Raw genomic sequence first — 95,340 nt, forward strand, 5'->3', positions numbered from 1 at the left:
ACCTGGTAGAGACGGTCGACCCGCTGGGCAACAAGACCGAATTTGCCTACACCCCAAGCGGCCTGGTAAGTGCGATCAAGGACGCCAACGGCAACCAGAAGGCGCTGGCCTACAACGACGCCGGGCAGTTGCTCGAGTACACCGACTGCTCAGGCAAAGCCAGCCAGTGGGCCTACAACGACTTCGGCCAGTTGGTGCAGTTCGCCGACGCAGCGGGCAACTCGACCGCCTATGAGTACAAGGCCGGGCAACTGTCCAGGGTCACCCACCCCGACAACACCGAAGAGCGCTTCGAGCGTGATGCCGAAGGCCGTCTGCTGGCGTACCTCGACGCGCTCGACCGCTGCACCACCTGGACCTATTCCGGCGCCGGGCTTCTGGCCGAGCGCGTCGACGCCAACGAGCACACCCTGCGCTACCGCTGGGACAAGCTGGGCCGGCTGATTGGCCTGGAAAACGAAAACACCAGCCAGGCGAGCTTCGTGTACGACCCGGTCGGTCGCCTGTTGCAGGAGACCGGCTTCGATGGCCTGACCACCCGTTATCAATACGACCCGTACAGCGGTCGCCTGGCCTCGACCCAGGTCGGCCAGCGCCGCATAGACCTGCGTTTCGACCCCATGGGTCGGCTGGCCGAGCGTACCGCCAGCCTGGGTGATCAGTCCCAGACCGAGCGCTTTGCCTATGACGGCAACGGCAGGCTGATCCAGGCGATCAACGCGGCAAGCCAGCTGCAGTGGTTCCATGACGAGGCGGGCAATCTGACCCGCGAGCATCAGCATTACCTGGGGTTGCAGCAGCCGGTGGTGGCGGTGTGGACGCACGAGTACGACGTGCTGAACCAGCGCATCGCGACCGTACGCCCCGATGGCCATACGGTCAGCTGGCTGACCTACGGCAGCGGCCACCTGCTGGGCATGAAGCTCGACCAGCACGACATGCTCAGCTACGAGCGCGATGACCTGCACCGTGAAGTGGCGCGCCATCAGGGCAACAAGCTGATGCAGACCCAGGCCTGGGACCCGGCCGGACGGCTGCAGGAGCAACTGCTAGGCAGCCACGACGGCAAGTCCACGTTGCTCAAGCGTCAGTACCAGTACGATGGCGCCGGGCAACTCACCGACATTCACGACAGCCGACGTGGTCAGTTGGCCTACCAGTACGACCCTGTCGGTCGCCTGTTGCAGGCCAGCAGTCGCCTGGGGGTGGAGACATTCGCCTTCGACCCGGCGGGTAACCTGCTGGACGAGAAGACGCAGCAGCTCAACCGCCCGCTGGACCAGGCCCCGAAACGCAACAGGTTGATGGACAACCTGCTGCGTAAATACGCCGGCACGCACTACAGCTATGACGAGCGTGGCAACCTCGCCGAACGGCTGCACAACGGCGTGCGTGCGCAGTTCACCTGGGACCTGTTCGACCGGCTGCAGAGCTACAGCGACGACAAACTCAAGGTCGAGTACAGCTATGACGCCCTCGGCCGGCGATTGCACAAACACTCGGTTGCGCATTACTCGAACAAGCCGCAGGCCGGCACGGGCTGGAATCAACTTGAACGGGCCAAGCGCCAGCGTGAGCTGGACTGTGGCTTCACGCTGTTTGGCTGGGACGGCGACACACTGGCGTGGGAAAGCTCCCCGCCGCGTGATGAAGGCGATACGGGCCGTACGGTGCATTACCTGTATGAGCCGGGCAGCTTTGTGCCGGTGGCCCAGGCCCTGCGCAGGGGGCCGGTGCGGCTGCACAAGCAGCCGGACTGGAGCCAGCGCAGTTACGACTTCGACCAGGACCCGTTGTGGCAAACGCACATGCCGCCGCAGGCGTTTGATGCGATTGCGTGGTACCAGTGCGATCACCTGGGCACGCCAATGGAGCTGACCGACCACAATGGCGAGATGGCGTGGGCGGGGCAGTACAAGGCGTGGGGGGAGGTGCGTGAGGAGCGCTCGGGCTGGGCAAGGCAGGTTGGGCTAAGTAACCCAATACGGTTTCAGGGGCAGTATCACGACCGGGAGACTGGCCTGCACTACAACCGGTATCGGTACTATGATCCGGGGGTTGGGCGATTTGTTAGCAACGACCCGATTAGTTATTCGGGTGGATTAAATCTTTACCTGTATGCAGCAAACCCTGTCGAATGGACGGACCCACTCGGACTGGAGAAAGTTGTTGCTGCGAGAAGCCGTGCGCATGCGTTGAGGCTTGCACAGCAGCATGCTCAAGTTCCGAGGGTTGGTCGAGGAGGTAAGGAAATCACTACAGATATCCTTAGGGATGAGAGTAAAGGAAAAAATTATGCTTGCCTGTGCGCTAGAGGAAGTATGCTTGGGCGAAGAGGAAATGATACTTCGCTAGTTTTTGATCACCCAGATGGGCACCCTCACATGGTGGGGGAAGTATTTCCTGAGCATCATAATGGGCCGCACGTGCACGCAAGAAACAAAAAAGGCGAAACATTAGTGATTACTTATCCAGGGTGATTGGGAAAATGTTGGATATCTTGGTTCACAGGTCGAAATTCAAATATTTCAAGAAAGGAGGCAGTGATCTTATATCTTCTTTGCCAGCGAGTGATGAGGATGAGTTTGCTGCTGTTATGGCTCGTGGTACAAATGGGTTGTTGGGGTTTAACGTTAGTCCAGCGGCGCGAAGTATCCTGAAAGCGTTACTTTGCGAGTGCTATTGCCTTGATGCTCCTGACACTATTTTCCACCCAGGAGAACGGCGTGAGGGTGGAATGCCAGATTATTTTTTCAAAGATAAAGGTGGTGCGTTCAATGGTTTGTTGGTGGAGCATGAGCGTTATGTATTGAGTTTAAAAAAATATAATATCATTTCCCGGCATAAGCATATTGAAGTGCCTCTGCCTTCCATGCTGGCTGAGTTTATGAGGGATGGTGGTCGCCTCGAAAATGAACTATATAAACACTTGCTGTCTTCGTGCGAGTACTTTGGGATTTTACAGCACTCGGAAGAGCACGGGTGGGGGGCGTTTGATTTGATTTCCCATGATATAGATTATTTTCTTAACAGATTAGAACGCTTGGTGGGTGATCATGGGCGTCTAGTGTTTATCGAAAATATGCGGGATATGCCTTGTTGGTAGTGCGGTCAACGCAATATTGACCTGCGTGGCTGGCCGAACGTACGACTCACCTGACTGATTAGTCGCAGTCCGAGAGCTTGCCTACGATCGCACGGTCATGAAGCTCGACCATCACGAAATACTCAGCTACGAGTGCGATGACCTGCACCGTGAAGTGGTGCGCCATCAGGGCAACAGGCTGATGCAGACCCAGGCCTGGAACCCGGCCGGACGGTTAGCCCGATGCTGCCGGGCAACTGACCGATATCCACGATAGCCACAGTGACGACAAGCTCAAGGTCGAGTACAGCTATGACGCCCTCTGGCGGCGATTGCACAAACACTCGGTTGCGCATTATTCGAACAAGCCGCAGGCCGGCACGGGCTGGAATCAGCTTGAACGGGCCAAGCGCCAGCGTGAGCTGGACTGTGGCTTCACGCTGTTTGGCTGGGACGGCTACACACTGGCGTGGGAAAGCTCCCCGCCGCGTGATGAAGGCGATACGGGCCGCACGGTGCATTACCTGTATGAGCCGGGCAGCTTTGTGCCGGTGGCCCAAGCCCTGCGCAGGGGGCCGGTGCGGCTGCACAAGCAGCCGGACTGGAGCCAGCGCAGTTACGACTTCGACCAAGACCCGTTGTGGCACACGCACATGCAGCCGCAGGCGTTTGATGCGATTGCGTGGTACCAGTGCGATCACCTCGGCACGCCGATGGAGCTGACCGACCACAAGGGTGAGGTGGCGTGGGCGGGGCAGTACAAGGCGTGGGGGAGGTGCATGAGGAGCGGTCGGGCTGGGCAAGGCAGGTAGGGCTGAGTAACCCGCTACGGTTTCAGGGCCAGTATCACGACCGGGAGACTGGGCTGCATTACAACCGGTATCGGTACTATGATCCTGGGATTGGACGGTTTGTTAGCAAGGACCCGATTAGTTATTCGGGTGGGTTGACCCTGTACCAATACGCACTAAATCCGACGGATTGCGTTGATCCATTGGGTTTGGCGGGGCGAAAAGTAGCTAAACCTCGTATTGATCCTGGCAATCGAAAAGAAGGCTGGCAACATATTGATGAGCGGCATGTGAGTGGCACCCATCCAGGGGGCCATGGCGACCTGTTTCCTGAGGGGACAACGCAAGAACAAATTCAGACGGCATGTGAGTGTCTTGTGAAAAAGGGTAACGGAGTTTCTGATCCTAGTAGCAGAATGCAAATCTATGAGAAGCGCATAAAAATAAATGGTCGCACCGACCGGGTTCGTGGTGTATTCGACTCTCATGATGGAAATAGGACAATTACGGTTTCCCCTGTTAGAGGAGGCTAATAATTATGGAGTTCTACATTTCGAGATCCGAGGAGGACGGTGAGCCAGAAGGATTTGACATGGGGGATATGAGGCTTTCCTCTGGCGATCAAGGTATAGACTCCAAGGAAGATTCAAGACTTCGGATGATGATATATTTGTCAATTACTTCCTTAATTGATGGCTTGGTGGAATTGAAAAACACAAGGTCTTTTGAATTTATCGGAGTTGATTCATCTTTTGCGTTATTATTTAAGATTAAAGGAGAAGTGCTTTCTGTTTTTTATCAGGGGCGTTTTTTGCCGAAGCTAGTTATCGTGTTTTTTAGGGGTTATTGATCGTGAAGTCGATAGGTTCCTTGCTGAAGAAGGAATTTCTATTGTCGACTCGGTTTTTGATGATATGGAGGCTTCTAGGAAAAAAATCAAATCTTCAATCAATACTAAATAGAGCGTGTGGAAGTTCCCATTAGGAGTTGGCATTTTCTAAAAGAAATGCAGCCGCCAGGTGAGCAATCCTCAATGAATATGGCGATGTAATGAAGGAGAAGCATAAAGGGCCGAAAGGATAAATCATGACAAGTACATCACGCAAAGCAATACAATTTCTCATGATGTTATTGGGTTTTTTCTTCGCCAGTAAACATTGCAATACGAGACATGGCATTGCAATGAAGACGTCGGGAGAGAGGTGCTAATCAAGTTGTAGCGCAACGAGCATCCAATAGTTAGTCGGGCGGTTGCAGTAAACGAAAAAACACCGCGTGCAACGTTGAGATAGTTATGCCCTGATGTTGATCATAGAGTTAGTCAAGTTGCGGACTGATGGCCAGTAAACGACACACTATGGGGATGATACGTGGAAGCAGTACCGTGTGTCGGGAAAAGACCACGGAAATATTCCTAGGCCGAATATTAAATAAGCAAAAAAGAGTCCACGCCAGATGGTAGGGTTCTTATCCACCAGGGGCGTGTATTAGCACCTCTCCCACATGAGGTTCCAAAAGGTGAATGAGTCAAACCATTTCAAATCATATGATTATAAATCATTTGCGTTAGCGAATAATGATCATGTTGTGACGGGCGTTGATTGTTTGTGTTCAATTTATAAGTCGCACGAGCTTGCAGGCGATTTTATTCTTTGGTTCGCTAGACTTATATGGCCGGCGTTCAAAATGCTAGATGGCAAGGTTTTTGTTGTTGAGTTGTTTGATGCCGAGCTATACCAACAACATTTAGATGTGAAAAGCACGCCTGGTAAAACTCAGTTCTGGGTGAACCTGCTAGAGATAACGGGCGTATTCGACAAGCTTTCGTTTGATCAGGCCATGGAGGTTGCTGTAATAGTATCTGAAAGCTGGAACTCTAAGATTTTGAAAGAATTTGGTGCGGAGCATGCCTTGGCACGATATATATTGGATGAAGATACGGGGGAGATATTCGTTACCATAGGGCTTTCATCCGAAGAAAATAACGAGCCTCAAGTAGATTTCAGTCTAAAACCGCACTAGGCAGGCAGGGATGATTCTGCTCGCCCGTTATGTGTAATGAGGGCAAGTTACTTACTTGCGAGTGATGATGAAGATGCCACCTCTAGGCGTAGTCGGTAAAGTTGTCAGCGGTCACGATGCGGGGTTGTATGTTAAGGTGATTTTTGATTTGGGTGATACGGACGGTTATTATGTATTAACCTCAAATAAATATGATTTCAGCGTGGGGTTTGATGACTGGATTGAGTCGAAAGAGAGTTTGATAAAGTACTTTGCAGAGTCGGGTTGGGTTGTTGATTGGTTGGGCTAAGGCGTTTATTGGGGGGCGACTAGACTCTGTTAAAAGTGCATGCATACAGCATCTGGTGTTTTGAGTGCGCTGCAATACAGCACTTTTGAGGATTTGCAAAATATGTTGTCCGGCTGGAGCTACATCCTCACCGGCCTGATAAGAAGTAGGTAAAGTTATGTGTGAGAGTGAAGAAATAAATTTGAGGTCAGAGTTGTCTGCTGCATTGGTTTCAGAGGGGCTGAGTCCTAACGAAATCGAAGATAAAGAAAGAGTTACTTCTTTGATTGAAAAGAGATTCATCTCAGGAACCCCTAGGGCTTGGTGGTTATCACTGGTCAGTAAGCCGGAAGTGTATAGCTTTCCGGACAATTCTGGCTATCAAAACTTGCTTGAAATATTTCCCGCGGGTAATGATAAAGTTTGGTTTGTGGTGGATGATGACAACAAGGAAAAATTTGTATTTTTTATTCCATTGAATAAAGTTCAGGACATTATTGAAAGTTGTCGTTTTTTTGAGTATTACGTGGTCGATGAAAATATTTCTTGGATGTTGGCTGAGAATGATCATGGTGAGATCTTGGTTTGTAGAGGGGGGAGTTTATAGTTGAGGTGTATTTATATTTAGTGGTTGAGCTTAGGAAATTTCAATCTATTTAATGAGGTCGTAACGAGAAAAATACTCAAAGCGGCACATTCTGGATATTAGCTATTACGGCGGCCTGAACCTATATAGGTACGTCGTTAGCCCAGTCGGATGGATTGATCCTTTAGGCTTGGCCGCACACAGGGGACGTATTCAAGCACAAGGAAAAACCTTGAAGAGTCGGTGAGTTGGAACAAAGAAAATCCACTCACAGCAGAGGGCGCAAAGTTGAAAATCACAGAATTGAAAGACAAGCTAAGCAAAGAGGCATCTCAAAGTTAGGGAGGACACATTCAAACGAGCCGAAAAATTTATAGACAAAGCATGCCCATGCGGCGTTCAGGGAGACAGCAAAAAAAAATTTCTGGTTAAAGGCACTGCAAGCGAGATAGTCGAAACTACATTGCTGGATAGAAAATCCGACAACTCACAAAGTTTTTGTATTTTTGGCAGCACAGATATTCTTCGTAGAATTCATGAGAAGATGTCTGAGTGGATAAATAAACAGAAATAGGGCTAGTCGGGTGGAGCATGTCGAAGGTGAAATTTCAATGAGGGCCGTAGCTGAATAACCAGCAGGGATGAAGTGAACTTGAGCAGGACATGAACCATTCGCGCTCGCTAATAATGATCATGCCGTGACGGGCTTCGACTATTTGTGTTAAATCTACAAGGCGCATGAGTTTTCAGGTCAATTTTATGTTTGCCTCGATAGGCAGGATATTCTAGTTGCCGAGCTTAATTCTGAAAGCAGGGGGAAAAATTACGCATGTCTGTGCGCTAGAGGAAGTACGCTAGGACGGAAGGAAGAAGGCGCTAAGCCGCTAGTTTTTGATCACCCAGACGGGCACCCTCATATGGTAGGCGAAGGATTTCCTGCTCATCACGACGGGCCGCATGTGCACGCGAAAAACAAGAAAGGCGAAGTCATAGTATTTACTTATCCGGGGTAGCTGGGATGTTCGAAGTTTTGATTTGCAGATCGGAATTTAAGTATCTAAAAAAATACGCCAATGAGCGTATATCTTCACTACCGGCAAATGGTAATGATGAGCTTTCTGCTGTAATGGCGCGTGATCCGAATGGTAAGCTGGGGTTCGATGTGAATCAGGTAGCTGAAAGTATTTTAGATGAATTGTTAGGAGAGTGTTACTGCTTACGCGGCTCAGGCAGTGTTGATCATCCAGGAGTATTCCCCAAGGGAGGCATGCCGAATTTTTTCTTCAAAGATAAAGGTGGCGCATTTAGCAGTTTAGTTGCCTCGCATGAGCGCCATGTGCTAGCCATGAAAAAATACAGCATTCTTTCCCGCTATAGGCACACTGAAAAGCCAAAGCCTTCTGAGTTGTCACACTTCCTGCAAGATGACAGCCGGATTGAAGAACCATTGTATGAAAGTCTGCTATCTTCTTGCGCATATTTTGGGATTTCTCAATGTGCGCAAGAGCATGGCTGGGGGGCATTTTATTTGATCTCCCAAGACATGGATGGTTTCTTGACTAAGTTAGAAAACTTAGTAGGCGATGAAGGGCGCCTAGTGTTCATCGAAAATATGCGAGAAATGCCCTGTTGGTAGGGCGGCCATCGTTGTGATGAACTACTTTTTGACCCCATGGGACGGCTGGCCGGACGTACCGCCAGCCTGGGTGTCCAGCCGCAGACCGAGCGCTTTGCCTATGCCGGCAATAGCAAGCTGATCCAGGCGGTCAATGCGGCGAGCACGCTGGTGAGGTGCATGAGGAGTGGTCGGCTTGGGCGAAGCAGGTAGGACTGGGTAACCCGCTACGGTTTCAGGGGCAGTATCACAACCGTGAGACCTGGCTGCATTACAACCGGTATCGGTACTATGATCCGTGGTAGGGCGATTTAGTGGGCAGAGCCCGATTAGTTGTTCGCGTGGATTGAATATGCAATGCCGCGCCCCGGTGTTTTACATTAAAAATACGTATGCTGAGATTCAAATAGATGAAGTTACACGGGTTGTACGCAAAGATAATAAAAAAAGAAGCCTACAATGATCTGCGTTGCCTGACGGGCGCGTTCGACGATTTTGAAGAATTCCCCATCATTTCACGGGACAGCAGATTAAAAAAATTACAAAGGAAACTCGAGAAAAAAGACATCTCGGATTTTCTGTTGGGGCTTGCTGTTTTCGTATTGAATACCGTACGTGCACTCGCCCGCAGCAATCAAAGGCAGTTAGAGCTGACTGCCATCACCTTCACACGCTTCGATGCCAGCGGTGGCTCCACGTTGGTGCCCCAACTCTTCATATACCCAAGTACCGCAGCCAGCGCACTTCGCCAAACGCTTATCAAGAATCAACCTGAAACGGACTCAATGGAAATGACCAAGGTCAAGCAGCTGTTCACGACCTGCGGCTTCGTTGAGAGCTTCGTTTTTCTAGAGAGCAGGTTCTTTGACCACGCCTGCAACGAGGAACTTGTACGTATTTATGCCATCCCTCGACAGATGATGTAGCGCGTGCCTGAGGGGTAGGGGGTTCGATGCGCTTGCCGGCACTCCGCTGACACCTTGCCATCGAGCGCAAAGCCGCTAGAAGCCCCGCTTATGGGTTGGTCAATTCGCTATATATTTTTATGTATAGCGTTGTAACGTCCTGTGAACAACGCTAGCATTCCTGCCGTTTGGCCCTGCGCCATCCCGCTTTCCCCCTAAAGCAACCACCGGCTGATCACCTCCTGGGGAGGTCGTGACCAGAAAAACCGTCGGTCGCTATATAAAATAATACACAACGTCGCCCGGGCGCCGCCTACGTCAAGGCCGACACAGGAGCAGCAATGAAGCCGCTAACACCGCACGCCCTGATGGTTGCCGTCGCAGCCCTGGGCGCTGAATCCGCCCTCGCGGAGCAGAAAAACACCTTCACCCTCGGCGAAATCCAGATCTCCGCGCCCCAGGACGAAACCCTGTCCACCGGCGGCTCGGTCATCGACCTGAAGGACATCCGCCTGCACGACCGCGAAACCGTCGCCAGCGCGCTCACCCTGGCCTCCGGCGTCAACCTGGGCTATATCGGCGGTCGCGCCGAGCAGGTGGTGTTCGTGCGCGGCTTCGATCGTCTGCAGGTGCCGGTGTATATCGACGGCATCCCCACCTACGTGCCCTACGACGGCAACATCGACCTGGGCCGCTTCACCACCTACGACCTGTCGCGCATCCAGGTGGACAAGGGCTTTGCCTCGCTGCTGTATGGCCCCAACACCCTGGGCGGGGCGATCAACCTGGTTACCCGGCGCCCGGTGCAGGAATTCGAAGGCGAAGTGGGCGGGGGGCTTGAGCTGACCGATCACGGCAACGTGAACGCCTACCGCACCTACGCCAACGTGGGTTCCAACCAGGGCGCGTGGTGGATGCAGGGCGGGGTGTCGTATGTGGATTACGACTACACCTTGCTGCCCGACGACTTCAAACCCACCAACAACCAGCAAGGCACCGGCCGGCGCGAGAACAGCGACCACCGCGACACCAAGTTCAGCTTCAAGCTGGGCTTCACCCCCAACGAAACCGATGAATACGTGCTCGGCTACGTTCAGCAGGAGGGCAGCAAGGGCCAGCCCACCTATGCCGGCAAGCTGCCGCCGACCGGCCAGCGCGCACGCTGGTGGGAGTGGCCGCGCTCGGACAACACCAGCGTGTTCATCGCCACCAAAACCGGCTTTGGCGAGCACTTTCTGAAAACCCGTGTGTACCACGACACCTTCAAGAACTCGCTGGAAAGCTTCGCCTACCGCAACGGCGTGGTGGGTAACCTGCAGAAGGGCTTCCCGAGCAAGTACGACGACGAGAGCACCGGCTTCTCGGTGGAAGCCGACCTGGCCCTGACCGAAAACAACCGCCTGGGCATCGCCTACCACTTCAAGGATGACGTGCACCGCTCCCGCGATGGCGACAGCCCGCAAACCCACTTTCGCGACCAGACCCAGTCGATTGCCCTGGAAGACACCCTGCGCCTGAACGAGATTTTCAGCGTGGTGGGCGGCGTTTCCTACAACTACCGCAAGAGCCTGGATGCCGAAAACTACGGCACCACCGCCAGCTCGCCCAAGCAGGCCGTGCTGTACGACGAACCCACCGGCAGCAACGACGCGGTCAACGCGCAGCTCGGCCTGTTCGCCAACACCAACCCGCTGCTGGGCACCGATGACAACGGCCAACTGCGCCTCACCGTGGCGCGCAAAAGCCGCTTTGCGACCATCAAGGACCGCTACTCGACCCGCTTCGGTACGGTCATCCCCAGCCCGGACCTGAAGTCCGAACGCGCCACGCACTACGAGTTCGGCTACAGCGGCCAGGTTGCCCCGCAATGGCAGCTGGACGCGGCGCTGTTCGTGGCCAATATCGAAGACTCCATCCAGAAGGTCACCGTGCCCGCGCAGGACAACTGCGCCGCGCCCTGCGGCCAGTTCCAGAACATTGCCAAGGCGCGCAACCAGGGGGTGGAGCTGGGCATCAACGGCGACCTGGGCGAGTGGGAGCTGGCAGCCAACTACACCTTCCTCGACCGCGAGAACCGCAGCGACCGCGACCTGCACCCCACCGACACCCCGCGCCACAGCCTGTTCGGCTCGGCCTCGTGGAACCTCGACGCCTGGAAGCACACCGCCAGCGTGGAGGCGGCCTCGCGTCGCTACAACACCTCCGACGCCACCCAGATGGCACCGGGCTACGCGGTGTACAACCTCAAGACCGGCTACCGCTTCAGCAACGACGTGCTGATCGAGGGCGGCGTGCGCAACCTGTTCGACCGCCTGTACGAGTACAGCGAGGGCTACCCGGAAATGGGCCGTCAATATTTCGTGCAATTCAATGTGCCGCTGTAACCGCTGGCTGGCGGGCCTGCTGCTGGCGTTCAGCGGCCTGCTGAGCGCGGCCCCGCAAAGCGTGGTGGTGATGACCAGCTACCCCGAGGAGGTGATGACGCGGGTGGAGGATGGCTTTGCCCAGGCCCACCCGGAGTATCGCCTGCAGGTCCTCTGGCGCCAGGGCTTCGATGCCTTGCCCTACCTGCTGCAAGCCAGACAGGGCGGGGTGGATGTGTACTGGGCGCCGTCGCCGGGCAACTTCACCCGGCTGGCGAAGGCGGGCAGTTGGCAGCCGCTGGGTATCAGTCTGGAGGGCCTGCCGGCGCAGATCGGCGGCCTGGCGTTGCGTGATCAAAAAAACCTGTACCAGGCGACCGAGCTGGCAGGTTACGGCTTTGCCATCAACACCGCGTCGCTGGCCGAGCTGGGCGTGCCCACGCCCAAGGACTGGCCCGACCTGCTCGACGCTCGCTTGCGCGGGCGGGTGGCGCTGCCCGACCCGGGCCGGGTCGGGTTTGCCCCGGTGCTGCTGGATATCGTGCTGCGCGCCTATGGCTGGGAGCGCGGCTGGGCGCTGTGGAGCGAACTGGCCGGGCAGGCGCGGCTGGTCACGCGCGGCGGTACGCTGGTGAGTGACGAGGTCACCAGCGGGCGGGCAGCGGTTGGCTTGTCGATCGACTTCTTCGTCGCTTCGGCCAAGGCCAACGGCGAGCCGGTGGACTTCGTGTACCCGGCCCACGGTGGGCTCAACCCGGCATTCATCGCCATTACCGCAAGCACCCAGGCGCCGGCCGGTGCCCGGGCGTTCGCACGGTACGTGTTGTCCGACGCCGGGCAGGCGCTGCTGGCCGATGCCGACATTCGCAAGCTGCCGGTGCGCCCGAGCGTGTATGCGCAGCTGCCCGCGCAGTACCACGACCCGTTCGTTGCCGCAGGGCACGGCGCCTATGACTACGGCAACGGCAGCTCGCGCGAACGCCTGGCGCTGATCAGTTCGCTGTTCACCCAATGGCTGGGCCTGCCCCACGAGGCGCTGAACGAACTCTGGACGCGGCTGCACGCGGCCGAAGCGGCGGGGCATGACGTAGCCGCCATACGTCAGTTGTTGACCGCGCCGCCACTGACTGCCGGGCAAGCCGAGGCCAAGCCGTTGCTGGGCCTGTTCGCGGCACGTCAGGACAAGGGCATGGCCCACGAGCCGGCAACCGACCAGGATGCATTGGGCCGTACCGAGATCACCTGGCAGTTCCAGGCCGCGCTGCAGCGGGCAGAGGCGGCGCGGTTGCTGGAGGGGCTGGGTCAGTGACCGTTGTGCGCATCGCCGGGCTGTCGATCGGTTTGCTGGTGAGCGCGCTCGCCAGCGCCGATGTCACCCACACCGCGGTCAACCGTGAAGCCTACGCCCAGCCCTTCGCCGGGCTGGACGAAGGCCAGCTGGAGCGCTTCTTTCGAGGGCGCAGCCTGTTCCGGCAGGCGTGGGTGGTCGCACCGTCTCGCGATGAAGCGGTGGATGGGCTCGGGCCGTTGTACAACCGGGTGTCGTGCATCGCCTGCCACCCCAAGAACGGTCGTGGCCAGGCGCCGCAGCAGGGGGAGGCGATGCGCAGCCTGTTGCTGCGCCTGTCCGTGCCGGGCCGCGATGCCCACGGCGGGCCGAAGCCTCATCCTGTGTATGGCGACCAGCTCAACGACCAAGGTGTGCCCGGCGTGCCGGGGGAAGGGCGGGCCCATGTGTACTGGCAGGAACACGCGGTGCCGCTGGGCGATGGCGAAACCGTGATGCTGCGCACGCCGCGTGTCGAACTGCGCGAGCTGGCCTATGGGCCACTGGACGGGGTGTTGACCTCGGCGCGGGTGGGCTCGCCGGTATTCGGCCTCGGTTTGCTGGAGGCCATCGAGGCCAGCACGCTGCAGGCCATGGCGGCTGAAGCCAAGCCCGACGGCGTGACCGGGCGCGTCAATCAGGTGTGGAGTGTGGAGCGACAGCGTGCCGAGGCGGGCCGCTTTGGCCTCAAGGCCAACCAGCCCGACCTGCGCCAACAGATCGCCCACGCCATGCTGGGCGACCTGGGCATCACCTCCACGCTGGCTCCTGAGCAGAACTGCACCCCTGCCCAACAGGCCTGCGCGCAGGCGCCCCACGGCGGCGAGCCGGAGCTGGACGCGATGCAGCTTGGTGACCTGCATTTCTACCTCGCCCACCTGGCCGTGCCTGCGCGCCGGCAGCAGGCCGAGCCTGCGGTTGTGCAGGGTGAAAAACTGTTTGCCGCGATTGGCTGCACGGCCTGTCACCGGCCCGAACTGGTCACGGGCACACACCCGCTGTACCCGGCGCTGAGCCAGCAACGGATCGCGCCGTACACCGATTTGTTGTTGCACGACATGGGCGAGGGGTTGGCCGATGGCCGTGAGGACTTTCTCGCCAACGGCCGCGAGTGGCGCACCCCTGCGCTGTGGGGGCTTGGGCTGGGTGAGCGGATCAACCCCGGCAGTGGCTACCTGCACGACGGCCGAGCGCGCACGCTGGAGGAAGCCATCGTGTGGCATGGCGGTGAAGCGCAAGCGGCCCGGCAGCGCTATGTAACGCTGGGGGCGAAGGAACGGGCGGCGATTCGGGCGTTTCTTGAGTCGCTGTAGGGCGCTGGACCCAAGGCGATCATCTCTCAGTGACGGGAGCGCGATTCAGCGTGAGAAGGCCAGGGCATGAAGCCCTGGCCAATCGCAACCGTCACTTTTTCTTTTTCGCAGGTTTATCTGCCTTGTCCGACTTCTTGGCCTTCTCTGGCTTGCTGTCCGATTTTTTTGCAGATTTCTTGGGTTCGGCATCTTTTTTCTTGTCTTTCTTTTCTTTCTTTTCAGAGGCTTTGGAAAGAGCCGATGCCGCAGCTGATTTCTTTGCCGATGATGACTTCTTGTCTTTCAAATCCTTGCTGGCTTTTGAAGACCCGTCTTTGCTTTTCTTCTCGTCCTTAGCCACGTTGACCACCTCTGATAGCGCTTGCCGGTATTGGCACGTTGCCTGTGGGATCATCCACATGCTGATCATTAGGCGAGTTCGCCCAGAGGCGGTTCAAATTATTTGAGACGCTGGGCAGGGCCTTGGCGGATGTTGCGTCAGGTACCGGGGCTTGGCATGCCCGGCAAGCTGGGCCAAGCTTGCATGGGCCTGCAGCAGTTGCTCTACTACGGGCCTTTCATCGATAGCGCTGATGATTACTATCAAAGGGCCCGCCTGTCGGCGCGGTAAAACCCGCTTGTATAATCGCCTTCGATTTTTCCCCGCTTCCCGCGCCTGCTCAAGGCGTCATTTCCCCCATGGAACCCAGCACCATGCCAAGCGCAAGCCAGGCCCCTAGCGGCCTTCCCGAACACAATCAACAGAGCGTCAAACAGCAGTGGCTGGCGATTCTCTCGGTCGCGGTGGGCGCCTTTGCCCTGGTGACCAGCGAATTTCTGCCGGTGGGCGTACTCAACGATGTCGCCAGCGACCTGGGCATCAGTGCCGGTCGTGCCGGCCTGATGGTGACGCTGCCCGGCATCATGGCCGCACTCGCCGCGCCCTTGCTGTCGGTGGGCATCGGCGCGATGGACCGGCGCTACCTGCTGATCGGCCTGACCCTGATCATGATCATCGCCAATGCGGTGGTGGCCTACGCCACCGACTTCAGCCTGCTGCTGTTCGGCCGTGTGCTGCTGGGGGTGAGCATCGGCGGGTTCTGGGCCACGGCCATCGCCCTCAGCGGCCGCCTGGCCCCCAAGGGTGTGGGGGTAGCCCAGGCCACCTCGATCATCATGGTGGGTGTGACCCTGGCCACCGTGCTGGGCGTGCCCGTCGGCACCTGGCTCAGTGGCCTGATGGGCTGGCGCATGACCTTCCTGGTGACCGCGCTGGTGGGTGTACCGGTGCTGCTGGCCCAGGTGTTCCTGCTGCCGCGGCTCAACCCCGACAAGGCCATTCGCATCAGTGACCTGCCGGCACTGTTCATCAATCCGCAGGCCCGGGTCGGCCTGATTGCGGTGTTGCTGATCGGCCTGGCGCACTTTGCCGCGTACACCTATGTGGCACCGTTCTTCAAGCAAAGCGCCGGCTTCGATGGGCCGACCATTGGCTCGCTGCTGTTGCTGTATGGCGTGGCCGGGGTGCTGGGGAATGTCTTCGCCGGGTTTGCCGCCAACCGCAGCGTGCGTTACACGCTGATGCTGGTGGCGCTGATGATTGCCGTCAGCACGGCGCTGTTCCCTTACTTTGCCACCGGCATGACCGGTGCGGTGATGCTGATCGCGCTGTGGGGCTTTGCCTTCGGTGCCTTTCCGGCCTGCGCCAGCATCTGGATGTTCGTGGTGGCGCCCAAGGATGTCGAGCGCGGCATGCCGCTGTTCGTGGCTTTGTTTCAGGTGATCATCGCGCTGGGGTCGTTCTTTGGCGGGCGCATCGTCGACCAGATGGGCAGCTCGGTGCTGCTGAGCCTGGCCACGGCACTGGTGGGCTGCGGGTTTGTCACGGTGCTGGTGCTGGGGCGCAAGGTCAGCAACCGAATGGCGGTTCAGCCTTGCTAGCAGCCCGGCGCATGGGCTGACGTCAATCTTGAGGGGGCCGCGTGTGCGGCTCAACCCCTGCCAGCTCTGGATGCCCACCTGGCGTAAAAAGAGAGGCTCGACAAGTACCTGGGCCTAGCCGGGCACGCGTGCTTCAGTGAGGCCAAGTCGAAGGAAGCTCAATGCATCCTTGTAGAGTGGGTGCCATGCGTCGGATGGCTCGCTATGGAGTGGATGCCAGAAAAACCTGAACGCGTGCCCTCCGTCATCCTGGGTAAAGTGAACCCAGGTGTCGGGAAGCTCGTGGGTGACGTGACACTCATGAAATGCCCACACATGCCCGGTTACCTCAGCGCGCCACACGCCAAGATTTCGTCCCACCGTGCCATTAATTCCGGCTTCCTCGAACAGTTCTCGTACAGCAGCGTCTTCACTCGGCTCACCTGGCTCCACACTTCCCTTGACCAACTGCAGGCCCGCCAACGGATGCGCGAACGCCAGAATCTCCAACGTTTCGCGGCTGCGCAGCACCACCGGGCAAGCTTTATCCACTGCCATGTTGTTCTCCCCTTGGCTCATTGCTGTTGAGTGTTGAGCGCGTCGAAAGCTGAACGATGTCAGCTGCCTTCAACACTGCACGATCTTAAAGCATCCATCCGGCTCTGCCGGGTTTTTGCCTCCCTCCCAAGTTCAGGACAAACCAGGCAGCACACTGATGAACCCTGCCCACATGTTGCAGTTTGTTGCCGCAGCCAGATGCCTGGCCTTGAGGTTGACGCAAATCAAGCCGCCGCCTATAGCGTTCGGGAGACCATGGCGGCATGAAAGGAGCGGACCGACAGCAGGCCAACGCCTCGATCCGCATGCGCCACATTGCATAAGGAGCCCCACATGAGCCCGTTGAAGCACGTACTGGTTGCCACCGATTTGTCCACTTCTGCGCGCAACGCAGCAGAGCGGGCCGCACTCCTGAGCCAGGCGCAGCATGCCGCGCTGGACCTTCTCTACGTTGCCAACCCCGCGCCTTACGAGCGCCTCAAGCAGGTTGTGGTACCCGATGACAACCTGTTGAATCGCGTGCTGGAAAGTGCCGGCGAAAACCTGCGTGCAGTGGCTGCCATGCTGTTCCACCGCTACGCCATCTCCGCTGGCACACAGGTCGCGCCCGGTTCGGTGGCTACCGAAATCACCCGTGTGGTGCAAGACAAACACACCAACCTGCTGGTATGCGGGGCCAAGGGGCAGAACCTGGCGCGCCGCCTGCTGGGCTCCACCGTGCAGCGCATGCTGAGCCGCATGCACTGCCCGATGCTGGTGGTCAAACAGGCCCCGCGCGAGGCGTACCGCCGCGTGCTGGTGCCGGTTGATTTTTCACCTTCGTCGCTGCGTGCCATCGAGCTGGCAAAAGCCGTGGCCCCGCAGGCCGAAATCATTCTGATGCACGCGTTCGAAGCGCCCTTCGAGGGCAGCATGCGCTTTGCCTACATCGACCAGGACACCCTCACGCACTACCGCAACGCCATCAAGAAGGATGCCGTGGAGCAACTTGCGGCCCTGAGCGAAGCCGCCGGCCTGCCCAATGCTCGGCAGATCATTGCACACGGCGACGCAGCCTGGCGGATCGTGGAAACCGAGCAGGAGCTGGACTGCGACCTGATCGTGGTCGGCAAGCAGGGCGAAAGCGCGCTGGAAGAGCTGCTGGTGGGCAGCGTCACCAAGCACGTGCTGAGCGAATCGCAGTGCGATGTGTTGGTGTCGATCTAGGGGCTGTAGGTAGGGCAGGGGGCCGGAAACGCTTGGCACAGCACACGCGATAACGTTTCTGTCGCAAGCGCCGTGCGGCGTTGGTGGCATCCGCAAGGCCCATGTTGCGGATGATGGCGTAATGGTATTGTTGGCTACCGTTACGCCATTCATCAATCGGCACAGAAGAAGTGCTTCATGATCGACACCGCACAGATGGCCCTGATTCTTGATGCGCTGCCCGACCCTGCCTTCATTCTGTCGCGCAGTGGCAAGTACGTTGCGGTGTTTGGTGGCCGCGACGCGCGTTATTACCACGATGGGTCCGGCCTGATCGGCCTGTATATTTCAGACCTGATCAATGCCGACAAGGCGAACTGGTTTCTGGAGCAGATTGCCCGGGCACTGGCCACGGGAAACCTGCTGGTCGCCGAGTACGAGCTGAGCAACAGGGACGTGAAGGGCCTGCCCGATGAGGGCCCCAAGGACCCCATCTGGTTCGAAGGGCGCATCCAGGCCCTGAACTTCAGGGTGGACGAAGAGGAGGTCGTGCTGTGGGTCGCCAGCAATATCTCCGAACGGCACACACTGGAAGTCAGGCTCAGGGAACTGAGCGATACCGACCAGCTCACCGGTCTGTTCAACCGCAGAAAGCTCGAACATGACCTGAAACTGCACCACGAGTCCCTGACACGCTATCGCGTGCCGACGTCGGTGTTCCTGTTCGATCTGGACAACCTCAAGAAAATCAATGATACCCAGGGGCATCACGCCGGTGATCAGATCATCCAGGCGGTGGCCGAGATATGTCGTTGCGCGCTGCGCGCAACGGATTTCGCCTGCCGCCTGGGTGGCGACGAGTTTGTGGTGGGCCTGCCCAATACCGAGCGCGAGCAGGCGCTGCAGCTTGCCGAGCGTCTGCATGAGCGCTTTCGCAAAGAGCTGAGCCACTATTGGGCAGGCGACACGGTGGTCACCGTGAGCATTGGCGCAACGGCCATGCTGCCCGAGGACCACGCTTACGAGGACACCTTGAAACGGGCCGATCGTGCCCTGTACGTGGCCAAGAGCATGGGCAAGGACCGGATTGTGTGGCTCTGACGCCAGGGTATGGCCAATGTCAGAAAACCCTTGACCTTCCAAACGTGGCAAGTCGGATAAGTACGCGAACGTTGCTTTGCCCCCGCAAAGCAGGTCGACACTCGTGCGAAAGGCCATGTGATGAACGTCAAACGCGTAACCCTTTTCACTGCGGCGCTAAGCGTCGCGCTCACCAGCGTCGGGTGCAAGGAGACGGCACCCGCGACTGAACCCGCCAAGCCTCCCAGTGTTCCGGTAGCCGAGGTGATCGTGCGCCCGGTAATGCCCCATGCCGAATTCACCGGGTCGTTGACCGCGATCAAGCGGGTCGAACTGCGCCCGCGGGTGGCCGGCTACATTCAGGCGGTGAGCGTGCCCGAGGGCCGCATGGTAGAGAAGGGCAGCCAGCTCTTTGTCATCGATCCGCGGCCCTTCCAGGCCGCGCTCGACGCCGCCACTGCACGCCTGCAGGAGGCCCGTGCGGCGTGGCTGCTGGCCCAGGCAGACCATGCCCGAGCCCGGCAACTGTATGCGCAAAAGGTCGTTGCGCGGGACCGGCTCGACAGCGCGATTGCGGCGCTCGATGCGGGCCAGGCCCAGGTCGATGCCGCAAAGGCCGCGCTGGACGCTGCAAAGCTCGACCTGAGCTTCACGCGGGTCACCGCACCGATCAGTGGGCGTGTAGGGCAAACCCTGGTCACCGAAGGCAACTACGTCACCAATGGGGTGACGCCACTGACCACCATCGTCTCTGTCGACCCCCTGCATGTGTACTTCGATGTGGACGAGCGCACGTACCTGCGCTCGCTCGCATCAAGCCGGCCTGGCGCGGGCGCGCAGGCGGCGAAGGTGAGTGTGGCGCTGGCCACCGACAAGCAGTACGCGCGGCCCGGCCGCGTCGATTTTCTGGCCAACGTCGCCGATCGCAACACCGGCACGCTGCGTGTTCGCGCGGTGGTCGACAACCCCGACGGGCAGCTGACGCCCGGTTTGTTTGCCAAGGTGAAGCTTGAGACCGGCACGCCACAGGCCAGGGTGCTGATCTCGGACCAATCGATTTCGACCGACCAGGGCAGCCGCTACGTACTGGTAGTGGGCAAGGACGACAAGACCCAGTACCGCCCGGTCGAACTCGGCCCGATGGTGGAGGGCCTGCGCGTGATCGAAAAAGGCCTGCAGCCCGGCGAGCGCATCGTGGTCAAGGGCCTGGTGCGCCCAGACATGCAGGTTACGCCGCAGCCCGCCTCGATCGAGGGTTCGCCCGTCACGGCGCAGCAAACCCTGGGGGCGGCGCAATGACATTCCCGCGCTTCTTCATCGATCGTCCCATTTTTGCCATCGTCCTCTCGATACTGATGATGATTGCCGGCATCGTCGCCTTCTTCCAGCTGCCGCTGAGCGAGTACCCGGCGGTCACGCCGCCGACCGTGCAGGTGACGGCGTCCTATCCGGGGGCCAACCCCCAGGTAATCGCACAGACCGTGGCCGCGCCACTGGAGCAGGCGATTACCGGGGTCGAGGGCATGCTGTACATGGCGTCGCAGTCTGCCACCGATGGCCGGATGGTACTGACCATCACTTTCGCCCAGGGCACCAATGCCGATATTGCCCAGATCCAGGTGCAGAACCGCGTTTCGCGGGTTCTGCCGCGCCTGCCGGCAGAGGTGCAGCACCAGGGCGTGGTCACCCAGAAGACCTCGCCGGACATGCTGATGGTGGTTCACCTGCTGTCTCCCGACAAACGCTACGACCCGCTCTACATGTCCAACTACGCCTACCTTCAGGTGCGCGATGAACTGTCGCGCCTGCCCGGCATCAGCGATGTGCTGGTGTGGGGCGCCGGGGAGTACAGCATGCGGCTGTGGCTCGACCCGGACCTGATCGCCGCGCGCGGGCTCACCGCAGGCGAGGTGATCGAAGCGGTGCGCGAGCAGAACGTGCAGGTGGCGGCGGGATCGGTCGGCCAGGCGCCCAACGCCACCGCCGCGTTCCAGGTAACCGTGAACACCCTGGGGCGGCTGACCGATGAGCAGCAGTTTGGCGACATCATCATTCGCACCGGCGACGACGGTCAGGTCACGCGCCTGCGCGATGTGGCCCGTATCGAGATGGGCGCCGACTCTTACGCACTACGCAGCCTGCTCGATGGCGAACCGGCCGTTGCGCTGCAGATCATCCAGAGCCCGGGCGCCAATGCCCTGGACGTTGCCCAGGCGGTGCGCGAAACCATGCAGCGGCTGGAGGCGAACTTCCCGGCGGGGCTCACCTCGCGCATTGCCTATGACCCCACGGTGTTCGTGCAGGCCTCGCTGGAGTCGGTGGCCATCACCTTGCTGGAGGCGATCATGCTGGTGGTGATCGTGGTGGTGCTGTTTCTGCACAACTGGCGCGCGTCGCTCATCCCGCTGATGGCGGTGCCGGTGTCGCTGGTGGGCACCTTTGCGGTCATGCACCTGATGGGCTTTTCGCTCAACACCCTGTCGTTGTTCGGCCTGGTGCTGTCGATCGGGATCGTGGTGGACGATGCCATCGTGGTGGTGGAGAACGTCGAGCGTCATATCGAGAACGGCGAGGCGTCGGCCCAGGCCGCCAGGCTTGCCATGGACGAGGTGACCGGGCCCATCATCGCGATCACCTCGGTGCTGGCTGCGGTGTTCATCCCCACGGCGTTCCTCAGCGGCCTGCAGGGCGAGTTCTATCGCCAGTTCGCACTCACCATTGCCATCTCGACGATTCTGTCGGCGGTCAATTCGCTGACCCTCAGCCCCGCACTCGCCGGGTTGCTGCTGCAGCCACGCCAGCACGGCAACACCCCCGACCCCCGCAGCCTGCGCGGGCGTGCCCGGCGGTTGCTCGGCACCCTTGGCCGGCCGTTCCAGCGTGCACCGCAGGCCTATGGCAACACGGTGCGCAAGGTGGCCAGGCTCAGCGGCCTGGTGCTTGTGGTGTACGTCGGCCTGCTGGGGTTGACCGCGTTCGGCTTCAATGCCGTGCCACCGGGCTTTGTACCGATGCAGGACAAGTACTACCTGGTGGCTATCGCCCAGTTGCCCAACGCGTCGTCGCTGGACCGCACCGAAGCGGTGGCCAGGCAGATGTCGCAATTGGCCCTGGCCGAGCCGGGCGTCGAAAGCGTGGTGGCGTTCCCGGGGCTTTCGATCAACGGTTTCGTCAATGTGCCCAACGCCGCGGTGATGTTCATCATGCTCGACCCGTTCAAGGAGCGTGCCTCGCCGGACCTGGCTGCAACCGCCATTGCCGGGCGCCTGCAGGCCAGGTTCGCGGGTATTCCCGATGGTTTTCTTGGGGTGTTCCCGCCACCCCCGGTGCCCGGCCTGGGTGCCACCGGCGGCTTCAAGATGCAGGTCGAGGACCGCAGCGGCGCGGGGCTTGAGGCCCTGGTGCAGCACACCCGCATCCTGATGATGAAGGCCACCGAGTCGGGGCAGTTGGCCGGGCTGATGACCAGCCTCGATATCAATGCACCGCAGCTCGACGTGGTCATCGACCGGGCCCAGGTCAAGAGCCAGGGCGTGCGCCTGACCGATGTGTTCGAGGCACTGCAGGTGTACCTGGGCTCGCTGTACGTCAACGACTTCAACCGCTTTGGCCGCACCTACAAGGTCACTGCGCAGGCCGACACGGACCACCGCATGCAGGCCGAAGCCATCGGCCGCCTGCAGGTGCGCAATGCGGCCGGGGCCATGCTGCCGTTGTCGGCGTTTGTCAGCGTTACGCCAAGCTCCGGCCCGGACCGGGTGATTCACTACAACGGCTACCCCTCGGCGGACATTTCGGGGGGCGCGATGCCGGGCGTGAGTTCGGGGCAGGCGGTTGCGCTGATGGAGCGTCTGGCTGGGGAAATGCTGCCTGAAGGCATGACCTTCGAATGGACCGACCTGACCTACCAGCAGAAGCTGGCCGGCGATTCGGCGCTGTTCATCTTCCCGCTGTGTGTGTTGCTGGCCTACCTGATTCTGGCGGCGCAGTACAACAGCTGGCTGCTGCCCCTGGCGGTGCTGCTGATTGTGCCGATGTGCCTGTTGAGCGCGATCATCGGGGTGTGGCTGATGGAGGGCGACAACAACGTGTTCGTGCAGATCGGGCTGATCGTGCTTGTGGGCCTGGCCGCCAAGAACGCGATCCTCATCGTCGAGTTCGCCCGTACCCTGGAAGCGCGGGGGGCGAGTGTGCTGGAGGCGGTTGTGGAGGCATGCCGGTTGCGCCTGCGCCCGATCGTGATGACGTCCCTGGCCTTCGTCGCTGGCGTCGTGCCGCTGGTGCTTGCCAGCGGCGCAGGTGCCGAGATGCGCCAGGCCATGGGGGTGGCGGTGTTTGCCGGCATGCTCGGGGTGACGCTGTTCGGCCTGTTCCTGACCCCGGTTTTCTATGTGGTGATCCGTGGCCTGGCGGCCCGCTTCGAGCGGCACACGCCCACAGCCCAGCCTGCCCTGGAGGAGCGCCGTTCATGAGCCTTTGCTATCGAGCTGTTCTGGCGCCCCTGGCCACCCTCATGCTGCTGGCCGGGTGTGCTGCAGTGGGCCCCGACTACGTTGCGCCGTCGCTGCCGGCAACGCAGCTTCCCGCACGCTTCGATGAGCTGCCTGCCGGGCTTGGCCCCGGCAGCGTCGAGGCCCGGTGGTGGGGTGCCTTTGACGAGCCCGCATTGACCGGGCTGGTGCAGCGGGCGCTTGCCGCCAACCATGACATCGCGATTGCTGCCGTGCGGCTCGAAGAAGCCAGGGCGATGTTGCGCGAAAGCCGCCAGGGTTTCCTTCCGCGTGGCGGCCCTGCGCTCAGCTACGAGAACCGCCGCTGGAGCGAAGTGCAGACACCGGCTGGCCAGTCGCGGCAGAACGAAACCTATCGGGGGGCGGTCGATGCGTCCTGGGAAATCGACCTGTTCGGCCGCGTGCGCCGCTCGGTGGAGGCCGCACGCGCCCAGGCCGGTTCGCGCGAGGCGTTGCTGCGCGGGGTGCAGGCGAGTGTGGCGGCCGAGGTGGCGGCCACCTGGTTCGAGCTGCGGGGCATCGAGGCCGAGTTGGCGGTTGCGGCCGATACCCGCCAAAGCCAGCGCGACAGCCTGAGCATGGTCGAACGCCAGGTGAACGCCGGGGCGGCCACCGAGTTCGACCGGCTGCGGGCCGAAGCCCTGTTGCGCTCGGTCGAGGTGAGCGTGCCCGAGCTGGAGCGTCGGCGTGATGCCTCGGTCAACGCCCTGGCGATCCTGCTGGGCGAGCCGCCGCAGCGGTTCACACCACCGGCCGCCGAGCCTGGGGATCAGGCGCTGGCCCTGCGCACGATCGCCGTCGGTGAGCCCACCGCGTTGCTCTGGAGGCGCTCCGACATTGCCGCGGCAGAACGCGCCCTTGCGGCCGCCACGGCGCAAATCGGGGTCGAGACGGCGGGCCTCTATCCTGAGGTGCAGGTGCAGGGCTCCATCGGTGTGGTCACCGGAAGCCTCGACGGGATGAGTGGCGCGGGCGCGTTGTCGAGCTTTATCGGCCCGATGATTCGCTGGTCGCTGCTGGACACCGGGCGTGTACGTGCCCGGATTGCCGCCAGCGAGGCACGCGCCAGGGAGGCGTTGATCGTTTACGACCAGACGGTATTGCGCGCGTTGCAGGAAACCGATGATGCCTTCAAGGCCCACGGGGCTGCGAGCAGTACCCTGAGGCTGCGATTGCTCGAATCGGCGGCCAACGGCGAGGCGGCGCGGCTTGCCCGGGCGCGGTTCTCGGAGGGCGAGGGCGTCTACCTGGATGTGCTTGAGGCAGAGCGCGCCGATTACGCCAGCCGACGCGCCCTGACCGCCGCACGTACCCGACAACGCCTGGCGGTTGTGGGCATCTACAAGGCGCTGGGTGGTGGCTGGGAAGTCTGCGCGCAGGCCCGGCAGCCGTGCGACGGCGCCTCTCTCTAGCCTTCCATCAGGCAAAAATAATCCCCGAAACCGGGGATTATTTTCATACGGCTTCCACCAGCGTGTTACTGCTGTTCAGTAGCGTCGGGCAACGCATAGGCAATGATGTAGTCGCCCACATCAGGCGAATGGCTCATGCCGCCCGCCGAGATCACCACATACTGCTTGCCGGTCGCCGGCGACTGGTAGATCAGCGGCGCTGCCACTGCACCTACCGGCAGGCGGGCTTTCCACACCTCCTTGCCGGTGGCCGAGTCCAGGGCCCGCAGGTAGTAGTCCTGGGTGCCGGCAAAGAACACTAGCCCCGAGGCGGTCGAGGTAGGGCCGCCCAGCGTCGGCATGCCCAGCGGGATCGGCAGGTGGGTCTTGAGGCCCAGGGGGCCGGTGTCCTGCACGGTGCCCAGCGGTACCTGCCACACCAGTTTCTGGGTGTTCAGGTCGATGGCGCTCATGCTGCCGAACGGCGGGGTGTTGCACGGCACGCCCAGGGGGGATTGCAGGATGTCGATTTTTACCCCGCCATAGATGCCCGCCACTTGTGGGCGAATCGTGCCCATGAAGCCCGGCACCTCATCGGTGGAAACCTTGAACTTGCTGGTGTTTTCCTTGGTGACCAGCGCCATGCGCAGCGGTACGCGCATGTCGTTGACGAACATCATGCCGGTGTTTTCGTCGATGGAGATGCCACCCCAGTTCATGCCACCCAGCAGGCCCGGCCATTCGATGTAGGGCTTTTCGGTCGGCGGGGTGAAGGGGCCCACATACACCGAGTCCTTGAACATGATGCGGCAGTACAGCTGGTCGAAGGTGCTCACGCCCCACATGGACTTCTCGGTCAGGGGCTCGGCACCAATCACCGGCATGCCCACCGAGTGCGGTTGGGTCGGTGCCAGGTGTTCGCCTTCGGCGGCGGGGGATGTGGGTACGGGCAGCTCCTGAACTTCAGTCACCGGCTGGCCGGTGCGGCGGTCCAGCACGAAGATGTTGCCGGTCTTGGTGGTCTGGATCAGCACCGGGGTCTTTTCGCCCTGGGCGTTCTTGATGTCGTACAGCACCGGTTGCGAGGGCAGGTCGTAGTCCCACACATCGTGGTGCACGGTCTGGTACACCCACTTGGCCTTGCCGGTCGAGGCATCGACGGCCACCACGGCCGAGCCGTACTTTTCCTTGGCCTGGTTGCGGTCGCCACCCCAGTAGTCGGGCGGGCCGTTGCCGGTGGGCAGGTACACCAGGTTCAGTGCCTTGTCGTAGGTGGGCACGGTCCACACGTTGGGGGTTTCCAGGGTGAACTGGTGGTCGCTGGCGGTTGCGTCCTGGCCTTCAGGCGCACCGATGTCCCAGGCCCACACCAGCGCACCGGTCAGCACGTCGAAGGCACGCACGGCGCCCGACGGCTCCTTGGCGACGATGTCGCGCACCCAGCCGCCGACCACGGTGAGGTGGCCCATTACCACGGGCAGGGAGGTGGGGTGGTAGCGCTTGCTGTTCTCGGTGGGGCCCATGCCTTTTTTCAGGTCGACATAACCGTTGTCGCCAAAGCTCGGGCACAGGGTGCCGGTGTGTGCGTCCAGGGCAAACAGGCGGGCGTCGACCGACGACACCAGGATGCGCTGGCGGCACTGCTGCTCGCCATACGAGGCCTTGACCTCGGCGCTCAGGCTGTCGTCCTTGTCGATGTCGTGGTAGCCCACGCCGCGGCACGTCACGTGCTCGGCGCTGCGCGCGTGCGGGTCGAACTTCCAGATCGGCTTGCCCGTGTCGGCGTCGAGGGCGGTGATCAGGTTTTCTGGCGTGCATGAATACAGCACGTTGCCGATCTGCAGCGGGGTGTTCTCGTCCACGCCGGCACCGGCGCCCGTGGTTCTGCGGCCGGTGCGGTAGATCCAGGCCACTTGCAGGTCCTTGACGTTCGCCGGGGTGATCTGGCTGAACGGCGCAAAGCGCGTGCCCGAGGCGTTGCGGCCGAAGAACTCCCAGTTTTCCGGCGCGGCGGGGGCTTCGGTTGGCGCAGGCTTGGCGGTAGAGGCGAGCGGGGTGGAGATTGCACCGTGCGGGTAGAACGCCGCCACGAAGGTCGCGATCAGCCCCGCGAACACCGCAAAGCCGAAGCGGTTGGCCAGGCGTCGGGTGCTTGCCGAGGTGCCGGGCAAGGCTGCGCCGACCCACAGGCTGAGGGTCAGGATGATTGCCGGTACCACCAGGCGTGGCAGCAGCTCCCAGTAGCTGAACTGGCCGACTTCGTAGAATGCCCACACACAGGTTGCCAGGGCGATGGCTACCGAAAGGGCGATGCTGGCGCTTTTGCGCAGGAACATCAGCGCTGCCAGCAGCAGGTATGCAACGCCTGCGATCAGGTAGTACGGCGAGCCATCGAGTGCTACCAGTTTGAAGCCGCCGTAGATCATCGCCAGCGATACGAGCAGCACCAGCAGGGCAAACAGCACCCTTGCGGTGGTGCCGAGTGCAAACTTCCGAGTTTGCGGTTGATGGTCATCCGTCATTTTTTTCATACGTTCCGTTAGTCAATGGAAAGTGCACGCAGGCTCTGCGCAGGGGTCAAGGCATTCAGTCGGCAGCGGTAAAGGTCGAACCCGTGGGGTGTGGCGATCAGCGCGCAAGGGCGTGCGCGATCATTCGATACGGGGGGCGCCGAAGGCTCTGGGAAAGGGTGTTGGCGTTGGGGTGGCCTTTGCGGAGTCGGCGCGGTAGGGCTGCCTGAAAACGGTGGCCAGTTTAGGCGGGCGAGGCGGGGCGGATAAATGCTCAAGGTCGAAAAGCATTGTTGGGGAAACAGTAACAATGGGGACGGTCGGTAGGCCGCGTGTGCGGCCCGCGGAACGAAAGGGAGGCAGCTGTACGCGGGTTAGCAGACCAGAGATCAAGGACCCCGGCGCGCATGAATGCGCCCCGCGTACAGTCGCCATGACACCCGACGACAAAGGGTGACGGCCGTAAGCAGGATGGTAGACCGGGACTCCAGGAACCCAGCGCGCACGAATGCGCCCTGCGTACAGCCGTCATAAAACGAAACAGCGGGTGCAAAAAGGTGTCAGCTGAGACGGATGGACGCTTGCACGTCCTAAGGTACTCGGGCTAGCAAACCTGGTTGCTGGATTTACAGCGGCCCAGAAAGGGTAACGGGGCTTGGGTGAGCATTCAAGGTTTTGAATGGGGGGAAGTGGGGGCTTCCATCTCGGCGTTGGTGCACCCGCTGTCCCGACCTATGCTGCGTTCAAGATCAATGGCTTAGGGCGTAAAGAGTGCAATGCGTTTGAATATCGGTGTGAGCCTTCGACCTGATTCTTATAACGAAAGGATGCAGCTATAGCTCGGTAGCCCACCTTTGCAACAGGCCGCCACAACCCAAAGCAGGCATACTAGCTTCTGGATCAGTAGGTAGCCCCCGCCAGTCCTAAAATCGAGACGGCGGTTCATTTCCAGCTTTGATCTGTGAAAAGACATGGTCTGGATCTGCCTGGCACCAATATCTGAACAGAAGGCGAGGTTCGGTATCCCCAAAATACTGACTCAGGAGGCTCTCGGCGGGGATTAACAATTTAGTTTCTGGCCATTGCTGAGCTAAAACACCTATGTGTTTGCCAGACGAACAAATAATCCACGTCGCCTTGCCTCCACTGATGTCAGGCAGGTAACCCATACCTTGGATCGCTTCGAACAAAGCGCGCAGTGTTACTGCAGGATCAAGCCTGATTGATGTCCTGTGACTTTCCAGATCATCCCCTGCATGCACGCTATCCCGATCAATTTGAATGACCAACATGAATGTTCCTTTTTAGCGTTGTGAGATTACTAGAATGCCAGCGTAGGAATGCCAGCTATCTGTCTACAGTCCGCTTATGGCCAATTGCTGCCGTTAACCACCGGCAGCCTTGGGTCCGTTAGCGACGGCCGAAACCGTGTTTGCCCAGTAATCTCGAATCGCACTCGCCGCAGCTATTTCTCCAGCATCACCGTGGCTGCTGATGACCCTCTATGAAGGACGGGCAGTTGTTTGTTCTTCTGCACCTTCAACTGCTGAACAGCCCGACAACCCCTCCAACTGCACATACTCAATGCGGTGCCGTCCGTTGTTTTTAGCCGCATAGAGCTGCTGGTCCACGGCTTTGATGAAGTCTGTAGGCCTGTCCCGTTCGCCTGGCACCACCGAGCCTGCGCCTATGCTGACAGTCAGGCGGTGGTCATGTGGCGATAGCGCATGCACGATGGACTGCTTGTGGATCAACCGCTGGCAGCGCTCAGCCACTTTACGCGCCACCTCGGCATCGGCTTCGGGCAGCAGCACGATAAATTCTTCGCCACCATAGCGAGCCACAAGGTCGCGTGGGCCATCCAACGCCAAACTCAGCGTCTGGGCAATCGCTATCAAACATTTGTCGCCTTGAATATGGCCGTACAAGTCGTTGTACTGCTTGAAAAAATCGACGTCCAGCAACAGCAGCGACAATGGCCGGCGCTCGCGGCGCGCACGTTCCCACTCCAACTCGAAACAGCTGTCGAAGCGACGACGGTTGGCGATATTCGTCAGGCCGTCCTTGAACGAGAGCACCTCCAGCTCTTTCTGCAAACTCAGCAACTGGTCTTCGGTCTTCTTGCGTTCGCTGATGTCGAACATGAAGCCGATCAGTGCTTCGACTTCGCCCCTGTCATTGCGCACCACGTGTACAACGTCGCGGATCCACACATAGCCGTTGTCCTTGGTCAGCGCTCGGTAGTCCGCCTCATGGTCCACGCCAGCCTTGGATTGCGTCACGCAGAAGTTCACCACATGCTCGCGATCTTCTGCATGCATGCGCATTGCCCAGTCTTCCACGCTCACCCAACTTTCAGGGCTCCAGCCCAGCAACGCCTCGATCTGAGGGCCGATGTAGGTGAACTTCATCGAGGCCCAGTCAATCTTCCAGGGAATCGCCTTGGTCGACTCCAGAAGGGTTCTGTACACCTCATTGTCATTGACAAGCTCGCTTGCATCGGACATACACGATAGCCCTCGGAACCCTATGGATAAGCCACTTTAGCAGCCCTGGCAGGGCAAGTACTGCGTACCGAGCCATAGGTCGGTACATGGCGACATGGAAGAGGTTGCGGGCACGCTGAAAGCCCTTCGTATTCTGCCTGGCCGCCAACGGCCGCTCGGCCAGCAACTCACCCACCGAGCGGCAACCCGTTTCACACGCCAGCTTCGCCTATTTCAACGGAACGTAGATATCCGTCTGCCATTGATCCTGCGGTGTTTCGGGAAACACGCTCAGGTAATGGAAGAACAACGGGTGATCCCGAAGCTCTTCGTTACTGGAGGGTAGCCAGTCGCGGTAAAGCGGGTAGATGGATTCTCCGATGTAGTCAGGCGATCCCGTATGGCGAATCACGGCGCAACGCCCTGCCGGGATGACCCGTTCATGCACGCCGAATTCGTTGGGCAGCACGGCCTCGTCTATCTCGCCGCAAATCGCGAACCTGAAGGCCTCTGCGGGCGTGGTATCGGGATTGTCATAGGGGATGCCAAACGAGCGGCTCACGGCCACTGGCGACTGACCGCTCTGCATGCGCCACTGACGAAAACGACTGACGCTTTGACTGACGAGGCCGGGCGCCCCGCAATGTTCAAGCGCCGCCACGCGGGTTTCGGCGAACGTCACGATACGGATCTGCATGGTGATACTCCTGGAAAAGTGAGGGACAACGAAGACCGCATTCCAGACCTGCCAGCTCGGTGCCTTGGCGAACGCACTCGGCGCCATGCCAAAGGCGCGCCTGAACGCCCTTGAAAAGGCCTCGGGGCTTTCGAAGCCAGCACCCAGTGCTGTCTCCAGCACGGACTGACCCGGTGAACCGACCAGTTGATGCGCAGCGCGCCGAAGCCTCATCAACTGCACATACTGTGCAACCGGCACGCCTACATACGCCGTGAATTGCCGGTGAAAATGAAACACCGAGAAGTTGGCGACGCGGCTCAGTGCACTCACCGAGAGATCGCCCTCGAGGCAGGTATCGATATAGGCGAGTACGGCGTCGAACCGTTTTGCGTAGGCATGGCTGTTGCTTGAGTCGGTCACCGAACAAAACCTCCTGAAGATGCGGTGAGCAATAGCATCCGCCTTTGCCCCCTCGTCGTGCCTAGCCGGGTTTGCTCTGATAGGGGTTGCTGCCCCTATGCAAGCCGAGCCAGTTCCCGCGCCACCATCGCCGCCTGCTGCGCACTGGCAACATTGGTAAACCCCATTACCAGCCCGTGCCTGGGCGCACCTGCCAGGTACCACTGCGATAGCGGCTCCACCGCCAGCCCGGCGGCCCGTGCGCGCTTGGCCAGTTTTACATCGTCCACGCCGGGCAAACCGGCTACCAGGTGCATGCCGCCTGCCTGGGTATCGATCAGCAAACGCTCGCCCAACTGCTGCTGCAATGCCTCGATCAGCCATTGCCGGCGCCGGGCGTACAGATTGCGCATCTTGTTCAGGTGCCGCGCAAAGTGGCCTTCGTTGATAAACGCCGCCACGGTGGCCTGCAGCAGGTGAGGGCAGTGGTTGTGCAGCCGGTCGGCCTGGCGGGCGAAGGCCTCGCACTGCTGCGCCGGCACCACCAGGTAGGCCAGACGCAATCCGGGGAACAGCACCTTGCTGAAGGTGCCGGTGTAGAGCACGCGGCCCTGCTGGTCGAGGCTCTTGAGGGCGGGCAGGGGCTTGCCGCGATAACGGTATTCGCTGTCGTAGTCGTCCTCGATGATCCAGCTGCCTTGCCGGTTGGCCCACGCCAGCAGCGCCAGCCGGCGCGGCAGCGACAGCGACACGCCCAGCGGGCTCTGGTGGGTGGGGGTGACCACGGCAAAGCGCGCATCCACCGCGCGGGCGATGCCCTGTTCCACATCCAGGCCCTGGTCGTCCACGCTGACGGGCACCAGCTGCGCGCCGGCTTCCTGCAGGGCGTTGCGGGCCATGAAGTAGCCGGGTTCCTCGAGCCAGCAGCGGTCGCCCGGCTGCATCAGCGTATGGCAAATCAGGTCGAGGCAGGCGCGATAGCCGGCGCACACGAACACCTGCTCGGGGCGGCAGGTGATGCCCCGCGAGATGCCCAGGTAAGTGGCAATCGCCGCCCGTAGCGGTGCGTGGCCGCGTGGGTCCGGGTACACCAGGCTTTCCAGGCCGCCTTGACGCAGTTGCCGGCCGGCCAGCCGCGTCCACAGCTTGCGCGGGAAGGCGTCCAGGGCCGGCAGGCCCATCTGCAAGGGCAGTGGCAGCTCGCCGGAATGGGTGGTCGGGTAGGTGCTGGCGGCCAGGCCATGGCCCAGTTGGGGTGGGGCAACCGGGGTCAGTTGCGGGGTGACCACCGTGCCGGCGGCGCCGCGCGCCATCAGGTAGCCTTCGCCAATCAACAACTGGTAGGCCGCCTCCACGGTGCCCCGCGCCAGGTTCAGCTCGGCGGCCAGGGCGCGAACGGCCGGCACGCGATCACCTGGGCGCAGGCGGCCGTCGGCGATGGATTCGCGAAAGCGCTGGTAGAGCTGGCGATAGATCGGCGCCTGCTGGCTGCGGTCCAGTTCGAAGGAAAGCATCTTGGCCTAGTCGTTTATTCATTTTTCGGCCCTGTAGCTTAAGCCATTGCTTGCTTAAAGTGGGCGCTCTTGAAAAGCGGACGACGACCATGGCCTACACCCTTCAACACCTCGAAAGCCACGCAGCTTTTGAAGCCAGCTTTGAACTGATGCGTGTACTGCGCCCGCACCTCAACGACCTGGCCGACTATGTGGCGCAGCTGCAGCGTCAGTCGGCGCAGGGCTACCGCTTGTTGGCGGCGTGGGAGGGTGAGCAGGTGGTGGGCCTGGCGGGCTACCGCCCGCTGGAAAACCTGTTGTACGGGCGCTTCATCTATGTCGATGACCTGGTGGTAAGCCCCGACCTGCAACGCGGCGGCCTGGGCGCGCAGTTGCTGAGCGCCGTGCGTGACGAGGCGCTGCAGCGCGGTTGCGATCACTTCGTGCTGGATACCGGCCTGCACATGCCGCTGGCCCAGCGCTTCTATTTTCGCCAGGGGCTGCTGGCCCGTGGCATGCACTTCACCCAGAGCCTTAAGCCGGGGAGCCCGCAATGAACAACGTACTGCTGCTCAACGCCAGCCCGCAGGGGCCGGTGTCCCATGCCAATCAACTGGCGCTGGAGCTGGTCGCCACCTTGCGCCGGCGCCACCCCGGGCTGCAACTGATCGAGCGTGATCTGGGCGCGAGCCCGCTGCCCCCGCTCGATACCGATTACGCCCGCGCCCTGACCACCCGCACGCCATTCGACGCACCCACTTTCGCGGTGTCCGAGGCGTTGATCCAGGAACTGGAGCGCAGCGATGTGCTGCTGATTGCAACGCCCATGCACAACTTCATGCTGCCGGCCGCGCTCAAGCTGTGGATCGACTACGTGCTGCGCATTCACCGCACCTTCAGTGCCGGCCCCCAGGGCAAGGTCGGTTTGCTGCGCGACCGCCCGGTGTACGTGCTGGTGGGCTCCGGTGGCATTCACCAGGGCGAGGCGGCGCGCCAACCGGACTTTCTCACGCCGTACCTGCGCCATGTACTCAACACCCTCGGGCTGTTCGACCTGCACTTCACCTACCTGCAGGGCCTGGTAGGCGGCGAGCAGGCGGTGCTTAGCGCAATCGACGCCGGCCGCGCGCGCCTGGCGCTGGAGCCCTTGTTCAACCCACAGGTTTGCGCCTGATCCCTTTCACTTCACTGGAGTTTCACCATGAGCCAACTCAGACTGCCGTTCGCTTCCCTGTCGCCTGAGGCCTACCAAGGCCTGCTCGCCACCAACAACGCACTGGCCGCCAGTTCCCTGGGCCTGCCATTGATCGAACTGGTGTACCTGCGCATTTCGCAGATCAACGGCTGCGCCTTCTGCCTGGGCAAGCATTCGCAAACCCTGCGTGACAGCGAGGTGGCGCAAGCCAAGCTCGATTGCCTGGCCGGCTGGCGCATCAGTGGGCTGTTCAACGAGCGCGAGCGCGCCGCACTGGCCTGGGCCGAGACGCTGACCCATGTCAGCGAAAAGGGCGCACCCGATGCGTTGTACGAGCCCTTGAAAGCCCATTTTTCCGACGTCGAGATTTCCGACCTGACCTTGGCCGTGGCGTTGATGAATGCGTTCAACCGGCTGGCCATCGGCATGAACCTCTGAGCGCGTTCCACTGTTGTGGGTGCTAGCGCCGGCACGGCATCATGGCGGTTCATCAATCAGGACAACGCCATGGTCACCCCGACGCTTCATCTGATGTGCGGCAAGATCGCCTCCGGCAAGTCGACACTGGCCAAGGCCCTGGCAACCGAACACGCGGCGATCTTGCTGAGCGAGGATCACTGGCTCTCCAGGCTGTACCCGCAGCAGATCCACTCGGTGGCCGACTACGTGCGCCTTGCCCGCCAGGTGCGGGCGGTGATGGGGCCGCTGGTTACCGACATGCTCAGGGCGGGCACCAGCGTGGTGCTGGACTTTCCGGCCAACACGCCTGCCGATCGCCAATGGCTGCGCGCCCTGGCCGACGCCGCACAGGTGCCGCACTGCGTTCACTACATCGAGGCAAGCGATGAGACTTGCCGGGCCAGGCTGCACCTTCGCAACGGCCGCGCCGAGCATGAGTTCGCCGCGACCGACGCCGAGTTCGATCTGATCACCAGCCACTTTCGGGTGCCCGACCCCGAGGAGGGGGTCGAGATCAGCGTTCACCGGCTCTGACCCTCGGCGCGCACAACTCAGTAGAGTTCGATCAACTGCCGGTCGATCGTGGCGCCCGGCATCATCTGCAAAAGCCCGGCGCCCAGTTCGTCAGCCGCAGCTTGCAGTGCCTCCAGGGGCATTGCAGGCAGGCTTTCGAGGATGAACCACATCTGTTCTGCATCGGCGTCCAGGCGCGTTCGGGTTCCCTGGCGCCAGTTCCAGCGCCGACACGTCACACCCAGGTCGTCGCGCCAGATCACTTCACCCTTGTCGGGCGATTCGTTGGCGGCGCTGCCGTCCTTGATGGTGTCGAACAGCTCCGTACCGGTGGCAACGGTCAAACGCGGCACACCTATGTAGGCAGCGAAATTCTCGCCGCCGACCGGCACGGCGAACCTGAGGCTGATGGCGTTGTACAGGTCGACAATGGGGTCGATGCTCGGCAGCACGGCGTCGCGCAGCACGCGCTTGCGCAGTGCCTCGGCCGAGCACGGCGTGCGCTGCGGCTTGGCGCCGAACAGCCGGAAGGTGTTTGCCCATGCCGCAAGGTGCGCCTCTGCCCAGTCCGGGGCGCCGGCTGTGACCGCCTCACAGGCCTGCGTCAGGGCGTTGGTCGCCACCTCGGGCCGGGTGATCGGCGTGGCTTTGACGCAGATGCTCATGGCACGGAACCCCGGTGCTATCTCTGCAATCTGCGGGTCAAGAACAGGCACGACAAACGACATGTATTTCTCCAGAAGGCAGGGGGAGCAGAACAGGTGCGCATTCTTGAACGGTGAGCCGTATCAGATCCAATGATTAGGCCTCATGCCTTATCAGTTCTTCTTATCCTGCAGATGGGGTGGTGCACGCACCTGTGTATTGCACACGCTCGGCGGCTTGTATGATGTCGGCCGGTTTTGGGCTTTGCAGCAAGCCCTGTTCAACGGAGTGGCAGTTGCAATGATTGTGGTAGTCGAAGGTATCAGCGCCAGTGGCAAGACCACCTGGTGCACAAGTCACGCCGAGCAACAGTTGATTGCCGAAAACGGGCGTTTTGAGAACGAGCCCGATCGCGCGACAGATCCGCTCGGGGCGGCTGCGTTCTGGGCCGAACGCAACGTCGATCGCTGGCAGGCGGCGCTGGCCATGGAGCAGCGCCGTTCGCGGGCCGTATGCGACAGCGACCCGCTCAAGCTGCATTACATCTGGAGCCTGTGGCAGATCGGCGAGGCCAGTGAGCGCGACTGGCAGGTGGAACTGGACGCCACCCGGCAGACCTTCGCGCAAGGGCGCATCGGCTTTGCCGACGCCTACCTGGTTGCGCGCATCGACCCACAGCTGGCACGGGAGCGGGCCCGGGCCGACAGCACGCGTCGGCGCAGCAGGTTCGAGCTGCACGTGCGCCTGCAGGAAGCAGTGCTGAACTGGTACGGCGCCATCAAGCAGGTGCTGCCCGGCAGGGTGCAATTCGGTTTGCCCGCGCAGTTGCCCACGTTGCAGAGCCTGGAAGGGCGCTATGCGCTGGAGGCCTTTGACCAGATGATCGCCTCGCTACCCAGGCCACGGCATGTTTGACGACTATCTCAAGCGCTGGCAACTGACTGTCGATGGCGAGCCGTTCGACTCGCTGAACGGCACCCTGCTGCCGGTGCGCCAGCAGGGCAGGCCAGCCATGCTGAAGATTTCACACGTTGCCGAAGAACAGGCGGGCAGCCTGCTCATGGCGTGGTGGCAGGGCGAGGGGGCAGCGCCGGTACTGGCTCACGACGGTCAAGCCCTTCTTATGGTGCGCGCGCAAGGTACGGATGCACTGACGCAGATGGTCAAGGACGGGCACGACGAGCAGGCCACGCGCATTCTTTGCGCGGTTGCCGCCCGCCTGCACGCACCGCGCGCCACGCCCATGCCCGCCCTGGTGCCACTGGAGCAGTGGTTCGAGGGGTTGTGGCACGGGGCCGACAGGCACGGCGGTCTTCTGCAGCACTGCGCCAGCACCGCCCGCGAACTGCTGGCTACGCCGCGCGATGTGGGGGTACTGCATGGCGACATCCACCACGGCAACGTGCTCGATTTCGGCGCAGCCGGCTGGCTCGCCATCGACCCCAAGGGGCTGTATGGCGAGCGGGGCTTCGATTACGCGAACATTTTCTGCAATCCTGATGGTGAGCAGGCGCTGGTACCGGGGCGCTTCGCGCACCGGGTCGAGATCGTCGCCAAGGCCGCCGGCATGGAACCTCGCCGGTTGTTGCAGTGGGTGCTCGCGTGGTCGGGCCTGTCGGTCAGCTGGCTGCTCGAAGACCATCAACCGCCGGGCAGCACCCTTGAGGTGGCGAAACTGGCCGCAGCGGGGCTTGATTATATGGAGTGACTGCGCTCCATATGGAACGATTGATGGAGCGCTGTCGCTCCGTTTGCGGTTGATATGGCACATTGCCATGGGTAGTCTTGCCGTCATCGCCACACGCAAGAGGCCCCCATGAACAGTCCTGTCTCCGTACCACCGAAAAGTTTGGGAGCGCACTTCAGTGACAACCTCAGCGCGGTACTTGCCATCGGTGGCAAGCAGCGCGAGGACGGCCGGCCAGGCCCTGTCACTGCCGCCTGCATTCAACGCGAAACCGGCATCGCTCGCAGCACGCTGAGGGCATTGAAGTCACCCCGCGAACAGCTCGACCCCAACCCGGACCTGCACACGCTCAGCCGCATTGCCGATGCACTGGGGGTACCCCCTGCGTTCCTGCTGATGCGCCCGCAAGACTGGCTGGCGCTGGGGCAGGCGGTGGGTGGCAGCCGCGATTACCTGGCGGCAGCAGTCAAGCTGCAGAGCGAAGGCAAGCTCGAGCAGGGCAACCCGGTCGAGAAGGTGCTGCGCGAATGCAAGGTGCATCCCGACGTGCGTCCCATCGGCGTGGGTGCGTCGCCCGAAGTCAGCCGTGTCAATGCCCGTGACGAATGGCGCCGGCGCAGTTGCCTGAAACTGGACGCACTGATGCTGCGCCAGGTGCGCTCCGACCAGCCCCGGGCCTGGCTGACAGCCATTGCGGGGGCCTTCGTCAGCCGCAGCACCCCGCATGCCCCGACCATCATCGACTGACCCCTGGTCATCAAAGGAACCCCCCATGTCAATGATTCAAGATGCCGACCTGGCAGACGTAATGATGAGCGCGAGCAGCGACGATATCGGGCTGCTCATCGATGTGATCACCGACAGCGGCAAGGGACGCATCTCGTTGTCGTCCTCGGTCTGCCGCCAGTTGAGCGCTGCCAAGGAGCGTGAGATCACCGACCTTGATCGCGGCCTGGTGGTCGAGGAACTCACGCGCTTTGGCGGCAACTCGCTGATGAACGTGTTTCGCGGCGGCAGCGGCGTGCCCTACAAGGAACTGCTCACCGACGTGGCCTCTCACGTCGGGGTTGCCAAGAGCGGCCTCGGAGACTGCGCCAGTATGGAGATGGCGATCATCGCCAAGGTGGTCGAGCAGTCGGTGGGGCGCATGAGCGAGGACGACAAGAAGACCTTCTTCGAATCGGTCGGGGCGGGTTACCGGCCGGGCATGGGGCCCACTGCACTGGCAAGCTTGATCGCCAGCCTCAGCGCCTCCGGGCTGACCTCCTACCGCCTGGCCGCGGTAGTGGCCAGCGCGACCATGAGCAGCCTGGTGGGACGTGGCGTGATGCTGGCAGGCAGTGCGGGCCTGGGCAGGGGGCTGGCCGTGCTCGCAGGCCCGGTCGGCTGGGCCATCACGGGTCTGTGGACCGCGTTCGACCTGGCCAGCCCGGCCTACCGCGTAACCGTGCCCTGCGTTATCCAGATCGGCCATATGCGCCAGAAAATGCTGGTTGCCAAGATGTGCCCCGCCTGCGGTACAGCGGTTGAGGCATCGAGCCGGTTCTGCGGCCACTGCGGCGTACGCCTGGGTGAAAGGGGGCTGGCATGAACACCACGATCTCGCCGCTCGAATTTCTGCTGACCAATGCCATCTGCGTTGCTGCCGGTGCCGTTACCGTACTGGCATTGCAATGGGCGGGCAGGGCGGCCTACCGCAGCGGGCAGCGCAATGCGCAAGACCCCGTGTAACCCTGGCCTGTCGATTACAAGGAACGATCATGTATAGGAATGAACACGCGGCCCGGGTGGTCGCCCTGACCCAGAAGACCGCATCGATCAACCTGGATATCCAGAAGTTGACCCTCGACATGCAGTGGTACGACGCATTCGACTGCGAGCACGCCAGCGCTCAACTGGCCCAGCGCAACCGCATCACCCTGGATATCAAGCAACGGCTCAATCAGCTCAGCGCCACCCTGCAGAGCACCAGCCAGAGCAAGCAGGCCTGCCAGGGCGTGGCCGGTGGCTGGCTGTCGGGCCTGTGGCGCTCCACCGAGCAGAAGGTGGCGCAGCACCAGGCCAGTGAACTGGACAAGCGCCTTGCGATGCTTGAGCTGTCGCGCAAGGAGGCCCAGGCCGAGCTGGCCAGCCATGAGCCCGAAGAGCGCCGGCTGGCGGCGAACTTGCGCCGGTATCGCCAGTTCAATCCGCTGGAAGCAACGGCCACCATCGCCGGCTTGAACGAGGAACTGGCGCACCTGCACCAGTTGATCGAGCATACCCGCAGTGCCAGCGAAAAATGGGAAGCCATGGCCGGCGACGTGTCGCGCCAATGGGAACGCCAGCAGCGCCAACTGCAGCAGATCGACAACGACATCGCCAAGGCGCAAGGGTTTGAGTGGGCGCTCTCGAATGCGTCGAGCGGCAGGGAAAAAGCGCTCATACATCAAGAGTGCGAGAGCTTCTTCGAAAACAGCAAGCCGGGCATGGTACTGAGCGGGTTGAATGCCAAGCGGCGCAAGCTCGAGCGGGATATCGAGAAAATCCAGGAACGCCTGCGCGACATCACACGGCTGATGGAAAACCACATCGAAACGCTCATCCTCGATGGCAACAACCTGTGCTACCTGCCTTCGGAGAACGGCAAGGGCACCTTCATCGGGCTTGGTGCACTGATTGCCTTGGTGCCGGTCCTGTGCCAGGGGTACAAGGTGACGGTGATATTCGACCCGGGCATCTATGCACGGGTGTCGAGCAACCATGCCGGGCTTCAGGCGCTGTTCCCCGGGGCCAAGGTGGTGGTGATGCCCCGCGATGTGAAAGCGGACGAGGCCCTGCTGGCCGCTGCCGAGTTCGACCAGGCCGCCTACATCGTCAGCAATGACCGGTTCGCCGACTACGCGGAAAAATCCGCGGTCAAGGAGCGACGCGTGTTGACCCACCTGATCCACCCGCATTCGGTACAGATCCAGCAGTTGCAGGTCAACGTGCCTTACTGACCTGGCTGGGCTCAAGCGGTAGCTCAACCACATGCGTGCAGGTGGGCTGCTGCTGGCCGACGATCGTGCGCGGTGCATCAGCCAGATCGCGTTCGCAGGTTTGCTGGCGCTGCGCGCCAGTTCGCGGGGCAAGGCCCGCTCCTACGCCCTTCGGGCAGAAGCCACAGGGCTGTAGGAGCCAGCATTGCTGGCGAACGAGCGCGAAGCGGTCGTAGAACCTGCGTGCACGGTGCATCAGCCAGATCGCGTTCGCAGGTTTTGCTGGCGCTGCGCGCCAGTTCGCGGGGCAAGGCCCGCTCCTACGCCCTCCGGGCAGAAGCCACACGGCTGTAGGAGCCAGCATTGCTGGCGAACGAGCGCGAAGCGGTCGCAGAACCTGCGTGCACGGTGCATCAGCCAGACCACCCGCAACCCTCGCGCCTAACCCTCGGCAGCCCCTTCCAGAATCCTCGGCCCCGGTCCATCCTGCCCCAGCGCATCCCCCGGGTTGCGCAACGGGCAATCATCCAGCGACAGGCAGCCACAACCGATGCAGTTGTCCAGGCTATCCCTCAATGCCTCCAGCGTCCGGATGCGCGCATTCAGGTTCTCGCGCCAGGCCGATGACATCTCACCCCACTGCGCCGCCGTCAATTTGCTGTTGGGCGGGTAGCGGCTCATCGCATGCTTGATCTCTTCCAGCGGAATCCCGGTGCGCTGCGCCACCTTGATGATCGCGATGCTGCGCAGCACCAACGCCGGAAACCGCCGCTGGTTGCCGGCATTGCGCGTGCTGGCGATCAACCCCTTGGACTCGTAGAAGTGCAAGGTGGAAATCGGCACGCCACTGCGTCTGGCCACCTCGCCGATGGTGAGCGAGCGCGCACCATCCATCGTCTTTTCTGCCGCCACGTGTGTTGACCTCAAGTTAAGTTGAGGTTTTATAGTCCGGCCCGATCTTTCCTGCAACCGCTTTGCCGTGCCGATGCCAGCCGTCGGCACGGGATGCGCTGTGCAGCGAACACACCACACCGATGAGCGGAGCAAAGATGGGCAAGAGGATGCTGTTGGGAGGGGGCGCCGCTGTTGTGTGCGTGCTGGCCGTCGTCATGCTGCTGACCAGAAAGGACTCGGCGGCGCACGCCACTGCGGCGTGGCCGGTGACCAAGGTCGCGCTGGCCACCGTCACCTCGCGTGAGGCGCCCCGCCAGACCTTCGCGGCCGGCGAGCTGGAAGCCGCCCACCAGGTGCAGGTGGCCGCAGAAACCACCGGGCGCATCACGCGCATCGCCTTCGAGTCGGGGCAAAGGGTCAAGGCCGGGCAACTGCTGGTGCAGCTCAACGATGCCCCCGAGCAGGCCGACCGGGTGCGCCTGAGCGCACAGCTGCGCAATGCCCGCACCCTGCATCAGCGCATCAGCAAGCTGCGCACCGCCAATGTCACTACCCAGGAGCAACTCGACAATGCCACCGCCGCCGTGCAGATGGCCGAGGGCGAACTGCAGCAGGTCGATGCACGGATTGCGCAGAAGGCGATCCGGGCCCCCTTTGCCGGCAAGCTGGGCATCCGCCGCGTGCATCAAGGCCAGTATCTGAATGCCGGTGACGCCGTGGCCAGCCTGGTGGACGCCACGCAACTGCGGGTGAACTTCTCGCTGGCCGAGCATGCCGCCCCGGGCTTGCAGGTGGGGCAGACCGCCGCCCTGGCGGTGGATGCACTGCCGCAAAAGACCTTTGCGGCGCGCATCAACGCCATCGACCCGATGGTGGGCAAGGCGCGCGCAGTATGGGTGCAGGCCACCCTGGCCAACCCGGACGGGCAGTTGCAGGCCGGCATGTACGCCAGCGTGCAGCTCGCGGCGGCGCAGCCGACCCGGGTGATGGCCGTGCCGGAAACCGCCATCACCTACACCGCCTACGGCCAGACCGTGTTCATCGCCACCCACGACCCGGAACGCGGCCTGAGCGTGCACCGCGTGCAGGTGACCACCGGCGAGCGCTGGAAGGGCCAGGTGGAAGTCACCTCCGGGCTCAAGGCGGGCGACCGCGTGGTGGTCTCGGGCCAGCTCAAGCTCAGTGACGGCATGCAGGTGGAGCAGGTGGCCAATGACACGCTGCACAACGCCGACGGGGGCGACGCCTCATGAGGTTCACCGACAGTTTTGTGCGTCGCCCGGTGCTGGCCCTGGTGGTCAGCAGCCTGATCGTGCTGGCCGGCCTGTTCGCCCTGGGCAAGCTGCCCATCCGCCAGTACCCGTTGCTGGAAACCGCCACCATTACCGTCAGCACCGAATACCCGGGTGCATCGGCCGAACTGATGCAGGGCTTCGTGACCCAGCCGATCACCCAGGCGGTGTCGTCGGTGGAAGGCATCGACTACCTGTCTTCGTCGTCGGTGCAGGGCCGCAGCCTGGTGACCCTGCGCATGGAGCTGAACCGCGACTCGACCCAGGCGCTGAGCGAGACCATGGCCAAGGTCAACCAGGTGCGCTACCGCCTGCCGGACAAGGCCTACGACCCGGTGGTCGAGCTGTCGGCCGGGGATTCCACCGCCGTGGCCTATGTGGGCTTTGCCAGCGACACGCTGTCGATTCCCGAACTCAGCGACTACCTGTCGCGGGTGGTCGAGCCGCAGCTTTCCGGCATCGACGGCGTGGCCAAGATCCAGACCTTCGGTGGCCAGACCCTGGCCATGCGCCTGTGGCTGGACAGCGAACGCATGGCCGGGCGCGGCGTGACCGCCGCCGAGGTGGCCGATGCCGTGCGCAGCAACAACTACCAGGCCACGCCCGGGCAGGTACGCGGCCAGTTCGTGCTGGCCGACATACGCATCGATACCGACCTGACCAGTGTCGAGGCCTTTCGCGACCTGGTGATTCGCAATGACGGCACGGCGCTGGTGCGCCTGCGCGATGTGGGCACGGTCGAACTGGGCGCCGCGGCCACCCAGACCAGCGCCACCATGGATGGCCGCCCGGCGGTGCACCTGGGCCTGTTCCCGACGCCTGCGGGCAACCCGCTGGTGATCGTCGACGGCATTCGCAAGCTGCTGCCGCAGATCCAGCAGACCCTGCCGCCAGGGGTCAACGTGGCGCTGGCCTACGAGACTGCACGCTTTATCGAGGCCTCGATCCAGGAAGTGCTGCACACGCTGGTCGAGGCGATCGTGATCGTGGTGCTGGTGATCTGGCTGTGCCTGGGCTCGTTGCGCAGCGTGGCCATCCCGGTGCTGGCGATCCCGCTGTCGATGCTCGGCGCGGCCGGGCTGATGCTGGCGTTCGGCTTCAGCCTCAACCTGCTGACCCTGCTGGCGATGGTGCTGGCCATCGGGCTGGTGGTGGACGACGCGATCGTGGTGGTGGAGAACGTGCACCGCCATATCGAGGAGGGCCAGACGCCGGTGGCCGCCGCGCTGGTCGGTGCCCGCGAGATCGCCGGGCCGGTGATCGCCATGACCCTCACGCTGGCCGCCGTGTATGCCCCTATCGGCCTGATCGGCGGGCTCACCGGCACGCTGTTTCGCGAGTTCGCCCTGACCCTGGCCGGGGCGGTGATCGTCTCGGGGGTGGTGGCCCTGACCCTGTCGCCGGTGATGAGCTCGCTGCTGCTCAAGCCCGGCCAGCAGGAGGGGCGCATGGCCAGGCTTGCCGAGAAGGTGTTCGGCGGGCTGGCCAGCGTCTACGGGCGGGCACTGGCGCACTCGCTGTCGCGTCGCTGGGTCAGCGGCGGCGTCGCCTTGCTGGTGTGCCTGAGCCTGCCGTGGCTGTACCTGCAGCCGCAACGCGAGCTGGCGCCACCCGAGGACCAGGCCGCCGTGCTCACCGCCATCAAGTCGCCGCAGTACGCCAGCCTCGACTATGCCGAGCGCTTCGCCAGCAAGCTCGACCAGGTGATGCACAGCCTGCCGGAAACCACCGACACCTGGATCATCAACGGCACCGACGGGCCGGCCAGCAGCTTCGGCGGCATCAACCTCAGCCTGTGGCAGGCCCGCGAGCGCTCGGCCGATCAGGTCCAGGCCGACCTGCAGCAGGCCGTGAGCGAAGTGGAGGGCAGCAGCATCTTTGCCTTCCAGGTGGCCTCGCTGCCAGGCTCCAGCGGTGGCCTGCCGGTGCAGATGGTGCTGCGCAGCGCGCAGGACTACCCGGTGCTGTACCAGACCATGGAAACCCTCAAGCAGCGTGCCCGCGACAGCGGCCTGTTCGCGGTGGTGGACAGCGACCTGGACTACAACAACCCGGTGGTCAAGGTGACGGTCGACCGCGCCAAGGCCGCCAGCCTGGGCATCGGCATGCAGGCCCTCGGCGACTCCCTGGCCGTGCTGGTGGGCGAGCAGTACATCAACCGCTTCGCGCTGTATGGCCGCTCGTATGACGTGATCCCGCAGAGCACCCAGGATCAGCGCCTGACGCCCCAGGCGCTAGAGCGCCAGTATGTGCGCAGCGAAGCGGGGCAACTGGTGCCGTTGTCTGCCGTGGTGCGGCTGCAGATGACGGTCGAGCCCAACCGGCTGCTGCAGTTCGACCAGCAGAATGCGAGCACGCTGCAGGCCATCCCGGCACCGGGGGTTTCCCAGGGGCAGGCGGTGGCGTTTCTGCAGCAACTGGCCAGCGAACTGCCGCCGGAGTTCAGCCATGACTGGCAGTCCGAGTCGCGCCAGTACGTGCAGGAAGGCAATGCACTGGTGCTGGCGTTTCTCGCCGCGATGGTGGTCATCTACCTGGTGCTCGCGGCCCAGTACGAAAGCCTGGTGGACCCGCTGATCATCCTGGTCACCGTGCCGCTGTCGATCTGCGGCGCACTGTTGCCGCTCGCACTGGGCTGGGCCACCCTCAACATCTACACGCAGATCGGGCTGGTGACCCTGATCGGGCTGATCAGCAAGCACGGCATTCTGATGGTGGAGTTCGCCAACGAGATCCAGCTGCGCGAGAACCTCGACCGTGCCGGGGCGATCATCCGCGCCGCGCAGATTCGCCTGCGCCCGGTACTGATGACCACCGCCGCGATGACCTTCGGCGTGATGCCGCTGCTGTTCGCCAGCGGCGCCGGTGCCAACAGCCGTTTCGGCCTGGGTGTGGTCATTGTCTGCGGCATGTTGATAGGCACGCTGTTCACCTTGTTCGTGCTGCCCACGGTGTATGCCTGGCTGGCCCGTGATCATCGCGTGCACAGCCCGCGCAAGCAGCAACTGGAGGAGGCCGAGCAGGGCCTTGCGCTTGGGCACAGGGAGGCAAGGCCATGAAGGTGTTCAGCCGTTATCCGCTGTTGCTGGGCGCCGTGGCGTTGCAGGGTGCCTGCAGCGTCGGGCCGCAGTATCACGCCCCCGAGGTGGCGCCCATTCATGTGGTCAGCCCGCAGGCGCAGGCCTTCGCTGCGACGCCGGTGCAGCCGACGTCAGCCTGGTGGACCTTCTTCGACGACCCGCAGTTGGAACGCCTGATCGCCGACGCCCTGGCCCGCAACCACGCCATCGAGCAGGCGCATGCCAGCCTGCTGCTGGCCCGTGCCCATGTGGATGAACAGGCGCTGGAGCGCCTGCCGACGGTGACCAGCAGCGCGAGCTACCAGCGCAGCCTGGCGCAGCAGGCCAGGCAGGGGCAGCCGCCGGCCCGCAGCCTGTCCGAATCGTGGCGGGCGGGGCTGGACCTGCAGTGGGAGCTTGACCTGTTCGGCCGCCTCGATCACCTGGAGCGCGCCGCCCAATCCCGTGCGCAGGCCTCCGCGGCCGACCTGGAACAGGTGCAGTTGAGCATCGCGGCCCAGGTGGCCCAGGCCTACTTCGAGGCCCAGGGGCTACGCCAGCAAGGGCTGCTGGCCGAAGAAGCGGTGCGCAGCTGGCAGGAGACCGTGCAGTTGACCCAGGCGCAGTTGCACGCCGGCGCCGGCCTGCCCGAAGCGCTGGAGAGCGCGCAGAGCAACCTGCTGCTGGCGCAATCGACTGTGGCGCCACTGCGCAGCCAGTTGCAGCGGCGCCTGTACCGGCTGCAGGTGCTCACAGGCCAGCGCCCCGGCAGCTTCGCCATCGCGCTGGGTGACATGCCGCCGATGCCATTGGCGCGCCAGCTGCCACTGGGGGATGTGGATCAGCTGATCCGCAACCGGCCCGATGTGGTCCAGGCCGAACGGCTGCTGGCTGCCCGTGTGCAGGATGTGGGCGCTGCCACTGCCGACCTGTACCCACGTTTGAACCTGGGTGGGTTCATCGGCTTCTTTGCCTTGCGTGACGGCGACCTGGGCAGTGCGGCGCGGGCGTTCGAGCTGACGCCCGGCCTGACCTGGCCAGCGTTCGACCTGGGCTCGGTGCGGGCGCGCATGCGCGGTACCCAAGCGCTGGCCCAGGGTGAGGCAGCGCACTTCGAGCAGGTGCTGCTGGTGGCGGTGGAAGAGGTGGAGGGCGCAGTCACGCAGTTGGCCGAGCACCAGCGCCACCTGCTCGGCCTGGTGCAGGCGGCGCGGCATGGCGAGGCGGCGTTCGCCATCGCCCAGCAGCGCTATGGCGCAGGTTCGGGCAGCTACCTGGCGGTCAAGGACAGCCAGCGCGACCTGTTGCGTCTGCGCCAGGACATCGCGCGGGCACAGGCCGCCTCCTATGGCAACGCGGTGGACCTGTACAAGGCCCTGGCCTGGCGCGCGCCTGCCGGCAGGACGCTTAGCGCAAACACCCTGAACAACTGATGAGGACCGCTTCGTGGATACTGCAACTTCACTGCTGATGTTTCAGATGGTACTGGCCGCAGGGTTCACCCTGTGGTTGAGCATCGCCCTGGTCAACAACCTGCAGGCCTTTGCCAGTTCGGCGGCGGCCGTCGGGGGCACGCTGTCGATGGCGCCCCTGCGCCAGGCCCCGGCGATCGACCTGCCCCTGTGCTCGCGGGCCATCCACTCGCCCGCCGTGCACCGGGCGGCATTGATGGTCGTGGTGCTGCTGCAGGCGGGGGCGGTGCTGGCCGCCTGGGCGGGCTGCTACCACCTGCTGCTGGGCAGCGGCCTGGACGCAGCCCGGCCCTGGTTGAACCTGGCGCTTAGCGCAGCCCTGGGCTTTCTTTTCGCCATGCTGCTCGGGGGGCTGTGGTTCGGCTACTGGATACGCCAGGAGGGCCTGCAGCTCACTCACCTGGCACTGGTGGTGTGGGTGGTGCTGAACTTCATGGTGTTCAACCTGCAGTGGGGCTAGTGCGCCGCTGTCACCTCATCCGGGCCACCCTCGCGTGGCCTTGATGCCCTATGGTTTGGCCAGCAGCCCGCGCAGCAGCAGTTCCAGTGCGCCGGTGCTGCGCGCCAGTCGCGCATCGCCGTCATCACCCTGGGCGATCCACACCGCAGCCTCGGCCAGGCTGCCGTAGACCAGCGAGGCCAGGGCCTGCGGGTCGGCCTCGGCCACCACGCCTTGTTCGATCAACCGTTCCAGCAGTGCCTGGATCGACGCGATGCAATGGCGTTGCGCGTCCGTCGAGGTGCCCCCCAGCACGGCTGGGGCATCGCGCAGCACGATGCGCTGGTAATCCGGCTCCAGCGCCATTTCCAGATATGCCCGGCACCGTTGGCGAAAGCCTTCCCAGGGCGTGCGGGCAGTGTCGGAGAGCGCCTGCAGGCGTGCATCCAGCTCGGCGTCGATCGACGCCACCACGGCCGCCAGCAGCCCCTGCTTGTCGCCGAAGTGGTGATACAACGCGCCGCGGGTCAGCCCGGCCTGGGCGGTCAGGTCATCCATCGAGGTATCGGCATAGCCGCGTTCGCTGAACACGCTGCGGGCGGTGGCGAGCAAGGTGGCGCGGGTTTCTTCCATTTCGGCACGGGTGCGGCGAGCCATGGGCGTGTCTCCTTACATACGGTGCGTATGATTATTTACATTCGGTGCGTATGAATATACGCTTTTTATACATACATGCCGTATGTAACTTGTCGCGCTGCCGTGTCAGCGGCCAATTCACCGCCCTGGAGCATCAGATGGCCAACCCTTATCGAGACCTTTTTGCCGCGCCGGGCGCCCTGGGCTTTGCCCTGGCCGGGCTGCTGGCGCGTACCGCACTGCCGATGACAGGCATCGGCATCATCACCTTGCTGTCGCAATTGCGTGGCAGCTACGCACTGGCCGGGGCAGTGGCGGCGGCCTTCGTGCTGAGCTATGCGCTGTTGTCGCCACAGGTATCGCGCCTGGTGGATCGCCTCGGGCAACGCCGCGTGTTGCCTGCGGCCACCGCCATCAGCTTCCTCGGCCTGCTGCTGGTGCTGGCCAGCACCTGGCAACGGGCTGGCGACTGGGCGCTGTTCATCGGGGCGGTGCTGGCAGGGTGCATGCCGAGCGTGTCGGCAATGGTGCGCGCGCGCTGGACGGCCCTGTACCGTGGCCAGCCGCAGTTGCAAACGGCGTATTCGCTGGAGACGGTGTTCGATGAGGTCAGCTTCATTGCCGGGCCGCCGCTGTCGGTGGGCCTGGCGGTGGTGGTACTGCCCCAGGCGGGCCTGCTTGCGGCCGCACTGTTGCTGGTGCTGGGTGTGTTCGCACTGGTCATCCAGCGCAATACCGAGCCGCCGATCCAGCCCCGGGAAGCTGCCGGGGATCGTTCGGGCTCGGTGATCCGCCTGGCCAACGTGCGCCTGCTGACCCTGCTGATGGTGGCGATGGGCATGATCGTCGGCACCGTGGATATCGTCAGCGTGGCCTTTGCCGAGCAATGCGGCCAGCCGGCGGCGGCCAGCCTGGTGCTGTCGGCCTATGCCGTGGGGTCGTGCGTGGCGGGGCTGCTGTTCGGTGCGCTCAAGCTGCAGGTGCCCTTGCCGCGCCTGCTGTTGCTGGGTGGGCTGGCAACCGCTGCCACGACCCTGCCGCTGTTGCTGGTCGCCAGCCTGCCGGGCCTGGGTGTGGCGGTGCTGGTGGCGGGGCTGTTCTTTGCGCCGACCTTGATCGTGGCCATGACCCTGGTCGAGCGGCTGGTGCCCGAACATCGACTGACCGAGGGCATGACCTGGCTGCTGGCCGGCTTGAACATCGGTGTGGCCGTGGGGGCGGCGGTATCGGGGCAGGTGGTGGATGGCAGCGGTGCCCGGGCCGGCTTCGGTGTGGCGCTGGTGGCCGGTGCTCTGGTGCTGCTGGTGGCTGTGTGGGCCCACCGGCGCCTGGTTGCACGGGCGGCGGCGTCTCAGCCCGCCTGAATCAGCTGGCTACATGGCGCCAGTGCCAGGGCTCATACACGTAGCCTGCGCCATTGTCGGGCGGGTACGACAGCTCGAAGCCATAGGTCGCTGCGTTGCGGGTCAACCATCTGAATGCCGGTGTCGCTTCGAATTCGGGCTCCAGGTCGGTGCAGCCGGGGGTGCCTATGTCGACGGCACGCCCGGTGTGATGCTCGCTGAAGAACGGCGGGGCCGAGACCGCAAGGATCTGCTCGATGCTCTGCCCCTTGTCCAGCTTGCGCTGGATGATGCTCTTCTGCCGTTCGACGCTTCTGAAGGCCGACACCAGGTAAAGCGCCACGCCCTCGGCACCGGCAGCCGCTTTCAACTGGCGCCAGGCCTGAGCGGCCACGGCGATCAGTTCGTGCTTTCGGTTGTCCTGGCCGGTCTCGGCCCACTGCAGCAGGCTGGCTTCGACGAACTCCTGCAGATGGCGCTCGATCACCGCGTTCAACGGTATGCCGAGCTGTTCGAGCATCTGCAATGCGGCGGGGGAGTAGGGCATGGGGCTGACCTGTGCAGTGGGTATCAATCCAGCCTAGCAGTGAAGGCGTGGTGCGATGGGGCGTCGTCCGTTCAAACAGGTTCGCCTTGCCGATGCGTTACTGGCCCTTGCACTGGGCCAGTACCACCTGGCAGGTCCTGGGCGTGCCACCGGAGCGGCTGGCGTAGCGCATGCAATTGTCCATGGATTTCTTGCGGGCCTGGCCCAGGGTCGAGCCCCAGGCCAGGCCGCCTTCGCCAGCGCTGGGCACCGCCTTTGCGTAGCAGTTGGAACCCTGGGCGGCATAACGATTGGCGGCCGTCTTGCCGGCGCAGCCGCCGGTCAGCAGCAGGGCGAATGCAAGCAGGCAGGGCAGGCCCCATGACAAGCGGCCAGGCACTGTTTTTGCGTTCATCCCGGTTCCCCTGTGCAACGGTCAAGCGACGTGAAAAAGGGGGGTGTTCCAATGGAATACCCGTGGCTGGCGCGGCTGCCATCGGGTGGTGGGCGGTGCGTTCCTGGCCGGAGAAATCCGGCCGGGAACGGCGCGCCAGAGCCGTTCGAGTCAGTCGACTCGGCGAGCATACCTCACGGGCGCGAGGTTTTCACGGTCAGCACTTCGGTGTACACCACGTCGACCGTCTGGCCGACCTTGAGGTTCTTCATGCGCGCCTGCAGTTCAGGGTCCTCGACCTTCACCACCTTCACCTTGCCCTGGGGCGGCAGCAGGGTCACTTCATGGGCGTTGAGGTCGATGGCGGTGATCTTGGAGGTGACGCGCACCTGGCGGAAAGCTTCGCCGCCCGGGTTGGGGTTGTCCTTGGTGGCGCGCACGGTGCCGGCCTCGTCGGTGACCTTCGGCGCGCCGCCCTCACTGGTGTTGAGCACATAGGCCACGGCACGGGTCACCGTGATGTCGACCTTGTCGCCCACCTTCAGGTTGTGCAGGTCCTTGGCCTGTTTGGTCAGCTGGATAGGCACCTGGCTGTTGTTCGGGCCTTCGATCGTGACCCGGAAGTTGCCCGGGTCCACGGCCAGCACCTGGGTGCTGATGTGGTCTTGCAGCGCTTCGCTGCCCAGCGGCAGTTCGGCGGCGTGGGCCGCAAAGCTGGCAGTGGTCATGAGTGAGGCGAGGGCAACGGCGTGGGCGAGGGAGCGAATCGATTTCATAGGCCTGCATTCCATGTAATGGCTGAATGAGCGGAACAACGCATGACGCAACGTGCGTGGATCACGCGCAAAGCATAGCCACTGATTGCGGATATGCCCGTTAGACGCCGCCCTGCGACGGCACCTGGCCACGCATCGCGGCCTCGATGAATGGCGCCTTGCCGGCCAGGTACTCGCCGATACCGTCACGATTGGTCGCTTCAAGCTCAAGCTTCAACGCCTGGTAGCGCTGGCGAAGGTCGTCATCGCTGCGCAGCAGGTCGCGAAAGCGCAGCATCCAGGCAATCTGTGGGTGGCCCTGGGCACACACGTGCACCTTGTGGGTACGGATACCGTCGACATCACGACGGTAGAAGTGGTGGCCCGGCGACAGGTCGGAGCCGCGCACGTACCCCAGAGCCTGCATGTGGGCGTGGCGTGCTGCGGTTTCCCGATGCGCCTGAACCACCACCAGCACGTCGATCTCCGGCTTGGCGGCAAGGCCGGGTACGCCCGTGCTGCCCACATGATGGATCTCGATCAGTTCACTGCCAAAACCCTGGGCGATGCCTGCCCTGGCGGCCAGGTAGCGCTCGGGCCATTGGTTGTCGTAGGGGCGGATCTGACTGGTCAGCTTCATTGCGGTGTTTCCCTGGGAGTCATATTGGCCAGTCGCTTACCCGTGCGTTCCAGCGCTCACGGTGGCGTTCGCGCCAGCCGCGGCTGCCGGAATCGAGCCAGGCGAGGGTGGCCTGCACACTGTCCTGGCTGATGATGAAGCTGTCGATATGGTTGACGATGGTCTCTTCGGCCACATGCAGCAGGGCCAGGTAGTCGTTGAAGCTTTCGGCCAGCACCACGTATTCGTCGCCTTGCTGGCGGCGGCCGGTCCAGGCGGGCAGGGCGGCGACCATCGCGGCCACCTGCTGGCGCCCCTCGCGCAGGTCCAGCAGCAACAGGCTGGCGCCGCCGTCACGCCCGATCGGCAGCAGGCCGTGGGCAGGGTAGCCAGGGCGCTGGCGTGCGCGTTCCAGCTCGTAGGGGTTCGACTCCCATTCGCCGTCCAGGTCCAGCCCGTACAGCGAGAAGCTCATCAACTCGCGTTCGCCGCTGGCCAGGGTGACCGCCACGTCGTACTCGAGGTAGGCGCCGTTGCAGGTCGTGAGAAATTCACGGTAGTCAGCCGGCAGGGGCGCGCCAAGGCTGGCCTCCAGCTGTGCAAGCGCAGCGTCGCTGGCGCCTTGCCGGGTGTCTTCGAGCATCAGCCCGCGGTAATCGGTCATCGAGGTGGCTCGCTGTACAGGGGCGGCAGATGATGCCGCGCATGGGCGCCGCAGGCAAACGGCGCGGGTGGGGCCGCACCGTCTGCGGCATTACGCGGCCGGGGTGCCTTGATGAAAGGTCATCTGCCAATGGCCATCGAGCCTGCGCCATACCGAGCTGCGCAGCGACGCGGTGTCGCTGTGGCAGGTATAGGTCACCAGCGCAACGTCCGGCGCCAGGGGGCGTACCTGAAAATCGCTGATCGTGCGCACCCTGAATGCCTGGACGGGCAGGCTGGAGAGCACATCCGCCTTGTGCCAGGCCTTGCCGCTGGCGCCAATCTCCATGAAGTCATCGGCCAGCAGCGTCGACAGCAAGGCCGTGTTGCTGCGTACGTCCTGCTGCAGCAGGCGTTGCTCCAGGTAGTGCAGGGTGGCTTCCAGCTCGCCAGCGGGTTGCGTTGCGGGGCTGGCGTCGCCGCGGCGCTTGCGCCATTCATCCTGCGTCAGCTCCCAGGTTTCCTGGGGCATCGGGCCACTGACGAAATTGCCGGGCTGCACGTGCAGCAGGTGCATGCCCTCGCGCAGCGATATGCGCCGTGACGCCAGGTTGCTCACGGCCTTGGGCACCTGCAGGGTCGGGCGATTCAAGGTGTCGAACCAGAAGCGGTTGATCACCTCGCACACCTCGCGCATGTAGCCCTTGCCTTGCCACTGCGGCGCCAGCCAGAAACCGCGGTGGTTACCGGGGGTATCGTGCAGCGACACGCTGCCGATGCACTGCAGCGGGTTCTGCACCAGGCGGATCATCCAGTGCCATTCCTCGCCACGCGCCATGGCGGGCAGCGCCAGGTCGCGCACATACGTCAGTGCGCCGTCGTCCGGGTACGGCCAAGGCACGCGGCTGTCGAGATAACGCACCACCTCCCACTGCGGGAACAGTTGCTGGATCGCCGCAGCGTCGCTCAATTGCAGGGGCGTGAGCTGCAGGCGCGCGGTGGTGAAGGTAGGGATGCGGTTCATCTTGGCCTCGAAGCGGTAATGCATGGGGTGGGCGAGGGTGGGCAAGGTGTCGGCACCGAGGGTAAACCAAACCCATGCGCCAAGGCGATTGGATCGCGCAGGCCGGCACGCTGTAGCATGTGCGCCACGTTGGGCGCGACGCGCAAGGGGCGCGCCCTCACCACGCAATGACCATGGGGGGCGCATGAGCGACAACCAACCCTGCCGCGTCTGCGGCAACGTGATCCTGGCAAGCACCGCAGCGCGCACCGGCGGGTTGTGCATGCCCTGCAAGGGCGGCTACCGGGAGAACATCGAGAACGGCAAGCGCTACGCCCAGGAGCGCAAGCAGTACCTGGCCAGCCCGCAGGCGCTGTACTGGTCTGCACTGGTCGACCGGGTGTTCCGCACGCCCCAGGGGTTTGCCGGGCTGGCACTGGCCGAGCAGCACTATTACGCGGTCAACGTGCTGCAGGGCGAGGTGTACAACGGCGGTTTCGACCAGTACTTCGGCAACTCCTCGGGCGATCACTACGCCAGCGCGTGCGCGGGGCTGCGCGAACTCGGCGCGTTGCAGACCCTCGCGCTGCTGGAGGAGGCCAAGGGCCTGTTGTTCGGCGCCCAGGCAGTGCCTGCCGAGCAGGGCGAGCGTCAGTTGCGCATGCCCACCTATGCCGATGAGCCCGACCTGGCCTGCGAGGCCGCGCTGGATGCACTGGACACTCGCTTCTACCTCGACCCCGACCAGCTGGAGGAGCGCCTGGTGGCGTATGCGCGGCAACAGCAGCTGTTTGCCGCCGATTAGGTTTCGGGGTCCTGTTCTGCCAGGGGCGCGGGGTGTCAGTCGTTGCGGGCATGCACGGTATCCAGTACCAGCTCCATGCCCTGGGACATCAGCGCGCTGCCCGCGCGCAGCGGTTCGGGTGGCCCAATCGGCTTGAAGCCCAGCGCGGTGTACAGGTGCATGGCAGGGCTGTCCTGAATCGTGACCCCCAGCCGTACCCGCTGCATGTCGTGGCGGCGGGCCCAGTCCAGCGCTGCCTGCAGCAGTGCTCGTCCGGCGCCGCGCCCGCGGCAGGCCGGGTCGACCCACATCTGGAAGATCTCGGCAACGCCGGGCCCTGCACCGGCCAGCTTGCACCACACCAGCCCACAGGGCGCTTCGCCCTCCAGCGCAACAAACGCACGGCCCTGGCCGGAGCTTGCCGCCGCCTGCAAGCGCGCCGACCAGTCTTCATCGGTGCGCGTGGCCTCCGAGCCGTAGGTGCTGCCGAACGCATCCGGCGAGTCCTGCAGTGACTGCAGGCGCAGGTCGCGGTACAGCGGCCAGTGCGAGGGTTCGAGTGCTGTTGTGGCGATCATGCTGCTGTTCACCTTATCCATTGGTACTGCCTCAAGGCGTGTGCAGGGGTTCGCCAGCGGCTGCGGTGCGGTCCACCACGCGAATACTGTCACGTCCACCGCGCTTGGAGGCGTAGAGCGCGCTGTCGCTTTGTTCGATCAGGGCCGTGAGGCTGCCCGGCGGCTGGTCGAATAGGTTGGCGCCGATGCTCAGGGTCACTGGCGCAGGCGTGGGGAACAGCTGCGCGGCGGCCTGCCGGAACTGCTCGCGCAAGGCACCGCCCAGCGCCAGGATACGTTCGGTGGGGGCGTTGTTGAGCAGAATCACGAACTCATCGCCACCCAGTCGCGCCGCCAGGGCGCCGGTGGGCAGCACCGCGCGGATCATCTCGCTCAGGTCGACCAGCAGGCGATCACCGGCGCTATGCCCGAACAGGTCGTTGACCAGCTTGAAGTTGTCGATATCGATCAGTAGCAACGCTCCGGGCCGCGTGGCCGACACGTCTTCGAGCAGGCGCGGCGCACGGACTTCCAGGGCGCGGCGGTTGTACAGGGCCGTCAGCGGGTCACGGGCGGCCAGGCGGGCGATGCGTTTTTCTCGCCGGTAGCGCTCGGTGCCGGTCATCGACAGCGCAATCAGCATGATTGCCATGGCGCCTTCCACCAGCGAGATCTGGATGATCTGGCCGCGGAACGCCGCCAGGTCGATCAGCGTGCCGGGCACCACCGCCGTGATCGCCTTGGCCACGTAGAACAGGCCGTGCATCAGCAGCACGTAGCGCAGTTGCACCGCCCCCACGCTCAGCGACTTGCCATGCGGGCGCAGCAGTGCGCTGGCCTTGAGCGCCAGCAGCGCCACCAGCAGCGAGTTGACCAGCAGCATCAGCTTGGACCATTGCGGCTCCTCGGGTACCACCAGCAGCGCGAGCCATACCACGAAGACCAGGTACCAGCCCCGCGACAGCTGGGTTTGCGTGAAACGCCCGACACCCAGCAGGAACAGCCAGTGCGCCGTCACCAGCAGGCCATTGGCGAACCAGATACCGATCAGCAGCAGGCCGCTGCTGCGCAGCAGCGCGAGGGTACAGCCCACGGTGATGGTGGCGAACCCGGCGCTCCAGAACAGCAGCGAGGGTTCACGCACGCTGCGCCACTCGATCGCCAGGTACAGCGCGGCGGCCGCGGCGAGGGCGATCGTGATGGTGAGCATCGTGGGTGGGTCTAGCGCCATGGCGAGCGGGCCTGCATGAAGTGCACGGAAAGCGGCGATTGTAAGCGTTTGAATCGGTTTTTCGCAGTGCTTGCGCGAAGCGTTTCAGCCGGCTGTCGCAAACCTGGGCCAGCCTGTCGCGGGCAGTGCAAAAGACCCTATCGACCCTGTGGCCAATGGTCCTCGATTACGTACCACGGCGCCTTCGAAGCCACCTCCACATGGCGCTGCCTGTCGAACGTCAGGGGTGAGTCCAGGGTGCCCAGCGCAATCGAGATCCAGTCGGCATGGTCCCCCTGTGAGCGCGACCAGAACAGCGATGAACCGCAGTCGCCACAGAACTGGCGCGCTACCGACTCGGACGATGCGTACGACTTGAGCCGCTCGCCTCCCTGCAGCAGTTGCAGGTCGTCGCGCCTGACGCTGGCGTAGCTGGCGAACGCCGCCCCGTGGCCCTTGCGGCACTGGCTGCAATGGCAGTGCGAAACCGCCTTGAGGGGCGCGCTGAGCTGATAACGGATGGCGCCGCACAGGCAGCTGCCCTGGTACTGGTGTGTCATGGAAGGTCCAACCCGGTTGCTCGCAATACAGGGCCGACAGTCTAAGCTGATCCCTTGCCCGTCATGCAACACACCCTTTTGCCACCCTGCACCGAGGCCCCGCCCTATGCCGTTGTTTCGCCCTCCCTGCGCCAGCGCCCTGGCGCTCTGCCTGTCCTTCGCCTGTACCGGCGCCATCGCTTCCCCCGCCCAGGACCTGCTGGAAAAAGCCAAGGCCGAGCAGTCGAGCTACCTGGATACCCTCAAAACCCTGGTATCGGTGGACACCGGTACCGGCACCCAGCAAGGCCTCACCGACATCGGCGCATTGCTGGTCAAGCGCCTGGAGGCCCTGGGCGCCACGGTGCAGACCAGCGCCGCCACGCCCTCGGTGGGCAACAACATCGTCGGCACCTTCAAGGGCAGCGGCAGCAAGCGCTTCATGCTGATGGTGCATTACGACACCGTGTTCGGCCCCGGCACCGCCGCCAGGCGCCCGTTTCGCATCGAGGGCGAGCGTGCCTATGGCCCCGGGGTGGCCGACGCGAAGGGCGGGGTGGCGATGATCCTGCATGCGATCAAGCTGCTGCAGGATGTGCGCTTCAACGACTACGCCACCCTGACCGTGCTGTTCAACCCCGATGAAGAAATGGGCTCGCTCGGCTCCCGGCAGATCATTGCCGAGCTGGCGCGCAAGCATGACTACGTCTTCTCCTACGAGCCCCCGAACAAGGACGCGGTGACGGTGGCCACCAACGGCATCAACCAGCTGTTGCTGGAAGTGCGCGGTCGCTCGGCACACGCCGGCTCCGCCCCTGAAGACGGGCGCAACGCCTTGACCGAGCTGGCGCACCAGGTGGTGCAGCTCAAGGACCTGGGCGACCCGGCCAAAGGCACCACGGTCAACTGGACCCTGGCCAAGGCCGGCGAGAAAGCCAACATCATCCCGGCGCTGGCGACCGCCGAAGCCGACATGCGCTATGCCGACCTGTCCGAAAGCGACCGCGTGCTGGCCGACGCGCAACGTATCAGCCAGGCCCGGCTCATCGCCGACACGCAGGTCACGCTGACCCTGCGCAAGGGGCGCCCGCCGCTGGCCAGAAATGAAGGCTCCGCCGCCCTGGCCAGCACTGCCCAGCAGTTGTATGGCCAGATCGATCGCACCCTGGAACCCATCGCCATGCGTTTTGGCACCGACGCCGGCTATGCCTATGTGCCCGGCAGCGCCACGCCGGCGGTGCTCGAAACCATGGGCGTGGTCGGGGCCGGGTTGCACGCCGACGATGAATACATCGAACTGTCCAGCATCGCGCCGCGCCTGTACCTGACGGTGGCGATGATCCGGCACCTCTCGCAGTAGGCTGCACCGCGCCCTCCCGGCACCCGGGAGGGCGGGCGGTTTCAGCTGTGGTTGATGTCGCGGTCCTTGGTCTCGGGCAGGAAGAAGGTACCCAGGATGGCGGTCATCACCGCGATCACGATCGGGTACCACAGCCCGTAGTAGATATCCCCCGTGGCCGCGACCATGGCGAACGCCACCGTGGGCAGGAAGCCGCCGAACCAGCCGTTGCCGATATGGTAGGGCAGCGACATCGAGGTGTAGCGGATACGCGCCGGGAACAGCTCCACCAGCCACGCGGCGATCGGCCCGTAGACCATGGTCACGTAGATCACCAGGATGGTCAGCAGCAACAGCACCATGGGGTAGTTGGTCTTGTTCGGGTCGGCCTTTTCCGGGTAGCCGGCGTCCTTCAGGGCCGCGCCCAGGGTGGCGGCGAAAGCATCGTTCTGCGTCTTGAAGTCGGCGGCCGGCAGGCGGCTGCCGTCGAAGCTGGGCACCACCGTGCTGCCGATGCGCACCTGCGCCACGCTGCCGGGCTCGGCCTTTTCGTTCACGTAGGGGATCGCGCGCTTGGCCAGCACGCTCTTGGCCACGTCGCACGAACTGGTGAAGCGCGCCTTGCCCACCGGGTCGAACTGGAACGAACACTGCGCCGGGTCGGCGACCACCGTCACCGGGTTGCGTGCCTGGGCACTGAACACGTCGGGGTTGCCGTACTGGGTCAGCGCATGAAAGATCGGGAAGTAGGTCAGCGCCGCCAGGATGCAGCCGGCCATGATGATGCCCTTGCGCCCGATGCGGTCGGACAGGCTGCCGAAGATGACGAAGAACGGCGTGCCGATCAGCAGCGAACCGGCAATCAGCAGGTTGGCGGTCTGCGGGTCGATCTTGAGCGTCTGCAACAGAAAGAACAGCGCATAGAACTGCCCGGTGTACCACACCACCGCCTGGCCGGCGGTACCGCCGAGCAGCGACATGATCACCACCTTGAGGTTGTCCCAGCGGGCGAACGACTCGGTCAGCGGCGCCCTGGATGCCTTGCCTTCGGCCTTCATCCGGTTGAACACCGGCGACTCGCTCAGTTGCAGGCGGATGTACACCGACACGATCAGCAGCAGGATCGACAGCAGGAATGGTATGCGCCAGCCCCACGCCTCGAACGCCTCGGTGCCCAGCGCGGTACGGCACGCCAGGATCACCAGCAGCGACAGGAACAGCCCCAGCGTGGCGGTGGTCTGGATCCACGAGGTGAAGAAGCCGCGCTTGCCGGGCGGTGCGTGCTCGGCCACGTAGGTGGCGGCGCCGCCGTATTCACCGCCCAGCGCCAGGCCTTGCAGCAGGCGCAGGGTGATCAGGATCACCGGGGCCGCCACGCCGATGCTCGAGTAGCTGGGCAACAGGCCCACCACCGCGGTGGACACGCCCATGATCACGATGGTGATGAGGAAGGTGTGCTTGCGTCCGATCATGTCGCCCAGGCGGCCGAACACGATGGCGCCGAACGGCCTTACCGCAAACCCGGCGGCGAAGGCGAGCAGGGCGAAGATGAAGGCAGTGGTTTCGTTGACCCCGGCAAAGAAGTGCTTGGCGATGATCGCCGCCAGGGAGCCATACAGATAGAAGTCGTACCACTCGAACACGGTGCCCAGGGACGAGGCAAAGATGACCTTGCGTTCCTCTTTGGTGATCCCGCGCCTGGGCGCACTGCCTGTGGAAGTGCTGTCGATTGTCGCCATGAGTTTTCTCCGGATTGTTGTTGTAGGCCGGAACACCCACTGCCACTTCACCCAAGCCCTGGGGCTGATGTCATCGGACTACGCAATGCGCACAGACACCTCGCAGCGCTGCCCGCTCGTTTGAAGCATAATCAGCTTCGCGCAGATATCCACTCGCCGACGGTTGGCCGGACGGCAGGAGGGGGCTGCAATAACCAGACGTGATGAGAAAGGGACACGCAATGCCGCAAAATGCTGACGACTCGTTCTACGACCGCGCCGACGCCCATATAGAGCTGTCCAACGAGCAGCTCGGGCAGGTCCAGGACCTGGGCAAGGTGAGTGCCTCGATGATGTTCGGCACCACCCGGTTCAATGCCTGGGTGAGTGCGCGCAACTTCAAGTCGGGGGAAGAAATGGCGCAGGCACGCGAGGCGATGCTCACGTACTTCTGCGACCAGTACCGGATGATGCTCGAAGACAACCTGGACGACCATATCAACAACTTTGCGACATACATGCAGGGTTCGGCCAAGTAACGCGTTGCCCGCTTCGCCGGCAACGCCGGCTCCTACAAGGAAGAACCGTTATGGCAGGTGAATACAATCTGGCGCTGGTGATTGCCGCGGCGCTCAGCGCGCTGGCGGCCGTGCTGCACGTGGGTACGATCATCGCGGGGCCGACCTGGTATCGCCTGTTCGGGGCGGGTGAGCGCTTCATCCGGGCGGCGGAGGCGGGCCGGACCTTTCCGGCGGTGGTCACGGCAGCGATTGCGCTGGTGCTGCTGAGCTGGGCGGCCTTTGCATTGTCGGGGGCGGGCGTGATCGCGCCGCTGCCGTTGCTGCTGCCGGCGTTGTGCGCGATCACGCTGGTGTACTTGCTGCGCGGTATCGCCGGGCCCTTCGTGCTGGCCAATACCGGGCGCAGCCAGCGCTTCATCGTGGTGAGCTCGCTGGTGTGCCTGGGGTTCGGGGTGGTGCACCTGGTGGGGCTGGTGCAGGTCTGGGGCCGCCTGGGCTGATCCGCGAATGGCCGGGCTGGGGTGCCGGGCCGGTGCCGCCACCCGGTCGGCCTCAGGCCTGTGCAGCCACACTGGCCATGAACAACCCCAGTTTCTTCTGGAAGTCGGCCACCTGCTGGTTGCCGGTGTCCTCGTTGCAGCGCAGCTCCCATTTCAGGCGTGATGCCTGGCGCTGCACCGCATCGCACTCGGTATCCAGTTGCACCAGCCGGTTCAACTGTTCGCTGCGTTGCCCGGCCTGCTGGCTCAGCTCCACGAACCGCCAGGATTTGCCCGGCTGGATGTGGGTCTTGCGATAGCTGACCTGCAACGTGGGGCGTTCATCGTGCAGGTTGAGGTTGAGGTAGAACTTGATCTGCTTTTTCAGCACGCTCTGCAGGTTGAGATCGTCCACCACCTCGCGACGGCCGCTCAGGTAGTCCTCGATGAACGGCAGGTTGTCGCGGTTCTGCTCACTGAAGGTCGCCGGTTCGATCAGTGCTGGGGTCAGGTTGACGGCAATCTTCTCGAACTCCAGAAAGTAGGTGTGGATGTCGTCGAGCAGCGCCTTGCGCTCGTCGTGAAGCCGCTGCAGGTGCTGTTCGCTGTCGTGCAGTGCCTGGGCCAGCGCCGGCGATGTCTTGTCCGGGCTGTGCTTGCCCTGCAACGAGCGGAAGGCATAGCGGGCGAGGAAGTCGGACAGTGCCTCTTCCCCCCGGGCCGCCAGTGCCACTGCCTGGGCCTGCAGGTCGGCGGCCGCGCCCTCGAGGTCGCAATTGCGGAGCTTGGTCAACAAGGTGGTGAGTGTCGCTTGATCCATATGCAGCCCTCCCTTTGGCTGCCTCGCACAGTACTGCACCTGAGCGCCGGCCTGCCAGTGTCGGTGAAGCAGGTTGTTTCGGCGGCAATCATAAAAATCCACCGCAAGCTAATGAGAAGTATTACCATGCACGACTCCCGTCAGCCTGCGTCCCGGAACCCTGCCGATGCATCCACTTTCCAGCACCCACCATGCGGTGGGCGAACTCTACGTTCAACACCACAGCTGGTTGACGCAGATGCTGCGCCGCAAGCTGGGCAACCGGGAGCAGGCGCTGGACCTGGCGCAGGACACCTTCGTGCGCATCCTGCGCAGCGAGGCACCGCCGGTGTACCGCGAGCCGCGCGCCTACCTCACCACCGTGGCCAGCCGCCTGTGCATCCAGTACTTTCGGCGCCATGCGCTGGAGAAGGCCTACATGGAGTCGCTGGCGCATCTTGAACCGGCGCTGGTGCCGTCCCCGGAAACTCGCCTGCTGGTGCTCGAGGCGCTGGATGCGGTGGGCCAGGTGCTCGATGGGCTGGGCAGCAAGGTGCGCGAGATCTTCCTGCTGTCACAGCTTGACGGCCTGGCCTACGCGCAGATCGCCGAACACCAGGGCCTGACGGTGAACGTGGTGCAAAAGGCCATGCTCAAGGCCTACCGACACTGCTATGCGGCGGTCTACGGCGCATGAGCCGCTTCGCCCGGATCGACAACCAGCCGCTGGACCCCGGCGTGGTAGAGCAGGCCATGCTGTGGATGGTCACCCTGCAGTCGGGTGTCAGCAGCCTGGCCGAGCAGCAGGCCTGCCAGCACTGGCGCAATGAAAACCCCCAGCATGAACTGGCCTGGCAGCGTCTTGCCGGGCTCACCCATGACCTGCGCCAGGGCACCAGGACGTTACCGGCCGCCGGCGCGCGCGGATTGCTGCAGGCACGTGGCACTGCGTCGCGGCGCAATGTGCTCAAGGGCTTCGCCGGGCTGGGGGTGGTACTGGCGGCTGGCCTTAGCGTGCGTGAGCGGGTGCTGCTGCCGGAACTGTTCAGTGACTACCGCACCACCACCGGCGAGCGTCATCACGTGGCGTTGTCTGGCGAGGTGGAGCTGACCCTGGATACCCGCACCGGCGTGGATGCTCACGCAGACGTGCTGGCGCTCAACCTGGGGCGGGTCATGCTCACCCTGGGGCAAGGTGCTTCGCTGGCGGTGCGCACCGCCAATGGCTGGGTACGCCCCGAGCCCGCCTCGCGGCTGGTGGTCAGCCAGGGCCTGCCCGGGGTGTCGGGTACCCAGGTGCAGGTGCTGGCAGGCAGTGCCTCGATCGCCTGGCCCGGCAGCACCCGCATGACCTTGAGCGCCGGCCAGCAGGTGGCGTTCGGGCAGCAGGTCGGCAGTGTCGAACCCCTCGACGCGGGCGCCCAGGCCTGGGTTGACGGCCTGCTGATTGCCGAGCGCATGCCACTGGGCCAGGTGTTGGCCCAGCTCGACCGCTACCGGCGCGGCGTACTGCGCTGCGATCCGGCGGTGGCGGCCTTGCAGGTGTCGGGTTCGTTCTCCCTCGATCGGCCCGATGCCAGCCTCGACCTGCTGGCCAGTGTGTTGCCGATACGGGTACAGCGTGTGTTCGGCTACTGGGCAAACGTGGTCGTGGCCTGAGAACGATTATTTTTAACAGCGGCGGCAGTTTTTTCCATCTCATGCATCAAGACCAGGGAAGACGCTGAAAAACAGCGCATCGCCAACACCCTCAACCCATGGAATTGTTTATGCACAGCCGCCTCACTCCGCTTGCCGGTGCCTTGCGCACGGCCATCCTCGGGCTTTCCCTCGTATGCGCCAGCCAGGGCGTACTGGCCGGCGCCGATGCCCACGCCACCCACGCCTTCCATATCGGCGCCGGCAACCTCGATCGCGTGCTCGGCGCATTCGGCCAGCAGGCCGGGGTGATGATCGCGGTCGACTCGGCCCTGACCCAAGGCATCCACAGCAGCGGCCTGGACGGCAGCTACGCCATCGCCGAGGGCCTTGAGCGACTGCTCGCGCCCCAGGGCCTGCAGGCGATGCCCGAAGGCGAGGGCTACCGGGTAATGCCAAGGCTGGCCACCGGCAGTGCGCAGCTGGAGCTGCAGGCCACCGAAGTCAGCGCCAACCAGCTGGGCACCATCACCGAAGGCACCGGCTCCTACACGCCGGGCACCATCGCCACCGCCACGCGCATGGTGCTGACCCCGCGGGAAACCCCGCAGTCGATCTCGGTGGTCACGCGCCAGGCCATGGACGATTTCGGCCTGAACGCCATCGACGATGTGATGCGCCACACCCCCGGCATCACCGTGTCGACCTACGACAGTGAACGTACCAACTACTATTCGCGCGGCTTCTCCATCGTCAACTTCCAGTACGACGGCATCCCGACCCTGCGTGACGCGCAGTACTCGGCCGGGCAGACCCTTACCGACATGGCGATCTATGACCGGGTCGAGGTGCTCAAGGGCGCCACCGGCCTGCTCACCGGCGCGGGCGGCCCCGGTGGCACGATCAACCTGATCCGCAAGAAGCCGACGGCCGACTTCAGGGGGCATGTGGACCTGGGCGCCGGCTCCTGGGACAACTACCGCTCGGAGATCGACCTCAGCGGCCCGCTGACCGACAGTGGCAACGTGCGGGGCCGGGCGGTGGCCGCCTATCAGGACAAGCACTCGTTCATGGACCATTACGAGCGCAAGACCAGCGTGTACTACGGCATCCTGGAAGTGGACCTGGACGAAGACACCCTGCTGACCCTGGGCGCCGACTACCAGGACAGCGACCCCAGGGGCTCGGGCTGGTCGGGCAGCCGTCCGGTGTACGACTCCCAGGGCAACCCCATCAGCCTGCCGCGTTCGTTCAACAATGGCGCCAAGTGGAGCAGTTGGGAGCAGTACTCGCGCACGCTGTTCGCCACCCTGGAGCATCGCCTGGCCAATGACTGGGTCATCAAGGGTCAGTACAACCACCAGATCAATGGTTATGACGCGCCACTGGGCTCGGTGTCGCCCGACACCCCGACCGTGTCGTCGATCTATTCGCGCAAGTACACCGGCGAAACCACCAGCGACAGCGGCGACCTCTACGCCACCGGGCCGTTCAGCCTGTTCGGGCGCGAACACCAACTGGTGGTGGGTGGCTCGGTGTCCAGCTCGCACTGGAAGGGCGACAACTACAACAACGTCACCTACTTCGACAACGAATACGATCTGGAGAGCTGGCACGGTCAGGCCATCGAGCCGGACTGGGGCTCGGTGACAAAGCGCAACGACGAAACCACCCGGCAAAGTGGCGGCTACCTGACTGCGCGCTTCAGTGTCACCGATGACCTTTCGCTGCTGCTGGGCAGTCGCCTGGCAAACTTTCAGGTCACCGGCACCAGCGACAGCCAGGAGAGCGGACGGCTGGTGCCCTATGCCGGGGTGGTGTACGACCTCAACAGCAACTTCTCTGCGTATGCCAGCTACACCGATATCTTCCTGCCGCAGACGGCCTACCGTGACAGCCGCAACAGGATGCTCGAGCCCAACGAGGGCCAGAACTACGAGGTGGGCATCAAGGGTGAGTTCTACGACGGTCGCCTGAACACCAGCCTGGCCTACTTCGAAGTGCACGAAGATAACCGCCCGCAGGCCGACACGTTCTACAACGCCAGGCCAACCAACCCCGACATCGACTACGCCTACATGGGCATCAAGTCCAGAACCAAGGGCTACGAGGCAGAGGTGTCCGGGGAGCTGGCGCCCGGCTGGCAGGTGCAGGCCGGCTACACGCACAAGGTCAGCCGCGACCAGGGCGGGGCCAAGGTAGCTACCTGGGAGCCCGAAGATCAGCTCAACCTCTACACCACCTACAAACTTGGCGGGCGCCTCGACAAGCTCACGGTGGGTGGTGGGGCACGCTGGCAGGGCAAGGGCTGGCAGGTCCTCAACAACTACGCCAAGGGCACCAATGACACCTTCACCCAGACCCCGTACTGGCTGGTCGACCTGATGGCGCGCTACCAGTTCACCGAGCACCTGTCGGCGTCGGTCAACGTCTACAACCTGTTCGACAAGTACTACTACACCAACATCGGCTTCTATAACTCCTCGTACTACGGTGACCCGCGCAACGTGATGTTCAGCACTCGCTGGGACTTCTGACGTCCAGGCCCGCTCCCGTGTGGGGGCGGGTTCGACCTGCGATGGGTGCACCCGAAAAATCCGCGTCGGGCAAAAATCACTTCCGAGCTTTCGATTCCCGTGCAGTGAAGGCACAATGCGTGTCCTTTTTTTGGCCGGCCTTGCCGGGGGCCTCGAAATGATCAAGACGCCGTACTACCTCATCGACAAAACCAAGCTGCTGCACAACATGCAGAAGATCGCCTATGTGCGCGAACAGTCCGGGGCCAAGGCCCTGCTGGCGCTCAAGTGCTTCGCCACCTGGTCGGTGTTCGACCTGATGCAGCAGTACATGGACGGCACCACCTCGTCCTCGCTCTACGAGCTCAAGCTCGGCCGCCAGAAGTTCGAAGGCGAGACCCACGCCTACAGCGTGGCCTGGGCCGACGATGAAATCGACGAGATGATCGAGAACTGCGACAAGATCATCTTCAACTCCATCGGCCAGCTGCAGCGCTATGCCCAGGCCACCGAAGGCAAGGTGCGCGGCCTGCGCGTCAACCCGCAGGTGAGCAGCTCGGACTACCTGCTGGCCGACCCGGCGCGCCCGTTCAGCCGCCTGGGCGAATGGGACCCGGTCAAGATCGATGCGGTCATGTCGCAGATCTCCGGCTTCATGTTCCACAACAACTGCGAGAACGGCGATTTCGGCCTGTTCGACCAGATGCTCAACACCATCGAAGAGCGCTTCGGCGAGCTGCTGCACAAGGTCGAGTGGGTGAGCCTGGGCGGCGGTATCCACTTCACCGGCGAAGACTATGCACTGGATGCATTCTGCGCGCGCCTGAAGGCGTTCTCGCAGAAGTACGGCGTGCAGGTGTACCTGGAGCCGGGCGAAGCGGCGATCACCCAGAGCGCTTCGCTGGAAGTGACCGTGCTCGACACCCTGTACAACGGCAAGCACCTGGCCGTGGTCGACAGCTCCATCGAGGCGCACATGCTCGACCTGCTGATCTATCGCCTCAACGCCAAGCTGGCGCCCAGCGAGGGTGAGCACACCTACATGGTATGCGGCAAATCCTGCCTGGCCGGGGATATCTTCGGCGAGTATCAATTCGATCGTCCGCTGGCCATCGGCGATCGGCTGTCGTTCATCGACGCGGCAGGCTACACCATGGTCAAGAAAAACTGGTTCAACGGTTTGAAGATGCCATCCATCGTAGTGAAACAACTTGACGGTACTGTCGAGGTGGTTCGCGAATTTGGTTTTGACGACTACCTGTCCAGCCTCTCGTAAGCTGGCGGAAAGGAGAGATAAAGAAATTGAAGAAAAACGTTCTTATCATTGGTGCAGGAGGTGTCGCCAAGGTGGTGGCCCACAAGTGCGCGCAGCACAACGACGAACTCGGTCGTATTGCCATCGCGTCACGCAACATCTCCAAATGCCAGGCCATCATCGACAGCGTCAAGGCCAAGGGTAGCCTGAAGGTACCCGCCGACATCACGGCCTTTTCGCTCAATGCTCTGGATGTCGAGGCAACCAAGGCGCTGATCCGCGAAACCGAATCGCAGATCGTGATCAACGTCGGTTCCGCCTTCCTCAACATGTCGGTGCTGCGTGCCTGCATCGATACCGGCGTGGCCTACCTGGACACCGCCATTCACGAAGAACCGGGCAAGATCTGCGAGACGCCGCCCTGGTATGGCAACTACGAGTGGAAGCACCTCGAGGAATGCCAGCAGAAGAACATCACCGCCATTCTTGGCGTGGGCTTCGACCCGGGTGTGGTCAATGCCTATGCAGCACTGGCGCAACAACAGTATTTCGACCGCATTGATTCGATCGACATTCTCGACGTCAATGCCGGCTCCCATGGCAAGTATTTCGCCACCAATTTCGACCCGGAAATCAATTTCCGCGAATTCACCGGACAGGTGTGGAGCTGGCAGAACAGCCAGTGGACCAGCAACACCATGTTCGAAGTCAAGCGTACCGACGACCTGCCGGTGGTGGGTTCGCAGAACCTGTACCTGACCGGCCATGACGAAGTGCACTCGCTGTCCAAGAACCTCGACGTGCCGAACGTGCGTTTCTGGATGAGCTTCGGCGAGCACTACATCAATGTGTTCACCGTACTGAAGAACCTGGGCCTGCTGTCCGAGCAACCGGTGAAGACCGCCGAGGGCCTGGAAGTGGTGCCGCTCAAGGTGGTCAAGGCCGTGCTGCCGGATCCGTCTTCGCTGGCGCCGGGCTACACCGGCAAGACCTGCATTGGCGACCTGGTCAAGGGCACCAAGGACGGCCAGCCACGCGAAGTGTTCATCTACAACGTGGCTGATCACGAAGAGGCCTATGCCGAGACCGACAGCCAGGGCATCTCCTACACCGCGGGCGTGCCGCCGGTGGCGGCGGCCCTGCTGGTGGCCCGTGGCGAGTGGGACGTGCAGCGCATGGCCAACGTCGAGGAACTGCCGGCCGAGCCGTTCCTGAAGGCGCTGGACGTGATGGGCCTGCCGACCCGCATCAAGGACGAGAACGGCGATCGTCCCTGGAACTGACGGGTTCAGGCTGACAAAAAAAGGGGGGCGCCGTGATGGCGTCCCCCTTTTTTGTCTGATAGTTCGTGGCGATCGGTCTTGCGAGCGCTGCGCGCTCGATCGCGGGTCAAGCCCGCTCCCACAGGAAATGTGCGCTGGGTTCGGACCCAGTGATGTTCTCTGTGGGAGCGGGCTTGACCCGCGATAGGCACCAACCTCTATCTATTTACGGCGTGCCAGCATCGGGGTTCGCGGCGGTATCAAGCGCTTTGAGCCCGTAGCCTCGAACGCCGAGGCCAGGCGCAGCAACGCCGAGTCATCATACGCCCGCCCGGCGAAGGTCAGCCCCACCGGCATGCCGATGTCCGCCATCACCCCCATCGGCACCGTCACCGTCGGCACCCCAAGGTGACGGATCGCCAGGTTGCCGTTGGCCACCCACACCCCGTTGCTCCAGGCAATATCCGCCGAGGCGGGGTTTACATCGGCATCGGCCGGGGCCACATCGGCCACCGTCGGGAACAGCACCGCATCCAGCCCCAGCCTGTCCATCCAGTCTTCCAGGTCGATGCGCCGCGTCTGCTCCAGCCCGCGCAGGCCATCGGGCAGGGTAGCGATCTGGTCCCACTGCGTGATGCCGCGCTCGGCCATGCGCACATACTCGTCCATGCCCGCCGCCAGGTCGCCCTCGCGGTTGGGCAGGGTGCCGGGGTCGTGGGGGAAGATCTTCGGCCCGTCCACGTCCACCAGGCGGTTGAGCTGCGGGTCGCCGTTGGCCTGCAGGAAGTCGTCGAAGGCCCAGGCCGTCAGGTCCCACAGTTCATGGTGCAGGAATGCCTTGGACACCAGGCCGCGATTGAACACGGTGGGCGCACCTGGGCGGTCGCCCTCGCAGTTCGATACCAGCGGGAAATCCACTTCGAGCACCTCGGCGCCGGCTGCTTCCAGTGCCTTGCGCGCCGCCTCCCACAGTGCGATCACCGAAGGCCGCGTGTTGATGCGCTGGCCGGTCGGGCCGCCGATGCCGGGGCTGTCCGAGGTGCCGGCATCCGGGTCCTTGTTGATGTACATGCGCGGGATGCCGAAGCGCTTGCCGGCCAGCGCCGCGCTGTCCGCCGCCAGTTGCGGGTAGGCGGCGGGGCGCACCGAGGCCACGCTGGGGATCGGCACCCAGGGCTGCAGGCGCCACAGGTCGCCGCGGGTGTCGGGGTCTTCGGCCACCACCACGTCGAGCACTTCGAGCAGGTCGGCCATGGTGCGGGCGAAGGGCACCACCACGTCCATGGTCGGCGTCAGCGGCCAGTTGCCGCGCACCGAGATCACCCCGCGCGAAGGGGTGTAGGCGCACAGGCCATTGTTGGAGGCCGGGCCGCGGCCGCTGGACCAGGTTTCCTCGGCCAGGCCGAACGCGGCGAAGCTGGCCGCCGTGGCCGTGCCCGCGCCGTTGGACGAGCCCGAGGCGAAGGGTGCGGTGAGGTAGGCGGCGTTGTACGGGCTTTCGGCCCGGCCATACACGCCGCGCTGCATGCCGCCGTTGGCCATTGGCGGCATGTTGGTCTTGCCCAGGCAGATCGCCCCGGCGCCGCGCAGGCGCTCGATGGTGAAGGCGTCGCGGTAGGCCACCAGGTTGGCGAAGGCCGGGCTGCCGGAGGCGGCGGTCATGCCCTTGACCAGGTAACTGTCCTTGGCGGTGTAGGGGATGCCGTCGAGCGGGCCGAGGGGTTTGCCCTGGGCACGACGCTCGTCGGATGCCTGGGCTTCGCGCAGGGCTTCGGGGTTGCGCACCACCACCGCATTGAGCGCGGTGGGCGTGTCTGCGCCGTCGTAGGCATCGATGCGGGCGAGGTAGGCCTTCACCAGCTCGACCGAGGTGGTCTGGCCCGATTCGAGGGCGGCGCGCAGCTGCGCAATGGAAACTTCGGTGACTTCGATCATGCGGTGGTTACCAGCGGCCAAAGGGGTCATGAGTGATGGCGGGAATCATAGCGGTTTAAGGTTCAGGTGTCCGCCCGGCGAGGGCCCTGGCAGATGACCTCAGATCACCTGTGCGCTGAAAAACCATCCTTTGTAAAGGCCTGCCTGCGTGCCGCCTAATCGCCTCCGACCGCGCCCTGCGCGGCAATCGCTCACTAAAACAAATAAAGGCGAAGTCATGCACGAAGACGCAGGTTTGTTACTGATATTGATGGCGGCCATCGGCCTGATCGTGGTGCTGGTGGTCAGGTTTCGGGTGCACTCGTTCCTGGCCCTGATGCTGGCCAGTTTTGTGGTGGGCGCCGGGGCCGGCATGCCGCTGCCGGCCATCGCCGATTCGTTCGAGAAGGGCATGGGCGGCACCCTGGGTTTTCTTGCGGCGGTGATCGGCCTGGGCAGCATCCTGGGCAAACTGCTGGAGGTGTCGGGCGGCGCCGAACGCATTGCGCGCTCGCTGCTCGAGGCCCTGGGTGAACAGCGCACGGCGTGGGCCATGATGCTGGTGGGCTTCGTGGTGGGCATACCGGTGTTTTTCGAAGTCGGTTTCGTGTTGCTGATACCACTGATCTACGTGGTGGCCCGCCAGACCCGGCTCAACATCCTCTACGTCGGCCTGCCACTGGCCGTATCGCTGATGACCGTGCACTGCATGCTGCCGCCGCACCCGGCGGCAATGGCCATCACCCAGCTGCTGGGGGGCGACGTGGGCAAGGTGATCCTGTACGGGCTGATCGTCGGCCTGCCGACCGCGGTGATTGCCGGCCCGGTATGGGCCACGCTGGTGTGCCCGCGGCACGCCGCGCCCGACGCGCAGGCCGCGGCAGAGCCTGCCGCCACGCCAGCCGCTGGCCGGTCGATGCCGGGCCTGGGCCTGACCCTGCTGGTGATTCTGCTGCCGCTGCTGCTGATGGTGGGCAAGACCCTGGCCAGCATGACCCTGGCGCCCGAGGCCGGGCTGTACCGGCTGATGATGTTCCTCGGCAACCCGCTCACTGCCCTGGCCATCGCGGTGTGCTTCGCCTACTGGGCACTGGGCCTGCGCCGTGGCCTGGGCATGGCCCGGTTGCAGGCGCTGACTGCCGGCTCCTTCACCCCGCTGGCCAGTATCCTGTTGATCATCGGTGCCGGCGGTGCCTTCAATGGCGTACTGATCGACAGCGGGGTCGGCAAGGTACTGGCCAGCACCCTGTCGCAGTGGGACCTGAACCCGATCCTGCTGGCCTGGTTCGTCGCCGGGCTGATGCACCTGGCGGTCGGCTCGGCCACCGTGGCAATGGTCAGCGCCGCCGGCATGGTGCTGCCGCTGCTGGACGCGATGCCGGGGCAGAACCGCGAGATCGTGATCATTGCCATTGGCGCCGGCGCGATTGGCTGGACTACCGTCACCGACTCGGCGTTCTGGGTGGTCAAGGAATACCTGGGCGTGTCGCTGGGCGAGGCGCTCAAAAAATTCACCGCCGCGACACTGCTGGCTTCGGTCGTGGCCCTGGGCATGACCCTGTTGCTGTCGCACTGGGTATGAGCCTGCCCGTACTACCGTCACTTTTCTGGAGAACCGCATGATTCACGACAAGACCCTGGACCAGTGGCAGCACAGCCACCCCTTGATCGCCGACCTGGTGCGCCTGCAACCGACCACCTGGTTCAACCCGGGCCTGGCCCCGACAGCGCAGGCGCTGGGCGACGTGCCGCTGACCCTGGCCGATGTGGACGACGCCAGCGCGCGGCTGGAACGTTTTGCCAGCTACATTGCCTCGGCCTTCCCGCAGACGGCGGTGAGCAAGGGCATCATCGAGTCGCCCCTGCTGCCGTTGGCGCAGGTGCAGGCCGCGCTGTGCGCCGAAGCGCAGGTACCCGTGCAGGGCGCGCTGTGGCTCAAGGCCGACAACCTGCTGCCGATCTCCGGCTCGATCAAGGCGCGTGGCGGTATCTACGAGGTGCTCAAGCACGCCGAAGACCTCGCATTGGCGGCGGGCATCCTGCAGCCTGGGGATGACTACGCGAGCCTCGACAGCGACCGCGCGCGGGCATTTTTCGGCCAGTACAGCGTGGCGGTCGGCTCCACCGGCAACCTGGGCCTGTCCATCGGCATCATGAGTGCGCGCCTGGGCTTCAAGGCCAGCGTGCACATGTCGGCCGACGCCCGGCAGTGGAAGAAGGACCGCTTGCGCAGTTGCGGGGTGGAGGTGATCGAGTATGCGTCCGACTACAGCGTGGCGGTGGAGCAGGGGCGCCAGCAGGCCGAGGCCGACCCGCGCTGCCATTTCGTCGATGACGAAAACTCCATCAACCTGTTCCTCGGCTACGCGGTGGCGGCGCGTCGCCTGCAACGCCAGCTTGAAGCGGCGGGCATCAGGGTGGATGCCGAGCACCCGCTGTTCGTCTACCTGCCATGCGGTGTTGGTGGCGGCCCTGGCGGGGTGGCATTCGGTCTGAAGCAGATCTTCGCCGACGCGGTGCACTGCGTGTTCGCCGAGCCGACCCATTCGCCCTGCATGCTGCTGGGGGTGTACACCGGGCTGCACGAGCAGGTCAGCGTGTACGACTTCGGCATCGACAACCGCACCGCCGCCGACGGCCTGGCGGTGGGGCGCCCGTCCGGGTTTGTCGGGCGCTCCATGCAGCGCCTGATCGACGGCTACTACACCGTTACCGACGAGCAGCTGTATCGGCAACTGGCGCAACTCGAAGCCATCGAGGGCCATCGCCTGGAACCCTCGGCGCTGGCCGGGCTGCCGGGGTTCCTGCGGGTGACCGGGGAACGGCAGGGCTATCGCCAGCGCCTGGGCCTGAGCGCGCAGCGCCTGACCAATGCCACGCACCTGGTGTGGGGCACCGGCGGCAGCATGGTGCCGGACGATGAAATGCAGGCGTATCTGGCGCAGGGCCGTACACTGCTGGCCGGACACTAGCGGAACCTGCACCGATGCTGAACCTGCCCCCGCGTTTGAGCGCACGCCTGAACAGCTCGCAATTTGCCAACCTGCACACCTTTCTGGTGGCGGCGCGGCACCTGAGCTTTGCCCAGGCAGCCGAGGAGCTGTGCCTGACCCCCAGTGCGGTGAGCCACCGTATCGCCCGCCTGGAGCAGGCCCTGGCGCTGCGCCTGTTCGAGCGGCTGACCCGGCGCATACGCCTGACAGCCGAGGGCGAGCGGGTGTTCGCGATACTGCAGGGGGTGATGGAGCAGCTGGGAGATGCCCTGGAGCCATCGCCCGAGGCCGAGCTGCGCGGGGCGGTGGCGTTGTACGCGCGCCCGTCCGCAGCGCAATGCTGGCTGGTGCCGCGCCTGGCCGACTTCCACCAGCGCTACCCGAACATCGCGCTGGACGTGCGGGTGGGCAACGATGCGGTCGACTTTCGCACGCACAACATCGACCTGGCGCTGCTGTACGCCAATGGCGAGTTTCCCGGCCTGGTCAGCCATGCGCTGATGAGCGAGACCATCGCCCCGGTGTGCAGCCCGCGCTATGCCGAGCTGCACCAGCTGTTCGACAACCCTGCCAATCTGCGCCAGTGCACCTTGCTGCACGATGCACTGGCCTGGGAGAACGCGGTGTTCGATGCCGAGTGGCAATTGTGGGCTGGCCAGCAGGGGCTGCTGGACGCCTTGCCGCAGCGCGGCCTGACCTTCGACCGGTCGGACCTGTGCGTGACGGCGGCCATCCACCACGCCGGTATCGCCATCGGCCGCCAGCGCCTGGTGCAGGCGCGTATCGACCAGGGCGAGCTGGTGCTGCCGTTCGGCGGGTTTTCCCAGCCGGGGCGCTATGACTACTTTCTGGTTCACCCGCCGCGCGACCCGTTGCCCCGGCGGGTGCAGGTACTGATCGACTGGCTCAAGGGTTGCGCCGCGGGCGACTAGACTGCAGAGGTCTGTCGCTTTTCTGTGGAGAACCACGATGAACAGCAAGAACACGATCTGCCTCTGGTACGACGGCGCGGCGCTGGAGGCTGCCACCTTTTACGCCAGCATCTTTCCCGACAGCGCGGTGGGCGCCGTGCACCGTGCCCCCGGCGACTTCCCTGCCGGCAAGCAGGGCGATGTACTGACCGTGGAGTTCACGGTCATGGGCATCCCGTGCCTGGGCCTCAATGGCGGCTCGGCCTTCCATCACAGCGAGGCGTTCTCGTTCCAGGTGGCCACCGACGACCAGGCCGAGACCGACCGCCTGTGGCAGGCGATCATCGGCAACGGCGGCCAGGCCAGCGTGTGCGGCTGGTGCAAGGACAAGTGGGGGCTGTCGTGGCAGATCACCCCGCGCGCGCTGACCGCCGCGATCACTCACCCCGACCCGGCTGCGGCCAAGCGTGCCTTCGACGCGATGATGCAGATGGACAAGATAGACATCGCCGCCATCGAGGCCGCCTTGCGACCCCAGGCACCGACGCGAGAGTAAATTCGCCGACAACTGCACAACAGGCTTTGTGACGCGCGTGTGTGCGGGCATAGTAGCGCCCGCACGCCAGCGCGCGCGTGCGTCACTATAAAACGAGCGGTTCGGCATGCGCCCCTTCGGGCCGGTGCATGACAAGATCGCCACACGAAGGAGGCTGTGCCTTGTCAACCGTAGAGAAGCATCTATCCAGGCTTGAGTGGAGCGACGTCTGGGCTGGCTTCAAGCAACTCTTGCCGATTTCCCTGTTCGTCGTGGTGTTCGGTGTGGCCTTCGGCCTCGCTGCAGCCCAGACGGGGCTGGGGGACGCGGCGACCCTGCTGATGAGCGCACTGGTGTTCGCCGGCGCCTCGCAGTTCGCCGCGCTGGAACTGTGGGGCGAGCAGGTACCGCTGGTGCCGCTGATTATCACCGTGTTCGCCATCAATGCCCGTCACCTGCTGATGGGCGCCACGCTGTACCCGTGGCTGCGCGAGCTGCCCACTGCCCGGCGCTACGGCGTGATGCTGGTGGTGTCCGACGCCAACTGGGCGATGGCCATGCAGGCATTGAACGCCGGCAAGCCGGGCCTGGGCCTGGTGCTGGGCGGCGGTATCGCGCTGTGGTCGGCGTGGTGCCTGGGCAGTTGGCTGGGGCTGCATTTCGGCAATGCGATCCACGACCCGGTCAGCCTGGGCCTGGACATGGTGATGGGCTGCTTTCTGCTGGCGATGGTGCTGGGCGGGCACAAGAGCCTGCGCATGCTGATGATCTGGATCGTGGCGGCCGGTTCGTCGCTGCTGGCCTACTGGTACCTGCCGGAGAACAGCCACGTGGTGGTGGGCGCGCTGGCGGGCGGCATTCTGGGTGTGGTGTGGATGGAGAACAAGCATGAACGTTGAAACTGCAGGCGCCGGCACGCTGCTGCTGGTGGTGATCATGGGCCTGGTGACCCTGGCCACCCGTTGGGGGGGTGTGTTCGTGATGTCGTTCGTGCCCATCAACTACCGCGTGCAGCAGTTCATCAGCGCGATGTCCGGCTCGGTGCTGGTGGCGGTGCTGACGCCGTTGGCGGTGAACGGCGACAACGGCGCACGCCTGGCGCTGCTGAGCACGGCGGTGGTGATGCTGCTGGTGAAAAAGCCGCTGCCGGCGATTGCGGCAGGCATTGTGGCAGCGGCGCTGGTGCGGGCGCTGTAGGGGGCCGAAGGGCACCTGGCATTGCTGCATCAGGTGCACATATGTTCGGCAATGGCGCTGTATTGTCGTTTACGGGTGCGCTAATTAGCCTTTGCAGACCTTCAACCACTGCAAGAGGCAACATCATGGTGACTTCAATCACGCTCCAGGCGGTAGGCGCCCCCGAGGTGATGCAGCTTCAGGCCGGCGCCGTGCAAGCGCCAGGCCCGGGCCAGGTGTGGCTTGAACAGGCCGCGATCGGCGTCAACCCGCTGGACATCAACCAGCGCAAGGGCACTGTGCCGATTGCGTTGCCGTCCGCGCTGGGCCTGGAAGGTGCCGGCACCGTGCGGGCGCTGGGGGCGGGCGTGACCGAGGTGGCCGTGGGCGACCGTGTGGCCTATGCCACCGGGCCGCTGGGTGGCTATGCCAGTGCACGCCTGTACCCGGCCGAGCGCCTGGTCAGGCTGCCCGCTGCCGTGTCGTTCGAAGACGCGGCTGCCGTGCTGTTCAAGGGCATCACCGCCCAGTACCTGCTCAAGGCGAGCTACCCGGTAGGCCCCGGCACGCGTGTGCTGATCTACGGTGCGGCGGGGGCGGTAGGGCAGATCATGGTGCCGTGGGCCAGGCACCTGGGCGCCCATGTGATTGGTGTGGTGTCCAGGGCGCAAAGCGTCGAGCGCGCCAAGGCGGCCGGCTGCAATGCGGTGCTGGTGTTCGACGCAGCCACGTTGGCGGCCCAGGTGAGCGAGCTGACCCAGGGCCACAAGGTCGATGTGGTCTACGATTCGGTCGGCCGGGTGAGCTGGGAGGCGTCGCTGGACAGCCTGCGCCCGCGCGGCACGCTGGTGTCGTTCGGCGCCACCAGCGGCGTGCCCCCAGCGGTCGAGGTGGGCACGCTGAACGCCAAGGGCTCGCTGTTCCTCACCCGGCCGTCACTGGCGGCACATACCGCCAGCCCCCAGGAGTACCAGCAGCGCGCACAGGATGTGCTGGATGCACTGGCGGCGGGTATCATCCAGCCGCACATATGGCAACGCTACCCCCTGGCCGACGTGGCCAGCGCCCATGCTGCCATCGAGCAAGGCCGGTCCCAGGGGGCGGTCGTGCTGATCCCCTGACCGACCCGCACGAGGCCGACCTCACCGATGGACCCTTTCGACAGCCGTCAGGCCGATGAATTTGCCACCTTGCTGGCGCTGCACGAGCACGGCTCGTTCGCTGCCGCCGGCCGGGTGCTGCAACGCCATGCCTCGGTGCTGTCCAAGCGCCTGGCGGCTCTGGAGCAGCGCCTGGGTATCCGCCTGGTGGAGCGAACCACCCGGCAACTGCGCTTCACCGACGAGGGCACGCGGCTGGTGGAGCGCCTGCAGCATGCCGCCAGCCTGATCAGCACGGCCGAACTCGAGGCCTGCAACGGTGCGGCGCAGGTGCGCGGGCGGCTACGCGTGGCGCTGCCGGGGGCGATGGGCCGGCGCTGGCTGAGCCCGCTGGTGGCCGGGTTTTCCCTGGCCTACCCCGAGGTGACCGTCGACGTCGACTATGCCGACCGCTTCGTCGATATCGTGGGCGAAGGCTTCGACGTGGCCGTGCGCGTCGGCGAGCTGGCCGACAACCGGCTGGTGGCGCGCAAGCTGTGCGAGCACACGCGCATCCTGTGCGCTGCGCCGGCCTACCTGCATCGTCACGGCGCACCGCAACGGCCATCCGACCTGGCCGGGCACAATTGCCTGGGTTTCAGCGGCTTGCGTTCGTTCCCCGACTGGCGCCTGAACGGGCAGGGCGGGCAGCAGACGGTGCGGGTGCAGGGCAGCCTGATCAGCAATGACAATGAAGCACTGCTGGTGGCGGCGCGCTGCGGCGTGGGGATTCTGGCCGGTGGCGACTGGATGATGCACCAGGACCTGGCCGAGGGGCGCCTGGTGCGGGTGCTACCCCAGTGGCAGCTGGACTCGGCGTCGGGCATCTACCTGATGCGGCCTTCGGCGCGCTTCACCACGGCCACTACCCTGGCGTTCAAGCACTGGATGGAGGCGGCCTTCGCCAAGGGGGCGCCATGGCAGCGCGCTGGGGCGTCTGCCGCATAGCACTCAGGCCAGCCCCGCCATGCGCGCCGCGCGCAAGGCGAACCACAGCGTGGCCACGTCCTCGGTACTGTCCAGCGAGCGGCCGGTGATCTCTTCGATGCGGCGCATGCGGTACACCAGCGTCTGCTTGTGCACGTGCAGCTGCGCGGCCGCCGCCAGCCACGAGCGGTTGTGTTGCAGAAACACCTGCAGGGTGTGCAGCAGCTGGGTGTTCTGCTGGCTGTCGTAGTCGGCCAGCGGGCCCAGTACGTTGCGGAAGGTACGTTCGGCTTCATCCAGGCTCTGCGCCAGCCACGGTACGCTGGCGCCGGCCTGGGCGTAGGTCACCAGCGGTTGCGCGGCGCTGGTGTGGGCCAGTGCCAGGCGCGCCTCGCGCAGCGCCTCGACACTGCGCCCGGCGTGGCCCAGCGGGTTGCTCACCCCCAGCGGCGCCTGCAGTTGCGCCTGCAACTGCGGGATGCACTCGGCGGCGCCGAGCACGATCAGGTCATCGCCCTGAACCCGAATCAGCACGCGACGACCCTGGCGTTGCAGGGCTTCGTCGCAGGCCGCCGGTGACACCCCGGCGGCGCGGCCGAGCAGCAGGCAGGCCTGTTCGGCGCCGATGTCGAAGGCGGCCAGGCGCTGTTGTGCCTGATGCGCCGGCAGACGCTGCTGCAACAGGTCGTCCAGCAGCTCGGAGCCCAGGCGCAGGTTGCGCTCGTTGTCGACCCGCAGGCGCTCCAGCTCGATGCCCAGCACCGCCACCACATGGTGCAACAGGCCGTAGTCGAGCAGCCCGTCACCTTCGGCCACCAGCAGGCAGTCGGCCTGGGACGGCAGCGCCATCACCAGCAGCTCGCCCGCCTCCAGCGCGTGGCGCTGCACCACCGGCCGGTTGCCCGAGGTGTCGCGCTGGCGGGCCGCCAGCCATTGGCGCTGGCTTGTCGGCAGGCCGCCGAGTGCGTCGCGCCAGGGCGCGAGCGACGCGGCGTCGAGCAGGGTCAGGCGCGCCTGCACGTCCTTTTCCAGGCGCTTGAGCAGTGCGCCCAGGCCCAGCCCCTGGATGCTCATGCGGGCACTTTCGTAGACCCGGGTGATGGCATTGCGGCGCGCCTGCTCCTCCTGCTGGCCGGCATCGACGATGGCCCGCGTGACGGCGGCGAAGGGCACGCCGTAGTGGGTGAACATCACCGCAAAGTCCAGGGCGTCGGCCCGCTCCATCAAGGCCTCGAGGTTGGCCGGGGCCTGCATGTTCTCGCCGATCATCATGCCCGCCAGGCCAGCGGCCGCGAGGTTTTCCACGTACGCGCGCTGGGCATCGGCATCGGCGGGTATGCCGATGCCGGTGGTCATCAGCAGGTCGGCGTCGCCCAGCCATTCGCTGGGGTCGGCCAGTTCGCACACGTGGGCCCAGCGTACCGGCTTGCCCAGCCCTGCGGCACCGCTGATGACGCGGGTGCGCAGTTCGGGCAGGGCGATGATGTCGCTGACAGACAGGGCCATGGGGCAGCTTCCGGGGCAGGGTGACGGCCAGTGTAACCGGGCATGGCGCGCCTTTGAACGGCTTTGTACGAACGTATGAAGGTACGCGGCTGAATCTTGTTTGCGTCTGATTGTGGCGACCCGGCTGCGGCTCGACACTTGGCCTACTGAGCCATCCCGACCCGGAGAACATAACAATGCACAAGAATCTGGCCTTTTCGCTCACCCTGATCGCTGCCGCTGCGTGCAGCACATCGGCGCTGGCCGACCTCACCGTGGTGTCCCACGGCGGGGCCAACAAGGCCGCACAGGTGGCGGCCTTCTATGACACCTACCAGGCACAGACCGGCACCCGCATCGTGGCCGGCGAGTTCAATGGCGAGATGGCCAAGGTCAAGGTGATGGTCGATACCGGCAGCGTCTCGTGGGACGTGGTCGAGATGGAGATGCCCGAGCTTGCACGCGCCTGTGAAGAAGGCCTGCTCGAAGAGTTCGCCCCCGACCCGGCCGTGGCCGCGCAACTGCTGCCCGGTGCGGTACAGCCGTGCGGCGTGGGCTTTTTCGTGTGGTCGACGGTGATCGCCTACAACGCCGACAAGCTCAAGGTGGCCCCCACCAGCTGGGACGACTTCTGGAACCTGGAGAAATTCCCCGGCAAGCGCGGGCTGCGCAAGGGCGCCATGTACACCCTGGAATTCGCCCTGCTGGCCGACGGCGTGCCGGCGGCCGATGTCTACACCCTGCTGGCCACCCGTGAAGGCCAGGACCGCGCCTTCGCCAAGCTCGACCAGATCAAGTCGAGCATCCAGTGGTGGGAGGCCGGCGCCCAGCCGCCGCAATACCTGGCCTCGGGCGACGTGGTGATGAGCTCGGCCTACAGCGGCCGGATCAGCGCGGTGCAGAGCCAGACGCCGCTGCGCATCGTGTGGAATGGCGGCATCTATGACATGGACGCCTGGGCCATCCCGCGTGGGGCCAAGAAGCGCGACGAAGCACTGAAGTTCATCAACCACACCCTCAAGGCCGAGCAGCAGAAGGGCTACGCCGAACAGATCGCCTACGGGCCGGTCAACCGCGAGGCCCTGGGCCTGCTGAGCGAGCAGCGGGTCAGCGAGCTGCCCACCGGCAGCCCCAACCTGCAAGGCCAGTTGCCGATGAACGCAAGCTTCTGGGCCGACCACGGCGAACTGCTCGAACAGCGCTTCAACGCCTGGGCGGCACGCTCATGAAACTGACCCCCAGCGCACCGCTCAAACGCAGCTACTGGCTGGAAAGCGCCGAGCCCAGCCTCAAACCCGGCCCGGCGCTGCAGGGCGAGCACGACGCCGATGTGGTGATCGTCGGTGGCGGCTTCGTCGGCCTGTGGACCGCCCTGACCCTCAAGGAACATGAGCCGGATATCCGCGTGATGGTGCTGGAGCAGGACGTGTGCGGCGGGGGCGCCTCGGGGCGCAACGGCGGCTTCGTGATGTCGTGGTGGCCCAAGGTGGGCACCCTGGCGAGCTTCTGCACCCGGGAGCAGGCGCTGTTTCTGGGGCACAGCGCCGAGCGGGCGATCAGCGAGCTGGGCGAGTTCTGCCAGCAGCACCAGATCGACGCGCACTTTCGCCAGAAGGGCTGGCTGTGGACGGCCACCAGCCCCGCGCACATCGACACCTGGAACGCCACGCTGGCCGCCTGTGCCCGCCTTGGGGTAACGCCGTTCGAGCGGGTGCCGGCTGCCGAGGTGGCGCGCCGTTGTGGCTCGAAGGTGCACCTGGCCGGCGTGTTCGAACGCAGCAACGCCACCGTGCAACCCGGCGCCCTGGTGCGCGGCATGCGCCGGGTGGCGCTGGAGGCGGGGGTGGTGATTGCCGAGGGTACTGCGGTCAGCGATATCCAGCCCGGCACACCGGTGCAGGTGCTGACCCCGCAGGCGCGCATCCGTGCCGGCTCGGTGGTGCTGGCCACCAATGCCTGGGCGGCTGCCTTGCCGCAACTGGCGCGCCTGATCACCCCGGTCAACAGTTCCATCGTGCTCACCGAGCCGGTGGCGACCCGCCTGGAACAGATGGGCTGGACCGGCGCCGAGTCGATCACCGATTCGCAACTGATGGTCGACTACTACCGCACCACCGTGGATGGCCGTATCGCCTTCGGCAAGGGCACCGGGGCGATAGCCTACGGCGGCAGGATCGGGCCGGTGTTCAGCCACGACCCGGGCAGCATCGCGCTGACCGAGGCCGACCTGCGCCGTACCTACCCGATGCTCGATGACGTGCGCATCACCCATACCTGGTCGGGGCCCATCGACCGCACCTACGACAGCCTGCCGACCTTCGGCGGCCTGGGCGAGCAGGGCAACATCCACTACGGCATCGGCTGGAGCGGCAACGGTGTGGGCCCCAGCCGCCTGGGCGGGCGCATCCTGGCCAGCCTGGCCCTGGGGCGCAAGGATGCCTGGAGCACCTGTGCACTGGTGGGGCGCAACTGCAAGGCCTTCCCGCCGGAGCCGCTGCGGTATGTGGGCGGTTCGCTGGTGCGCAACGCCGTGATACGCAAGGAGCGCGCCGAAATGGCCGGCCACACCGCCGGCCGTCTCGATTGCATGCTGGCCCGCCTGGCCCCGGCCGGGCTTGAAGACAAATCCTGAGGACTGCACATGAACCCTGTACTGATTCACCTTGAAGACGACACGGCCTTCGGCCCCAGCGCGGCAGTCGGCGCCCCCCTGGGCGAGCCGGTAGCCATGGCGCGTACCGCGTTGCACCAGGAGCTGGCCGGGCAGGGCGCCAGCACCGGCTTGTGGGAATGTACGCCGGGGCGCTTCCGGCGCCAGGTAGTGCAGGCCGAGTACAGCTATATCATCAGCGGCGAGGGCAGCTTCACCCCCGAGGGTGGCGAACCTATCCCGTTCGGTGCCGGCGATGCGCTGTACTTTGCCGCCAACAGCCAGGGCACCTGGGACGTGCGCCAGACGGTACGCAAGACCTACCTGATCCTGGGTTAATGCTCCGATAGTCATGCCTGATCCTCCGGGATCGGGCGTGCGGTAGTGGCGGTGGGCAGCGAATCTGCGATGATGCGCGTGTCTGATCCTCTGATGCGGTACCCCATGCAGCTCACCTGCCACGCCGATGCCAATGCCACGCTTTGCGCCCTGATCCAACCCCTTGCCACCCGCCCGGGCCCGGTCGACACCCACCTGCCGCAGGTGCAGGTGTTGTCCTGGAGCCACTACGTGGCGAGCAGCCCGCAGATCTACGAACCGAGCCTGATGATCCTGGCCCAGGGCAGCAAACTGGCCCGGCTGGGGCCGCGTACCCTGGAATATGGGGCTGGTCACTACCTGGTGCAGGCACTGTCGGTGCCGTTCATGTGCGAAACCTTCGCCACCGAAGATGAACCCCTGCTGGGCGTGTCGGTGGCGATCGACCGCACGGTGCTGAGCGAGCTGGTGCAGAGCATGGGGCTGGGGGCTGGCCAGGTGGTGGCGGCGCAGACGCCCGAATCCATGACATCAGCGGCGCTGGATGCGCCGATGCGCGAGAGTGTGGAGCGGCTGCTGCGTTGCCTGCACGACCCGCTGGAAAGCCGGGTGATGGGGGCGGCGCGGGTGCGCGAGGTGTTGTACGTGGCCTTGCGTGGGCCGCAGGCCGGGGTGCTGCGGGCGCTGGTGGAGCAGCAGGGGCATTTTGCGCGCATCGCTGCAGCCCTCAGCCATTTGCGCGAGCATTACGCCGAGCCGTTGAGCGTGGAGGCGTTGGCGGGGCGGGCGAACATGAGTACCTCGACGTTTCATGAGCACTTCAAGCGCTGCACGTTGCTGTCGCCGATCCAGTACCTCAAGCGGTTGCGTTTGCTCAAGGCGCAGCAGATGTTGATAGGCGAGGGGTTGGGTGTGGCGCAGGTGGCGCATCGGGTGGGGTATCAGAGCACGTCGCAGTTCAGCCGCGAGTACAAGCGGCATTTCGAGCGCAGCCCGGGGCGGGAGCAGGCTTATCTCTAGGGAGGCGAGCGCGTGGCGCTCGTTCGCCGGCAAGGCCGGCTCCTACAATAGAGGTGGGCCACTCCTCATTCGGTGTAGTAGTAGCTCTTCAGGAACCGGAACTCATGCGCCTGCGCCTCGCACCACTGGGCAAACCCCACCGCCCGATCACCCGCCTGATACTGCGCCCAGGCCTCGAGCATTTCACGCAGGCTGCACACTTCACCATCAATGTAACTGCGGGTCGTTTCGGCCTCGATCAGCCGCGCCAGCGCACTGGCACGCGCAAGCTTCGTCGCCGCAACGGTAACGTCACCCAGAAACACCGACTCATGCAGGTGATGAACCATGAAATCAACCTCGCCCAGCTCATCCAGCGCCAACTGCCGCAACGCCACCTGATCCTGCGGGTCGTGCGCCAGTGCCGCCTGGAGCCACGCCGACTCGCCCGTCAGCTTGCCCATCCAGCGATAAGGCTCGGCCAACGCCGGGCCCTCGTCGCACCAGGCTCGCAGCACCTGCCTGAGGTAGCGGGTCAAGGCATGCGACAACAACTGGTGCGCACCACTGTTGCTGAAGGCAAGGTCGGCAATCTCGCAGACAATCGCCCGCTGCTGGCCCACCTCCCGCTGACGCGCACCGTCGAGAAACTCGTCCAGCGCCTTGAGCGCCGGCTTTTTCAGGCCCTGTTCGCGCAGCAGGCAATACCGCGAGAAACCGGCAAAGCCTTCACGGGAGGCATAGACCTCGCCAATGCGCCTGAGGCCTTCGAAGTTGTCCTTGTTCCAGTAATACATGCTCTTCCTTGCCAGTCAGCGCCGACACCACGGTCGGCAGGGGTTCACGCCAGCGGCCACTGCGCTATCGGCTTGTAGCGGCCGCCACTGGACTCGAACAACACGAAATCGTCGATGTTCAATCTGAACGCCGGTGGCTCCGGCGTCTCCGGTACATCACCCGGGTAGTCGCGCACCAGCGTCAGGTGCGCACGAAACTCACGCACGCTGTCTTCCACGCCCAGCGGCAGCAACGCCTGCTGCAGGGCATACACCCATTGACGCAAGGCCACCGGCGTCTGCGTGGGCTCCAGCACCAGTGCATCGGCGCGGTGCCATGCGACCAGCCGGTCCAGCTCCAGGCGCAGCGGGCCTTCGGGGCGCGGCACCGCCGCCATGGCGTCGCACAGCGCAGGCAGGCGCGAGACGCCGACTTCCCCAAGGAACATCAGCGTCAGGTGAAAATTGGCCGCAGGCACCGGACGACCACGGGTGATCCCCAGTGTGCTGCGCCATTTGCCGATGGCCCGGCATTGCTGCTCGGTACAGGGCAGGGCGATGAACAGGCGCTTGAACGGCTCGCCCGGGGTTCGCAGTTCACCTCGCATGGAAGCTCCCTTGAATGTGTGCAGGTGCCGACAGGGTACCGAGCAGCGCCGACCAAGGCCAGCCGTGGTTCCCGCGCCGCTCGCTATACTCCAGGCAAGCGCTTCACTGCACCGGGGGGCCGACCTTGAACCAGCGCATCCTGCTCGCCCTGTGCACCCTTGCACTGTTGCTGGCCATCGGCGGTTGCGCCCGGTCCCGGCCGACACCAGCGCCGCAACCCCCGGTGGTGCTGTCCCAGGCCGCCTGGCAACGTGTCGACTGGGACATCATCGACGCCTCCGAGGGCGCCAGCCGTTCCGCCCAGGACTATGCGCGACGCTCCATGAAGGTATGGAAAGACGCAGTGCACGCGCGTACCGAGGCGGACTTCATTCCGTGGTTCACCGGTTACTGGACCCAGCAGTGGCTGACCCTCAAGGTGGCCTGGTACAAGGTCAGCAAGAACCAGCAGACCGCGCCCGGCGAGGACCGCCTGGCGCTCTACCTGCAGGAGCAGTACCGCGAACGGGTGCTGGAGCCGGTGGCCAGGGAAATCAACCCGCAGCTGATCCGCGAGCGCGCCACCCAACTGTACGTGCAACTGCTCGGCCAGCAGCTGCAAGGTATCGGCCAGCGCTACCGCGCCGCCCCCGACCAGTTCGCCCTGCACCTGAACCGCATTCCCGCCATCGCCCTCGGCCCGCCGGCCGCACGCGACGCCTCGGTGCATCAGCTGATCACGGCCCAGCCACTGCTGAGCCTGCCGGCCTACCTGGCGTTGAACGAGCAGATCCAGAAGGCTGCGGTGGCGGCAGGCCAGGCGCCGTCCGACACGGGCCTGTCGTCGGTGGCCAAGCGCGCCAGCGCCCAGCTCGAAGCAACGCTGGTGCCGCGCGGCGCGGCCAGCGCGGTGGCGGCTGCGGTGGGCAAGGCGGTGGGGGCGCTGATCTCGGTGGCCTCGGCGGGCATCGGCGCGATGATGCACGAAAGCGAGCGCCCGGCCATGGTCGAGCAGCTGCGGGTAATCCTCAATGTGGCGCTCAACGAGGAATGGCAGGGCCTGATGCAGAACCCCGCCACCGGGGTGATGGCGGGGGTCAATGCGCTGTCGGGGCAGATCCGCGACAGCCTGGTGCTCAGCAGCGGCTTGCCGGCGATGCAGCCCTGATGGCGGTGCTCATGGAGTGATCGCGACTTTCATCACGCCGTCGCGCTGGTGCGCGAACAGTTCGTAGGCCGCCTCGATGTCGTCGAGCTTGTAGCGGTGGGTCACCAGCGGCTTGAGGTCGACGCTGCCGCTGGCCACCACCTCCATCAGGCGGCGCATGCGCTCCTTGCCGCCGGGGCACAGGGTGCTGACGATGCTGTAGTCGCCAAGCCCGGCGCCAAAGGCCGACAGCGGGATGGTCAGGTCCGAGGAATACACCCCCAGGCTCGACAGCGTGCCGCCCGGGCGCAGGATGCGCAGCGCCGACTCGAAGGTCGACTGGGTGCCCAGCGCCTCGATGCTCACGTCTACGCCACGGCCGTGGGTGAGGGCCATGATCTGGTCCACCACGTTGCCCTGCTTGAAGTCCACTACGTGGGTGGCGCCCAGCTGGCGGGCTACCGAAAGACGCGCGGGCACGGTGTCGACGCCGATGATGGTGGTGGCGCCCATCAGCTTGGCCCCGGCCACCGCGCACAGGCCGATCGGCCCCAGGGCGAACACTGCCACCGTGTCGCCGATACGCACGCCGCCGCGCTCGGCCCCGGAGAACCCGGTAGACATGATGTCGGGGCACATCAGTACCTGTTCGTCACTCAGCCCGTCCGGGATCGGCGAGAGGTTGGCCATGGCGTCCGGCACCAGCACGTATTCGGCCTGGCAGCCGTCGATGGTGTTGCCGAACTTCCAGCCGCCGGCCGGCTTGAAACCGTGCGGCGTGCCGGGGCCGTCCTGGGACGAACAGCCACACAGGCAGGCATAGCTGTGGCCGCTGGGGGTGATGGCGCCGGCGATGACGCGCTGGCCCTCGGTGAAGCCCTTAACCTGGGCGCCGAGCTTTTCGATGATGCCGACCGGTTCATGGCCGATGGTCAGGCCCTTTTCCACCGGGTACTCGCCGCGCAGGATATGCACGTCGGTGCCGCACAGGGTGGTGGTGGTGATGCGGATCAGGGCGTCTGAGGGGCCGACCTCGGGGATCGGTTTTTCATCGAGCACGATGCGGTTCTTCTCGACAAAGATTGCAGCTTTCATGCGGGCCATGGTCGTTTCTCCTCAAGGGGGTACACGCGCAACTTCATGGGGCAGGGTGCGCCTGCACGGGCGGCGGGCTGTTGATCCGGGTCAAGCTGATGAGCATAGGCCATGGCGGGGCTCATCTGCGTAGAAAACAAATCATCGGGTTCTCAGGTTATTTTCATCATCTTTTGTTTTAAAACAGATAGTTAGGTAAATAATCTAAAGTTGTTTATGAAGTGAACTTAAATTGTAGGACAGGGTCATAGGTTGCTCATGCTGGCAGGTTGATATGAAAGTGCCAGCGTGCAACCCACAAGACAGATACGTGCTAAGGACTCGGTTAATGAAAATCATCAAGACGCTGGTGCTCACCTCGCTGTTCGCCGCCCTGGCCGGCTGCGGCAGCGATGCCATCGAAGGCAAGTTCAACGTGCAGGCCAGCGTGATGGGCTTCAAGAGCAACGTGGGTACCGCAGAGCTGGACGAGGACTACATCACCCTGCTGGGCGACAAGTACGAGATCGACGAGTGGAAGCGTGACGGTGACACCGTCGTCGCCCGCGACAAGAACGGCACCGCGGTGATGAACGCGCGCGTCGAAGACAACGGTAACCGCCTGGTGGTGCTGGACGGCGGTGAGCTGGTCAGCATGACCCTGACCCGCATCAAGTAACTCCCCACGCCACATTCAACTCCAAGGACGTTCTGTGAAAAAAGTACTGGCTGTATCAGGCATTGCCGCGTTGCTGGCTGGCTGCGGGTCGAGTTACCAGTGGGACGAGGTCACCACCTCCAAGGGCAGCAAGGGCAAGCCCACTGCCATCTATGTGGACAAGAAGACCAAGGAGCCGGTGTCCGGCACCATCATCTGGAAGGAAGGCGACACGCTGATCTCCGAGTTCAAGGTCAAGAACGGCAAGGTCCAGGGCGACTGGGTTACCCACAATGCCGACGGCTCGGTGGCCATCGAGGCGCAACTGGATGACGGCCAGCTGACCGGCACCACGACCGTGTACTGCAGCGGCGGCGAGAAAAAGCCGCAGCAGCGCATCGTCATCGCCGGCAAGAAGCAGACCGAGAGCCAGTTCGACTGCGCCAGCGGCCTGCAGACCCGCGAACAGGTCACGGTGCACGAAGAGGGCAGCAAGCAGAACGGTCGCACCCTGGCCCAATCGGCCTGGCGCGTGGTCAATGGCGAGCAGATGCCGGCCGTGGTCGCCAACTATGACAAGGACGGCAGCGGCCAGCTCGATGGCGTGCAGGAAACCTTCTACCCGACCGGCCAGGTGCAGGAGCGCAAGCACTACAACCAGGGCAAGCTGGAGGGCCTGCAGGAGGAGTTCGTGCTGCTCGACGACGGCACCTACCGTCTGCGTAAGGTCACTGCCTACAAGGATGGCCAGCGCGATGGCGATTCGATCCAGTACTTCGCCTCGCCCGACTGGCCGGAAAAGACCGTCGAAAAACGCGAAACCTACGCGGCGGGGCAGGACACCGGCAAGACCGTGATCTACCGCGAGCTGGATGTACAGGTGCTGGTGCCGTACCAGGACGTGCCGCCCAACCACTACAAGCTCAAGGAAGCGCTGGCCGGCAAGTCTACCCGTGACGGCTACGTGGCCGATGTGGAGTCGCTCAAGTACCTGCTGCAGGCCTCTGACATCGACCTGAACAAGCCGCTGGTCGCCGAAGCCGAGCTGCCGGTCCACTATGTGGCCGAGAATGCCTACGACATGCTGGTGAGCCTGGGCGCCGACCCGCTCAAGACCACCGCAGAGGGCAATACCCGGCTGATGATGTGCCTGAAGAACGCGTGGCGCGATTGCTCGGACGCGCACTTCGACCAGCTGCTGGCCTTGTCCAATGCCAAGACGGCCAACCTGTTCGGCAACACGCCGCTGCACGAGCTGTGCAAGAGCAACAGCCTGACCAAGGAGCGCCCGGAACTGGGCCAGCGCCTGATCGCCAGCCAGGACATCAACGCGGTGAACTACGCGGGCCAGACTGCCTTGCACTACTGCATCACGCAGCGTGACAAGACCGTGGCCAATGCGCTGATCGCGGCCGGTGCCGATCTGGACAAGGCGGACTATTCGGGCGTTACCCCGGTGCAACTGGTGTTCCTGCGCGACCCGCGCCTGGGCCGTCAGAAGCAGGTGAGCTGGGACGCGGCGCGTATCCAGTACGTGGGCGGGCTGCTGGGCAAGTCCACGTTCAACTTCGAAGCGCCGTTCCCGGGCTTCGACAAGAGCCTGAAGCAGCTGATGATCGAAGCCAGCGATGCGCAGAGCGCAATGCTGGTTGACAGCCTGGCTGCCAACAAGGGTTGACCCCAGTTGCCGGGAAGGCTGGCCCCTGCAGGTGCAGGAGCCGGCCTTGCCGGCGAAGGCGCCCGCATCAGGCGCCGACAGCCTCGCGGCTCATGACGCCATCGACCAGCCGCTGGATTCCCAGCGGATTGGCATTCTGCAACGCTTCGGGCAGCAGTGCATCGGGGTAGTTCTGCAAGCACACCGGGCGCAGGAACCGGTCGATCGCCAGGGAACCCACCGAGGTGCCCCGGGCATCGGACGTGGCCGGGTACGGCCCGCCATGCACCATCGCATCGCACACCTCGACCCCCGTCGGATAGCCATTGAGCAGAACCCGCCCGACCTTTTCCACCAGCAACTCACCCAGCCAGCGGTATTCGAGCAACTCGGCCTGCTCGCCGATCAGGGTGGCGGTCAGTTGTCCGCGCAGCCCTTGCAATGCCAGCGCCAGCTGCGCATCGTCCTCTATCTCGATAACGATGGTGGTTGGGCCGAACACTTCTTCCTGAAGCAAATCATCACCTTGCAGCAACAAGTTCACATCGGCCTTGAACAGCTGGGGTTGCGCCTGGCGCCCGTTCTGCGCGGCCCCTGCCAGGTGCGTGAGGCCAGGATGGCGGTGCAGGTGCTCCAGCCCCTTGGCATAACTGGCCAGTGCCCCGGCATTGAGCATGGTCTGTGCAGGCTGTTCGGCCATCTGTGCGACGAAGGCGTGCACAAAGTCACTGAACGCCGGCGAGCGCACGCCGATGATCAGACCGGGGTTGGTGCAGAACTGCCCGCAGCCCAGGGTCACCGAACCGGTCAGCTCGCGGGCGATGGCCGCCCCACGCACCTGTAGCGCCTGTGGCAGCAGGATGACGGGGTTGATGCTCGACATCTCGGCGAACACCGGGATCGGCTGCGGGCGCTCGGCGGCCATTTTGCACAGGGCGTTGCCGCCCTTGAGCGAGCCGGTGAAGCCCACCGCCTGGATCGCCGGGTGGCGCACCAGCCATTCCCCCACACCTGCGCCATAGATCATGTTGAATACCCCCGCCGGCATGCCGGTGCGCTGCGCAGCGCGTAGGATCGCATCGGCCACCCATTCGGCGGTGGCCATGTGCCCGCTGTGAGCCTTGAACACCACCGGGCAGCCGGCGGCCAGCGCCGAGGCGGTATCGCCGCCGGCCGTGGAGAAGGCCAGCGGAAAGTTGCTGGCGCCGAACACCGCCACCGGCCCCAGGCCGATGCGGTACTGGCGCAGGTCCGGGCGCGGCAGTGGCTGGCGCTCGGGCAGCGCGCGGTCGATGCGTGCCCCGTGGAAGTCGCCACGGCGCAGCACGTTGGCGAATAGGCGCAGCTGCCCGCTGGTGCGCCCGCGTTCGCCCGAGATGCGTGCAGCGGGCAGGGCGGTTTCGCGGCATACCGTGGCGATGAAGTCATCGCCCAGGCCGTCCAGCTCGTCGGCGATGGCATCGAGAAATTCGGCGCGCCGCGTCGCAGGCAGCGTACGGAACTGCGGGTAGGCGCTGGCGGCAGCCTTGGCGGCGGCGTCCACTTCTTCGGCAGTGGCCTGGATGAAGGTGCACGCCAGCGCTTGGCCGGTGCTCGCATCCAGGCTCTGCAGTACGGTGGTGCCGGCAGCGCTGCGCTGGCCGGCGATGTAGTTGTGGCCGAGAACAGAGGTCATTGCGGGGTCCTTGTCGGTTGAGGGCAGGGGCTCAGGTGATGGCGCCGATCTGCCAGGGCACGAATTCGTTCTGGCCGTAGCCATGTTGTTCGCTCTTGCTGCGCTCGCCCGAGGCAATGCGCAGCATCAGGCGGTAGATGTGTTCGCCGCGTTCCTCGATGGTGGTGCTGGCGTCGGCGATGCCGCCGCAGTTCACGTCCATGTCGTCTTCCTGGGTTTCCCACAGGCGGGTGTTGGTGGCCAGCTTGATCGAGGGCGACGGTGCGCAGCCGTAGGCCGAACCGCGCCCGGTGGTGAAGGCGATCAGGTTGGCGCCGCCGGCGACCTGGCCGGTGGCCGAGATCGGGTCGTAGCCGGGGGTGTCCATGAACACCAGGCCGTGGGCACGCACCGGTTCGGCGTATTCGTAGACGTCCATCAGGTCGCTGGAGCCGGCCTTGGCCACGGCGCCCAGGGATTTTTCAAGAATGGTGGTGAGGCCGCCGGCCTTGTTGCCGGCCGAGGGGTTGTTGTTCAGTTCGGCGCCCATGCGCTCGCAGTAGGCTTCCCACCAGTGGATGCGCGCGATCAGCTTTTCGCCCACTTCGCGGCTGACCGCACGGCGCGTGAGCAGGTGCTCGGCGCCGTAGATTTCCGGGGTTTCGGACAGTATCGCGGTGCCACCGGCCGCTACCAGGCGATCCACCGCATTGCCCAGTGCCGGGTTGGCGGTGATGCCCGAATAGCCGTCGGAGCCGCCACATTGCAGGCCGACGGTCAGGTGCCTGACGCTGACCGGCTCGCGACGCACCTGATCGGCTTCGGCCAGCAGCGACTTGACCTGGGCGATGCCGCTGGCAATGGTGCGCGTGGTGCCGCCGGTGCCCTGGATGGTGAAGGTGCGCAGGGTGTGGCTGCTGTTCAGGCCCTGGGCGGCCAGCAGGTCGGGGATCTGGTTGGTCTCGCAGCCCAGGCCGATCATCAGCACCGAGGCGAAGTTGGCATGCACCGCGTACCCGCCCAGGGTGCGCTGCAGCATCGCCAGCGCCTCACCGCCGGGGTCGACCGCGCAGCCCACGCCGTGGGTCAGGGCCACCACGCCGTCCACGTTGGGGTAGGGCGCGAGCGCCTCGGGGTGGATGTCGCGGCGAAAATGGTCGGCGATGGCGCGTGCCACGGTGGCCGAGCAGTTCACCGAGGTGAGGATGCCGATGTAGTTGCGCGTGGCCACCCGGCCGTCGGCGCGCACGATGCCCATGAAGGTATCGTCGGTGGTGGCCGGTGTGCCCCTGGCGTCCACGCCGAAGGCGTAGTCGCGGGCAAAGTCGCCCATGGCCAGATTGTGCACGTGCACATGCTCGCCGGCGGCGATGGGCTGGCTGGCAAAACCGATGATCTGCCCGTAGCGGCGCAGCGGCTGGCCGGGGGCGATGGCGCGCACCGCCACCTTGTGCCCTGCCGGGATGGCCTGCAGCACCTCGATGTGCTCGGCCTGCAGGTGCAGGCCCTTGGGCAGGGGCTGGCGGGCGATCAGCACGTCGTCCAGCGGGTTGAGGCGGATCACGGCGTTGGCGGCGCTGTCGCTGCCTGTTGTTGTAATGAGTTGCATCTCAGTCATCTCCAGAGGCGTGGGCCGGGCTTACGCCAGGCCGCGCTCGCGATAGTCGATCAGGCCGGAGAACAGCATCAGGCCGAAGGCCATGACCACGAAGAAGATCAGGGCCAGGAAGTAGGAGCCGGTGAACTGCACGATCAGGCCGATCAGGATCGGCACCAGTACGCCGACCATGTTGCCGCAGAAGTTCATGCTGCCGCCCAGGATGCCGGCCTTGGACTTGCCGCCCAGGATCGCCGGCAGGCACCAGTACATGCCGCACCAACGGATGAAGAACAGCGCGACGCACAGCAGGGCGATGACCCGCGCGGCATCCGGGGTGTAGGCCACCAGCAGGATGCACAGGGCAGCCACGGCGGCGGAGCCTGCGAACATGCTGCGCATCACGGTGTTGGGCTGGCCGCCGCTGGCTTTCCACTTGTCGGCGATCCAGCCGCCGATCAGCTCGCCGACGAAGCCGCACATGAAGATCAGGAAGGTGGCGCCGCCCATGGCCTTGATGTCCAGGTTGTGGGCCTGGTGCAGGTAGCTCGGCATCCAGGTCAGCAGGCCGTAGAACACGCTGTTGTAGCAGGCATAGCCGGCGAACATGGCCAGTACCGAGCGGCTCTTGAGCAGCTCCTTGAGGATCGCCTTGCGCCCGTTGCCGTCGCTGGCCACCGCGTTGGCCTGGTTGATGTAGTCCAGCTCGGCGGCGTTGACCTTGGGGTGCTCGCAAGGGTGGTTGCGGATGTACCACCAGGCCCAGATGCCGACCACGATGGTGCCCACCCCGGCGATCACGAAGGCGATGCGCCAGGAGTCGAACCAGGTGATCAGGCCGGCGATGATGATCGCGCCGAATGCGGTGCCCAGCGGCGCGCCGCCGTCCACCAGGGTGGCGCCACGCCCACGCTCGTTGGGGGTCAGCCAGGCGCCGTTGAGCTTGGCCCCGGCCGGCATGATCGGCGATTCGGCCACACCCAGGCCGACGCGGGTGATCAGCAGGGTGATCCAGTTGTGCGCGCCGCCGGCCAGTGCCTGGAAGGCGCCCCAGCCGATGGTGGCGGCACCGATGATGTTGCGCACCTGGAAACGGTCCAGCAGCATGCCGCTGGGGATCTGCATCAGTGCGTACGACCAGAAGAACGCGCTGAGAATCAGGCCTTCCATGGCCGGGGTCAGTTCGAATTCCGCCGAGATCAGCGGCAGCGCCACCGACAGCGAGGCGCGGTCGATGTAGTTGATCGCGGCCAGCAACAGCAGGATCAGGAAGATGCGCCAGCGCACGGTGGTGGGCCGCTGGGCATCGGTGGCAGCCAGGGCAGGTGTCGGGGCGGCCTGCAAGGAGGTGTCTTTCATGCTCATCTCACTCTTATGGTTGTTATGAAATGCCGCGGCGGCGCGCGGGGCGCCGCCTGCGGTTCAGAGCGCTTTCACCTCGCCGGGTGAGATGGCCGAAGGCGTCATGCTGATGCCATTGCGCAGCGGGGCGCCGAACTCGGGCAGGCTGATTTCGAACACGTCGCCGGGCGCGGCCTTGACCTGGTCGGCAAACGACAGGGTCGCGGTGCCGAAGAAGTGCACGTGCACATCGCCCGGACGCAGGAACTGGGTGTACTTGAAGTGGTGGTACTCCAGGTTCTCCAGCGAATGGCACATGTTGTCCTCGCCGCTGAGGAATTCCTTTTCCCACAGCAGGTTATCACCGCGGTGGATGCGGCTGACGCCGCCCAGGTGAGCGGGCAGCTCGCCGACCCGCAACTCGGGGCCGTAGGAGCAGTTGCGCAGCTTGGAGTGGGCCAGGTACAGGTAGTTGCGCCGCTCCATCACATGGTCGGAGAACTCGTTGCCGATGGCGAAGCCTACCCGGTAGGGCTGGCCGTCATCGCCAATCACGTACAGGCCGGCCAGCTCGGGCTCTTCGCCGCTGTCTTCGGCAAAGGCGGGGCTCTGGAACGGCTGGCCGGGGCGTACCACGATCGAGCCGTCGCCCTTGTAGAACCATTCCGGCTGCACACCGGCGGTGCCGGAGGGCGGGCGACCTCCTTCGATGCCCCACTGGAAGATGCGGGCGGTGTCGGTCAGGGCGGTGCTGTCGTCGATTTTCTGCTGGTGCATCTTGTCGCGGGTCGAGGCGCTGCCCAGGTGGGTCAGGCCGGTGCCGCTGATCAGGCAGTGGGCGGGGTCATCGTGGTCCAGCGGCGGCAGCACCCGGCAGTCGGCCAGGGCCTGGGCGTAACTGTGGGCGGTGGCGTCCAGGCCGCGGGCGAGCACTTCGTCGCACAGGCTGCGGGTGTTGCGAATCGCGGCCAGGGCCAGCTCACGCATGGTGCGGGTATTGCGTACCACCTGGATCAGGTCGCCTTCGATGACGCCGACGTGACGCGCGGCTGCAGGGGTTTCGAATTGGATCAGACGCATGCTGACTCCTGATTGTTCTTGTGGGGAGGGCTGTTGTCCGACACTTTAAATTTGCGTGGCTTTGCTGCCTAATGACAGCTGTTGACCGAGGGATAACCAAAAGTAATCACCTATGCTGCCACCCCTGACTACCATGGCTTCGCGCCTGCGCATGCGCCAGTTGCGCCTGCTGATCAGCCTCGACGAGCTGGGCTCGATCCACAAGGCCGCCCAGGCCCTGTCGATTACCCAGCCGGGCGCGACCAAGGCCCTCAATGAAATCGAATCGACCCTGGGCGCGGTGCTGTTCGAGCGCACCAGCAAGGGGCTGGAGGCCAATGACCTGGGGCGCTGCGTGGTGCGTTATGCGCGCCTGATCAATACCGACCTGGCGCACCTGCGCGAAGAGATGATCGGTATTCTGCAGGGCCACGGCGGGCGGCTGTCGGTGGGTTCGATCATGGGGGCGGTACCGATGCTGGTGGAGGGCCTGGCGCGTCTGCGCGAGAGCCAGCCGGACCTGTCGGTATCGATCGTCGAGGACACCAGCGACCGCCTGCTCAGCTTGCTCGATCAGGGCCGCCTGGATGTGGTGATCTGCCGAACCAGCGTGAGCCCGCGACCGGGCGCCTATGTGAGCCGGGCCAGGCATCAGGAGCAGTTGGTGGTGGTGGCCAATCTGCAGCACCCGCTGGTGGGGTGTGCCGAGTTGAGGCTCGAGGCGTTGGCCGATTCACGCTGGGTGGTGTTCCCGGTGAACATGCCGATGCGCTTGACGCTGGAGCGAGAATTTCGTGAGGCGGGTTTGAGCTTTCCGCTGTATCCCATTGAAACTTCATCAACTTTTACCACGCTCACGCTGCTGTTGCAGGACCGTGGGCTGGTGGCGGTGATGCCGTGGGACTCGGCCAGGATCGCGCTCGAGCATGGGATGCTGGCGCAACTGCCGCTGGTGTTGAACTCGCGCAGCGAGCCCTATGAGGTGGTCACGCGCAAGGGGGTGGAACTGCCGGTGCCGGCGCAGTTGCTGATCGAGGCGCTGGGGGTGTGAGGTGACAGGCCGGGCCCTTCGCCGGGGCCGGCCCGCGCGGGGGGGGGGGCCCGCCGGGGCGGGGGCCAGCGGGGG

The 95,340-nt window shown here is 64.2% G+C and carries 89 protein-coding genes and 2 pseudogenes; 60 read left to right on the forward strand and 31 right to left on the reverse strand.

What is annotated here, in order from left to right:
• The 13 genes and pseudogenes from QMX96_RS09920 to QMX96_RS09980 form a co-directional block, all read left to right on the forward strand.
• The coding region (locus tag QMX96_RS09920) for an RHS repeat-associated core domain-containing protein (protein WP_282361687.1) at positions 1-2,480 on the forward strand (2,480 nt) is incomplete at its 5' end.
• An 8-nt stretch (positions 2,481-2,488) separates the two neighbouring features.
• Entirely contained in the window at positions 2,489-3,106 is a 618-nt protein-coding gene (locus QMX96_RS09925) for a hypothetical protein (protein WP_146095004.1), read from the forward strand.
• A 97-nt stretch (positions 3,107-3,203) separates the two neighbouring features.
• A pseudogene (locus QMX96_RS09930) lies at positions 3,204-4,088 on the forward strand (RHS repeat-associated core domain-containing protein); the annotation flags it as partial.
• A gap of 326 nt (positions 4,089-4,414) precedes the next feature.
• Entirely contained in the window at positions 4,415-4,726 is a 312-nt protein-coding gene (locus QMX96_RS09935; RefSeq protein ID WP_282361688.1) for a hypothetical protein, read from the forward strand.
• 668 nt (positions 4,727-5,394) lie between these two features.
• Positions 5,395-5,898, forward strand: a complete 504-nt coding sequence (locus tag QMX96_RS09940) for a hypothetical protein (RefSeq protein WP_282361689.1) — start codon at positions 5,395-5,397, stop codon at positions 5,896-5,898.
• A 67-nt stretch (positions 5,899-5,965) separates the two neighbouring features.
• Positions 5,966-6,187: a hypothetical protein gene (locus tag QMX96_RS09945; RefSeq protein WP_063611984.1), complete on the forward strand. Its 222-nt coding sequence runs from the start codon at positions 5,966-5,968 to the stop codon at positions 6,185-6,187.
• Between the two features lie 157 nt (positions 6,188-6,344).
• Positions 6,345-6,773, forward strand: a complete 429-nt coding sequence (locus QMX96_RS09950; protein WP_255001309.1) for a DUF6756 family protein — start codon at positions 6,345-6,347, stop codon at positions 6,771-6,773.
• 997 nt (positions 6,774-7,770) lie between these two features.
• Positions 7,771-8,388, forward strand: a complete 618-nt coding sequence (locus QMX96_RS09955; protein ID WP_282361690.1) for a hypothetical protein — start codon at positions 7,771-7,773, stop codon at positions 8,386-8,388.
• 155 nt (positions 8,389-8,543) lie between these two features.
• Complete coding sequence (locus QMX96_RS09960; protein WP_349016785.1) at positions 8,544-8,672, forward strand: RHS repeat-associated core domain-containing protein; 129 nt, start codon at positions 8,544-8,546, stop codon at positions 8,670-8,672.
• Between the two features lie 105 nt (positions 8,673-8,777).
• Positions 8,778-9,293, forward strand: coding sequence for a hypothetical protein (locus QMX96_RS09965; RefSeq protein ID WP_282361691.1), 516 nt, complete (start codon positions 8,778-8,780; stop codon positions 9,291-9,293).
• 320 nt (positions 9,294-9,613) lie between these two features.
• A complete protein-coding gene (locus tag QMX96_RS09970; RefSeq protein WP_282361693.1) occupies positions 9,614-11,656 on the forward strand; it encodes a TonB-dependent receptor in 2,043 nt (680 codons plus the stop codon).
• On the forward strand, positions 11,643-12,944 hold the full coding sequence (locus QMX96_RS09975) for an extracellular solute-binding protein (RefSeq protein ID WP_078480300.1): 1,302 nt from the start codon (positions 11,643-11,645) through the stop codon (positions 12,942-12,944). The genes QMX96_RS09970 and QMX96_RS09975 overlap by 14 nt, the downstream gene beginning before the upstream one ends.
• The gene (locus QMX96_RS09980; RefSeq protein WP_282361695.1) at positions 12,941-14,275 is read left to right on the forward strand and encodes a di-heme oxidoredictase family protein; all 1,335 of its coding nucleotides are present in this window, start codon (positions 12,941-12,943) and stop codon (positions 14,273-14,275) included. The genes QMX96_RS09975 and QMX96_RS09980 overlap by 4 nt, the downstream gene beginning before the upstream one ends.
• Positions 14,276-14,366: 91 nt before the next feature.
• On the opposite strand, the gene QMX96_RS09985 is transcribed toward QMX96_RS09980, so the two are convergent.
• Positions 14,367-14,615: a hypothetical protein gene (locus QMX96_RS09985; protein ID WP_231390615.1), complete on the reverse strand. Its 249-nt coding sequence runs from the start codon at positions 14,613-14,615 to the stop codon at positions 14,367-14,369.
• Between the two features lie 353 nt (positions 14,616-14,968).
• Between QMX96_RS09985 and QMX96_RS09990 the strand changes: the two genes are divergently transcribed.
• Complete coding sequence (locus QMX96_RS09990) at positions 14,969-16,195, forward strand: MFS transporter (RefSeq protein WP_258658893.1); 1,227 nt, start codon at positions 14,969-14,971, stop codon at positions 16,193-16,195.
• Positions 16,196-16,309: 114 nt separating this feature from the next.
• Here QMX96_RS09990 and QMX96_RS09995 read toward each other — a convergent pair whose 3' ends face one another.
• Positions 16,310-16,732, reverse strand: a complete 423-nt coding sequence (locus QMX96_RS09995; protein ID WP_078480302.1) for an NUDIX domain-containing protein — start codon at positions 16,730-16,732, stop codon at positions 16,310-16,312.
• A gap of 333 nt (positions 16,733-17,065) precedes the next feature.
• Here QMX96_RS09995 and QMX96_RS10000 point away from each other — a divergent pair, with 333 nt between their 5' ends.
• From QMX96_RS10000 to QMX96_RS10020, 5 genes are all read left to right on the forward strand, one after another.
• The gene (locus QMX96_RS10000; protein WP_043859950.1) at positions 17,066-17,938 is read left to right on the forward strand and encodes a universal stress protein; all 873 of its coding nucleotides are present in this window, start codon (positions 17,066-17,068) and stop codon (positions 17,936-17,938) included.
• Positions 17,939-18,115: 177 nt separating this feature from the next.
• Complete coding sequence (locus tag QMX96_RS10005; RefSeq protein WP_282361696.1) at positions 18,116-19,018, forward strand: GGDEF domain-containing protein; 903 nt, start codon at positions 18,116-18,118, stop codon at positions 19,016-19,018.
• Positions 19,019-19,138: 120 nt separating this feature from the next.
• Entirely contained in the window at positions 19,139-20,296 is a 1,158-nt protein-coding gene (locus QMX96_RS10010) for an efflux RND transporter periplasmic adaptor subunit (RefSeq protein ID WP_282361697.1), read from the forward strand.
• Positions 20,293-23,469 carry a multidrug efflux RND transporter permease subunit gene (locus tag QMX96_RS10015; protein WP_282361698.1) on the forward strand — a complete coding sequence of 1,059 codons (3,177 nt, stop codon included), beginning with the start codon at positions 20,293-20,295 and terminating at the stop codon, positions 23,467-23,469. The genes QMX96_RS10010 and QMX96_RS10015 overlap by 4 nt, the downstream gene beginning before the upstream one ends.
• Positions 23,466-24,920: a TolC family protein gene (locus QMX96_RS10020; RefSeq protein ID WP_282361699.1), complete on the forward strand. Its 1,455-nt coding sequence runs from the start codon at positions 23,466-23,468 to the stop codon at positions 24,918-24,920. The genes QMX96_RS10015 and QMX96_RS10020 overlap by 4 nt, the downstream gene beginning before the upstream one ends.
• 65 nt (positions 24,921-24,985) lie before the next feature.
• Here the strand turns inward: QMX96_RS10020 and QMX96_RS10025 are convergent, their stop codons facing one another.
• The 5 genes from QMX96_RS10025 to QMX96_RS10045 all read right to left on the reverse strand — a co-directional run bounded on the left by QMX96_RS10025 (position 24,986) and on the right by QMX96_RS10045 (position 32,487).
• Entirely contained in the window at positions 24,986-27,421 is a 2,436-nt protein-coding gene (locus tag QMX96_RS10025; RefSeq protein ID WP_282361734.1) for a membrane-bound PQQ-dependent dehydrogenase, glucose/quinate/shikimate family, read from the reverse strand.
• A 911-nt stretch (positions 27,422-28,332) separates the two neighbouring features.
• Entirely contained in the window at positions 28,333-28,701 is a 369-nt protein-coding gene (locus tag QMX96_RS10030; protein WP_078480310.1) for a hypothetical protein, read from the reverse strand.
• Positions 28,702-28,911: 210 nt separating this feature from the next.
• Complete coding sequence (locus QMX96_RS10035) at positions 28,912-29,916, reverse strand: sensor domain-containing diguanylate cyclase (RefSeq protein WP_282361700.1); 1,005 nt, start codon at positions 29,914-29,916, stop codon at positions 28,912-28,914.
• Positions 29,917-30,124: 208 nt separating this feature from the next.
• Entirely contained in the window at positions 30,125-30,994 is an 870-nt protein-coding gene (locus QMX96_RS10040) for an AraC family transcriptional regulator (protein WP_088514997.1), read from the reverse strand.
• Between the two features lie 95 nt (positions 30,995-31,089).
• Positions 31,090-32,487, reverse strand: coding sequence for a PLP-dependent aminotransferase family protein (locus tag QMX96_RS10045; RefSeq protein ID WP_100632831.1), 1,398 nt, complete (start codon positions 32,485-32,487; stop codon positions 31,090-31,092).
• A gap of 89 nt (positions 32,488-32,576) precedes the next feature.
• Here QMX96_RS10045 and QMX96_RS10050 point away from each other — a divergent pair, with 89 nt between their 5' ends.
• From QMX96_RS10050 to QMX96_RS10065, 4 genes are all read left to right on the forward strand, one after another.
• Positions 32,577-33,023 (forward strand): GNAT family N-acetyltransferase, encoded by a 447-nt coding sequence (locus QMX96_RS10050; protein WP_043861403.1) that lies wholly within the window; start codon positions 32,577-32,579, stop codon positions 33,021-33,023.
• A complete protein-coding gene (locus QMX96_RS10055) occupies positions 33,020-33,640 on the forward strand; it encodes an NAD(P)H-dependent oxidoreductase (protein WP_282361702.1) in 621 nt (206 codons plus the stop codon). The genes QMX96_RS10050 and QMX96_RS10055 overlap by 4 nt, the downstream gene beginning before the upstream one ends.
• A 27-nt stretch (positions 33,641-33,667) precedes the next feature.
• Positions 33,668-34,099 (forward strand): carboxymuconolactone decarboxylase family protein, encoded by a 432-nt coding sequence (locus QMX96_RS10060; protein WP_043861401.1) that lies wholly within the window; start codon positions 33,668-33,670, stop codon positions 34,097-34,099.
• 69 nt (positions 34,100-34,168) lie between these two features.
• On the forward strand, positions 34,169-34,654 hold the full coding sequence (locus tag QMX96_RS10065; RefSeq protein WP_078480319.1) for an ATP-binding protein: 486 nt from the start codon (positions 34,169-34,171) through the stop codon (positions 34,652-34,654).
• A gap of 17 nt (positions 34,655-34,671) precedes the next feature.
• Here QMX96_RS10065 and QMX96_RS10070 read toward each other — a convergent pair whose 3' ends face one another.
• On the reverse strand, positions 34,672-35,361 hold the full coding sequence (locus tag QMX96_RS10070; RefSeq protein ID WP_282361703.1) for a B3/4 domain-containing protein: 690 nt from the start codon (positions 35,359-35,361) through the stop codon (positions 34,672-34,674).
• Between the two features lie 217 nt (positions 35,362-35,578).
• Here QMX96_RS10070 and QMX96_RS10075 point away from each other — a divergent pair, with 217 nt between their 5' ends.
• The 7 genes from QMX96_RS10075 to QMX96_RS10105 all read left to right on the forward strand — a co-directional run bounded on the left by QMX96_RS10075 (position 35,579) and on the right by QMX96_RS10105 (position 40,121).
• Positions 35,579-36,193, forward strand: a complete 615-nt coding sequence (locus QMX96_RS10075; protein ID WP_282361704.1) for a hypothetical protein — start codon at positions 35,579-35,581, stop codon at positions 36,191-36,193.
• Positions 36,186-36,986 (forward strand): aminoglycoside phosphotransferase family protein, encoded by an 801-nt coding sequence (locus QMX96_RS10080; RefSeq protein ID WP_282361705.1) that lies wholly within the window; start codon positions 36,186-36,188, stop codon positions 36,984-36,986. Before QMX96_RS10075 ends, QMX96_RS10080 begins: the two co-directional genes overlap by 8 nt.
• Before the next feature lie 108 nt (positions 36,987-37,094).
• Positions 37,095-37,712 carry a helix-turn-helix transcriptional regulator gene (locus QMX96_RS10085; protein ID WP_043861396.1) on the forward strand — a complete coding sequence of 206 codons (618 nt, stop codon included), beginning with the start codon at positions 37,095-37,097 and terminating at the stop codon, positions 37,710-37,712.
• Positions 37,713-37,737: 25 nt separating this feature from the next.
• A complete protein-coding gene (locus QMX96_RS10090) occupies positions 37,738-38,556 on the forward strand; it encodes a zinc-ribbon domain-containing protein (RefSeq protein WP_043861395.1) in 819 nt (272 codons plus the stop codon).
• Entirely contained in the window at positions 38,553-38,696 is a 144-nt protein-coding gene (locus QMX96_RS10095; protein WP_167400193.1) for a hypothetical protein, read from the forward strand. The genes QMX96_RS10090 and QMX96_RS10095 overlap by 4 nt, the downstream gene beginning before the upstream one ends.
• Before the next feature lie 29 nt (positions 38,697-38,725).
• A complete protein-coding gene (locus QMX96_RS10100; RefSeq protein ID WP_185061856.1) occupies positions 38,726-39,946 on the forward strand; it encodes a hypothetical protein in 1,221 nt (406 codons plus the stop codon).
• 31 nt (positions 39,947-39,977) lie between these two features.
• Entirely contained in the window at positions 39,978-40,121 is a 144-nt protein-coding gene (locus QMX96_RS10105) for a hypothetical protein (protein ID WP_275726863.1), read from the forward strand.
• Between the two features lie 245 nt (positions 40,122-40,366).
• Here QMX96_RS10105 and soxR read toward each other — a convergent pair whose 3' ends face one another.
• The gene (gene soxR / locus QMX96_RS10110) at positions 40,367-40,819 is read right to left on the reverse strand and encodes a redox-sensitive transcriptional activator SoxR (protein WP_054914623.1); all 453 of its coding nucleotides are present in this window, start codon (positions 40,817-40,819) and stop codon (positions 40,367-40,369) included.
• A gap of 215 nt (positions 40,820-41,034) precedes the next feature.
• On the opposite strand from soxR, the gene QMX96_RS10115 reads away from it, so the two are divergent.
• From QMX96_RS10115 to QMX96_RS10130, 4 genes are read left to right on the forward strand one after another with little or no spacing between them, the layout of a single operon-like run.
• Positions 41,035-42,072 carry an efflux RND transporter periplasmic adaptor subunit gene (locus QMX96_RS10115; RefSeq protein WP_282361706.1) on the forward strand — a complete coding sequence of 346 codons (1,038 nt, stop codon included), beginning with the start codon at positions 41,035-41,037 and terminating at the stop codon, positions 42,070-42,072.
• The gene (locus QMX96_RS10120; RefSeq protein ID WP_196933138.1) at positions 42,069-45,170 is read left to right on the forward strand and encodes a MexW/MexI family multidrug efflux RND transporter permease subunit; all 3,102 of its coding nucleotides are present in this window, start codon (positions 42,069-42,071) and stop codon (positions 45,168-45,170) included. The genes QMX96_RS10115 and QMX96_RS10120 overlap by 4 nt, the downstream gene beginning before the upstream one ends.
• Positions 45,167-46,603, forward strand: coding sequence for an efflux transporter outer membrane subunit (locus QMX96_RS10125; protein ID WP_282361707.1), 1,437 nt, complete (start codon positions 45,167-45,169; stop codon positions 46,601-46,603). Before QMX96_RS10120 ends, QMX96_RS10125 begins: the two co-directional genes overlap by 4 nt.
• 13 nt (positions 46,604-46,616) lie before the next feature.
• The gene (locus QMX96_RS10130; RefSeq protein WP_123752552.1) at positions 46,617-47,102 is read left to right on the forward strand and encodes a DUF2165 family protein; all 486 of its coding nucleotides are present in this window, start codon (positions 46,617-46,619) and stop codon (positions 47,100-47,102) included.
• 48 nt (positions 47,103-47,150) lie between these two features.
• Here QMX96_RS10130 and QMX96_RS10135 read toward each other — a convergent pair whose 3' ends face one another.
• Positions 47,151-47,738 (reverse strand): TetR/AcrR family transcriptional regulator, encoded by a 588-nt coding sequence (locus tag QMX96_RS10135; RefSeq protein WP_104572348.1) that lies wholly within the window; start codon positions 47,736-47,738, stop codon positions 47,151-47,153.
• A gap of 137 nt (positions 47,739-47,875) precedes the next feature.
• Between QMX96_RS10135 and QMX96_RS10140 the strand changes: the two genes are divergently transcribed.
• On the forward strand, positions 47,876-49,081 hold the full coding sequence (locus tag QMX96_RS10140) for an MFS transporter (RefSeq protein WP_282361708.1): 1,206 nt from the start codon (positions 47,876-47,878) through the stop codon (positions 49,079-49,081).
• Position 49,082: 1 nt separating this feature from the next.
• Here the strand turns inward: QMX96_RS10140 and QMX96_RS10145 are convergent, their stop codons facing one another.
• The 7 genes and pseudogenes from QMX96_RS10145 to QMX96_RS10175 all read right to left on the reverse strand — a co-directional run.
• Positions 49,083-49,607, reverse strand: a complete 525-nt coding sequence (locus QMX96_RS10145) for a M15 family metallopeptidase (RefSeq protein ID WP_043861386.1) — start codon at positions 49,605-49,607, stop codon at positions 49,083-49,085.
• Positions 49,608-49,704: 97 nt separating this feature from the next.
• Positions 49,705-50,001: a hypothetical protein gene (locus QMX96_RS10150; RefSeq protein ID WP_043861384.1), complete on the reverse strand. Its 297-nt coding sequence runs from the start codon at positions 49,999-50,001 to the stop codon at positions 49,705-49,707.
• 173 nt (positions 50,002-50,174) lie between these two features.
• Complete coding sequence (locus tag QMX96_RS10155) at positions 50,175-50,756, reverse strand: hypothetical protein (protein ID WP_104572350.1); 582 nt, start codon at positions 50,754-50,756, stop codon at positions 50,175-50,177.
• 100 nt (positions 50,757-50,856) lie between these two features.
• Positions 50,857-51,375, reverse strand: a complete 519-nt coding sequence (locus QMX96_RS10160; protein WP_236176336.1) for a GrpB family protein — start codon at positions 51,373-51,375, stop codon at positions 50,857-50,859.
• Between the two features lie 19 nt (positions 51,376-51,394).
• A complete protein-coding gene (locus tag QMX96_RS10165) occupies positions 51,395-52,018 on the reverse strand; it encodes an SMI1/KNR4 family protein (protein ID WP_054914615.1) in 624 nt (207 codons plus the stop codon).
• A gap of 90 nt (positions 52,019-52,108) precedes the next feature.
• Positions 52,109-52,507, reverse strand: a complete 399-nt coding sequence (locus QMX96_RS10170; RefSeq protein ID WP_260328920.1) for a DUF4440 domain-containing protein — start codon at positions 52,505-52,507, stop codon at positions 52,109-52,111.
• A pseudogene (locus QMX96_RS10175) lies at positions 52,490-53,020 on the reverse strand (GNAT family N-acetyltransferase); the annotation flags it as partial. The pseudogene QMX96_RS10175 and the gene QMX96_RS10170, both read right to left, overlap by 18 nt.
• Before the next feature lie 184 nt (positions 53,021-53,204).
• On the opposite strand from QMX96_RS10175, the gene QMX96_RS10180 reads away from it, so the two are divergent.
• Positions 53,205-53,804, forward strand: coding sequence for a DMP19 family protein (locus tag QMX96_RS10180; RefSeq protein ID WP_058540104.1), 600 nt, complete (start codon positions 53,205-53,207; stop codon positions 53,802-53,804).
• Between the two features lie 35 nt (positions 53,805-53,839).
• On the opposite strand, the gene QMX96_RS10185 is transcribed toward QMX96_RS10180, so the two are convergent.
• The 3 genes from QMX96_RS10185 to QMX96_RS10195 form a co-directional block, all read right to left on the reverse strand.
• A complete protein-coding gene (locus QMX96_RS10185; protein ID WP_282361709.1) occupies positions 53,840-54,361 on the reverse strand; it encodes a GNAT family N-acetyltransferase in 522 nt (173 codons plus the stop codon).
• A 31-nt stretch (positions 54,362-54,392) separates the two neighbouring features.
• Positions 54,393-55,571: a GGDEF domain-containing protein gene (locus QMX96_RS10190; protein WP_080922866.1), complete on the reverse strand. Its 1,179-nt coding sequence runs from the start codon at positions 55,569-55,571 to the stop codon at positions 54,393-54,395.
• A 137-nt stretch (positions 55,572-55,708) separates the two neighbouring features.
• Positions 55,709-56,110 (reverse strand): GFA family protein, encoded by a 402-nt coding sequence (locus QMX96_RS10195; protein WP_043861378.1) that lies wholly within the window; start codon positions 56,108-56,110, stop codon positions 55,709-55,711.
• 106 nt (positions 56,111-56,216) lie between these two features.
• Here QMX96_RS10195 and QMX96_RS10200 point away from each other — a divergent pair, with 106 nt between their 5' ends.
• The gene (locus QMX96_RS10200) at positions 56,217-57,449 is read left to right on the forward strand and encodes a M20/M25/M40 family metallo-hydrolase (RefSeq protein ID WP_282361710.1); all 1,233 of its coding nucleotides are present in this window, start codon (positions 56,217-56,219) and stop codon (positions 57,447-57,449) included.
• Positions 57,450-57,490: 41 nt separating this feature from the next.
• On the opposite strand, the gene QMX96_RS10205 is transcribed toward QMX96_RS10200, so the two are convergent.
• A complete protein-coding gene (locus QMX96_RS10205) occupies positions 57,491-59,167 on the reverse strand; it encodes an MFS transporter (RefSeq protein ID WP_058540108.1) in 1,677 nt (558 codons plus the stop codon).
• Between the two features lie 221 nt (positions 59,168-59,388).
• Here QMX96_RS10205 and QMX96_RS10210 point away from each other — a divergent pair, with 221 nt between their 5' ends.
• Both QMX96_RS10210 and QMX96_RS10215 read left to right on the forward strand, forming a co-directional pair.
• Positions 59,389-59,685: a DUF3144 domain-containing protein gene (locus tag QMX96_RS10210; RefSeq protein ID WP_043861375.1), complete on the forward strand. Its 297-nt coding sequence runs from the start codon at positions 59,389-59,391 to the stop codon at positions 59,683-59,685.
• A 50-nt stretch (positions 59,686-59,735) separates the two neighbouring features.
• Entirely contained in the window at positions 59,736-60,167 is a 432-nt protein-coding gene (locus QMX96_RS10215; protein ID WP_058540109.1) for a hypothetical protein, read from the forward strand.
• 52 nt (positions 60,168-60,219) lie between these two features.
• Here the strand turns inward: QMX96_RS10215 and QMX96_RS10220 are convergent, their stop codons facing one another.
• Positions 60,220-60,966, reverse strand: coding sequence for a hypothetical protein (locus tag QMX96_RS10220; RefSeq protein ID WP_043861373.1), 747 nt, complete (start codon positions 60,964-60,966; stop codon positions 60,220-60,222).
• Positions 60,967-61,132: 166 nt separating this feature from the next.
• Here QMX96_RS10220 and QMX96_RS10225 point away from each other — a divergent pair, with 166 nt between their 5' ends.
• From QMX96_RS10225 to QMX96_RS10245, 5 genes are all read left to right on the forward strand, one after another.
• Positions 61,133-61,642 carry a sigma-70 family RNA polymerase sigma factor gene (locus QMX96_RS10225; protein WP_282361711.1) on the forward strand — a complete coding sequence of 170 codons (510 nt, stop codon included), beginning with the start codon at positions 61,133-61,135 and terminating at the stop codon, positions 61,640-61,642.
• Entirely contained in the window at positions 61,639-62,604 is a 966-nt protein-coding gene (locus tag QMX96_RS10230; protein WP_282361712.1) for a DUF4880 domain-containing protein, read from the forward strand. Before QMX96_RS10225 ends, QMX96_RS10230 begins: the two co-directional genes overlap by 4 nt.
• A gap of 110 nt (positions 62,605-62,714) precedes the next feature.
• Entirely contained in the window at positions 62,715-65,120 is a 2,406-nt protein-coding gene (locus QMX96_RS10235) for a TonB-dependent siderophore receptor (RefSeq protein WP_078480337.1), read from the forward strand.
• A gap of 157 nt (positions 65,121-65,277) precedes the next feature.
• Positions 65,278-66,375: a carboxynorspermidine decarboxylase gene (gene nspC / locus QMX96_RS10240; protein ID WP_043861418.1), complete on the forward strand. Its 1,098-nt coding sequence runs from the start codon at positions 65,278-65,280 to the stop codon at positions 66,373-66,375.
• Positions 66,376-66,401: 26 nt separating this feature from the next.
• Positions 66,402-67,637: a saccharopine dehydrogenase family protein gene (locus QMX96_RS10245; protein WP_043861369.1), complete on the forward strand. Its 1,236-nt coding sequence runs from the start codon at positions 66,402-66,404 to the stop codon at positions 67,635-67,637.
• A 201-nt stretch (positions 67,638-67,838) separates the two neighbouring features.
• On the opposite strand, the gene QMX96_RS10250 is transcribed toward QMX96_RS10245, so the two are convergent.
• Complete coding sequence (locus QMX96_RS10250; RefSeq protein WP_282361713.1) at positions 67,839-69,551, reverse strand: amidase; 1,713 nt, start codon at positions 69,549-69,551, stop codon at positions 67,839-67,841.
• Between the two features lie 217 nt (positions 69,552-69,768).
• Here QMX96_RS10250 and QMX96_RS10255 point away from each other — a divergent pair, with 217 nt between their 5' ends.
• The 8 genes from QMX96_RS10255 to QMX96_RS10290 all read left to right on the forward strand — a co-directional run bounded on the left by QMX96_RS10255 (position 69,769) and on the right by QMX96_RS10290 (position 77,232).
• Positions 69,769-71,112, forward strand: coding sequence for a gluconate:H+ symporter (locus QMX96_RS10255; protein WP_282361714.1), 1,344 nt, complete (start codon positions 69,769-69,771; stop codon positions 71,110-71,112).
• 37 nt (positions 71,113-71,149) lie between these two features.
• Positions 71,150-72,502, forward strand: coding sequence for a D-serine ammonia-lyase (locus tag QMX96_RS10260; protein ID WP_282361715.1), 1,353 nt, complete (start codon positions 71,150-71,152; stop codon positions 72,500-72,502).
• Between the two features lie 14 nt (positions 72,503-72,516).
• Entirely contained in the window at positions 72,517-73,455 is a 939-nt protein-coding gene (gene dsdC / locus QMX96_RS10265) for a DNA-binding transcriptional regulator DsdC (RefSeq protein ID WP_054914605.1), read from the forward strand.
• A gap of 37 nt (positions 73,456-73,492) precedes the next feature.
• Positions 73,493-73,990: a VOC family protein gene (locus QMX96_RS10270; protein ID WP_058540117.1), complete on the forward strand. Its 498-nt coding sequence runs from the start codon at positions 73,493-73,495 to the stop codon at positions 73,988-73,990.
• Between the two features lie 161 nt (positions 73,991-74,151).
• Complete coding sequence (locus QMX96_RS10275) at positions 74,152-74,868, forward strand: AzlC family ABC transporter permease (protein WP_054914603.1); 717 nt, start codon at positions 74,152-74,154, stop codon at positions 74,866-74,868.
• Positions 74,858-75,166 carry an AzlD domain-containing protein gene (locus tag QMX96_RS10280; RefSeq protein WP_043861362.1) on the forward strand — a complete coding sequence of 103 codons (309 nt, stop codon included), beginning with the start codon at positions 74,858-74,860 and terminating at the stop codon, positions 75,164-75,166. Before QMX96_RS10275 ends, QMX96_RS10280 begins: the two co-directional genes overlap by 11 nt.
• Before the next feature lie 125 nt (positions 75,167-75,291).
• On the forward strand, positions 75,292-76,266 hold the full coding sequence (locus tag QMX96_RS10285) for a quinone oxidoreductase (protein ID WP_058540118.1): 975 nt from the start codon (positions 75,292-75,294) through the stop codon (positions 76,264-76,266).
• Positions 76,267-76,293: 27 nt separating this feature from the next.
• On the forward strand, positions 76,294-77,232 hold the full coding sequence (locus tag QMX96_RS10290; RefSeq protein ID WP_255001194.1) for a LysR family transcriptional regulator: 939 nt from the start codon (positions 76,294-76,296) through the stop codon (positions 77,230-77,232).
• A 3-nt stretch (positions 77,233-77,235) separates the two neighbouring features.
• Here the strand turns inward: QMX96_RS10290 and QMX96_RS10295 are convergent, their stop codons facing one another.
• A complete protein-coding gene (locus QMX96_RS10295) occupies positions 77,236-78,717 on the reverse strand; it encodes a PucR family transcriptional regulator ligand-binding domain-containing protein (RefSeq protein ID WP_282361724.1) in 1,482 nt (493 codons plus the stop codon).
• Positions 78,718-78,893: 176 nt separating this feature from the next.
• Between QMX96_RS10295 and QMX96_RS10300 the strand changes: the two genes are divergently transcribed.
• The 4 genes from QMX96_RS10300 (at position 78,894) to QMX96_RS10315 (ending at position 82,684) form a co-directional block, all read left to right on the forward strand.
• Positions 78,894-79,925, forward strand: a complete 1,032-nt coding sequence (locus QMX96_RS10300) for an ABC transporter substrate-binding protein (RefSeq protein ID WP_043861358.1) — start codon at positions 78,894-78,896, stop codon at positions 79,923-79,925.
• Complete coding sequence (locus QMX96_RS10305; RefSeq protein WP_116054257.1) at positions 79,922-81,328, forward strand: FAD-dependent oxidoreductase; 1,407 nt, start codon at positions 79,922-79,924, stop codon at positions 81,326-81,328. The genes QMX96_RS10300 and QMX96_RS10305 overlap by 4 nt, the downstream gene beginning before the upstream one ends.
• Positions 81,329-81,337: 9 nt before the next feature.
• Complete coding sequence (locus tag QMX96_RS10310; protein ID WP_043861356.1) at positions 81,338-81,685, forward strand: cupin domain-containing protein; 348 nt, start codon at positions 81,338-81,340, stop codon at positions 81,683-81,685.
• A gap of 105 nt (positions 81,686-81,790) precedes the next feature.
• A complete protein-coding gene (locus QMX96_RS10315; protein WP_054914598.1) occupies positions 81,791-82,684 on the forward strand; it encodes an AraC family transcriptional regulator in 894 nt (297 codons plus the stop codon).
• Between the two features lie 65 nt (positions 82,685-82,749).
• On the opposite strand, the gene QMX96_RS10320 is transcribed toward QMX96_RS10315, so the two are convergent.
• Both QMX96_RS10320 and thpR read right to left on the reverse strand, forming a co-directional pair.
• The gene (locus QMX96_RS10320) at positions 82,750-83,460 is read right to left on the reverse strand and encodes a hypothetical protein (protein ID WP_054914597.1); all 711 of its coding nucleotides are present in this window, start codon (positions 83,458-83,460) and stop codon (positions 82,750-82,752) included.
• 44 nt (positions 83,461-83,504) lie between these two features.
• Complete coding sequence (gene thpR, locus QMX96_RS10325; RefSeq protein ID WP_043861354.1) at positions 83,505-84,047, reverse strand: RNA 2',3'-cyclic phosphodiesterase; 543 nt, start codon at positions 84,045-84,047, stop codon at positions 83,505-83,507.
• A gap of 125 nt (positions 84,048-84,172) precedes the next feature.
• Here thpR and QMX96_RS10330 point away from each other — a divergent pair, with 125 nt between their 5' ends.
• On the forward strand, positions 84,173-85,195 hold the full coding sequence (locus QMX96_RS10330; protein ID WP_054914596.1) for a hypothetical protein: 1,023 nt from the start codon (positions 84,173-84,175) through the stop codon (positions 85,193-85,195).
• A gap of 9 nt (positions 85,196-85,204) precedes the next feature.
• On the opposite strand, the gene QMX96_RS10335 is transcribed toward QMX96_RS10330, so the two are convergent.
• Entirely contained in the window at positions 85,205-86,278 is a 1,074-nt protein-coding gene (locus QMX96_RS10335) for an NAD(P)-dependent alcohol dehydrogenase (protein ID WP_043861352.1), read from the reverse strand.
• Positions 86,279-86,597: 319 nt separating this feature from the next.
• On the opposite strand from QMX96_RS10335, the gene QMX96_RS10340 reads away from it, so the two are divergent.
• Together QMX96_RS10340 and QMX96_RS10345 are read left to right on the forward strand one after the other, a co-directional pair.
• A complete protein-coding gene (locus tag QMX96_RS10340; RefSeq protein ID WP_043861351.1) occupies positions 86,598-86,927 on the forward strand; it encodes a hypothetical protein in 330 nt (109 codons plus the stop codon).
• 34 nt (positions 86,928-86,961) lie between these two features.
• Positions 86,962-88,584, forward strand: a complete 1,623-nt coding sequence (locus QMX96_RS10345; protein WP_282361727.1) for an ankyrin repeat domain-containing protein — start codon at positions 86,962-86,964, stop codon at positions 88,582-88,584.
• Between the two features lie 67 nt (positions 88,585-88,651).
• Here QMX96_RS10345 and QMX96_RS10350 read toward each other — a convergent pair whose 3' ends face one another.
• From QMX96_RS10350 to araD1, 4 genes are read right to left on the reverse strand one after another with little or no spacing between them, the layout of a single operon-like run.
• A complete protein-coding gene (locus QMX96_RS10350) occupies positions 88,652-90,238 on the reverse strand; it encodes an aldehyde dehydrogenase (NADP(+)) (protein ID WP_282361728.1) in 1,587 nt (528 codons plus the stop codon).
• 31 nt (positions 90,239-90,269) lie between these two features.
• A complete protein-coding gene (locus QMX96_RS10355; RefSeq protein ID WP_058540127.1) occupies positions 90,270-91,826 on the reverse strand; it encodes an altronate dehydratase family protein in 1,557 nt (518 codons plus the stop codon).
• 30 nt (positions 91,827-91,856) lie between these two features.
• Complete coding sequence (locus tag QMX96_RS10360; RefSeq protein ID WP_282361732.1) at positions 91,857-93,179, reverse strand: MFS transporter; 1,323 nt, start codon at positions 93,177-93,179, stop codon at positions 91,857-91,859.
• 57 nt (positions 93,180-93,236) lie between these two features.
• Complete coding sequence (gene araD1, locus QMX96_RS10365; RefSeq protein WP_282361733.1) at positions 93,237-94,235, reverse strand: AraD1 family protein; 999 nt, start codon at positions 94,233-94,235, stop codon at positions 93,237-93,239.
• Between the two features lie 112 nt (positions 94,236-94,347).
• Between araD1 and QMX96_RS10370 the strand changes: the two genes are divergently transcribed.
• Positions 94,348-95,265 (forward strand): LysR family transcriptional regulator, encoded by a 918-nt coding sequence (locus QMX96_RS10370; protein WP_054914590.1) that lies wholly within the window; start codon positions 94,348-94,350, stop codon positions 95,263-95,265.
• Positions 95,266-95,340: the final 75 nt, after the last annotated feature.

The sequence above is a fragment of the Pseudomonas sp. PS01300 genome, from assembly GCF_029960155.1.
GTDB classification, from domain to species: Bacteria; Pseudomonadota; Gammaproteobacteria; order Pseudomonadales; family Pseudomonadaceae; genus Aquipseudomonas; species Aquipseudomonas palmensis.

Excerpts from the sequence above, each read along its gene's own strand:
- QMX96_RS10260 (WP_282361715.1), top strand. The coding sequence starts at position 71,150 with ATGATTCACGACAAGACCCTGGACCAGTGGCAGCACAGCCACCCCTTG.
- QMX96_RS10280 (WP_043861362.1), top strand. The coding sequence starts at position 74,858 with ATGAACGTTGAAACTGCAGGCGCCGGCACGCTGCTGCTGGTGGTGATC.
- QMX96_RS10190 (WP_080922866.1), bottom strand. The coding sequence starts at position 55,571 with ATGGCGCTAGACCCACCCACGATGCTCACCATCACGATCGCCCTCGCC.
- QMX96_RS10025 (WP_282361734.1), bottom strand. The coding sequence starts at position 27,421 with ATGACGGATGACCATCAACCGCAAACTCGGAAGTTTGCACTCGGCACC.
- QMX96_RS10150 (WP_043861384.1), bottom strand. The coding sequence starts at position 50,001 with ATGAACGCAAAAACAGTGCCTGGCCGCTTGTCATGGGGCCTGCCCTGC.
- nspC (WP_043861418.1), top strand. The coding sequence starts at position 65,278 with ATGATCAAGACGCCGTACTACCTCATCGACAAAACCAAGCTGCTGCAC.
- QMX96_RS09975 (WP_078480300.1), top strand. The coding sequence starts at position 11,643 with ATGTGCCGCTGTAACCGCTGGCTGGCGGGCCTGCTGCTGGCGTTCAGC.
- thpR (WP_043861354.1), bottom strand. The coding sequence starts at position 84,047 with ATGCGAGGTGAACTGCGAACCCCGGGCGAGCCGTTCAAGCGCCTGTTC.
- QMX96_RS10355 (WP_058540127.1), bottom strand. The coding sequence starts at position 91,826 with ATGCAACTCATTACAACAACAGGCAGCGACAGCGCCGCCAACGCCGTG.
- QMX96_RS10250 (WP_282361713.1), bottom strand. The coding sequence starts at position 69,551 with ATGATCGAAGTCACCGAAGTTTCCATTGCGCAGCTGCGCGCCGCCCTC.
- QMX96_RS10080 (WP_282361705.1), top strand. The coding sequence starts at position 36,186 with ATGTTTGACGACTATCTCAAGCGCTGGCAACTGACTGTCGATGGCGAG.
- QMX96_RS10255 (WP_282361714.1), top strand. The coding sequence starts at position 69,769 with ATGCACGAAGACGCAGGTTTGTTACTGATATTGATGGCGGCCATCGGC.
- QMX96_RS10220 (WP_043861373.1), bottom strand. The coding sequence starts at position 60,966 with ATGGATCAAGCGACACTCACCACCTTGTTGACCAAGCTCCGCAATTGC.
- QMX96_RS10140 (WP_282361708.1), top strand. The coding sequence starts at position 47,876 with ATGGCCAACCCTTATCGAGACCTTTTTGCCGCGCCGGGCGCCCTGGGC.
- QMX96_RS10050 (WP_043861403.1), top strand. The coding sequence starts at position 32,577 with ATGGCCTACACCCTTCAACACCTCGAAAGCCACGCAGCTTTTGAAGCC.
- QMX96_RS09970 (WP_282361693.1), top strand. The coding sequence starts at position 9,614 with ATGAAGCCGCTAACACCGCACGCCCTGATGGTTGCCGTCGCAGCCCTG.
- QMX96_RS10160 (WP_236176336.1), bottom strand. The coding sequence starts at position 51,375 with ATGAAGCTGACCAGTCAGATCCGCCCCTACGACAACCAATGGCCCGAG.
- QMX96_RS10225 (WP_282361711.1), top strand. The coding sequence starts at position 61,133 with ATGCATCCACTTTCCAGCACCCACCATGCGGTGGGCGAACTCTACGTT.
- QMX96_RS10305 (WP_116054257.1), top strand. The coding sequence starts at position 79,922 with ATGAAACTGACCCCCAGCGCACCGCTCAAACGCAGCTACTGGCTGGAA.
- QMX96_RS09995 (WP_078480302.1), bottom strand. The coding sequence starts at position 16,732 with ATGGCAGTGGATAAAGCTTGCCCGGTGGTGCTGCGCAGCCGCGAAACG.
- QMX96_RS10105 (WP_275726863.1), top strand. The coding sequence starts at position 39,978 with ATGCGTGCAGGTGGGCTGCTGCTGGCCGACGATCGTGCGCGGTGCATC.
- QMX96_RS10000 (WP_043859950.1), top strand. The coding sequence starts at position 17,066 with ATGAGCCCGTTGAAGCACGTACTGGTTGCCACCGATTTGTCCACTTCT.
- QMX96_RS10155 (WP_104572350.1), bottom strand. The coding sequence starts at position 50,756 with ATGAAATCGATTCGCTCCCTCGCCCACGCCGTTGCCCTCGCCTCACTC.
- QMX96_RS10095 (WP_167400193.1), top strand. The coding sequence starts at position 38,553 with ATGAACACCACGATCTCGCCGCTCGAATTTCTGCTGACCAATGCCATC.
- QMX96_RS10120 (WP_196933138.1), top strand. The coding sequence starts at position 42,069 with ATGAGGTTCACCGACAGTTTTGTGCGTCGCCCGGTGCTGGCCCTGGTG.
- QMX96_RS09990 (WP_258658893.1), top strand. The coding sequence starts at position 14,969 with ATGCCAAGCGCAAGCCAGGCCCCTAGCGGCCTTCCCGAACACAATCAA.
- QMX96_RS10340 (WP_043861351.1), top strand. The coding sequence starts at position 86,598 with ATGAAAATCATCAAGACGCTGGTGCTCACCTCGCTGTTCGCCGCCCTG.
- QMX96_RS10300 (WP_043861358.1), top strand. The coding sequence starts at position 78,894 with ATGCACAAGAATCTGGCCTTTTCGCTCACCCTGATCGCTGCCGCTGCG.
- QMX96_RS10335 (WP_043861352.1), bottom strand. The coding sequence starts at position 86,278 with ATGGCCCGCATGAAAGCTGCAATCTTTGTCGAGAAGAACCGCATCGTG.
- QMX96_RS10005 (WP_282361696.1), top strand. The coding sequence starts at position 18,116 with ATGATCGACACCGCACAGATGGCCCTGATTCTTGATGCGCTGCCCGAC.
- QMX96_RS10165 (WP_054914615.1), bottom strand. The coding sequence starts at position 52,018 with ATGACCGATTACCGCGGGCTGATGCTCGAAGACACCCGGCAAGGCGCC.
- QMX96_RS10205 (WP_058540108.1), bottom strand. The coding sequence starts at position 59,167 with ATGGCGACAATCGACAGCACTTCCACAGGCAGTGCGCCCAGGCGCGGG.
- QMX96_RS10320 (WP_054914597.1), bottom strand. The coding sequence starts at position 83,460 with ATGTATTACTGGAACAAGGACAACTTCGAAGGCCTCAGGCGCATTGGC.
- QMX96_RS10060 (WP_043861401.1), top strand. The coding sequence starts at position 33,668 with ATGAGCCAACTCAGACTGCCGTTCGCTTCCCTGTCGCCTGAGGCCTAC.
- QMX96_RS10235 (WP_078480337.1), top strand. The coding sequence starts at position 62,715 with ATGCACAGCCGCCTCACTCCGCTTGCCGGTGCCTTGCGCACGGCCATC.
- QMX96_RS10030 (WP_078480310.1), bottom strand. The coding sequence starts at position 28,701 with ATGTTGGTCATTCAAATTGATCGGGATAGCGTGCATGCAGGGGATGAT.
- QMX96_RS10020 (WP_282361699.1), top strand. The coding sequence starts at position 23,466 with ATGAGCCTTTGCTATCGAGCTGTTCTGGCGCCCCTGGCCACCCTCATG.
- QMX96_RS10070 (WP_282361703.1), bottom strand. The coding sequence starts at position 35,361 with ATGTCGTTTGTCGTGCCTGTTCTTGACCCGCAGATTGCAGAGATAGCA.
- QMX96_RS10195 (WP_043861378.1), bottom strand. The coding sequence starts at position 56,110 with ATGACACACCAGTACCAGGGCAGCTGCCTGTGCGGCGCCATCCGTTAT.
- QMX96_RS10290 (WP_255001194.1), top strand. The coding sequence starts at position 76,294 with ATGGACCCTTTCGACAGCCGTCAGGCCGATGAATTTGCCACCTTGCTG.
- QMX96_RS10350 (WP_282361728.1), bottom strand. The coding sequence starts at position 90,238 with ATGACCTCTGTTCTCGGCCACAACTACATCGCCGGCCAGCGCAGCGCT.
- soxR (WP_054914623.1), bottom strand. The coding sequence starts at position 40,819 with ATGGATGGTGCGCGCTCGCTCACCATCGGCGAGGTGGCCAGACGCAGT.
- QMX96_RS10015 (WP_282361698.1), top strand. The coding sequence starts at position 20,293 with ATGACATTCCCGCGCTTCTTCATCGATCGTCCCATTTTTGCCATCGTC.
- QMX96_RS10360 (WP_282361732.1), bottom strand. The coding sequence starts at position 93,179 with ATGAGCATGAAAGACACCTCCTTGCAGGCCGCCCCGACACCTGCCCTG.
- QMX96_RS10010 (WP_282361697.1), top strand. The coding sequence starts at position 19,139 with ATGAACGTCAAACGCGTAACCCTTTTCACTGCGGCGCTAAGCGTCGCG.
- QMX96_RS10370 (WP_054914590.1), top strand. The coding sequence starts at position 94,348 with ATGCTGCCACCCCTGACTACCATGGCTTCGCGCCTGCGCATGCGCCAG.
- QMX96_RS10270 (WP_058540117.1), top strand. The coding sequence starts at position 73,493 with ATGAACAGCAAGAACACGATCTGCCTCTGGTACGACGGCGCGGCGCTG.
- dsdC (WP_054914605.1), top strand. The coding sequence starts at position 72,517 with ATGCTGAACCTGCCCCCGCGTTTGAGCGCACGCCTGAACAGCTCGCAA.
- QMX96_RS10230 (WP_282361712.1), top strand. The coding sequence starts at position 61,639 with ATGAGCCGCTTCGCCCGGATCGACAACCAGCCGCTGGACCCCGGCGTG.
- QMX96_RS10200 (WP_282361710.1), top strand. The coding sequence starts at position 56,217 with ATGCCGTTGTTTCGCCCTCCCTGCGCCAGCGCCCTGGCGCTCTGCCTG.
- QMX96_RS10045 (WP_100632831.1), bottom strand. The coding sequence starts at position 32,487 with ATGCTTTCCTTCGAACTGGACCGCAGCCAGCAGGCGCCGATCTATCGC.
- QMX96_RS10075 (WP_282361704.1), top strand. The coding sequence starts at position 35,579 with ATGATTGTGGTAGTCGAAGGTATCAGCGCCAGTGGCAAGACCACCTGG.
- QMX96_RS10315 (WP_054914598.1), top strand. The coding sequence starts at position 81,791 with ATGCAGCTCACCTGCCACGCCGATGCCAATGCCACGCTTTGCGCCCTG.
- QMX96_RS09935 (WP_282361688.1), top strand. The coding sequence starts at position 4,415 with ATGGAGTTCTACATTTCGAGATCCGAGGAGGACGGTGAGCCAGAAGGA.
- QMX96_RS10035 (WP_282361700.1), bottom strand. The coding sequence starts at position 29,916 with ATGTCCGATGCAAGCGAGCTTGTCAATGACAATGAGGTGTACAGAACC.
- QMX96_RS10125 (WP_282361707.1), top strand. The coding sequence starts at position 45,167 with ATGAAGGTGTTCAGCCGTTATCCGCTGTTGCTGGGCGCCGTGGCGTTG.
- QMX96_RS09955 (WP_282361690.1), top strand. The coding sequence starts at position 7,771 with ATGTTCGAAGTTTTGATTTGCAGATCGGAATTTAAGTATCTAAAAAAA.
- QMX96_RS09945 (WP_063611984.1), top strand. The coding sequence starts at position 5,966 with ATGAAGATGCCACCTCTAGGCGTAGTCGGTAAAGTTGTCAGCGGTCAC.
- QMX96_RS10180 (WP_058540104.1), top strand. The coding sequence starts at position 53,205 with ATGAGCGACAACCAACCCTGCCGCGTCTGCGGCAACGTGATCCTGGCA.
- QMX96_RS10310 (WP_043861356.1), top strand. The coding sequence starts at position 81,338 with ATGAACCCTGTACTGATTCACCTTGAAGACGACACGGCCTTCGGCCCC.
- QMX96_RS10135 (WP_104572348.1), bottom strand. The coding sequence starts at position 47,738 with ATGGCTCGCCGCACCCGTGCCGAAATGGAAGAAACCCGCGCCACCTTG.
- QMX96_RS09925 (WP_146095004.1), top strand. The coding sequence starts at position 2,489 with ATGTTGGATATCTTGGTTCACAGGTCGAAATTCAAATATTTCAAGAAA.
- QMX96_RS10090 (WP_043861395.1), top strand. The coding sequence starts at position 37,738 with ATGTCAATGATTCAAGATGCCGACCTGGCAGACGTAATGATGAGCGCG.
- QMX96_RS10085 (WP_043861396.1), top strand. The coding sequence starts at position 37,095 with ATGAACAGTCCTGTCTCCGTACCACCGAAAAGTTTGGGAGCGCACTTC.
- QMX96_RS09950 (WP_255001309.1), top strand. The coding sequence starts at position 6,345 with ATGTGTGAGAGTGAAGAAATAAATTTGAGGTCAGAGTTGTCTGCTGCA.
- QMX96_RS10055 (WP_282361702.1), top strand. The coding sequence starts at position 33,020 with ATGAACAACGTACTGCTGCTCAACGCCAGCCCGCAGGGGCCGGTGTCC.
- araD1 (WP_282361733.1), bottom strand. The coding sequence starts at position 94,235 with ATGCGTCTGATCCAATTCGAAACCCCTGCAGCCGCGCGTCACGTCGGC.
- QMX96_RS10185 (WP_282361709.1), bottom strand. The coding sequence starts at position 54,361 with ATGATCGCCACAACAGCACTCGAACCCTCGCACTGGCCGCTGTACCGC.
- QMX96_RS10065 (WP_078480319.1), top strand. The coding sequence starts at position 34,169 with ATGGTCACCCCGACGCTTCATCTGATGTGCGGCAAGATCGCCTCCGGC.
- QMX96_RS09965 (WP_282361691.1), top strand. The coding sequence starts at position 8,778 with ATGAAGTTACACGGGTTGTACGCAAAGATAATAAAAAAAGAAGCCTAC.
- QMX96_RS10285 (WP_058540118.1), top strand. The coding sequence starts at position 75,292 with ATGGTGACTTCAATCACGCTCCAGGCGGTAGGCGCCCCCGAGGTGATG.
- QMX96_RS10145 (WP_043861386.1), bottom strand. The coding sequence starts at position 49,607 with ATGCCCTACTCCCCCGCCGCATTGCAGATGCTCGAACAGCTCGGCATA.
- QMX96_RS10100 (WP_185061856.1), top strand. The coding sequence starts at position 38,726 with ATGTATAGGAATGAACACGCGGCCCGGGTGGTCGCCCTGACCCAGAAG.
- QMX96_RS10215 (WP_058540109.1), top strand. The coding sequence starts at position 59,736 with ATGGCAGGTGAATACAATCTGGCGCTGGTGATTGCCGCGGCGCTCAGC.
- QMX96_RS10295 (WP_282361724.1), bottom strand. The coding sequence starts at position 78,717 with ATGGCCCTGTCTGTCAGCGACATCATCGCCCTGCCCGAACTGCGCACC.
- QMX96_RS10210 (WP_043861375.1), top strand. The coding sequence starts at position 59,389 with ATGCCGCAAAATGCTGACGACTCGTTCTACGACCGCGCCGACGCCCAT.
- QMX96_RS10115 (WP_282361706.1), top strand. The coding sequence starts at position 41,035 with ATGCTGCTGACCAGAAAGGACTCGGCGGCGCACGCCACTGCGGCGTGG.